Below are 113,192 nucleotides of genomic sequence, written 5' to 3' on the forward strand. Positions count from 1 at the left end.
GTCGGCGACGAACACTGGTTTGCCGTCATACTCGAAGGTCAGCACCTGGATGAAGTGCGGCGGGATGATCGCGCCCTTGGCGTCCTTGACGAAGCCGGAATCCATCGGATGCTGGATCAGCGCCTGCACCTCGGTGGTGTCGCCGTTTGACGTGGCGCGCACGCGAATGCTCGATGCCATCTTGATTGTCCCTTGATTGAGCTCAGCCGCCGCAGCCGCCGACGGTGACCTTGATTTCCTTTTGGGCGCTGTAGAGCTTGCCGCCGGCCTCGACGATCACGGTGACGTTGCTGGTCTTGGCCATCTTGATGCGGTTGGCGACGCTCGGCAGCGTGCCGGCCGGAATCCTGTACGTCGCGATCAGCGAGATCGGGTTCTCGCTGACCAAAAACGAGATCGAGGTGACGTCGGCCAGCGTCGTGGTGGCGGAGATCGGCACCACCGCGCCGTTCTCGGCGATCTCGGGTGCGTCCATCTTGACCTTGTCCGAGGGCTCGGCGGTCTTGCCGTAGAGCGCCTTGATCGCATCGGCCTCGTTCTTCTGCTTGAACGCCTCTTCCGGATATTTGTCGTTGGCGGCGGCGAGCGCCTGCGGCACGTCGAACGGAATGACGCCGAGGCCGATCAGCGCGGCGACGCCCGCGCCCTTCAACACCAGGCGGCGCGTTCCGGAAAATTCGCTGGTCGTGATGTTCATCGAAAAAATCTCCTCAAGCTGATGTCGCCGCGTCACAGCGTCTGCAGGAAGTCCACCACCGCGCCGATTTCCTTCTCGCTCAAGATCCGGTTTCGGCCGAACGGCGGCATCACCGTCTGCGGGTTGCGCTTGGTCTCATCGGTCACGATCGCGATCAGCTCGTCGCGGCTGTATTTCGCCTTGAGGCCGGTCAATTCGGGGCCGATCGTGCCGGGCAGCTCGCCGCCCTTGATGACATGGCAGGTCAGGCAATTGCCCTTGCCGCGGTCGAAGGCGAGCTTTTGGCCCTCGGCGGCGGATTGGGCCTGCGCGGGCGCGGCCATGGCGATGCCCGCCAGCAGCGCCAGGACGAGGGCTGGCTTGGAGAAAGTGGCGATCAAGGACGTTTCCCGGGCTTCAATCTCGATGATCCCATCGCAATATAAAGAGTGGAAAGCACAAAGGCCATCGGCTGGCAACTCGGAGAATAGGCGCGTTGCGACGGGGTTAATGCCAGAGCGACAGTGCGGATAGACGTGATTAGACCCGTCACCCTGAGGTGCGAGCGGAGCGAGCCTCGAAGGGCGAACGGCCCGACTGTGTCCGTGCATCCTTCGAGGCTCGCAAGGGCTCGCACCTCAGGATGACGGGTTTGGCGGTATGCGATGCGGGTTCCGCTTTTGCGGATGGTATGTGCACGATTTACGAGCGGCTGTTCTAACAGGAGAAGGCGCGGTGGCGGAGTTTGTGGTGGAGTTCGGCAAGGACGGCAGGCCGGTCGAGGCGGACGGGCGGCTCGACGCGGCAGCGTTCCACCGCAATCACCAGCCGATCTGGGCGGTGCTGAAGGACTACCTTGCCGGCCGATCCGGCGACGTGCTGGAAGCCGGCAGCGGCACCGGCCAGCATGTCGTCTATTTCGCCGGTCGGACGCCCGACATCATTTGGTGGCCGAGCGACCTCCATGCCGCGCACCTGCGCAGCATCGAGGCCTGGCGCGCGCATGCTGGCCTTGCCAACATCCAGCCGCCGCAGCCGATCGATCTGTCGGACCCCGCCTGGTCGCCGGCGCCAGCGGACGGCAAAGGTCCGGACAAACTGCTCGCGATCTTCTGCGCCAATGTGATCCACATCGCGCCGTGGCGCGTGGCCGAGGGCCTGTTCGCCGGCGCCGCGCGGCATCTGCGCGCCGACGGCCGGCTGTTCCTCTACGGCCCGTTCAAGCGCGGCGGCAAGCACACCGCGCTCAGCAACGCCGTGTTCGACACCTCGCTGCGCGAACGCGACCCCGAATGGGGCGTCCGCGACATCGCCGATCTTGAAAAGCTCGCTGACAGTGTCGGGCTGCAATTGGCCGCGACGTTCGAGTTGCCGGCCAACAACATGATCCTGATGTTTGTGCGGAAGGATGGCCCGCAATCGTAGGGTGGATTAGCCGAAGGCGTAATCCACCATTCTGATGTGCTGCGAACGGCGGCGGGTTACGCTTCGCTAACCCGCCCTACAAGACCACGAACCGTCGGGTCAATCGTAAGCCAGGCACCAGCCGTCGCCGCGCAGCCAGCAGCGCTCATCGGGGATGTCGGCGTCGCGGTAGAGCCGCGTCACCTTCTGCCAACCACCGCGCGCGAAGGCTTCGGCCAACAGCTTTTCAGACGCCTCGTCGCGGCCGCCGTCGCACGGAATGATCGCGACCGGTGAGATCCAGGTGGCTTGATACTGTGCGCCCTCGTGCCGGACACGGAACACCGCGCCGGAGCGCGCGATCTGCTCCGGCGCGCCGCCCTTGAAGCCCTCGTCCGACGTCAGCGGCAGGATCAGGCGGCCGCCGTCGGCAAGCCCGTCGAGCCATTGCGCGGCCGGCCGGGTGCAGCCGGCGTTGACATAGATCACGTCGGCTGGATCGAACGATGCGCGCGTGCCGTCCCCCGCGATGATCTCGACATTCGGATAGGGGGCGAGATTGGCGCGGGCGCGCGCGGCAAGCTCAGGGTCGTATTCGATCCCAGTGACGCGGCCGGTCGGTCCGGCCAGATGCGCGAGGAGCGCCGTGTAGTAGCCGGTGCCCGTTCCGATATGCACCACATGCTCGCCGGCCGCGGGCGCGGCCTGGTGCATGAGGTAGGCGTGCAGCGACGGCTGGCCGTTGTTGAGCCGCCGCTCGGGCCGCAACGCGACCAGGTCGTTGGTGTAGAGATAGACCGGATCGGCATCCGGCGTCGGCATGTAGTCGCTGCGCCACCCGCGCAGCATCAACCACGGTCCCGGGCCGACGAAGTCCTCGCGGGGAACGGCGGCGAAGGCCTCCATCACCCGCGTATCGACGACGTTGGCCGCGGCCAGGATCTGCCTGGCATAGGCCGCGCGGACGATGCCGAGTTCGGTTTGCGGGTCCATGGCGGGCGCTCTCCCACGATTTCGAAAATTGTGTGATTTGACACACCGAAGTGTGTGAAATAGCATACTTCGACGACGGAGGCCAGAATGAAGAGACGGCTTTATCCGGCTGTGCTGGAGCGCGGTCCGCGCGGCGCGTTCGGGGCGTGGTTTCCGGACTTTCCCGGCTGCGTCGCCGGCGGCAAGTCGCAGGAAGAGGCGATCGAGCGGGCCGAGCGGGCCCTGGCGCAGGCGGTGGACGGCTGGGTCGAGCAGGGTCGCGCGCTACCGGAGCCGACGCCGATCGAGCGGATCGTGCCGCCCAAGGGCTCCGACGTCGCCGCCTTCTTCATGGTCGGCGTCGATCCGCCCGATCCGTCCGAGCGGGTGAATGTCTATCTGCCGAAAAGCCTGATCACGCGGATCGACAAGCGCGCCGCCGAGCTCGGCATGAGCCGTTCGAGCTTCTTCGGCTTTGCGAGCTCGCTCGCGCTCGAATGGCCGGGCGGATATCCGCGCGGCGCCCCGATCGCACCGCGCTCCAAGGTGCACAAGACCGGCGCGCTACGCGCCGAGAAGCGGCCGGGCAAGAAGCCCGTGCGGTAGGTGGTTTGTCATCAAGTTGTCGCCGACCTCTATCCCCGTCTCCCTGAAGTGGCCGCTTCTTCAGCGGCCCTCGAAGGGTCGACGGCCCGGCTGGTGGCCGTGCATCCTTCGAGGCTCGCTGCGCTCGCACCTCAGGATGACGGGAATAATAGAGGTGCGGGCCTGCGATAGCGCGTGAGAGCAGGCCAACAACCGTGCGCCTCCCGCATGGCCTACGTCCGTTTGCGCCGGTTGATCGGCCTGCACCTGCTCTCCATAGTGCGCGCGATTGGAGGCTCCCGCCGGGGCTTCAAGGCGGGACGACCGATGATCGACGTGACAGCTGCGGATGAAATCAGCGATGACGCGCGGGCGCGCAGCAATGTGTGGCGGCTTGCGGCGGCGCAGGCGCTGACCGGCGCCAATTCGGCCGTGATCTTCGCCACCGGCTCGATCGTCGGCGCGACGCTGGCGCCCGACATCTCGCTCGCGACGGTGCCGCTCTCGATGTATGTGCTCGGGCTGGCCGCCGGCACGCTGCCGACCGGCGCGATCTCGCGCGCCTATGGCCGGCGCGTCGCCTTCATCGTCGGCACCTTCTGCGGCACGCTCACCGGCGCGCTCGGCGCCTGGGCGATCCTGCACTCATCGTTCTGGCTGTTCTGCGGCGCCACCTTCCTCGGCGGGCTCTATGGCGCCGTCGCGCAGTCCTATCGCTTTGCCGCCGCCGACGGCGCCAGCGTCGCGTTCCGGCCCAAGGCGGTGTCGTGGGTGATGGCCGGCGGCGTGTTCGCCGGCGTGCTCGGGCCGCAGCTCGTGCAATGGACCATGGACATCTGGCCGCCTTATCTGTTCGCGTTCTCGTTCGTGATGCAGGCGCTGGTCGCGCTGGTGGCGATGGTGGTGCTGTCGGGTGTCGACGCGCCGAAGCCCGCGGCGGCGGATCTGCACGGCGGCCGCCCGCTGCTCGAGATCGCCAGACAGCCGCGCTTCATTGCCGCCGCGCTGTGCGGCGTGATCGCCTATCCGATGATGAATCTGGTGATGACCTCGGCGCCGCTCGCCATGAAGATGTGCGGGCTGTCGGTCAGCGATTCCAATTTCGGCATCCAGTGGCACATCGTGGCGATGTACGGCCCGAGCTTCTTCACAGGCTCGCTGATCGCCCGCTTCGGTGCGCCCGTCATTGTCGCGCTCGGGCTGGCGCTGGAGGCGGTCGCCGCGATGATCGGGCTGTCCGGCATCACGGCACCGCACTTCTGGGCCACGCTGTTCGTGCTCGGCATCGGCTGGAACTTTGCGTTCGTGGGCGCCTCCGCGCTGGTGCTGGAAACGCACCGGCCGCAGGAACGCAACAAGGTGCAGGCGTTCAACGATTTCCTGGTGTTCGGCATGATGGCGATCGGCTCGTTCTCGTCGGGCCAGCTGCTGGCGCATTACGGCTGGAACGCCGTCAACATGGTGGTGTTTCCGCCGGTGCTGCTCGGGCTTGCCGTGCTGTCGCTGGCGTCATTCGCCAAGCGGCGGGCGAAATTGCGCGCGGTGGAAGAAATCCCGGATCCCAGCATCTGATCTCCTGCTGCCAATTGCTGACACTTCGACCGGCTTCGAAATGACCGGCTTGCAAGGCTGCTCACATCGTGGGAACGGATTGGTCCGGTCCTGACGATGTGAGAAGCAAGAGCAAGAAATGGACGCATCATCACCCAGGCTGCATGACGAATCCTCGCTCGGTTACGAGGGCTGGCGCATCGTCGTCGTCTGCTTCCTGCTTGCGACCTTCGGCTGGGGATTGGGCTTCTACGGCCAGAGCGTCTACGTCGCCGAGCTGCAACGGCTGCACGGTTGGCCGGCGTCGCTGATCTCGTCGGGCACCACCTTCTTCTATTTGTTCGGCGCCGCGCTGGTCGCCTTCGTCAGCGAGGCGATCAAGGCGTTCGGTGCCCGCAGCTGCCTGATCGCGGGCACCCTCGCGATGGCGGTCGCGGCGGTTGCGATCGGCGAGGTGCGCGAGCCGTGGCAGCTCTATCTCGCCGATGCGCTGCTGGCGTTCGGCTGGGCCGGCACCAGCCTCGGCATCATCACCAACACGCTCGGCCTGTGGTTCGACAAGAAGCGCGGCATGGCGATCAGCCTGGCGCTGAACGGCGCGAGCTTCGGCGGCATCGTCGGCGTGCCGCTGCTGGTGGCGGGGATTGGCGCTTTCGGTTTCTCCGGCGCGATGATCGCGGCCGCGGTGGCGCTCGTCGTGGTGATGGTGCCTGTCATCCTGATCTTCGTCGGGCAGCCGCCGGTGCATCTGCACGCGGTGACTTCAGCGGCGGCCGACGCGCCGTCGGCGACCCAGGTGCGCGCCCGGGCGCTGCGCGACATCCGCTTCCTCTCGGTCTCGATTGCCTTCGCGCTGGTGCTGTTCGCCCAGGTCGGCTTCATCGTGCATCTGATCGCCTATCTCGATCAGGTGATCGGCCGCGAGCGCGCCACGGTGGCGATGGCACTGTTGACCGCGATGGCCGTGGTCGGCCGCGTCTCGTTCTCCTTCGTGATCGACCGTCTCAACCAGCGGCTGGCGTCGGCGCTGTCCTTTGTCAGCCAGGCGATCGCGCTCGTCATCATCATCAATGTGCACAACGACGTCGCGCAGATCGCCGCCTGCGCGCTGTTCGGTTTCTCGGTCGGCAATCTGATCACGCTGCCGGCGCTGATCGTGCAGCGCGAGTTCGATCCGCGCGCATTCGGCGTGCTGGTCAGCCTGATCACCGCGATCAACCAGATCACTTACGCGTTCGGCCCCGGCGTGATCGGGCTGCTGCACGACCTTTCCGGCAGCTACACGCTGCCGTTCTACGGCTGTATCGGTCTCGAACTGATCGCGGCGGTGACGATCATGATCGGCCGAAAAACGTAGCCCGGATGGAGCGAAGCGTAATCCGGGGCAGGTCGACCCGCGGAGGGACTCCCCGGATTTCGCTACGCTTCATCCGGGCTACGATCTCGACTTGCGCGGCGCCTTCCTCGCCTTCTTCTCGCCGATCTTGCCGGCCGCTGCGACCCGCAGCAGGCGGCGGAAGGTCGGACATTCCATGTGGCTCGGTGCGGGACACACGGCGGCGTGGCGCAGGCCGTCGCGCATCGCGTTGAGCCGGCGGATGGTGCGGTCGAGCTCGTCGGCCTTCGTCGCCAGCATCTTCCGGTCGATGCGCGGCCTGCCGTCGGGCGCGAACATTTTTGCGATCTCGTCGAGCGAGAAGCCGGAGGCGCGCCCGAGCGCGATCAGCGCCAGCCGGTCCAGCACGGCCGGATCGAACAGCCGGCGCAGCCCGCGCCTTCCATGCGAGGCGATCAGTCCTTTCTCCTCGTAGAAGCGCAAGGTCGAGGCGCGAACGCCCGACAATTGCGCCACCTCCGCGATGTCGATGTCCCGCATGGTCTTGACCTCAAGTTCACTTGAACTGGCAGTGTGCCGCCAGGCGCTTGCCTAAGGCAAGCATCAGGACGGGCCAATAGCAAAAGGACGAGATCATGAGTATCGCATCGCAGGGCGAGGACGAGCAGGCCAAACTCTGGAACGGCGCTGCCGGGCGCGCCTGGGTCGAGACACGCGACGTGCTGGAAGGGATGTTCAAGCCGCTCGAAGAGCTGCTCGTTCGGGCGGTGGCCGATGCCGGGGCCAGCCATGTGCTCGATATCGGCTGCGGCACGGGTGCCACGACATTCGCCGTCGCTCACGTGCTCGGCCCGCAAGGGCATTGCACCGGCATCGACATCTCCGAACCGATGATCGCGGTGGCGCGTGACCGTGCGGAGCGGGAAGGGTGGCCTGCCGACTTCATCTGCGCCGACGCGCAGACCCACGGCTTTGCACCGGCGAGCTTCGACATCATCATCTCGCGTCTCGGCGTGATGTTCTTTGCCGATCCGGTGCAGGCCTTCGCCAATCTGCGCCGCGCGGCCCGGCCGGGTGCGGCGCTCCGCTTCATCGCGTGGCGCGCCGCCGCCGAGAACCCGTTCATGACGACGGCGGAGCGGGCGGCGAGGCCGCTGCTGCCGGATCTCCCGGCGCGGCGTCCCGATGCGCCGGGGCAGTTCGGATTCGCGGACCGGAACCGGGTCGCGCGCATCCTGGAGGACAGCGGTTGGGGCGCGATCGCGATCGAGCCGGTCGATGTCGCCTTGCGCTTTCCGGCATCGGAGCTGATCCGCTATGTGAGCTGGCTCGGCCCGGTCGGCACGATGCTGCGGGGCATGGAAGAGCCGCGTCGCGCGCAGGTGATCGAGACAGTGCGCGGCGCCTTCGATCGCTACGTCCACGGCAACGAAATTCGCTTCACCGCGGCCTGCTGGATGGTCGCGGCACGAGCACCGGTGGAGGCTGCGCATGGTTGACGCCGTGGATTTTCTGGCGCGCGCGGTGCTGATCGGGACCGGCGCGACGGTCGTGATGGACGTCTGGGGCATGGTCCGCAAGCGGCTGCTCGGCATCGCGTCGCTGGACTATGCCCTGGTCGGCCGCTGGCTCGGCCATCTCGCATCCGGGCGCCTGCGCCACGACCGCATCGCCGCGTCGCCGCAGGTCGCGGGCGAGCGGGCGATCGGATGGGCCGCGCATTATCTGATCGGGATGGGCTTTGCCGGCGTACTGCTTGCGATCTTCGGCCTCGATTGGGCTCGGCAGCCCAGCATCGTTCCGGGCCTGATCGTCGGAATCGGCAGCGTGGCTGCACCATTCCTGGTGATGCAGCCCGCGATGGGCGCGGGCTTTGCCGCGAGCCGGACGCCGCATCCGTGGGCGGCGAGGCTGCAGAGCCTCCTGACGCATGCGGTGTTCGGCGTTGGGCTCTACGCGGGCGGCTGGATCACGCGCCTCTTGCTGCACCCGTAGCCCGGATGAGCCAACGGGTTGCGCGAACGCGCGCCCGATGACAGGCTCCGCGATATCCGGGACCGGTCCCTCGACTTGCGCCAGTCCCCGGATGTCGCTTCGCTCATCCGGGCTACAATTCAATCCGGGCTACGGAATTACGCCGCCCGCTGCTTCAGCAGATCCTCGAGGTCCAGCCGGCGCGTGAACATCGAAAGCTTGCCGTCCGCGCTGCGCGGCCATTCGGCTGCGGGCCGGTCCCAATAGAGCTCGACGCCGTTCTCGTCGGGGTCGCGCAGGTAGAGCGCCTGGCTGACGCCGTGGTCGCTGGCGCCGTCGAGCTGGATGCCGGCCGACAGCACCCGATGCAGCGCGTCGGCGAGCGCCGGGCGGGTCGGATACAGGATGGCGGTGTGGAACAGGCCCGTCGTGCCCGGCGGTGGCGGGTGGCCGCCCTTGCTCTCCCAGGTGTTGAGGCCGATGTGATGGTGATAGCCGCCGGCCGAGATGAAGGCGGCGTCCGTCCCCAAGCGCTGCTGCAGCTCGAAACCGAGCACGCCGCAATAGAAGCCGAGCGCGCGCTCGAGATCGGCGACCTTGAGGTGCACATGCCCGATCCGCGTGCCCGCGATGATGGGGGGATTTTCTGGCATGAACTGGCTCCGTTGGCATCAACGCCTTGCCGTCAGGGGCAAGGCTTCGCCGCCTGATATAGTCCGGATTTGCCGGCGCCGGAGCGATCCATCCGGAAACCCAGCGTTTCCGAACGGCGCCACGGCCGGCTGAGCCTAGCAGAGCTCCGACAACTCGCCGCCCGGCAGCTGGAAATCGAATGTGTTCAGCGTCATCGACACCATGGTGTAGTAGCCGCAGAGCCCGATCACCTCGACCAGCCCGCGCAGGCTCAGCACCTCGACCGCCTCGTCATACAGTCCCTTCGGCAGGCCATGACCTTCGTGCAGCGCCTTGGCGACGTCGTAGATCATCTTGGCCTTGGGATCGTCGAAAGTCGGCGTCCGGCGCACCCGAATGTCCTCGATGATCTTCTGATCGAGGCCGCCCTTCAGCGCGAGGCGCTTGTGGGCATACCATTCGTAATGCGCGGTCCAGTGCCGCGCGGTGACGAGGATCGCGATCTCCGACAGCTTCGGCGGGAAGACCGTGTCGAAGCGCAGCACCTCGCCGAGCCGCGTGGCATGCCGCGCCATCTCCGGGCTGTTGAGCCAGGCCATCATCGGCGCCGGTGGCGCGCCGCGCTTGCCGGCGATCGACTCGTCGTAGGTTTCTTTCTGGGCGGGGTTCATTTCGCTAGGCGAAAGCAGCTTCAGCCGCATGTCCGTTTCCTCTTGTTTTTCAATCGTTACCCCGCTTCGGCGATACACCCGATCGCGCAAGGTGAGTAGCGACGCCAGAGCATGGCGCGGCTGCGAGGCATATTGAACTCGGCGGCTGCGTAGGTCTAAGGTCGAATCCAATTCGTCGAATTTGATTGGAAACGCACCATGGCTGACCTTGAGAAATTCCGCGCGGAGACCCGCGCCTGGCTGGAGCAGAACTGCCCGGCCGAGATGCGTAAACCGATGACCTCCGATGGCGACACCTTCTGGGGTGGCCGCAACGCGAAATTCTCGTCGGACGCGCAGCGGGTCTGGTTCGAGCGAATGCGCGACAAGGGCTGGACCGTGCCGCATTGGCCGAAGGAATATGGCGGCGGCGGCCTCGACGGCGAGGAAGCCAAGATCGTGCGCCAGGAGATGGCGGCGATCGGCGCGCGCCAGCCGCTGACCTCGTTCGGCATCTCGATGCTCGGACCGGCGCTGCTGCAATACGGCACCGAGGAGCAGAAGAAGGAGCATCTGCCGAAGATCACCGCGGGCCTGATCCGCTGGTGCCAGGGCTATTCCGAGCCGAACGCCGGCTCCGATCTCGCCTCGCTGCAAACCCGCGCGGTCGGCGACGGCGACGACTACATCATCAACGGCCAGAAGATCTGGACCTCCTACGCCAACTATGCCGACTGGATCTTCTGCCTGGTGCGCACCGATCCCGCGGCCAAGAAGCATGACGGCATCAGTTTTATTCTCTTCGACATGACGTCGAAGGGCGTGTCCACGAAGCCGATCCTGCTGATCTCCGGCTATTCGCCGTTCTGCGAAACCTTCTTCGACAATGTCCGCGTGCCGAAGTCGCATGTCGTGGGCACCGTCAATCGCGGCTGGGATGTCGCGAAATATCTGCTGCAGCACGAGCGCGCGATGATCTCGGGCATGGGCGAGCGCGGCGTCGGCCGTCCACTCGGCCAGATCGCAGCCGACTCGGTCGGCGCGGATGCGCAGGGTCGGCTCGACGACGCCCAGCTGCGCAGCCAGATCGCGAACTTCGAGGTCGACGAGGCCGCGCTCGCCGCGGCAGCGGAGCGCGCGGTCGATCTCGCCAAGGCGGGCCAGTCGCATCCGGCGTTCTCGTCGGCGATGAAATATTACGGCACCGAGCTCAACAAGCGGCGCTACGAGATCCTGATGTCGGCGGGCGGCATCGACGCGCTGGAATGGGAGAGCGACCGCTCCCGGGGCGGCGCCCGTCCGCGCGCCTGGCTGCGCACCAAGGCCAACTCGATCGAGGGCGGCACCTCGGAGGTGATGCTCGGCATCGTCGCCAAGCGCATCCTCGATCTGCCGGGGGCGTGAGGCACCGTTTCACCACGCGTCATTCCGGGGCGCGACGCAGTCGCGAGCCCGGAATCCATACTCCCGATCGTGGTTATGGATTCCGGGCCTGGCCTTCGGGCCATCCCGGAATGACGAACTCAACATCGTCTGAATTTGAATTATCGAAGAGCGGAATCCATCCATGGCCCTCGTCCTCACCGAAGAACAATCCATGCTGCGCGACAGTGCGCGCGGTCTCATCAGCGACAAGGCGCCGGTGGCGCATCTGCGTTCTTTGCGCGACAGCAAGGACTCTACCGGCTTCTCGCGCGAGCTCTGGAAGACCTTTGCCGAGATGGGCTTCTCCGGTCTCCTGGTGCCGGACCAGTTCGGCGGCAGCGGGCTCGGCTGCGTCGAGGCCGGCATCGTCATGGAGGAGATCGGCCGCACCTTGATGCCCTCGCCATTCCTCGCGACCTCGGTGCTTGCCGCCTCAGCGCTGTCGCGCGGCGGCAGCGAGGCGCAGAAGGCGCAGCATCTGCCTGGCATCGCCGACGGCTCGCTGCTCGCAGCGCTCGCGGTCGACGAGGGCGCGAAGCACCGCCCGCTGCAGACGAAATTGCAGGCGACGCGTTCCGGCAACGGCTTCAGGCTGTCCGGCGACAAGGCCTTCGTTGTCGACGGCCACACCGCCGATCTTTTGATCGTGGCGGCGCGCACGGCCGGCAGCGCCGGCGACAAGAACGGCTTGACGCTGTTCCTTGTCGATCCGAAGGCCAAGGGGCTCGCGGTCGAGCGCACCGCGATGGTCGATTCGCACAATGCGGCGCGCATCGTGTTCGACAATGTCGAGGTCAACGCCGACAGTGTGCTCGGCGAGGTCGATCAGGGTTTCGGGCTGCTCGAGGGCGTGCTCAATATCGGCCGCGGCGCGGTCGCGTCCGAAATGGTCGGTCTCTCCGAAGAGGTGTTCGGCCGCACCGTGAACTACCTGAAGGAGCGCAAGCAGTTCGGCAAGGCGATCGGCGAATTCCAGGCGCTGCAGCACCGGGCCGCCGAACTCTACATCGATATCGAGATCACCCGCGCCGCCGTTCTCAAGGCGCTGCAGGCGCTCGACGCCGATCTGGCCAAGGCTGCCACTGCGGTCGCGGTAGCCAAGGCGCGCGCCGGCACCACCGCGACGCTGGCCGTCCAGGAGGGCGTGCAGATGCATGGCGGCATGGGCATGACCGACCAGTTCGACATCGGCTTCTTCATGAAGCGCGCCCGCGTCTGCCAGGAGCTGTTCGGCGACAGCAATTTCCACACCGACCAGCTCGCGAGCGGCAAGGGGTACTGATCGAGGGCGCCGCCGCACGACTCACCGTCATCGCCACGCAACACCCTGTCATCGCCCGGCTCGACCGGGCGATCCAGTATTCCAGAGACGTCAGTGCTTGAGCCGAGAAGCCGCGGCGTACTGGATCACCCACTTTCGCGGGCGATGACAGTTGAGCGTGCGGTAACGGCGGAGATCTAGGCCGCGCTGTCGATCAGCGGCGGCGACATCTCCGCACAACTCACTGTCATCGCCCGGCTCGACCGGGCGATCCAGTATTCCAGAGACGTCAGTGCTTGAGCCGAGAAGCCGCGGCGTACTGGATCGCCCACTTTCGCGGGCGATGACAGTTGAGCGTGCGGTAACGGCGGAGATCTAGGCCGCGCTGTCGATCAGCGGCGGCGACATCTCCGCACAACTCACTGTCATCGCCCGGCTTCGACCGGGCGATCCAGTATTCCAGAGACGTCAGTGCTTGAGCGGAGAAGCCGCGGCGTACTGGATCGCCCGCTTTCGCGGGCGATGACAACTGCGGATGCGGTGGCGGCTGTAGCCTGGCTGCGTGTCGTCAACGAATCGGCGGCGCGTACTGGACGCCGCCGGCGTTCCAGAGCTGGTTCATGCCGCGCGGAATCTTCAGTCTGGAATCGGCGCCGACGTTGCGGTCGTAGACCTCGCCGTAATTGCCGACATGGCGGATGATGCGCACGGCCCAGTCCTTGGTCAGGCCGAGATCCTCGCCATAGGAACCCTCGGTGCCGACCAGCCGCATCACCTCCGGCTTCTTCGACTTCAGCGCCTCGTCGATATTCTTCGAGGTGATGCCGAGTTCCTCGGCATTGATCATGGCGTAGAGCGTCCACTTCACGATCATCATCCAGTCGTCGTCGCGCAGCCGGACCACCGGCGCCAGCGGCTCCTTGGAGATGATGTCGGCCAGGATGGTGTGGTCGCTCGGCTTGGAGAGGTTGAGCCGCAGCGCATAGAGCTGCGAGGCGTCCGACGTCAGCGTATCGCACTGGCCGGTGTCATAGGCCTTCACGACATCCTCCAGCTTGTCGAACTTCATCTCCGTGTATTTCATGTTGTTGGCACGGAAATAGTCGGCGAGGTTGAGCTGCGTCGTGGTGTTGGCCTGCACGCAGACCTTGCTGCCGTTCAGGTCGAGCGCAGAATCGATGTTGCGCGAGCGCGGCAGCATGAAGCCCTGACCGTCATAATAGGCGACCGCCGGGAAATAGAGGTCGTAATTGGTCTCGCGCGACATGCTCCAGGTGGAGTTGCGCGAGAGGATGTCGACCTTGCGGTTCTGCAGCTCCTTGAAGCGTTCGCTGGCGTCGAGCGGAACGAACTTCGCCTTCGACGGATCGTCGAAGATCGCCGAGGCCACCGCGCGGCAGAAGTCGACGTCGAAGCCGGTCCAGTTGCCCTTGTCGTCCGGGATCGAGAAGCCCGGCAGGCCCTTGTTGACGCCGCACAGCACGTCGCCGCGGCGGACGGTGCGCTTCAGCGTGCGGGTGTCGTAACGCTCATAGGTGATGGCGGCGGCCGCAACCAGCGCGGCGACCGCGAGCCCGATCGTCAGGCCGCCTCGAAATGTACGCATGGGTTCTCTCTCGCGAATGATCGGGGAAAAACAGGTCGGATATCGAAGGCGGGTGGGTCGAGATTACAGTTCAGGCTTCTGCCGGATGATCACCTTGGTGCCGACGGGAACGCGATTGTAGAGATCGGCGACGTCGGCGTTGACCAGGCGGAAACAGCCGGACGAGATCGCGGTGCCGATGGTGTCGGGCCGGTTGGTGCCGTGGATGCGGTACACCGTGGTGCCGAGATACATCGCGCGTGCGCCGAGCGGATTGCCCGGGCCGCCCGCCATGAAGCGCGGCAGATAGGGCTGGCGGGCGATCATTTCCGGCGGCGGAGTCCAATCCGGCCACTCGGCCTTGCGGGTGATGGTCACCAGCCCCTGCCACTGGAAGCCGTCGCGGCCGACGCCGATGCCGTAGCGGAGCGCGCGGCCGTTGCCCTGCACGAGGTAGAGATGGCGTTCGGCGGTGGAGACGATAATGGTGCCCGGCGCCTCGTTGGTCCGATAGTACACGACCTGCTTCTGCCATTCCGGGTCGAGCTCGTAGCTGTCGTCGGCGACCAAGCCCGGCTCGTCGGCGTCCGGGCGGCTCTGGGCAAAGCCTTGCGACGTCGACAGCACGAGCGCGCCCGTGGCGATCAACATCCAGACCAGGTGACGAAGTTTCGTCATGCAAAGCTCTCCTTGTTGGCGCAGCGGCCAATGGCTCCGCCCAAATCGCGGCAGCATCAAATCTCAGCGGCAGCTTGATGGCAAGTTTAGGGCGGGCGTCACACTATATCACTGTAATGCTTCTGTTTTTTGTCATTGGGCCCGTGGCACGTCGCGTCGGCGGCCTTATTTCGGCGCAATCCAGAGTCGCAACGCGAAAGAGACCAGGGTCACGGTGCCGACGCCGCCGAGCCAGAGCGCTGCGAACCACAACAGGCGCTGGCCGAGCGGCCGCTGATTCGAACCGGGTGGCGGCATCAGTGGTATCCGTGGCCGGGGCGCACCTTGCCGCGAAACACCCAATAGGCCCAGGCGGTGTAGCCGAGGATCAGCGGCACCAGGATCGAGACCCCGAACAGCATGAAGATCTGGCTGTTCGCGGGCGACGCCGCCTGCCAGATCGTGATGCTCTGCGGTACGATGTACGGGTACATGCTGATGCCGAGCCCGGCATAGGACAGTGCGAACAGGGCGAGCGTCAGGAAGAACGGCTGGTGGTCGTTCTTGTTGCTGAGTGCGCGCAGCAAGAGCGCGGTGACGGCGGCGACCGCGATTGGTACCGGCGCGGTGAGGATGATGTTGGGCCAGGCGAACCAGCGCTGGGTGTACTGCACGGCCAGGAACGGCGTTGCGATGCTGACGGCGCCGATCGCGCACAGCATCGCGACCAACAACATCCAGCTCAGATGATAGGCGCGCTCGCGCAGCTCGCCTTCGGTCTTCATCACCAGCCAGGTCGCGCCCAGCAGCGCATAGCCGATCACCAGCGCGATGCCGGTCAGGACGCTGAACGCCGTCAGCCAGTCCCACCAGCCGCCGGCATAGTGGCGGCCCTCGACATGGATGCCTTGCAGGATGGCGCCGAGCGCGATCCCTTGCGCCAGCGTCGCGACCAGCGAGCCGCCGGCGAAGGCGAGGTCCCATTTGTTGCGCGCCTTCTGGGTGCGCCAGCGGAATTCGAAGGCGACGCCGCGGAACACGAGGCCGAGCAGCATCGCGATCATTGGCGTGTAGAGCGCCGGCATCAGCACCGCATAGGCCAGCGGAAACGCCGCCATCATGCCGCCGCCGCCGAGCACCAGCCAGGTCTCGTTGCCGTCCCACACCGGCGCCACCGTGTTCATGATGACGTCGCGATCGGCCTTTTGCGGGAACAGCGGAAACAGGATGCCGAGGCCGAGATCGAAGCCGTCCATCACGACATAGACGAACACGGCAAAGGCGATGATGAAGGCCCAGATCGTGGCGAGGTCGATCGGAATGCTCATCGCACGCCCTCCACGGCTGCACCTGCCGCCGGCGTGATGCCGGCCGCACGGGCGGGAAGGTCCTTTGTCGGGCCTTGCTCGCCGGGATGCGGCGGCTGCGCCATCAGCCGCAGGATGTAGATCACGCCGGCGGTGAACACCGCGAAATAGACGATGATGAAGGCGATCAGCGACGAGCCCACCGCCGGCGCTGCCAGCGGCGATGCGGAATCGGTGGTGCGCAGCAGCCCGTAGACGGTGAACGGTTGCCGCCCGGTCTCGGTGGTGATCCAGCCGGCGAGCACCGCGATGAAGCCCGCCGGGCCCATCAGGACCGCGAAGCGATGCAGCAGCTGTGACTGGTACATCATGCCGCGCCAGCGCATCAGCAGGCTGAACAGCCCGAGCCCGAGGATCAGGAAGCCGAGCCCGACCATGATGCGGAACGACCAGAAGGTGATCGGCACCGGCGGCCAGTTTTCACGCGGCACGGTGTCGAGGCCGGCGAGCGGTGCGTCGAGCGAATGCTTCAGGATCAGCGACGACAGTTTCGGCACCTCGATCGCGTATTTCACCTTGGCATCACGCTGGTCGGGCCAGCCGAACAGGATCAGCGGCGCACCGTCCTTGTGGCTTTGATAATGGCCTTCCATCGCCATCACCTTGGCCGGCTGGTGCTCCAGCGTGTTGAGGCCGTGCTGGTCGCCGGCGAGGATCTGGATCGGCGCCACCAGGGTTGCCATCCACATCGCCATCGAGAACATCACGCGCGGGCCGGCGAGATGCTGGTCGCGCAGCAGGTGCCAGGCGCCGACCCCGCCGACCACCAGCGAGGTGGTGAGATACGCCGCCAGCACCATGTGCACGAGGCGATAGGGGAATGACGGATTGAAGATCACCTTCAGCCAGTCGGCGGCGACGAACTGGCCGTCGGCATTGACGGCATGACCAGTCGGCGTCTGCATCCAGGAATTGGCCGAAAGAATCCAGAACGCGGAGATCAGCGTGCCGATCGCGACCATCAACGTCGCCACGAAATGCAGCCTGGGGCCGACGCGTTCGAGCCCGAACAGCATCACGCCGAGAAAGCCTGCCTCGAGGAAGAATGCGGTCAAGACCTCGTAGGCCATCATCGGGCCGATCACGGGACCAGTCTTGTCGGCAAAGGCCGACCAGTTGGTGCCGAACTGGTAGGACATCACGATGCCCGAGACCACGCCCATGCCGAACGCGACCGCGAAGATCTTCAGCCAGTAATTGAACAGGTTGATGTAGACCTCGCGCTTGGTGGCCAGCCACAGCGCTTCAAGCACGGCGAGGTAGCTCGCAAGCCCGATGGAGAATGCGGGAAACACGATGTGGAACGACATCGTGAAAGCGAATTGCGCGCGGGCGAGTACGACCGCATCCCAGCCTTCGAACATCACGCACCGTCCGTCGTCAATTTCGGGCGCGATCACGTTCGGGATCGCGCATTCCCGGCGTTGAGCCTATCATGCCGGGAATGACGGCGGATTGTCCAATTAGCTGACAAATTGTCCAATCAGCTATTGGCGTTGAGCAGCCGGGCGACGGTGCGGTCGATCTCGCCGTACTGGCCCTCGCCGGCGTGCTGGAACACGATCTTGCCGTTCTGGTCGATGATGTATTGCGCCGGCCAATACTGGTTGCCGTAGGCGTTCCAGGTCTGCGAATTGTTGTCCTGCGCCACCGGATAGAGGATGCCGTGCCGCTTCAGCGCCGCCTGCACGTTGGAGGCCGAATGCTCGAACGGGAATTCCGGCGTGTGGACCCCGATCACGACGAGGCCGCGATCCCGGTACTTTGAATAAAGTTGGGTGACGTGCGGCAGCGTGTTGACGCAGTTGACGCAGCCATAGGTCCAGAAATCCACCAGCACGACCTTGCCGCGCAAATCGGCAAGCTTGAGCGGCTGCGAATTGAACCAGTTGCTGATCCCGGCGAATTCGGGCGCGGTCTGGCTCTGCGCGGTGGTCATCGCGGTGGCCATCGGAACGGGCACGGCCGGCGCGTTGGACTCGGTGCAGAGGCCGGGGATGACGGCGCCGCCGAGGCCAAGGCCCGCCACAAGAGCGGATACAGCAATCAAGCGCAGGGACATTGATCTCTCCTTATGAGCTCACAGGCCGATCTGGCCGTTGGGATAGAACTGGGTCAGCCACGCCACGATCAGCGTGTCGTATTGCAGGTAGGACAGCGCGGCGAAGGCGATGATCACGACGCCGAAGCCTTGTTGGAGGCGCGGCGCGATCCGCGCCATGCTGCGCACGCGGGTGGTGACGGCTTGCCCGCCATAGGCAATGGCAAGCATCGGGATCGCGGCGCCGATCGCGTAGGTCACGAGCTGCAGGCTCGCCCACGCCGTGTCCTTCGAGGTCGCGACGATGGTCAGGATCGAGCCGAGCACGGGACCGGCGCACGGCGTCCACACCAGGCCGAGCGTAGAGCCGAGCACGAAGCCGCCGAACAGGCTCTGCGACGGCACGGCCTGGCCCACGCTGCCGGCGGCGCCGGTCAGCCGGATCGCCAGCCACTCGAACGGCGCCGGCCAGATCATCAACAGGCCGAAGCCCGCGAGCAGGATCGCCGCGCCGGTCCGCAGCAGGTTCGGATCGAAATCGAAGGCGCGCGTGATCGCACTCAGCAGCAATGCCACGGCAGAGAATGACATCACGAAGCCGAGCGCGATCATCGCGGGCCGCGCCTTGCCGGTCTGGCCTATCGATACCCCGAGCAGGATCGGCAGCATCGGCAGGGTGCAAGGGGCGGCGACGGTGGCGACACCGGCAAGCAGGGCTAGGGCAAGGCTGAGCATCGTCGTCCGTCCATCAGAAGTCCCGGCGCGCCAGAGGGCCGTGCCGGGTACGCCTGATGTTCTTCGCGAGGACGGCGTGGCCGTTACGGTCGTCCGGGTGCGGATGACGTCACGTCAGCGTGAGGCCGATGTCATCCGCTGCGCGGCTCACGCATCCGATCGACGGCGGGCGGGGGAGGCGGTGTTGCTTTCAGTCATTGGCGCGGTCGCGCCACCCAATCGGCGTCATCGCCCGGCTTGACCGGGCGATCCAGTATCCCAGAGGCCGCAATTGGGAGCACGTCGCTTTCTACGTCGACATCCTCGCCGGTCAGATCTTTACCCGGAGATGCTCGTGGTGGCGGATGGGCCTCTGGAATACTGGGTCGCCCGGTCAAGCCGGGCGACGACAGTCTTTTTGAGGCCGCAAGTTGCCGCGCCAAAAACAGAGCGACCCGGCTGGGGGGCATCCCGGCCGGGTCGTTGGAGGTTACTTGGGAGGTTAGAACTTAAGGAGGTATCGAAACCTGGGTCAGTGAATTGGGGTTGGGGTTGCGTCGTTGGGTATGGGTATAGAGATCGCGTTTTTCCGGGTGATGTCGTCGATTGTTTCAATTGTTTCGTCGCCGCACTGTTTTGGCTTCGTGGACAATTGCCCCGGTGTGCTTGATCTCCTTCTAAATCACTGAATACGCTTTGCTTTAGGCCGCGACGCTGTCCACGCCGGCGCCCCTCAGGAGGTCGGCGAGCTGCTTGCGGGCATAGAACATGCGGGTCTTCACTGTGCTCTGCGGGATACCGATGATCTGGCCGGCCTCCTCGACCGACTTCTCATGGTAGTAGACCAGATTGATGATCTCGCGGTGCGCCGGCGACAGCTTGGCGACGCAAGCGCGCAGGATCTCGCTGGTGGTGGCGCGATCGAGCGAGGTTTCCGGCGTGTCGGCACCGTCGGCGATCTCCAGCACGTCGTCCTGGTCGATGTCCTCATGCCGGCGCTGGCGCAGTGCGGTCAGCGCCTTGAAGCGGGCGATCGACAGCAGCCAGGTCGAGACCTGCGAGCGGCCCTCGAACTGGGCCGCGGTGCGCCAGACGTCGAGGAACACCTGGCTCACCAGGTCCTCGGCCATCGTGGTGTCGCGCACCATGCGGAGCACGAAGCGGTAAACCCGCACGTTGTGACGGGCATAGAGCGTGTGCATCGAGGTGCGGTTATTCTTGGCGATATGCGCGAGCAGCGTTTCATCCGAGGTCGCGCGTGCAGCGTCGATGTGCTTCTTGGCTGCAGAGTTGATGGCGATGACGTTCGGCATGACAGGCTCCCAGTTCGCCGTTGGGCGGCGGTTCGTTGGGAGAAACGTTAGTTAGCGCCCGTTTCCGGATGTCTGCGCGAAAAGCGGAAAATGGTTTCGTGACCGGGAGAATTGTTTCGTCGCGGCTCCGGCGACGAAACATTCGGGACCAAAAAGCCAGTCATTTCAATGTACGGAAAATTGGAACAGGCCGGTTCGCCCTCGGTGGAACGAATCCGGGCCATGACTTTTGGCACTATTCGGCCGCCTGCAGCGCGGGCGCTGCCTTTTTCGGGGCAATCCAGAACGCATCGGGCCGCTCGAACAGGAAATTGGCCCGGACCGCCAGCGCCAACCGCCAGATCAGGAGGGAGCCTGCGACGCCGATTGCAGTGACGATCAGCGCGACCAGGCCGATGTCGTGGATGACATCGAACCGCAGCAGAAGGGTGCGGGTCGCGGCCATCGGCAGGAAGAAGGCGAGGTAGATCACGATCGAGTGCTCGCCGCAGAAGCGCAGGAAGCCGAGCCAGTGCGCGCGCGCCAGCAGCGTGCCGGTCACGATGATCGCGCAGGCACCGGCCAGGCCGAGCGCCAGCGAGACGACCGGCCATTCACTGATATCGAGCGCGACCAGGCTACCATTGACGAGCGCCCAGAGCCCAAGCCCGAGCAGCGCAAATGCAGGCCGCGCCCGCGCGCGGTCCGACAGCGCGAACACGTAAGCAGCGAGCACATAGCCGGCGAAGAAGTAGACGAAGCGGGCGCAGAACTCGTCGATCACGGTCCAGCCGGTCACGACATGCGCGCTCTCCAGCGCCGCGGCAACCAGCCAGATCGCGAGCGGGTGGATGTTGCGCGTGAGCTTGGTGACGACGAAGAAGATCGGCAGCAGATAGATGAACCAGAGCGTGCCGAACGGCTCGATGAAGGCCTCGAGATATTGCAGCCCGACAGCGGCCCAGCCCGCCTCGGCGGCCAGCGACGGCGCCTTGAAGCCGAACTGGATCGTCACCCACAGCACGTAGAAATAAGCGAAGTGCATCACCTTGCGGTCGAGATAGGTGCGCCAATCGCGATCGATCACGACCGACAGGAACAGTCCCGAGATCAGGAAGAAGTCCGGCATCCGGAACGGTTTTGCGAACATCACGACATAATGCATGAAGCCGGTCTGCTCGAAGGCCTTCTCGACCCCCAGCACCGAATGCATCATCACCACCATGACGATGCAGATGCCCTTGGCATAGTCGACCCAATCGACGCGCGCGGCCGCGTTCCCAAGTGATCGATCAAGGGATCGATCAAGGGAACGATCTGTCGCAGCCTGTGTGCCGTTTGTGGTCATCCTTGTCCCGTTCCGGCGTGATCGCGCGCATCATCGGCCCGATCGGTTGCTTTCTCCTTTATCCATACAAAGGATGTGCCGCCGAACCCGGCGCTATCCCCGGTTCCCTGTCACCGGCGAATGGTCTAAGAGGCCCGGAAATCCTAGAAGAAGCCGTGCTTCGTTAACCACAGGACGCAGGTCGGCCGAGGGCCGCTGCCGCGATGAGACCGCTTGCCGCACCAATTCGATAGCCCGCTGCCGATCGACGCCGTGCTCGATGAGCTCGACCGCACGCTCGATCGCCACAATGCCGCCGTGCTGGTCGCGCCGCCGGGCGCCGGCAAGACCACGCGCGTGCCGCTGGCATTGCTCGATGCGCCGTGGGCCAAAGGCAAAAAGATCATCGTGCTGGAGCCGCGCCGCATCGCCGCGCGCGCCAGCGCCGAGCGGATGGCGAAGACGCTCGGCGAGCGGCCCGGGGAGACCGTCGGCTATCGGGTGCGCTTCGGCTCAAAGGTGTCGCGCGCGACGCGGATAGAGGTCGTCACCGAAGGCATCTTCTCGCGCCAGATCCTCGACGATCCCGAACTCACCGGCGTCGCCGCGGTGCTGTTCGACGAATTCCATGAGCGCTCGCTCGATGCCGATCTTGGGCTGGCGCTGGCACGCGACGCGCAAACCGGCCTGCGCGAGGACCTGCGCATCCTCGTGATGTCGGCAACGCTCGACGGCGCGCGCGTTGCAAGGCTGCTCGGCGACGCGCCTGTGGTCGAGAGCGAGGGGCGCGCCTTCCCGGTCGAGACCCGCTACGTCGGCCGCAAGGTCGACGCGCCGCTGGAGCGGCAGATGGCCGAGACGATCGCGACCGCGTTGCGCGCCGATGCCGGCTCGGTGCTTGCCTTCCTGCCGGGCGCGGCCGAGATCCGCCGCACGCAGATGTTTCTCGCCGAGCGCGTGCATGACGCCTCGGTCGAGATCGTGCCGCTGTTCGGCGCGCTCGATGCCGCCGTGCAGGATCGCGCCATCGCGCCGGCGCCGAAGGGGATCCGCAAGGTGGTGCTGGCGACCTCGATCGCCGAGACCTCACTGACCATCGAGGGTGTGCGCATCGTGGTCGATTCCGGCCTGGCGCGGGTGCCGCGCTACGAACCGGATATTGCGCTGACCCGGCTCGAGACCGTGCGGGCCTCGCGCGCCGCGGTCGATCAGCGCCGCGGCCGCGCCGGCCGTACCGAGCCCGGCGTCTGCTACCGTCTCTGGGACGAGCCGCAGACCGCCTCGCTCCCGGCCTACACCGCGCCCGAGATCCTCTCGGCTGATTTGTCCTCGCTGGTGCTCGACCTCGCGCAATGGGGCGTCAGCGATCCCGCGAGCCTGGCCTTCCTCGATCCGCCGCCGGCACCGGCGTTGAAGGAAGCGAGATCGCTGCTCGGCGAGCTCGGTGCGCTCGACGACGACAGCCGCATCACCGAGGAGGGCAAGAACCTGCGCGCGCTGGCGCTGCCGCCGCGGCTGGCGCGCATGATCGTGGACTCCGCGCGCTTCGGCGCGGGCGAAGAGGCGGCCGAGATCGCCGCGGTGTTGACCGAGCGCGGGCTCGGCGGCGACAGCGTCGATCTCGACCACAGGCTCGACCAGTTCCGCCGCGACCGCTCGCAGCGCGCATCGAGCGCGCGCAGCTTGGCTGCGCGCTGGGCCTCGCAGGTGAAGCCGGCGGTGAGCGAGCAGAAGGATCTCTCGACCGGCGTGATGCTGGCCTTTGCGTTTCCGGACCGTGTCGCCAAAAACCGCGGCAATGGCAGTTTCGTACTGGCCAATGGTCGCGGCGCCGCCGTCGAGCAGACCGCGGCGCTGGCGCGGGTGCCCATGATCGCGGTTGCCGAACTGACGGGGACGGCTGCGAACGGCCGCATCCTGCTGGCGGCGCCGATCACCCAGGACGAGATCGAGCAGCGCTTCGCCGATCAGATCGAAAACGTCGAAGAGGTGACGTTCGACCGCGGCGCGATGGCACTGCGCGCGCGCCGCAGGCGTTCGCTGCATGCGATCACGCTGTCGGAAGCGCCGATGTCGCTCAAGCCATCGGCCGAGACCGCGCGCGTGTTCGCCGACGGCCTGATCGCTGCGGGGCTCGACCGGCTGCCGTGGTCGAAGCATTCGAAACAGTGGCGCGATCGAATCATGTTCCTGCGCAAGGCCGAGGACGAAAGCTGGCCCGATCTGTCGGACACGGCGCTTGCCGCGCGCGCCGACGACTGGCTGGTGCCGGCGCTCTACGACAAGACCGCGCTGAAGGATCTGTCCGCCGGTGACCTGTCGGACGCGCTGATGACGCTGTTGCCATGGGAGTTGCGGGCGCGGCTTGATCGCGAGGCGCCGACGCATTTCGAGGCGCCGACCGGAACGCAGCTTACAATCGATTACGAGGCCGAGCAGGGCCCGACCATCGCGGTGCGGCTGCAGGAGCTGTTCGGGCTCAACGCCCATCCCTCGATCGCCAGGGGCGCGGTGCCGCTGGTGCTGGAACTGCTGTCGCCGGCGCAGCGTCCGGTGCAGGTGACGCGCGACCTGCCGGGTTTTTGGCGCGGCAGTTACGCCGCGGTGCGTTCCGACCTGCGCGGCCGCTATCCGCGCCATCCCTGGCCGGAAGATCCCGCCAGCGCGATGCCGACAAGGCGCGTGAAACCGCGCGGCACTTGATGCCGGCGCAAACGCGCAGCGTGGTTGCGCCTGAAGGGTTGCATTTCCTTTATTCGCCGGGACGACTCCGAGTCTCCCTTTTCCGGCGCATGCTTGATCGGTTGCGCTGGCGAGCGCCGGCAAACGGTGGTTAGATTTACAGGCTGGGATGGGATCACGGGCTCGCACATTGGGGACGCTGCCATGGAGATCAAGAACGCATCGCCGTCGCTGTACAACGAAGACCTGGCGCCGGCCAAGGAACGCAATTGGGGCGCCTTCAGCATCTTCAACGTCTGGACCTCGGACGTGCATAGCCTGTGGGGCTATTATCTCGCCGCCAGCCTGTTCCTGCTTTGCGGCAGCTTCGTCAACTTCATCATCGCGATCGGCGCCGGCTCGCTGGTGATCTTCGTGCTGATGAGCCTGATCGGCAACGCCGGCGTCAGGACCGGCGTGCCCTATCCGGTGCTGGCGCGGGCCTCGTTCGGGATCTGGGGCGCCAACATTCCGGCGCTGGTGCGTGCCATCGTCGCCTGCTTCTGGTACGGCGCGCAGACCGCGGCGGCCTCGGGCGCGATCGTCGCGCTGCTGACCCGCATCGACAGCTTCAAGGCGTTCCACCAGACGAGCCACGTGCTCGGCCATTCCACGCTCGAGGTGATCTGCTTCGTGGTGATCTGGGCATTGCAGCTCCTGATCATCCAGCGCGGCATGGAGACGGTGCGGCGCTTCCAGGACTGGGCAGGGCCGGCGGTGTGGCTGATGATGTTGATCCTTGCGATCTACCTCTGCATCGCGGCCGGCGGCATCTCGCTCACCGCGCCGATCCCGCAGGATGTGCTGCTGGAGAAGACCAAGGAGGCCGGCGTGCCCGGCGTGCCCGGCTCCTTCCCGGCGCTATGCGCCGTCGCTGCGACCTGGATCACCTATTTCGCCGCGCTCTATCTCAATTTCTGCGACTTCTCGCGCTACGCGCCCGACGTGCACGCGCTGCGCAAGGGCAATATCTGGGGCCTGCCGGTCAACCTGATCCTGTTCTCGCTGGTCGCCGGCGTCACCACGATCGCGGCGTTCAACGTCTATCACGAGGTGCTGCTGCATCCCGACCAGATCTCGGCCAAGTTCGACAGCTGGTTCCTGGCGCTGCTCGCCGCGGTCACCTTCGCGGTGGCGACGCTCGGCATCAACGTGGTCGCCAACTTCGTCTCGCCGGCGTTCGATTTTTCCAACGTGTTTCCGCGCCATATCGACTTCAAGAAAGGCGGCTACATTGCGGCGCTGATCGCGCTCGCGCTGTATCCGTTCGCGCCCTGGGAGGGCAGCGCCGCCTCGTTCGTCGGGCTGATCGGCGCGACCATGGGGCCGATCTACGGAATCATGATGGTCGACTATTATCTGATCGCCAAAGGCCGCGTGAACGTGCCGGCGCTGTATCAGGAGAACGGCGAATATCGCTTCCAGAACGGCTGGAACGTCAGCGCCCTGATTGCAGCCGCCGTCGGCGCGCTGTTCTCGTCGGTGCTGCCGAACTTCACCTCGCTCCTGCCGGCCTGGTGGGCGGTCTATGGCTGGTTCTTCGGCGTCGGGATCGCGGGCGCGGTCTATTACGCGCTGCGCGTGGCGATGCCGAGCCCGGTCGCCAAGACGGCCTGAAAGACCGCCTGAGGGGCGGCAAATTCGGTCCGGGCGAGGCGGTCGATGACATTCGGCCGCCTCAGCGGGCTCGCATTAACTGTTCGCTCATCCTTTTCGCCAAAATGGCAGGCTCGCGCCGCCACCCTCGCTCGCGGCGGGGCGTCCGGCGTGGTGAAATTGCGTGTTCGGTTTTCCGAGTATGGTGTCATGCGTAACCTGATGATTTTCGCGGCCATCCTGATCGGGCTGGGCACCTTCATGGCCCAGATGGCCAGCAAGATGGCGCCCGCCGCCGCGACCACCGCCAAGCAGAGCATCACCCCCGCCGTCACGGTGGCGCAGGTCAGCGCCCGCACGCTCAGCATCGCGCCCGATCCGCGCGGTCACTTCGCGACCGACGGTCGGATCGACGGCCAGCGCATCAACTTCATGGTCGACACCGGCGCCTCTGTGGTGGCCCTGAACGAGACCTCGGCCGCGCGCTTCGGCCTGCGTCCGGTGCCGGGCGATTACACCTCGCGCGTCACCACCGCCAACGGCACCATCAAGGCGGCGCGGGCCCATCTCGCCATGATCGAGATCGGCGGCCTCACCGTGCGCGACGTCGATGCGCTGGTGCTGCCGGACGAGGCGCTGTCCGAAAACCTGCTCGGCCTGTCCTTCCTGTCCAAGCTGAAGCGCTTCGAATATGCCAACGGCAAATTGTTGCTGGAGCAATAGGCAGCACTTTCACGCTGAGGGGGGAATTCAGGGCGCTGCTTGTTCACATTTTGGGAATGGGAGGGTAGTCGAGTCGATCTTCGCAACGGCGCGGCATTTGCGCCAGACGTTCGCGGGCAACATCAGACCTGAGGCGCTTGCGCAGAGTGTCGAGCTGGTCTCCCGGCGGACTCACCGTAAAACTCTATTGCGGAGTTACCTCCACGCACTGAGCGGGGTCTGAAATGCAGAACTCAGTTTTCCCGGTAGTCTGATCGATTTTCCAAGAGCCTAACACTGGCAATCCGCCAAAAATGTTTGAAATCCCTCCCTGTACGTTAGGTCCTTTGTCGGTTGGTTTCTCTGGAAAGCCGGGCCTCTCGGTGCATTGACCGGTCAATTGCTTGGTCTCGGCGTCGAGGACTGCGGTGCAATGATGAAGCTTCTGGTTCTTGTGGTCGAGGCGTTCGACAGCATAATGGTTTACCCCAGTCTCCACAGTCGCAAACTCAGCGAAAATTTCATAATCCGCAGCGAGCCCAACGGTCGCCGTCACGGTTAGCGAAAGTGCGAGTATCCCGGTCTTCAGAAGCTTCATAAGACCTCTCCATGTCCTCCCCTGTGATGCGCGAACCTCGGCGAAGCGAGCTTCTAGCCGGCCCTTGGTCCCGTTTCGCCAACTCACATCTTGCCAATTGGCATTGGTCTGTATGTGTTCGGCCGCCATCGACAATACATCGGGAATGTGCCCGCTCGGCCGGCGGTTATTCAGTAGCCCTTGTACTCTCTGACACTCAGGAGGTTTGGATTATCTTCTACCGGGGTCGCTACCAACAAGCCAGTTGGGTCGGCAGCGGTGATTGTTCTCAAATTATTGCTACCGGGTTCTGAGAACGTTAGCGTGTGTCCATAAACCCCACCGAAATTCGTGGGTTTGGCGCTGTCAGTGGCAGCAATTGTGAGATTACGGTTCGCAGTAGTAACCTGAGGGCCTTCTGGCGGAGTGCCAGTCGAGTTTCTTGCGTAAATGTAGCTGTCAACTTTACCGTTCTCAAGCAAGGGAATTGCGCGACCGTGTGATGGAAGAGCGTCTGTTGGCGTCGGATTGGCGTGGCCGCTAAACGGAGCGGTTTTGGCGGCGCCTTGATCCAAAGTCGGACCGGCTCCCGCTGGGGGCTGTTGCTGCGCCGGGCCTTGCGGCTGCGCTTGATCTTGTTGAATCTGTGCCTGTTGAATTACGCTATCCGCGGCGAACGGATCGTGGTCAACGGGAACGAGCGAGTAGTCATCGAAATCCGGCTGATGGTCCACCGGCACCAGAGAGTAATTGGGCATCGATCATCACCTGTGGATATTGCGCACGCCTTCGGGCGCGTGCGTGCGTGACCGCACCCTCGCGGAGAAGGCTGGGTTGGCTTTATGTGTTGAAGGCAAGTGCTTGAGTGATGGCTTGCGCGAGGGCGCGGAAGTGTCGCTTCCGGCTCGGCTTGCCCATCGTGCTCGCCGGGCGCCCGCCTGTCGGCGGGGTCGGCCCTGGCTGTTAGCCAGTTCGGTTCGCTGCGGTGGCCAATTGCGGCGCGCTCGGCAGTGTATTGGCCGACAGCGTCCTGTCCGATTCAAAAAGCCCGCAGCGGATTTTCCGGTGCGGGCTCAATTGTTGCGACGATGAAAATGTACCCGTGAGTTGCCCGACGTGTCAATTGTTCGACGCGCAGATTGCGGAGCGCCGGGAGCGGCTGAAATAACAACCGCACGGCAATGCCTGTCGATGCCTGGCGCCGCCCCTGCAGAAACCATGCTGGGTCGGAGCGATGAGCGGTCAAGCAGCTCGTAGGGCGCAACAGCGTGGCGTGTTGCGCCGCCGCGCAAGGATGGGTGGATGACCCGACGCCAAATCTGCCGTAATTATTAGCCACAAGCCGTCAATCCTGCCTTCCGCCGCGGCGATGCATTCGCTAAAGCCAGCGGCATTGTCCCTCCGCATTTCCACGAGGCCATTCCTGATGTTTCCCAAGCCGAAACCCGCACTGATTCCGAATACCTATGCTTTCGAATCCGAGCCGATGGTGAAGCCGACCGGGTTTCGCGAATACGACGCGCGCTGGCTGTTCAACAAGGAAATCAATTTGATGGGCGTTCAGGCGCTGGGCATGGGGCTCGGCGCGCTGATCGCGGAGCTCGGGGTCAAACAGGAGATCGTCACCGGCCACGATTTCCGCGGCTACTCAGCGTCGATCAAATACGCGCTGATATCAGGCCTGATGGCGGCGGGCTGCAAGGTGCACGACATCGGGCTCGCGGTGACGCCGATGGCCTATTTCGCGCAGTTCGATCTCGACGTGCCCTGCGTCGCGATGGTCACCGCCTCGCACAACGACAATGGCTGGACCGGCGTCAAGATGGGCGCCAACCGTCCGCTCACCTTCGGCCCCGACGAGATGACGCGGCTGAAGCAGATCGTGCTCAGCGCCGACTTCAACAACAAGGCCGGCGGCTCCTATCAATTCCATGAAAACTATCCGGCGCGCTACATCGCCGACCTCACCAGCCGGCCGAAGCTGAAGCGCAAGCTGAAGGTGGTGGCGGCCTGCGGCAACGGCACCGCGGGCGCGTTCGCGCCGCAGGTGCTGGAGGCGATCGGCTGCGAGGTGATTCCGCTCGACACCGAGCTCGATCACACCTTTCCGAAATACAATCCGAATCCCGAAGACATGGAGATGCTGCACGCGATCCGCGATGCGGTGCTGGCGCACAAGGCCGATGTCGGCCTCGGCTTCGACGGTGACGGTGACCGCTGCGGCGTGGTCGACAACACCGGCGAGGAGATCTTTGCCGACAAGGTCGGCGTCATGCTGGCGCGCGACATGTCGGCGATCAACGCCAACGCGCAGTTCGTCGTCGACGTGAAGTCGACCGGGCTGTTCGTGACCGATCCCGTCTTGCAGAAGCAGGGTGCCAACACCGTCTACTGGAAGACCGGGCATTCCTACATGAAGCGCCGCACCAACGAGCTCGGCGCGCTCGCCGGCTTCGAGAAGTCCGGCCACTTCTTCTTCAACAAGCCGTTCGGCCGCGGCTATGACGACGGCCTGGTGTCGGCGATCGCGATCTGCGAGATGCTCGATCGCGCGCCCGGCAAGTCGATGGCCGACCTGAAGGACGCGCTGCCGAAGACCTGGTCGTCGCCGACCATGTCGCCGCATTGTGCCGACGAGGCGAAATACGGCGTGGCCGACGCGGTCGTGAAGCACTTCGAGACGCTGCAGCAGCAGGGCGCGCAGGTCGCGGGCCAGAACATCCGTGATCTCGTCACCGTCAACGGTGTGCGCGTCACGGTCGCGGACGGCAGCTGGGGCCTGGTGCGCGCGTCCTCGAACAAGCCGGAGCTCGTGGTCGTGGTGGAAAGCCCGGTCAGCGAGCAGCGCATGCGCGACATGTTCGAGGCGATGGATTCCGTGCTGCGCACGCACCCCGAGGTCGGTGAATACAATCAGAAGATCTGAGGCGGGACTTTCCGCAAATCAACTCGTCATCGCCCGGCTCGACCGGGCGATGACGGCGATGTGGATCGGCGATCGCGCTCTCGGCTTACGCCGCCGGCACCGGCAGCGCGGTCACCGACTTGATCTTCTCCATCGCGAAGCGCGAGGTGACGTTCTTCAGCGGCACGGCCGAGATCAGCTTCTTGTAGAACACGTCGTAGGCCTGCATGTCGGCGACCACGACGCGCAGCATGTAGTCGACGTCGCCGGCCATCCGGTAGAACTCCATCACTTCGGGCATGGCGCTCACGGCGTCGGCGAATTTGCGCAGCCAGGCTTCCGAATGGTCGGCGCTCTCGACCGAGACGAACACGGAAATCCCGAGCCCGATCTTGTTCTGATCGACCAGCGCCACGCGGCGCAGGATCACGCCGTCGGCCTCGAGCCGCTGGATGCGCTTCCAGCACGGCGTCGACGACAGCCCGACCCGGTCGCCGATTTCGGCGACGGAAAGCGAGGCATCCTCCTGCAGCACGGTCAGGATCTTGCGATCGATGGCGTCGAGGCGGCGGTTGTTGTCATGAAGCTGAATGGCGACATCGGTCATAGAAGAAAGTTCCACATGAAGGTTCAAACTCCCTCATATAGAGAAAAATCTTCCAAATCAAGCGGGTCGTGGCCGCTCAGGCCAGCCGGGCGTCGGCGTGTTCGCCCAAAAACGCTTCAACTTCAGTACGTTGCGGTGCGGCATAAGCGCCCCCGAACCGGGTGCATTTCAGCGCTGCGGCGGCGGACGCGAAGCGAAGCGCCTGCCGCAACTCCTGCTTCTCGGTGATGGCCAGCGCAAACGCCCCGTGGAAGACGTCGCCGGCGCCCAGCGTGTCGACGGTATGGACCGGGAAGGCCGCCGTCTCCTCGAGCCCGCCCTTCTCATTGAGCCAGATCGTGCCCTGCGGGCCGCGGGTGCCGGCCAGGAAGGAGGGGGTGAGCTTGGCGAGCTTTTGCAGCGCCTGGCCGTCGTCGGTGACATCGGCGGTCTGCTGCAGCGGCTCGCTGGAAAACACCAGATGGGACGAGGCGGTCAGCAGTCCTTCCCGCATCGACATCGCGCGATCGACGTCGACCACCACGGGAATGCCGCGTTTGACGGCCTCGGCGCACAGCTCGGTGCAGAACGGCGCGCAGCGGCTCTCGGTCAGGATCGCCGCGCAATCCTCCAGCAGCAGCTCGGTCGGCGGCAGCTTGACCTTCCACAGCTCGGGATCGCGGAAGGTGACGATGGTGCGCTCGCCGGTGTCGTCGATCATGATCGCCGAGATCGGGGTGACCAGGTCCGGCATGTGGATGAGATGGTTGGTCTCGATGCCCTCCTGGGCCAGCTTGTCGAAGATGTAGCGGCTCGAGGTCTCCCGCGAATCACCCATCGGTCCGCAGATCGCGGCGCGGCCGCCCAGCCGGACGATGCCGATGGCGGCGTTCAGCGCGTTGCCGCCGCAGATCTCGTCGAAATGGGTCGCGTTCTCCTTGGAGCCGCGGGCCGGAACGTTGACGCGGAAGGTCAGGTCGCGCACCGGCAGGCCGATGCAGAGGATGCGGGGCGGGACTTTCGGGGCGCCGTCTTGAAAATTCATGCAAAGGTCCGTCGCAATGGTTCCGTCTACTGCCAAGCAGTACGCAGATCTAATCGGCAGAACGATGTCCGGTTCCCGCTATTGGTCCAACGGATTTCGGTGGTGCACCCAGCGGCCGAGCAAATGATGGGCAATCGCGAACGGATGCGGGCCGGCCAGGCCGTCGGGATGCTGGCGCTTGAGCATCAGCGTCGCCTCCGCATGGTCGAACCAGCGCGCATCCTCCAGCTCGGTGCGGTCGACCACGATGTCCTCGTTGGTCGCACGCGCGGTGCAGCCGATCATCAGCGATGACGGATAGGGCCAGGGCTGCGTCATGTAATAATTGACGTCGGTGCAGCGGATGCCGGACTCCTCGAAAATCTCGCGCCGTACCGCATCCTCGATGGTTTCGGCAGCTTCGACGAAGCCGGCGAGGCAGGAATACATCCCGGGCATGAACTGCTTCTGCCGGCCGAGCAGCACCTTGTCGCCCGAGGTCACCAGCATGATCACGACCGGATCGGTGCGCGGGAAGTGCTCGGCCTTGCAGCTCGGGCATTCGCGCTTCCAGCCGCCGTCCTTCATCGTCGTGCGGGTGCCGCAGTTCGCGCAGAAGCCGTGGCGCTGATGCCAGGTCACCATCGATTTCGCCATCGCGATGGCCGAGAGCTGCTCCGGCGGCACCACGCCCTGCATCGCCATGCCGCGCAATTCGGTGATCGCAACATCAGGACGCCCGACCAGCTTCTCGGCCGCCTGCGGCGCGATCCCCATGCCGAAGACCGGCGCAGCATCGCGCAAGCCCAGGAAGATCGTGCCGGGATTGGCGCCAAAGCCGCGGGCCTCCTCCAGCGAGAGCAGCGCGCGGGCCCCGCCATCCTCCTGCTTCACGACCAGCGAGTCGCGGTAGATCACGTAGGCTCTGGCCTCGCGGTGGCCCTCCAGGGCGAACAGCTTCTCGTCATTGCTGCGCAGATGCGCGGCGCGGTCCAGAACATGGGTGACGAAGGCCGGCTGGCCAAGCGGAAATGAATCGGATGCAGACATCGAAAATCAACCCAACCAGATCTTGCGGCGAAGCGCGCTGATGAAATTCTGCACTTCCTCGGCGTCATGCGCCAGCGGCGGCATTACGCCCCAAACGGGACGCGGCCATGCAGCGTCGCTGGTGCGGCGCGCGATGACGTGGACGTGCAGTTGCGGGACGAGGTTGCCGAGGGCTGCGACATTCAGCTTGTCGCACTTGGTGACCTCCTTCAGGGCCCGCGAGACGCGGGTGATCTCCGTCATCAGCTGCGCCTGCTCGACCTCGTCGAGGTCGATGATCTCGACCGCGCCGTCGCGCCGCGGCACCAGCAGCAGCCAGGGATAATGCGCATCCTTGATGACGAGCACCTTGCACAGCGGCAGGTCGCCGATGTCGACGGTGTCTTTCTTGAGCTGCGAATGCAGCGACCAGTTGGTGGCGGGCATGAGGCGCAAGTAATGCCTTTCCGTGTTCCCAGACAAGCCCCACAAAGCCAGCCTTACAAAGCCGGGTCAGGCCGCTTGCTTTCCGGCGGTTTTGGCCCCAAATAGGGACCGGGAGATTGGCGGTGGACGAGCCACTCGCCAACCGGGTCAGGTCCGGAAGGAAGCAGCCCTAACGAGGTCCGGATCGGGTCGCTCGTCAGTCTCCTACCTGTTTTTCCGAGCGAATCGTGCTGGAATGGCGGTCTCCGCGCCCGGCGCTCGATTTCGGCTCCTATCCGCACGCCGGCCGAAGAGACAATTCCCAAGTTGCGGATCGATGCATGAATGACGCTGGCGACCCCTCCCAACCGTCCGACGGCGCAGGCAAGGCAAGCCTTGACGGCGGTTTTGATTTGGGTGGCGCGCCTGATACGGCCAAGCCGTACCGCGTTCTCGCCCGCAAATACCGCCCCTCCAGCTTCGAGGATCTGATCGGCCAGGAGGCCATGGTCCGCACCGTCTCGAACGCGTTCGAGACCGGGCGGATTCCGCAGGCCTGGATCCTCACCGGCGTCCGCGGGGTCGGCAAGACCACCACCGCGCGCATCCTCGCCCGCGCCCTGAATTACGCGAAGCCGGACGGCTCGGTGAAGGGGCCGACCATCCACATGCCCGACCTCGGCGTGCACTGCCAGGCGATCATGGAAAGCCGGCACATGGACGTGCTGGAGATGGACGCTGCGTCCCACACCGGCGTCGACGATGTCCGCCAGATCAATGACAGCGTGCGCTATGCGCCGGCCAGCGCGCGCTACAAGGTCTACATCATCGACGAAGTCCACATGCTGTCGACGGCGGCCTTTAACGCCTTCCTGAAGACGCTGGAGGAGCCGCCGGAGCACGCCAAGTTCGTGTTCGCCACCACCGAAATCCGCAAGGTTCCGATCACGGTGCTGTCGCGCTGCCAGCGCTTCGACCTGCGCCGCGTCGAGGCCGACGTGCTGATGAAGCATCTCGGCAACATCGCGGCCAAGGAAAACGTCGAGGTCGAGCCCGAGGCGCTCGGCATCATCGCGCGCGCCGCCGAAGGCTCGGTGCGCGATTCGCTGTCGCTCTTCGACCAGGCGATCGCGCATGCCGCAGGCATCGTGAAGGCCGATGCGGTCAGGCAGATGCTCGGCCTCGCCGACCGCACCCGCGTCATCGATCTGTTCGATTCGCTGGCGCGCGGCGATCTCGCCAGCGCCTTTGCCGAATTCCGCGCGCAATACGATGTCGGCGCCGATCCGGTCGTGGTGCTGTCCGACCTTGCCGAGTTCGTCAATTTCGTCACCCGCGTCAAGTTCGTGCCGGGAACCGCGGACAACGTCGCGTTCGGCGAGACCGAGCGGGTGCGCGCGCGCGAATTCGCCGCAAAGCTATCGACGCGGGTGCTGTCGCGGATGTGGCAGATGCTGCTCAAGGGCATCGCAGAAGTGCAGACCGCGACGCGGCCTGCCGCCGCCGCCGAGATGGTGCTGGTGCGGATCGCCTATGTCGCCGATCTGCCAACGCCGGATGAAGCGATCCGGATGATGGTCGAGCAGAATGGCGGCGGCGCGGCGCCCGCGACGTCGGGTTCTACCGCATCGTCAGCGCCACGCGGCGCGCCGGCCTCGACGATGTCGGCCATGCCGTCTGCGCGGGCACCGCAGGGTGCGCCGCGCGCCGATCTCGCCGCGCGTCCGCAGATGGCGGCCCCGGTCGCCGATGCCGCGCCGGCGCTGCGCATCACCAGCTTTCCTCAATTGATCGCGCTCGCCGGCGAGAAGCGCGACATCATGACCAAGAGCGCGCTGGAGGCCGATGTGCGGCTGGTGCGCATCGAGGATGGCCAGCTCGAGATCGGCCTTGAGCCGAAGGCGCAGCGCGCGCTCGTCACCGATCTGTCGCGCAAGCTCGAACTGTGGACCGGGCGGCGCTGGACCGTGATCATCTCCAACGAGGCCGGCCAGCCTACGGTGCGTTCGCAGAACGAATTGGCGCGCAGCGAGCATCAGCGTACTGCCGAGGCCGATCCGCGCGTGCAGGAGGTACTGGCGCGCTTCCCCGGCACCAAGGTGGTCGAGGTCCGCCGCCTTGCCGCCGAGGTTCCGGTAGCGGATGCGACCGGCGAAGACCCGATTGAAACTTCCGACAACGACGACGATTGATCTGGCGATAGGAACGCACGCATGGCTGATTTTCTCGGCATGATGAAACAGGCAGCACAGCTGCAATCCAAGATGCAGGCGATGCAGGAAGAGCTCGGCAATGTCGAGGTCGAGGGCATCTCCGGCGGCGGCCTGGTCGCCGTGCGCATGACCGCGAAGATGGAAGTGAAGGGCATCAAGATCGATCCGTCGCTGATGAAGCCGGAGGAGCGCGAAGTGCTCGAGGATCTGCTCGTCACAGCGCATGGCGATGCGCGCCGCAAGGCCGAGACGGCGATGCAGGAGAAGATGATGGCGCTCACCGGCGGGCTCGGCCTGCCGCCGGGATTTGGTCCGACCTAAATGGCTGCGAGCGTTGCCGGCCCCGAGATTGAACGCCTGATCCAGTTGCTGGCGCGGCTGCCCGGGCTCGGGCCGCGTTCGGCGCGGCGCGCGGCGCTGCATCTGATCAAGAAGCGCGAAGCCCTGATGACGCCGCTGACCGCGGCGCTGCAGGTTGCGATCGACAAGATCCAGGTCTGCAAGACCTGCGGAAACATCGATACACAAAACCCCTGCACGGTCTGCACCGATCCGCGCCGCGATCCCTCGATCATCGTCGTGGTCGCCGATGTCGCCGATCTCTGGGCGCTGGAACGCGCCAGTGCGACCAATGGACGTTATCACGTGCTCGGCGCAACGCTGTCGCCGCTCGACGGCGTCGGTCCGCAGGATCTCACCATCGATCAGCTGGTGGCGCGCGCGCATGCGCCCGAGGTCAGCGAGATCATTCTGGCGCTCAATGCGACCGTCGATGGCCAGACCACCGCGCACTACATCACCGACCTCTTGTCGGAGGCCAATGTGCGGGTGACGCGGCTGGCGCATGGCGTGCCGGTCGGCGGAGAGCTTGATTATCTCGATGAAGGTACGCTATCGGCTGCGATGCGGCAGCGGACGCTGTTCTAGCAAGCGATCCGGGAGCCGGACGCGGCATTGTTCGCCAGGCGATCGGCGACAATCCAAAAAGATCGCGCCGAAACAAAATGATAGGGTGGATGACGATTTGGGGACGGTCATCCACGCTCTGACGAATCAAGTACGGAACCACTGCAAATGACGACACACCGATTCGGCGTACGCTTGGCCGTTGCGCTTCTGGCGACAGCCTTTGCTGCGCCCTGCGCGCTCGCACAGCAGAGCGACACACCGCAGAAGCCCGGCAAGATGATCCGGGCCGGCGACGTGCTGTCGGGGGAACTCGGCGTCATGAAGGTGCGCGACACCAAGAACCGCGGCAAGCGCGTCGCGACCTACCAGATCACCAGCGAGCCGCGCCGCCTGCCGCCGCCGAACGGTCTCTGCAACCTCGAAACCGGGCCGGAAACCTTTCAGCTGATTCCGACCAACGACGCCCAGGCCGCGCAGCTCAAGAGCCTCTCCGGCAAGGCCATCTCGGTGAAGGTCGACGAGATCGCCTGCGCCAAGGACGCCGGCGAGATGAGCGAAGCCATCGTCACCAAGTGGAGCGTGGTGGCGAAGTAGCTGCCTCAATTGCGGTGTCATCGCCCGGATGCGTAGGTGATGACACTGCGGTGTTTCTTGAGTTGCGACCCATCCTCATCGTCGTCCTGGCGAAGGCCAGGACCCATAACCACCGGCCTTGGTTGTCGGATGGATTGCGGCCCCAACGTCGCGCAACAATTTGCATTTGGGGTAATGGGTCCTGGCTTTCGCCAGGACGACGCACGGAGAGAGCCCGTAGCCCGGATGGAGCGAAGCGAAATCCGGGACAGCTTTGCAAATTGAGAGACTTCCCCGGATTGCGCTTCGCTTCATCCGGGCTACGGCGGCTGAGCTAAACCCTGACCGGTCCCAGCTCATCGAAATGTCCGCGCCGCTGCAGCCAGGCGAGCAGGATCAGGCTCGGGATCGCGACCAGCACGCAGATCACGAAGAACATTTGCCAGCCGACGGCCTTGGCCACATAGCCCGCGCCCGACGACAGATAGGTGCGGCCGACCGCGGCGAGCGCCGTGAGCAGCGCATACTGGGTCGCGGTGTGCAGCGGATTGCGGCACAGCGCCGAAAGGTAGGCGACGAAGATCACGGTGCCGATCGCGCTGGTGAAATTCTCCGCGGTGATCGCAAGCGCCAGCGCCCATTGATCGACGCCGACATGCGCGAGCCAGGAGAACGAAAGGTTGGCGACCGCCTGCAGCACGCCGCCGATCCACAGGCTGGTCGCGAGCGAATAACGCCGCGCCACGAAGCCGCCGGCAAAGCCGCCGATCAAGGTCGCGGCAAGGCCGACGCCCTTCACGATCGCCGCGTAATCGACCTTGGAAAAGCCGATGTCGATCACGAACGGTGCGGTCATGGTGCCCGAGAACGCGTCGGTGAACTTGAACAGCACCACGAAGGCGAGCGCCGCCAATGCGTCCTTGCGGCTGAGGAACTCGGAGAATGCGCCGAGCGCCGCGTGCAAGACGCGTTCGGCCGCGGTCTGCGCATGCGTGGCGGCCTCCGCGCCTTTCGATTGGGCCGGCTCGGTCGCAGCAAGCGCGGTGACGATGCCGATCACGACCAGCGCCGCCATCACCACATAGCCCCACATCCACGCCGACGGGCGCACGAGGCCGGCGGACTCGAAGCCGCTGACGATGAACAGCGCGCCGGCGGTCGAGACCAGCATGCCGATGCGATAGGCCGCGACATAGGATGCCATGCCGGCAGCCTGCTCGCTCTCCGGCAGGCTTTCGACGCGGAAGGCATCGACCACGATGTCCTGCGTCGACGACGCGGTCGCGACCAGCAACGCGGCGAACGCCGCGAACCACGGCGACCGCGCGGGATCGGCCATCGCCAGCACCAGGATCGTCGCGATCAGCAACAGCTGCGAGAGCAGCAGCCAGCCGCGGCGGCGACCGAAGATCTGCGTGAACAGCGGCACGTGCAGCGCATCGACCAGCGGTGCCCAGAGGAACTTCAGCGTGTAGGGCGTGCCGATCAGCGCCAGCAGCCCGATGGTGCCGAGATCGACCCCGGCCTCCTTCATCCACACCTGCAGCGTCGAGCCCGACAGCGCCAGCGGCAGGCCCGAGGAGAAGCCGAGCAGCAGCACGATCAGCACCCGCGGCTGCAGATACACCGCAAAGCTGTCGCGCCAGGAGGTGGCGGCGGGGACGGTCGTTTCCGGCTTTGTCGCGGTCGCTTCGGGCGCGGTCATACCCCCTGTTAGCAGATTCGAGCCGCAAAGACGGTGTCATCGCCCGGCTTGACCGGGCGACCCAGTATTCCAGAGGCCTATCCGCCGCCACCGGCGATCTCTGCGTAAAGATCAATCCAGTCTGGATTGTCCTTCTCGATCAGCGAAATCTTCCATGCGCGCGGCCATTTCTTGAGCCGCTTCTCGCGCTTTATCGCGTTCTCGGGATCGTCGAACTGCTCGAAATAAACGAGCTTCACCACATCATATTTCTCAGTGAAACTTTGGACGAGTTTCAGCTTGTGCTCGCCGACGCGACGAATGAGATCATTTGTCACACCGATGTAGAGCGTGCCGCCGATGCGGCTGGCGAGAATGTAGACGTAGTAGCTGCGTGCTCCCAAATTTCCGCCTCTGGGATACTGGATCGCCCGGTCGAGCCGGGCGATGACACCTGATTATGCCGTGCGATCTGCGGTCATCAACATTCTCCAGGTGCGGTCACAGAGAAGTTGCTACCGGATTCGGCCCCAAAAAGACTGTCATCGCCCGGCTCGACCGGGCGATCCAGTATTCCAGAGGCCTATCCGCCACCTGCGGCTATTTTTGGATAAAGCCGGGCGATGACACACCGATTGGGCGGCGCAAGCGCGCCACGCAAATTCTAAAGCAACATTCACTCCCCCGCCTGCAGCTTGCGCGGGGCGGGGAACAGCTCGGGCGTGCTGGCCTTTACGAAGCGCGGGACCTCGATCGGGGTCTCGGACTTGCTGAAGTCGAGTTCCTCGATGCGGCCGGCGCGCTTTTCGATCTTGTCGGCGGAGATCAGGATCTGCCTGACGTCCTCGTTGACCTGGCCGAAGTGGTTTTGCAGCTTGAGCACGCGATCACGCAGGCGGCTGAGGTCGTCGCCGAGATGCATCACCTCGTTGCGGATCTGGTCGGCGGCGTCGCGGATGCGGGCGTCCTTCAGGATCTGCTGCATCACCTGGATCGCCAGCATCAGCAGCGAGGGCGACACCAGCACGACCCGGGCGCGATAGGCCTTCTGGACCACGTCGTCGAAGCCGTCATGGATTTCGGCATAGACCGATTCCGAGGGTACGAACATCAGCGCGGTGTCCTGGGTCTCGCCCGGGATCAGGTATTTCTCCGCGATGTCGCTGACATGCTTCAGCACGTCGGCGCGCAGCCGCTGGCTGGCGAATTTGCGCTCCTCGTCGCTGCGCGCGTCGTGCAGCGCGGTCATGGCCTCGAGCGGGAATTTCGCGTCGATGCAGAGCGGACGCTGGTCGGGCAGGAACACGACGCAGTCCGGCCGCTTGCCCGACGTCAGCGTATACTGGAACTCGAACGAGCCCTTCGGCATGCCGTCCTGGACGATCGCTTCCATCCGCGCCTGGCCGAAGGCGCCGCGCGATTGCTTGTTGGCGAGCACGTCGCGCAACGTCGTCACCTGGGTGGTGAGCTCGTTGAGGTTCTTGTGGGCGTGATCGATGATGCCGAGCCGCTCGTGCAGCACGCGCAGCGAATCCATCGTGTTGCGCGTGGTCTGTTCCATCGATTGGCCGACCCGGTGGGTCACCGAATCCAGCCGCTCGTTGACGGCACGGGCCATCTCGGCCTGACGGCCGGCCAGTGCCTGCCCCATCGCGTCGACCCGCCCCGAGGCCTCGCTCTGGGCCCGCAGCATGTCGGCAAGCCGCTCCTCCAGCTCGTCGGCGCGGACGGCCTGGGCCATCGCCAGTTCCGCGCCGCGCCGGCTGGCGCGCGCGATCACCACGGCGATGGCGAACAGCAGGATCAGCGCCAGTGCGCCAAGGCCGATCAACGCGTCGGAGACACGGACGGGAAGGTCGCCAATCGTGAGGAGAATCTCGTTCATGTCGGCAGTTGTAGCCGATTCGGCGTTGCCGCCGAACGAAAAGGGAACATTTATGGTAAACAGTCCCTTAAATTCCTTGGTTAATCTTGCGTGAAGAAACGTGGTTAAGGCTGCCCTAACCGGTTCCTGAGCGCATTGACCCCATGAAGTCAGCAGCTTAAATCGCCGCCATGGCATTACGAGAAATCATCATCCTGCCGGACAAGCAGTTGCGTCTGGTGTCGAAACCGATCGAGAAGGTGACGCCGGAGATCCGCAAGCTCGCCGACGACATGCTCGAGACCATGTATGACGCGCCCGGCATCGGGCTCGCGGCGATCCAGGTCGCGCAGCCGCTGCGGCTGATCACCATGGACCTCGCCAAGCGCGACGAGAACGGCGAGACCACGCCGCAGCCGCGGGTGTTCATCAATCCGGAGATCATTTCGCACTCGGAGGAGCTGTCGGTCTACGAAGAGGGCTGCCTGTCGATCCCCGAATATTACGAGGAGGTCGAGCGCCCGGCGCGGGTGCGCCTGCGCTTCACCGACCTCGACGGCAAGCTGCATGAGGAGGATGCGGAGGGGCTCTATGCCACCTGCATCCAGCACGAGATCGACCATCTCAACGGCGTGCTGTTCGTGGACTATCTGTCGAAGCTGAAGCGCGACCGCGTCTTCAAGAAATTCGAGAAGGCCGCCAAGCGCGCGGCTGAGTAGGCGCGCACTCCGCCGTCATGCCCGGGCTTGACCCGGGCATCCACGTCTTCCTTCTGGGAGACCAAAGACGTGGATGGCCGGGACAAGCCCGGCCATGACGAAGATTGGATCCTCCCGGAAGAATCTGACCGCATGCCTCTCCGTCTGATCTTCATGGGCACGCCCGATTTCGCGGTGCCGACGCTGCTGGAGCTGGTGGCCCATGGCCATGAGGTCGTAGCGGTCTATACCCGCGCGCCGAAGCCGGGCGGACGGCGCGGCCTGCAGTTGCAGCCGACACCGGTCGAGCAGGAGGCGCGCCGCCTCGGCATTCCCGTGCTGACGCCGAAAACCCTGAAGACACCGGAAGCGCTCGAGGAGTTTCGCGCGTTTGACGCGGATGCCGCTGTCGTCGTCGCCTACGGCATGATCCTGCCGCAGGCCATCCTCGATTCGCCGAAGCTCGGCTGCTTCAACCTCCATGCCTCGCTATTGCCGCGCTGGCGCGGCGCCGCGCCGATCAACCGCGCCATCATGGCGGGCGATGCCGAGAGCGGCGTGATGGTGATGAAGATGGATGTCGGCCTCGACACCGGCGACGTCGCGATGGCCGAGCGGCTGCCGATCTCGGACAGCATGACGGCATCCGACCTGCACGACGCGCTGGCGCCGCTCGGCGCCGATCTGATGGTGCGCGCGATGGGCGCGCTGCAGCGCGGCGGGTTGCAGCTGACGAAGCAGAGCGAGGCCGGCGTCACCTACGCCGCCAAGATCGAGAAGGCCGAGGCGCGGATCGACTGGAAGCAGCCCGCGCATGCGGTGCTACGGCACATTCACGGGCTTTCGCCGTTCCCCGGCGCCTGGTGCGAGCTTTTGGGCGAGGGTGAACCGGTGCGGCTGAAAATCCTGCGCTGCGAGCTTGCTAAAGGCTCGGGCCAACCGGGCGATGTGCTCGACGATACCTTTGCGATCGCCTGCGGCGATGGCGCGGTCCGGATTCTCGAACTGCAGCGCGCCGGCAAGGCGCCGATGAAGGCGGCGGACTTTTTGCGCGGCACACCGCTGAAGCCGGGGGCGAAGGTGTCCTGAGATTGTCATGCGCGGGCTTGACCCGCGCATCCATCTCGAAAAGAAGCTTGTCCTGAAGAGGATGGATTGCCGGGTCAAGCCCGGCAATGACGGCCAAACCAGATTGAACGATGCCCCGCTACAAGCTCACCATCGAATATGACGGCACGCCGTTCTCCGGCTGGCAGATCCAGGACAATGCACCGACCGTGCAGGGCGCGCTGGAGACGGCGGTCAAGGCGATCTGCGGCGAGGACGTGCGCGTCCATGGCGCCGGGCGTACCGATGCCGGCGTGCATGCGCGCGGCCAGGTCGCGCATTGCGACATCGCCAAGCATTTTCCGCCCGGCCGCTTCCGCGACGGGCTGAACGCGCATCTGCGGCCCAATCCGATCGGCGTGCTCGCGGCTGACATCGTGCCCGACGATTTCGAGGCACGGTTCTCGGCGATCAAGCGGCACTATCTCTATCGCATCACCAACACCCGCGCGAACCTCGCGCTGGACGTCAGTCGCGTCTGGCGCGTGCCGCGTGCGCTCGATGCCGACGCGATGCACGCCGCCGCGCAGCGCCTCCTCGGCAAGCACGATTTTACCACCTTCCGCGACACCGAGTGCCAGGCCAGGTCGCCGGAGAAGACGCTCGATCAGCTCGACGTCGCGCGCGAGGGCGACGCGATCAACATCGTGACGTCGGCGCGCTCGTTCCTGCACAGCCAGGTGCGTTCGATGGTGGGATCGCTGGTCTGGGTCGGCGAGGGCCGCTGGAGTGCGGACGATCTCTTTGGCGCACTCGCCGCCCGCAACCGCGCCGCCTGCGGCCCCGTGGCGCCGCCGGACGGGCTCTATCTGATGCGGGTGGATTATTAGGCGGTGTGAATGATCTGGTAGGATGGGTAGAGCGAAGCGAAACCCATCACTTGTATCCGCGCGGTGAGATGATGGGTTTCGCTGCGCTCTACCCATCCTACGGATTAGCACGCTGCATCTTGTGCGGGTGGATGACGAACGGCCCCAATCCCTACTGTGCATGGGGTTGTTTTCGATATTTTTGTCCAGCCGAGCGGCCGGACTACGCAAAATACCTGTCCAACACGCCCCGATAGATCCGCGTCAACTTCTCCAGATCGGCCACCGGCGTGCGCTCGTCGATCTGGTGCATGGTCTGGCCGACCAGGCCGAATTCGATCACCGGGCAATAGCTCGAGATGAAGCGCGCATCCGACGTGCCGCCCGATGTCGAAAGCTCCGGCTTGCGGCCGGTGATCTCCTCGATCGCGGCGACCGCAAGATCGGTGAACGGGCCGGGCTGGGTCACGAACACGTTGGAGTTCGACGGCTGCCAGTCGATGTGAGCACGGATGCGGTTGCCGCAGGCCTTCGCCAGCCGCTCGTCGACCAGCTGCCGCAGGCTTTCCTGGGTGTGGTTGTCGTTGTAGCGGATGTTGAACTTCGCCCGCGCCTGGCCCGGGATCACATTGCTCGCGGCGTTGCCGACATCGACCGTGGTGAATTCGAGGTTGCTGGCCTGGAATTGCGCGCTGCCGTGATCGAGCGGCTCGTCGCTCAGCGCGACGATCAACCGCGAGATATCGGGCACCGGGTTCGAGGCGCGGTGCGGATAGGCGACGTGGCCCTGCACGCCATCGACGACGAGCGTGCCGGACTGCGAGCCGCGCCGGCCGATCTTGATCATGTCGCCGAGCACCTCGACATTCGACGGCTCGCCGAGCACGCAATGGTCGAATTTCTCGCCGCGCTCGGCGCACCATTTCAACAGCTTGACGGTGCCGTTGATCGAGACGTCTTCCTCATCGCCGGTGATCAGGAAGGAGATCGAGCCGTTGCCGTCTTCTCGCGGCTTGCCGCCATGGTCGCCGAGATATTGCAGCACGGCGGCGACGCTGCAGGCGATGCCGCCCTTCATGTCGACGGCGCCGCGGCCGTAGAGATAGCCGTCCTTGACCTCGCCGGAGAATGCGCCGAGCGTCCACGCCGCTTCATCGCCGGGCGGCACCACGTCGGTGTGGCCGGCAAAGGTGATATGTGGCGCCGCGCTGCCAATGCGGGCATAGAGATTGTCGATGTCGGCGGTGCCGGGCTCGGAGAACGTCACGCGGTGGACGCCGAAGCCTGCGCTTTTCAGCAAATTTTCAAGAACGCCAAGCGCGCCGGCGTCGGCCGGGGTGACGGAGGGGCAGCGAACCAGATCGCGGGTAATCGAGACAGCATCACTCATGCGCCTCGCTTAACACGTCACACCGCGGGTGGACCAGCTTTGCGCGGCATCATTCGAGCTCGCTCTGCTGATCCCAGCCCTGCCTGGAGCGCGACCCGTTGCCGCGGTCGCCGCGTTGTCGCGCGTGGGTTTTCCCAAGCGGATTGGGACCATAGCGATTGGGGTAAGAGGTGCCGCGCAGAAACGCCAGCTCGATGAAGCCCCAGATATAGAGCACGGAGACGATCGCGCCCGCCGCCATCACCCAATAGGACTCATCGGGAAGCCGGTCCGCGAATTGGCTCATGAGCCCGGGGATCGCGAAGAACGGGACCATCCACCAGCCGCTCCTGTCGCGGTCGTGCAGGCGCTTGATCGAGACCGCGACATAGACCCAGACGAACAACGCCGTCCCGCTGGCCTTGACCAGCAGCGCAGGCAAACCGGCAAGGGTCAGCGATCTGTAGCTGTCAGGGTCGAACGCCCGGAAGATGTCGTCGACATTGAAGCCAAACGACGCATGTTTGCCGCCGAGGCCGGCCAGGATCACCAGCGCGGCCAGGAACATCATCCAGCACACGATGATCAGTGCTGCGAGCCAGAATTTGGCCCGGTTGACGCGGCCCTTGAAGCCGAACAGGTAATTGGCCCAGTCCATGAAAAAACTCCGGACAGCGGCAATGTTTCGCGGCCCGGAGTTTTGTCGTTTTGGAGGTGGGCTTGGTTCGAATTGTGACCCGTCACCCCCGCGCAAAGGCTTTGCCTTTGTCGCTGGAGGAGCGCGTAGCGCGTCTCGAAGGGTGAACGGCCACAGCCGGGCCGTCGACCCTTCGAGACGGCGCGCTTCGCGGCCTCCTCAGGGTGACGGTGAGAGATTGTTGCGGCGGAAGACCGATCAGTCCCGCAGCAGCTCGTTGATGCTGGTCTTGGCGCGGGTGCGCTCGTCGACGCGCTTGACGATCACGGCGCAGGCGGTGGCAGGTCCCGGCTGGCCGTTCTTCAGCGGCTTGGCCGGCAGCGTGCCGGGAACGACGACGGCATATTCCGGGACCTCGCCGACGAAGATCTCGCCGGTCTCGCGGTCGACGATCTTGGTCGAGGCGCCCAGGAACACGCCCATCGACAGCACCGCGCCCTTGCGCACGATGACGCCTTCGGCGACCTCGCTGCGCGCGCCGATGAAGCAGTCGTCCTCGACGATCACGGGCTCGGCCTGCAGCGGCTCGAGCACGCCGCCGATGCCGACGCCGCCGGAGATGTGCACGCGCTTGCCGATCTGGGCGCAGGAGCCGACCGTCGACCAGGTGTCGATCATGGTGGCTTCATCGACATAGGCGCCGAGATTGACGAAGGAGGGCATCAGCACGACGTTGCGGGCGATGAAGGCCGAGCGGCGCACGATCGCGCCCGGCACCGCGCGGAAGCCGGCGTCGCGGAAGCGGTTCTCGCCCCAGCCCTCGAACTTCGAGGGCACCTTGTCCCACCACGAGGCCTTGCCCGGGCCGCCCGCGATCTGGCCCATGTCGTTGAGGCGGAACGAGAGCAGCACCGCCTTCTTCAGCCACTGATTGACCTTCCACTTGCCGCTCGCCTCGCGCTCGGCGACGCGGGCCTCGCCCTTGTCGAGCAGATCCAGCGCGTGGTCGACGGCCTCGCGGACCTCACCCTTGGTCGACGTCGAAATGCCATCGCGGGCGTCGAACGCGGTGTTGACGGTGGTTTCGAGGGCGGACAGCGACATCGGGACAATCCTTGGGCGTATCGGGGATATGAGGGGAGTTTTGCAGGGCTTTTTCGGAATTTGGGGCCATGGAGTCAAGGCAAACCCCCACCGTCGTCCCGGCCTACGGCGGGTCGAGGTGGGGAGAGATCAGGGCTTCAGCCGCTGCAAGAAACCCGTGAGATCGTCCGTGACGTGGTCGACATGAGCGGCGTCGCGGCCTTCGAGCTCCCAGGTTTCGCGCACCACTTCCTGGCTGCCGTCGGGCACCACCAGCACGGTGGTCATGCCGAGCTCGTGCGGCACGACCAGATTGCGCGCGAGGTCCTCGAACATCGCAGCCTTCGACGGATCGACGTCGTGAAGCCTGAGGAACTTCTGGTAGGTCTGCGGCGCTGGTTTCGGCTCGAGATCGGCGGCGATGATATCGAACACGCCGTCGAAATGGTTGGAGATGCCGAGCCGGCCCAGCACCGCATCGACATGGTCGACCGAGCCGTTGGTCAGGATCAGCTTGCGCCCCGGCAGTTTTGCGATCGCAGCGCCCATTGCCGGATTCGGCTGCAACGGCGAATGGTCGATCTTGTGCACATAGGCGAGATAATCGTCCGCCTGCACGCCGTGCTCGGTCATCATGCCGCGCATCGTGGTGCCGTAGCGCAGGTAATAGTCCTTCTGCAGCCGCCGTGCCTCCTCGGGCGAGATCTTCAGCCAGTTACCGACGAACTCGCCGATCCGCGCATCGACCTGCTGCCACAGATTGACGTGATGCGGGTACAACGTGTTGTCGAGGTCGAACACCCAGGTCTCGACATGGCCGAAGCTGCGGGGAGTTTTCATGTTATCTTTCCGTCGTCGTCCTGGCGAAGGCCAGGACCCATACCGCGTGATCCATCAAATGAAGCGCGGTGCGCCAATACCGCGCAACGGCCGGCCACTACCCGTCTTCGCCAAATGATCGCCTGTGGTAATGGGTCCTGGCTTTCGCCAGGACGACGGTGATCCATGTGGCGCCACTGTCTTCATCACGGCATCGCAAAGCGCAGCGTCTTGCCGCCGCTGGTCATGTCGACGGTGGTGAAGCCGAGCGCGGTGAGGCCGCGGGTGGCGCAGTCGCCCTGCTCGTTGACCTCGAACTTGCTTTCGCGGGTGCAGAGCTGCACCGCGCCGCCCCAGTTCAGCGGCTTGTCCTTGATGCGGATGGCGCGGTTGTCGCCGTCGACGGCTTCCGCGAAAGAATAGATCTGCTTCGGCGTGCCCGACACGTCGGGATGCAGGCATTTGCCGGGGTCGATCCGATACCAGCCACGGCTGGTCACCATCTTGCCGTCGTCGGTCGCAACCGCGGCCATCACCTTGTGCGGCGTGTCGTTGCACCAGGTCAGTCCCGACGGCGAGGGCTTCTGTACGGCATCGACCATGGTGGTGAAGAAGTTCGGCGACTGCACGATGTCGCTGCCGAGCCCGCGGCTCTTGAGGAAGGCCGATAGCGCGCTCTGGGTCTTCGGCCCGTCGACACCGTCGATCGGCGCCGCGTCGTAGCCTGCGATCACCAGGAGACGCTGGATGCCGGCGAGCCGCGCCTGCTCGTCGTCATATTCGCTGTCCTCGGCGAGATAGGCGACGAGATTGCCGTCATCGCTCTGCGTCGGCGTGATCTGGGTGAATTGCGCCGGTGTCTGGCCGGAGCGGCATTGGCGCGCGGCGGCGATCACGAAATTGTCCTGCGCGACGCACAGCGTGTCGGTGCCGTTCTGCGGGATCGGTGACGCGCCGTAGACGCCGAGCGCGCGCGCATTGAGCAGCACGCGGTCCGCGGTGAGCGCGCCCTGCACCACGACGCGGCAGGTCGCGGGATCGATCCGGAACCAGCCGCGTGTCGCCGTCGCGGCCTTGTCGTCGATGCCGATCGCGGCCTCGATCACATAGCTCATGCGGTTGCAGAGCTTGAGATCGGCATGCGCCGGCGCCGCCGAGAACAGGAACGACACCAGCGCGGCCGGCAGCGACATCGCGAGCCGCGCCGGCGGCGACCGGCGAGGTATCCTCGCCGCGCGTCCCGCGATGACGACCTCGTCTGCCATTACTTGTGGATCAGCGTGCCGGTGCCCTGGTTGGTGAAGAGCTCGAGCAGCACGGCGTGCTGGGTCTTGCCGTCGATGATGACGACGCCCTGCACTCCCTGTTCGAGCGCGTAGATGCAGGTCTCGACCTTCGGGATCATGCCGCCGGAGATCGTGCCGTCGGCGATCAGCTTGCGGGCCTCCTTGATCGACAGATCCGGAATCAGCTTCTTGGACTTGTCGAGCACGCCCGGCACGTCGGTCAGCAGCAGCAGGCGCTTGGCCTTCAGCGCGCCCGCGATCGCACCGGCAAAGGTATCGGCGTTGACGTTCAGCGTCAGGCCGTCCTGCGAGGTCGCCAGCGGCGCCAGCACCGGGATCAGCTCATAGCCGATCAGCTGATTGAGCAGCGTGAGATCGACCTTTTCGGGGTCGCCGACGAAGCCGAGATCGACCGCCTTCTCGATGTTGGAATCGGGATCGACCATGGTGCGTGTCGTCTTCGACGCCTTCACCATGTTGCCGTCCTTGCCGGAGAGGCCCACGGCCTTGCCGCCGGCCTCGTTGATGTAGCCGACGATCTGCTTGTTGACCGAGCCCGCCAGCACCATCTCGACGATCTCGATGGTCGCGGCATCGGTGATGCGCAGGCCGGCGGCGAATTCCGACTGGATGCCGAGGCGCTTCAGCATGGTCGCGATCTGCGGCCCGCCGCCATGCACGACCACCGGATTGATCGCGGTCTGCTCGAGCAGCACGATGTCGCGCGCGAACGCCTTGGCGGTGTCCTCGGCGCCCATGGCATGGCCGCCATATTTAATGACGATGGTTTCCTCGTCATATTCCTGCATGTGCGGCAGTGCCTCGGACAGGATGCGGGCCTGATCGAGCGGGCTGATGTGCTGGTCGGTCATGGGGCTGGTCTCACGTCAGCGGAGGGACGGGCGCGGTTCTATCTGATTGCCGGGCAGGGCGCAAAGTGGGGATCGCGATTCGTAGCCCGGATGGAGCCAACGGGTCGCGCGAATGCGCGCCCGATGACAGGCTCCGCGCAATCCGGGGCTTGCACCCGCGGCACGATTCCCGGATTTCGCTTCGCTGCATCCGGGCTACGGGCTACCGTTCAGCGCCTCGGCCACATGGCCGAAACCGCCAGCACCAGCCAGCCAAGGATCAGCAGCGTTCCGCCTGATGGAGCCGCCATCGGAAACAGGCCATGGCCGCCATATTGGCGCAGCACCAGGTCGCCCGCGAACAATGACGCCGCGATGACGAAGCCGGCCGCCGCCACGACACCGAGCTTCAGATGGATGATCGAGCGCTCCGCAACCGCAATGGTTGCGATGGCAGCGGTGGCATGGAACAGCAGCATCGAGGACGCTGCCGCCAGCCGCGTGGCGTCCGGCAGATGGGCCGCGGCCGCCGCCAATATCACGCCGCAGGCGCCCATGATGGCGGCAACGCCGATCAGGAGGCGGGATGCGCCGTTCATCGACGCCGCTCATCGATCAGGCGCACCATGGCGGCACGCAGCTCCGGCATGCCGTCGCCGGTGCGCGACGAGGTCACTAGCACTTCGGGGAACGCGGCGGGATGTTTTGCCAGCGTCGCGATGGTTTCGGCGGTGACGGTCTTGAGTTCGCCGGCCTTGACCTGGTCGGCCTTGGTCAGCACGACCTGGTAGCTGACCGCCGACTTGTCCAGCGTCTTCAGCACGTCTTGATCGACGTCCTTGATGCCGTGGCGGGCGTCGATCAGCACATAGACCCGCGCCAGCGTCGCGCGCCCGAGCAGGAATTTGTGGATCAGCGCCGTCCATGACGCCACCTTGGTCTTCGGCGCCGAGGCGTAGCCGTAACCGGGCATGTCGACGAGACGAATGTCAGCGTTTTCCGGGCCCTCGAAGAAGATCAGTTCCTGGGTGCGGCCCGGCGTATGCGAGGTGCGAGCTAGCGCATTGCGGCCGGTCAGCGCGTTGATCAGGCTCGACTTGCCGACATTGGAGCGGCCGGCAAAGGCGACCTCGAGGCCGGCCATCGGCGGCAGGGTCTCGATCGAGGGCGAGGCCCAGATGAAGCGCCAGTCGCCGGCGAACAGCTTTCGCCCCTGCTCGATCAGCTCCGCATCAGATTCGGCGGTCATGCGAAGTATCCCATTTCATCGTGGCCGGGCGAAAGCCCGAGGCGCAGCTTTGGCGTAAGACGACCCGGCCATCCGCGTCAACGTTTTGCTGGCCGCCAAATATGTCGATGCCCGGCACGAGGCCGGGCATGACGCAGTGATAGAGCGGGCGCAGGAGGCTATGTCGGCTTCTTGGCGAAGGTCGACTTCAGATTGTCGAATAACTCCACCTTGACGCCGTTCTTGCGCATGATGAAGCTCTGCTGCAGCACCGAGAGCGTGTTGTTCCAGGCCCAGTAGATCACGAGACCCGCCGGGAAGCCGGCCAGCATGAAGGTGAAGATCAGCGGCATCCAGTCGAAGATCATCTTCTGGGTCGGATCCGGCGGCGCCGGGTTGAGCTTCATCTGGACCCACATCGTGATGCCCATGATGATCGGCCAGATGCCCATCACCAGATAGGCGCCGAAATGCGGTCCGAGCAGCGCGATCGGGTCGAACGGAATCAGCCCGAACAGCGTGAACAGATTGGTCGGATCGGGCGCGGAGAGGTCCTTGATCCAGCCGAAGAACGGCGCGTGCCGCATTTCGATGGTGATGAACAGCACCTTGTAGAGCGAGAAGAACACCGGGATCTGCAAGGCGACGGGAAGACAACCGGCGATCGGGTTGATCTTCTCCTTCTTGTAGATCTCCATCATCTCCTGCTGCTGCTTCACGCGGTCGTCAGGATAGCGCTCCTTCAGCGCGGCCAGCTGCGGCTGCACCGACTTCATCTTCGCCATCGAGGCGTAGGACTTGTTGGCGAGCGGGAAGAACAAGAGCTTCACGATCACGGTCACCAACAGGATCGCGATGCCGAAATTGCCGACCAGGCGATAGAACCAGTCGAGCGCCAGGAACATCGGCTTGGTGATGAAGTAGAAATGGCCCCAGTCGATCAGCAGATCGAAATGGTTGAGGCCGAGCTGCTTGTTGTAGCCGCCGAAGCCGACCAGCGGGAAGTTGAGGCCGACTGTGGCGGCTTCCTTCGCGCCGGCGAACAGCCGCCCATTGGCAACGCCGGTGCCGCCGATCGGAATGGTCTGCGCGCCCAGCATGTAGTCGGCCTGGTAGCGCTTGTCGCCGGTGGTGAAGCGGGCGGTGTCGAGCGTCGCATTGGTATCCGGCAGCAGCGCGGTGGCCCAGTATTTGTCGGTGATGCCGAGCCAGCCGTCGGTGATCTTCGAGAACACGATGCCGCGCGAGTTTCCACCGGTCGGGGTCTTGGCCTCGTCGAGGTTCTTGTAGGTGAATTCCTGCAGGCCCTGTTCGCCGAGATAGCCGATCGGGCCTTCGTGCAGGATCGCGTAGCCCGAGACCGGCGGCTTGCCGCCGCGCGAGATCAGGCCGAACGGATACAGCGTCACCGGCGCGCTGCCTTGATTGATGACCTCGTCCTTGATGCTGAAGAGGTAGCGATCGTCGATCGAGATGGTGCGGCGGAAGGTCAGGCCCTGGCCGTTGTCGTATTTCAGCGTCACCGGGGTGCTCGGCGACAGGCTGTTCGAACCTTCCTGCTGCCAGACGGTGTCGGCGTTCGGCGTCTTCACCGACGAGCCGCTGGCGGTCAGCCACAGGAATTCGGCATAATAAGGCTCGGCGGTACCCGACGGCGAAAGCAGCACGACGGCCGGCGATGTGGGGTCAACCGTCTCGCGGAACTGGACCAGCGCCAGATCGTCGATCCGGGCGCCCTTCAGCGCGATGCTGCCGATGATGCGCGGGCTCTCGATCTTGATGCGCGGGCCGGCCGCGAGCACCGTCTCGCGGCTCGCCACCGGGGCGTCGGCAGCAGGCGCGGCCGCCGTCGGTGATGGCGTCGCGGTGCTTCCGGGAGCGGCGCCGGGAGCAGCAGCGCCAGGGGTCGCCTGCGGCGTCGGCTTCAGCAGTTCGGCCTGCTTCTGCGCCTCGCGCTGCTTCTCCATCTGCGGCACGTTATAGAAGTATTGCCAGGCGATCAGGACGAGGCCCGACAGAATGACGGCGATGATCGTGTTGCGGTTGTCGGACATCTCTTAGGGTCTCGTCATTCCATTCGGATTGGGAGCGCTCTTATTACCCGCCTTGTTGGTACCCGTCTTGTTGGTACCTGTCTTGGGCGCAGGCCGGTCGAGGCGGCGCAGCGCCGACCGCAGGTCGTCAATCATGGTCGCAAAGTCGCGGGTCAGCGCGTCACGACGGCCGACTAGCACATAATCATGGTGCGGCCGCATGAATACGGCATCGACCCGTCTTATCACTTCGCGAAGCCGGCGGCGGATGCGATTGCGCTCGGTCGCGGTGCCGTTCTTCTTGGTGACGGTATAGCCGACGCGGATCGGGCCCTGATCGTCGCGACGGCGGCCCTGCAGCACAAAAGCCGCGGTATTCGCCCGTGCGCCATTGGCAACGGCGAGGAAATCCGCCCGCTGCCTCAGCCGATCCATAATGGGTATCTCCGGAGAGGAGACGTCCGGGCTCAGGCGCTCAGGCGCTTGCGGCCGCGCGCACGGCGCGCAGCGAGGACCTTGCGGCCGCCGGCCGTGGCGAGACGGGCGCGGAAGCCGTGACGGCGCTTGCGCACCAGTTTGCTGGGTTGATAAGTCCGCTTCACGGGTAATTCTCCGCTGACCGGGCAATTTGCCGTTGTATTGAGATGGAGTCCGATGATGCTGGCAGGCCCAAGCGAGCCGATTACGGCCCCAAATGAGCCGCCCCCGGTCAAGAACCGGGCCATCGCGGACAGTTGGCGCGGCTTATAAGGGAGCGCCCTGTTCTCGTCAATGTCACAGGGCGTCGCAAAGAGGCTTCTTTGAAACGTCGCAATTGCGGCGAATATAACTGTTTTCGCGGGGTTTTTGACGGTGAGGAGCGCTTTGGGGCGTTCGGGGAACCGCCGACATTAGCGATCCGTAATTTGACCGGCTTGGGGGCCGGGCCGCATCCTCCGACCCCTAAGCCCAACAAGGCCTTATCTTGTGGCTCTAACTGACGATCAGGCGACCGCGCAGAAGCAGCGGCCCAAGCCGTCCCATCGGCTCGGGCTGTCGGGCAAGCTTTTGCTGCTGACGATTCCGCTGGTGATGATCGCCGGGCTCCTGATCTACGTGCCCGCCATCGCCAACTTCCGGATGAACCGGCTCAATGACCGCCTGGCCGCCGCCAACACCGCGGCGCTGGTGCTCGATGCCGCCCCCTCCGGCCTGGTGCCGGATTCGTTGGCCCGGCAGATACTGACCAGCATCGGCGCCCGCGCCGTCGCCATCAAGCTCGGGCAGCAGCGCCGCCTGCTCGCCAGCGCCGACCTGCCGGCCTCGATCGACCACGATGTCGACATGCGGGCCATGACGGTGTGGTCGGCGATCGTCGATGCCTTCGAGATCATGCTCGAGCACGGTGACCAGACCATCCGCGTGGTCGGACCCGCGCCGGGCCAGGCGCAATTCATCGAGGTCGTGATCGACGAGAAACCGCTGCGGCAGGCGATGTACCGCTTCTCGCGCAACGTTCTGGTGGTCGCGCTCCTGATCGCCGGCCTGACCGCCGGCCTGGTCTATCTGGCACTGCATTATCTGTTCGTCCGCCCGATGCGGCGGCTGACCGCGAGCCTGGTCGGCTTCCACGAGAATCCGGAGAGTTCGGCACGAATCATCGTGCCCAGCCAGCGCGGCGACGAGATCGGCGTTGCCGAGCGCGAGCTGTCGGACATGCAGCGCGACCTCGTCTCGATGCTGCATCAGAAGAGCCGGCTTGCCGCGCTCGGGCTCGCCGTCTCCAAGATCAATCACGACCTGCGCAACCTGCTGGCGTCCTCGCAACTGCTATCGGACCAGCTCGCCAGCGTGCCCGATCCGCGGGTGCAGCGCTTCGCGCCGAAACTGCTGCGCTCGCTGGAGCGCGCCATCGCCTTCTGCCAGTCGACCTTGTCCTATGGCCGCGCGCAGGAGGCGGCGCCCGACCGCCGCGTCATCATGGTGGAGCCTGCGGTGGCCGAGGTGCGCGAGTCTGCCGGGCTTGCGACCGATGTCTCGATCACCTGGATCAGTGCAATCGAGCGCGGCCTCACCATCGACGCCGATCCGGATCAGTTGTTCCGCGTGCTGCTCAACCTGGTGCGTAACGCGGCCCAGGCGCTGGAAAGCCGGCAGGACAGCGATGGCGGTGCCCAGCAGATCCGAATCACCGGCCGCCGTGAGGGTACGGTTGCGATCCTGGAGGTCTCCGACACCGGCCCCGGTGTTCCGGCCAAGGCGCGCGAGCATCTGTTCGAGGCGTTCCAGACCTCCGGCCGCCCCGGCGGCAGCGGGCTGGGCCTTGCGATCGCCGCCGAGCTGATCCGCGCCCATGGCGGCCATATCCATCTGGTCGAGGGCACCATCGGCGCCACGTTCCAGATATCGATCCCGGATCGCCCGGTGGAACTGCTGTCGGTCCGCAGTGAGCGGGCGAGGGCCTGAGGCCATTCCGGTAACCCAGCGCGGCTAAAACCTCGGCCGAAATTGGCGCTTCCAGACCTTGCCAACCGGACCGGGAGCCTGTAGCTAGAGCGCTCTTTCGCGACGCTCCGGGGCTCCCGGAGCCGTGCGGGCTTAAGCCCACCTGCGAAAATGCGCCCGTAGCTCAGCTGGATAGAGCATCAGACTACGAATCTGAGGGTCGGACGTTCGAATCGTTCCGGGCGCGCCATTTGCCTTTGTTTCCATTGAAGTTTCGCGTCGCTTGCCGCGCTCGCTCATGGCCGGAGCGAGAGCGACGCCGTTGACCGCCGGCGCCGGACTTGTCGCGATGATCAAATACTTGTGCGACGCAGTATGATTTTATTGCATTGCAACAAAATGCGTCTACCTGTGCTGCTCGAGTCCCATCGAGGAGCCACCAAGTGACCAAGATTTCTCTGTCCGTCGTAGCCGCCACCCTCGCAATCGCGAGCGCGACGGTCGCATCCGCTGCGGAGCGTCCGACTTTCGAAGCCGCGGGCCTGCCGATCTCGCCGGTGCAGGCTGGTGTGCTTGGCGCCGCCAATGTCCACGAGCAGGCGCCGGTAGCCGCGACGTCGGCCACCCCGCATCAGCTCAATGTTCTGACACCGCGAAGCAAGATCACGACCGCGCGCGCTTCTGTCCGGACGGACCGCGCGTTGCACTGACCGGCATAGGTGGTCCAACTCCGGAAGGCCCGCGACAACATCGCGGGCTTTTTCATATGTGAGGCAACGGCAGCCTCCGGCGCGTTTATCCGCATCCTCACCTTGCTGGTATCCTGGCTGGTCTACCGGCTGGTCGAGCGCCCGATGATCATGTTCGGCCGTGCGATCGTGTTCCGGCATGGCGTGGCGGGCCGGCCGTAATGCATGCGTAAAGTGCCGTCAGTGGATCGCCGCATACATGATCTTCTCCTCGGTCGCCTCGACCGCGGAGAATTCCTCGACCACCTTGCCCTGGCGCGAGACCAGGATGCGGTCGGAGAGGGCCATGATCTCGGGCAAATAGGATGAGATCACCACCACCGCCTTGCCTTCGTCAGCGAGCTGGTTGATCAGCTCGTGGATCTCGACAATGGCGCCGACGTCGACGCCGCGGGTCGGCTCGTCGAAGATGATCAGCTCGGGCTCCTGCACCAGCGACTTGGCGATCACCACTTTCTGCTGGTTGCCGCCTGAAAGCTCGACCACCTTGGCCTCGTCGCCAATGGCGCGGACCTTCAGCCGCTGGGTCCAGGTCTTGCCCACCGTGTTGGTCTCGCGCCGCGACAGCATCATTCGGCCGGCGGGAAACTTCGAGAGCAGGCCGAGATAGATGTTGCGGGCGATCGAGGCGGTCTCGAAGAAGCCCTCGACCTTGCGATCCTCGGTCACATAGGCGATGCCGGCCTTCACTGCCGGTGCCGGGACGCGATAGCGCACTGGCTTGTCATGCAGCAGGATCTCGCCGCCATGGAAGAAGTCGCGCTTCAACACGCCGGATACGATCTTGAAGGTTTCGGTGCGGCCGGCGCCGACCAGGCCGAACACGCCGGTGATCTGCCCGGCGAACACCGACAGCGAATTGTTCTTCACCATCGGCGCCATCTTGAGGTTCTGCACCGTGAGCACGCGCGCCCCGGCAGGTCGCACGCTGGCCTTCCTGGCGCCATACAGCGTGTTGGAGAGGTCGCGTCCGACCATCGCCTGCACGATCGCGGCGCGATCGAATTTCGCCGCATCGTCGGTTATGACATGCTTGCCGTCGCGCAGCACGGTGATCCGGTCGGCGAGCAGCAAGGCTTCTTCCAGCGCGTGCGAGATGAAGATGATCGAGACGCCGCGTTTCTTGAGATCGCGGACGAGGTCGAAGAAATACTTCTTCTCTTCCGGCGTCAGCGACGCGGTCGGCTCGTCGAAGATGATGACCTTGGCCTTGTGCAGGACCGCACGCGCGATCTCCACCATCTGCTTCTTGGCCGCGCCGAGTCCGCTCACGGTCGCGGTCGGCGTCACGTCGAAATTCAGCGACTGCAGGAATTGCTGGGCGGCGATGTAGATGCCGCGCAGCCGGTTGTAGAACTTCTCCTGCCCGAGAAACAGGTTCTGCGCCACGGTCATGGTCGGCACCAGGCTGTTCTCCTGGAACACCATGGCGATGCCGAGATTGCGGGCCTCGAGCGGCGTGCGCGGCGCGACGTCGGAGCCGTCGACCGTCATGCTACCCGACGTCAATGTCACGACGCCGGCCATCACCTTGGTCAGCGTCGACTTGCCGGCGCCGTTCTCGCCGACCAGCGCGTGGATCTCGCCGCGGCGCAGGTCGAAGTCGACGCCCTCGATGGCGGGCACGCCGGCGTAGAGCTTGGTGGCCTTGCGCAGGGACAGCACGGTGTCGCTCATGAGCCTGTCTCCTCGGCCAGCCCGGCGAGGGGCAGTTTCAGCACGCGGCCCGGTCCCTTGGCGATCAGCATGAGATCGCTGCCCAGCTCGAGCGCTGCCACGACGCCGTGATTGACGCCGTCGACCCGGCTGTGCAGCGAATAGAGCGGCTTGCCGTCTTCGCCCAGCCGGATCACGAGGCCGTAGGATCGCGGCGGCGCCCACGGCTTGATCACGCCCATGGTCTTGATGTGCGCGCCCTGCATCGGCTCCTTGAACGAGAAGCCCGAGCGCAGCCGCGGCGCCACCCAATAGGCCGGGTCGATCTCGGCCATCATGCGGCGGCGGTAGCCCGGCTCGCGCAGCACGAATTCGATCAGCTGGGTGCGTGCGGTGAACGCCGTGAGCCAATAGCCGCCGCCCGCAGCCTTCGACAGCCGCGACGGATAGACCGGCAGGTGGCCGAGCACGGTCTGCGGCAGCCTGCCGTCGGCAACAAGCACGAGACGATGCCGCCAGCTCTCGCTGACCAGCACGCCATCGCCGCGCGCGCAGGCGCCGAAGGCGTAGCCGAGCTTCGAGGCCAGCGGCTTCACCGATCGGGTCCTGGGATCGAGCCGGAACACGCGGCCGCTCCGGTTGAGCTCCATCAGGTCGCGGGCCCAATCGTCGACGCCGCAGGTCGCCGAGCCGTCGGTCGCGACCAAGGTCCCGTCGTCTGCCGGCGTCAGTGCGTTGATCGCATTGAAGGCGGCGTCGCTGAATGTCACGCTCGGTTCGACCGATGAGGGATTGGCGTAGAGGCGCACCTCGCGGCCGCCGAGCGCGACCGCGATGCCGCCGTCGGCGAGCGCGCAGAGCGCGGAAATCGGCTGCTCGAAGCTGCGCAGCTCGGTCGCGGCGCTGCCGTCGAGGCGCAGCAGACGCCGGCCGTCGGCGACATAAAGGTTGCGGCCGTCGGTTGCGAGATCCTCGGGCGCCTCGCATTCCAGCAAGGTGGTCGCCGCCTCCAGTTTCTGGTTCGGCTTGAGCGCGCCGTCGAACGACGGCACGGTGATGGTGGCCTCGCCGCGGCCGAGGAAGCGGTTGGCGAATTCCCTGACGGCCGCAATCACGACAGCTTCCCCCAGCGCTTGTCATACTGCACATAGTTCGGGTCGGCATTGTCGAGCTTGTAGCGGCCGATCCGGTTGTTCATGATGCCGCCGAGATAGAGATAGCCGCGATGCTCGCGCATCGAGGTGATCATCGGGTGGTTCTCGCCACGCAGGTCCCAGAACGATTCGAGGATCTTGCCCTGCTCGTTGAATTTGACGACGCAGCCGGTGTTGATGTTCGGGAACAGCCATTCGTCGACCGGGACGCGTTTGGCCATGCGGCGGCGGAAGCCCGGCATCTTCCAGGCGAGGTCGAGCGAGGGGCTACGCATGCCGACCAGCGCCAGCCAGTAATTGCCGTCGGAGGCGAGGTTGATGTTGTCGGGGTAGCCCGGCAGATTGTCCATCACCACCTCGACCTGGCCCTTCTTCGGCCCCGCGAACCACAGCCGCTTGATCGAGCAGCCGAAGGTTTCAGCGAACAGGATCGACTGGCCATCGCTGGCGACACAGATGCCGTTGGGGAATTTGAGGCCGCGCAGCGCCGTATGCGTCGCGCCGGTCTTGGTGTCGTAGCAGATGATGCGGCCATTGCCGCGGGCCTCGAGGCCGTCGATCGGCCATTCGTCCATCTCGTAGCGCACTGTGGCTTCCGAGAAGAAGATCAGGCCGTCATCCGTGATGTCGAGGTCGTCGGCGAGCCGCAGCCGGCTGTCATCATTTACCGAATGCATGCTGCGATTGGTCTCGTCGGTCGCCTTCTCCACGGTGCCGTCGGGCGTGATCCGGTACAAGCCCATGCCGCCGATGCAGACATAGAGATTGTCCTGCCGGTCGAACGCCATGCCGAGCGGCTGACCGCCGATATGGGCGAACACCTCCATGCGCCGATAGTCGGGCGCGAAGAAGCGCATGATGTCGCCATGGCGCGAGCCGGCGTAGAGGTTGTTGTTGCGGTCGAGGATCACGTCCTCCGGCGCCTCGATGCGGCCGAGACCGATCAGTTCGACGTCGCGCAGCCTGTCGTTCTGCTCGAACGGGCCGCCCTGGCCGATCTCGGTGGCCGGGGGCGGCGGCAACGCGTGATAGGTCGGCGCGACATAGACCTTGCTGATGATGCGGGTGCGGTTCTTCTGCCAGCGGATGTCGACCATCGCGGCGACCAGCAGGATGCCTGCGAGCGCCATGCGGTTGATGCCGCCGCGCGCATTGAGCGTGGTCAGGCCGTTGGTGATCAAGAGCACGATCAGCACGCCGACCAGCGATTTGGCGACCGAGCCCTTGCCGCCGCCGAGCGTGATGCCGCCGAGCACGGTTGCGGTCAGCACGATCACCTCGAGGCCGACGCCGATGTCGCCGCCGACGGTGCCGAGCCTGGCTGCGAAGAACAGCGCGGCGATGCTGGTCAGCACACCGCTTGCGACATAGCACAGCGCGATGGTGCGGCGAACCGGAATGCCGGAATTGTAGGCCGAGCGGCGCGACCCGCCGATCGCGGTGATGTGCCAGCCCGGGCGCAGCCGCGTCATGAATATATGGCCGAAGATCGCGATCGCGATGTAGACCAGGGCGACGCTCGGAATGCCGAACACGTCGCCGCCGCCGATGAAATTCCAGGACGGGATGTCGGGGAAGGCCGCGGCGATCGAATTGGAGTAGCGCTGGATCAGGAGGTCGAACGCCGAACGGTAGATGATCAACGTGATCAGCGTGGTGATGAAGGCGCGCAGCCTCAAGTATCCGATCAGGACGCCGTTGACGGCGCCGAGCAGCGCGCCGCAGAGCAGGGTGGCGACCACCACCGCAGGCACCGGCCAGTTCAGCACGTCGAGCAGATAGAGCGCGCAGAAATCCGTCAGCGCGAAGATCGAGCCGACCGACAGATCGATGCCGCCGACGATGACGACCAGCGCCATGCCGAGCCCGATGAAGCCGATCTCGCCGGCCTGCCGCGCGGTGTCGGCAAGGCTCGCCGGCGAGAGGAAGTGATCGATGGAGCGGCTGAGCGCGAAGCCGACGATCAAGAGCAGGATCACCGGAATAGCGGTCTCGGTCCAACGCTTGGACAGGATCTCGCCGAGGAGATGATCCGGCCAGTAGCGGTAACGCAGGCTCGTCAGGGTATCGCGCATCGGCATTCCAGCAGGGCGTTGGATTTCGGGAGATCGACGTCCCGGGCGGAGCGCACCCGGAACGTCAAGCGGACGTGGCCGGGCTATTTCTTCAGGTCACTGAGATTCCAGCACGCGGTCTGGCTGTCGGCGTTCTCCTTGGTGATCGGAATCAGGGTCGTGTATTCCGACCCCTTGATCGAGCCGGCCTTGGCGCCGGACGACAGCAGCCATTTGATGGTGCCTGCCATCTGCGCGGCCTGGGTCGGCACGTCGTAGCTCAGGTTGAGATCGAAGGCGCCGGACTTCACGAGTTCGCAGGCGCCCTTGCGCTCGCCGCCGCCGGAGGTGGCGACGAACACCTTGCCGGTCAGGCCGGCTTCCTTCACCGCGGCCGCGGTGCCGATGTCCATGCCGTCCCAGAAGCCGACGATGCCGCAGAGATCGGGATTCTGCTTCAGCACCGTCTGGGTGATCGCCTTGGCCTTCGCGGCATCCCAGTCGGCGGCCTGGCTCGAGACCACCTTGATCTCGGGATGCTTGGCGAGCACGTTCTCGACGCCCTTGAGCGTGTAGGCGCTGGCCGCCGCCGAGAGCGCGCCTTGCACGATGGCGATCTTGTTCGACTTGCCCTGGCAGGCCTTGACCACGGCCTCGGTGTCCTTCTCGCCGATCTCGATCCAGTTGGCGCCGACGAAGGCCGAAGAGCGATAGGCCGACCCCATGTTGATCTGGATGACGTAGATGCCTTCGTTCTCGGCGCGCTGCAGCAGCTTGGCGTAGGTCTGCACGTCCGGATTGTGGATCACCATCACGGCCGGCTTCTCCGAGATCAGCGAGGTCACCGCCTGCGCGCCGGCATTGGTGTTCCAGTTGGGATCGCGGATCTCGAACTTGACGCCGAGCGGCTCGAGCTCCTTCTTCATGCCGGCGTACCAGCCTTCGGTGAGGTCGAAGTTCATGGCGACCGGAACGTAGGCCACCGTCTTGCCGGCAAGGGCCTCCTTGAACGGCTTCTGGAACGGCTCGTCGAGGCCCTGCTGGGCCAGAGCCGGGGCGGCGATGGCCGCGAGCCCGAGCGCTGCGGCGATCACCTTGGCAGTCCTGACAGCGTATTTCATTGCTTCCTCCTTGGTCGTGATTGATCTTTTTGTAGCCTGGTTCAGATGTCGCCCTGCTGTGCCGTTTCTTCGTTGCGCGGATTCAGGAATGAATCGGTGATGACGGCGAGCAGCAGCACGACGCCCTTGACGAGGTTCTGTCCGGCGTAGGAGATGTCCATGATGGTCATGCCGTTCAGCATGGTGCCGATCAGCAGCGTTCCGATGATAACGTTGAGCACGCCGCCGCGGCCGCCCGACAGGCCGATGCCGCCGAGCACGACGACGAGAATGACGTCGTAGATCAGGGTCGAATTGAAGACGCGGGTCGGCATCGAGTTGACCGACGCCGCCATCACCAGGCCTGCAAAGCAGCCGATCAGGGCCGCGACGACATATTGCAGCACGATGATCGGCCGCGAGGGGATGCCGGTGACGCGGGCCGCATAGGGATTGTCGCCGATCGCGTAGATATAGGCGCCCCAGCGCGTCTGGCGCAGCAGGAAGGCGACCACCACGCAGGCGATCGCGAACATCACGATCGAGGTCGGGATACCGAGGATGGTGCCTTGTCCGAGCCGCTCGAAGCCCTGCATGCCGTCGCTCCACTGCACGACGTCGAGCTGAAACAGCGCGGCCTGTCCGAGGCCGGCGAGCAGCAGGCCGGTCGCCAGCGTCGCAAACAGCGAAGGGACCTCGGCGTAGGCAATCAGCCAGCCGTTGACCAGGCCGAAGGCGATCGTGAGCAGCACGGCCGTGAGCAGCGAGGCCGGCAGCGAGTGGCCGTTTTGCACCATCTGCAGCACGAGCCCCGGAGGCACCGCGAGCGCTGCGATCAGCGAGATGTCGATGCCGCGCCCGATCACGACCAGCGCCATGGCAAGCCCGAGGATGCCGAGCACCGCCACGTTCTGCAGCAGGGTCAGCATGTTCTCCGGTGTCAGAAAGCCGCGCAGGAAAATCGAGAACGCCAGGAAGAGCACGGCGAATACGGCGAAGACGATCTCCTGTTGATTGAACCGCAATCGCTTCATTCCTCGTCCTTCCTGCTGCTATGGCTGCGCCGTCGGCCTGGATCTCGTGCGCGAGCCGGTCGCGACGCGGCCGGGCCGCGCCCGGCCGGCGACCGCGGCGTCGACGAAGGCGCCGACGGCGTTGATGTAGGCCTCGATCGAGGTGCCGCGTCTGCGGTACTTCGCGCGCTTGACGTACCAGTCCTGCAGCAGCGGCTTGATCAGCGACGCCGTCAGCGTGACCTGGTCGATGGCGAACATCCCGCTGGCGACACCTTGTTTGAGAACGTCGGCGATGATCTTCTCGGTCATCACCTCCATCTCGATGGCGCGCTGGCGTTCGGCGGGCGGAAACGACTTCGCTTCCATGAAGGAGAACACGAACCAGGGCTGCATCGCCTCGCTCATGCGAACATGGGTGGCGATGATCCAGTGCAGATGCTTGCGCGCATCCTGCTTCACGCTGGCGGGCGGTGCGGTGAGGACCTCGGCGGCCGTCTCGGCGACCTCGCCGAGGATCATCGACAGCAGCGTCGGCTTGCTGTCGAAATAGGTATAGAGGCCGCCCATGCTGAGGCCGGACGCCTCCGCGAGCTGGCGCAGCGTGGTGGCGTGAAAGCCGTGCTTGTTGGACAGCGTGAGTGTGGCGCCGATGATGCGCGTGAGGTTCGGAACGGCGAGATGCGGCTTCTGGACCCGGATGGAATCCCGATGACGTTCGAGAATGCGTGCGCAAAGCACGTCCATCGCGAACGCGTTCGTCCCCGGCCGCTGACGCGCGAGACCCACGTTGCCTCCCTGGCTATGTCCCCGGACCATTCATTTGGTTGCCGATCCGGGCCGGGCTTTGCGCCCTTGCTTAATTCCTAGCCCACGAACTGCCGTTCGGAAAAGGGGGATGATCAATTTTTCCGAGAGAGCGCTCGCTCGTTTTTTGGCCCGCGCCGCGTCGCTTGCCTTGAGCGCGGCGCCGCTCCGGCGCTGTTCGGGAACTTTTCGCGCTGAAAGGTCAGCACAAATTCCCGGCACTCCCGCCGATCATGTTGCCGGTTAGACGGCCGTCACATTCCAGATATAAAGAACGCAGGCTCGCTGGCCGTAAGGTCAACCCGCACAGACATGCTGGCCGAATTTCACCCACGGTCACTTTGGGCCGAAGCAAGGTTATGACGGCAGTTGGATCATATGGTGCACGCGCGGGCGCTGCGATCGGCGCTCACGCTCCGGGAGCCTCGGCAACGTCGCGGTATCTGTTCGGGATTTGTGCTGCGCTGCTGATTGGCAGCATCTGCGCGGTTGCCGCGCAGCAGCGCGACACCGTCACGGCATCCGCAGCGATCGAATTCAACATCCCGGCCCAGCAGCTTGCGAGCGCGCTGCAGGCTTATGGCGAACGAACCGGCGTTCAGGTGCTCTATGAGAGCAATTCTGCGACCGGCCGGAAGTCGACATCGGTCGAAGGCAGCCTCACGCCCGAGGATGCATTGAATGTGCTGCTGGCGGGAACCGATCTGAAGGTCCAGTACATTCGTCCGGATGCCATCACGCTTGCTTCGCGGGCCGCGCGGGCCGACCATCCGCCGTTGAGCCCGCTTGCGACCGCGGATCTGTCGCTCGGCACGCTGCAGGTGCGGGCGAGCAGTGACGGCAACGATACCGGCGCGCTGCGCGACTACAGCGAAAGCCTGCAGTTCGACCTTCAGAAAGCGTTGCAGAAGAATATCGGGTCTCGCGGCGGCAGCTATCAGCTCGTTGTCGATCTGTGGATCGATCCCTCGCGCACGATCCAGCGAACCCAGCTGTTGCGATCGACCGGCGATCAGAACCGTGATGCCGCCGTGACGGCGGCGCTGCAAGGATTGACCGTCAGCCGGACGACGCCTGCGAATGCGTCGCAGCCGGTGCGGATCGCGATCCGGGTGAAATCGTTCCAATGATTGACAACGACGCCAGCGGAGCGGATGGCGTGCGCGGCTTGAGGCCGATGACGCTGCTGTTTCATCCCGAGGATCCGAGCGCGTGGACCTCGGGCGAGGTGCTGCGTCTGCTCCTGGTGCCGGCCATCGCGGCCCTGTTGTTCGTCGGGGGAATTTACTGGATCCGGTTGCAGCCGCCGGCTGGATCGGCAAGCCGGGAGCAGAGCTCGATCGTCCAGGTTCGGTTGCTGCCGAGCCCGTCGCCTGCGCCGATTCCGGTTGCGCCCGTGTCGCAGCCGCAAACCGCGACCCTCGCGAGCCGGACCGAGGTGTCGCTGGAGAGCTCTGACCCGCCGCTCGACAATCTGACCGCGGCCCCGGCGCGGGAGCCGATGCCGGCGGAGCCAACCGTGCCGAGCTTGCGTCCGACGCCGTCGCCCGCCGATGCGCCGCCCAACAGTGTCGCCGTGAAATTTCAGCAGGCGCTGCTTCGTCACGTGGCACGCTACCAGCGCTATCCGAACGCGGCGCGGCTCGGTCGGCTGCACGGGGCGGTCGAGACGCTGTTCTCCATGCAGCGGGACGGCACCCTGCTCGAGGTCTGGGTCAAGACCAGTTCCGGACAGGCCGTGCTCGACAAGGCTGCGGTCGACGCGATCCGGCGGGCGCAGCCGCTGCCGTTGATCCCGTCGGCGCTGCCCGACCGGCTCAATATTCAGATCACTTTGGTCTTCGACCCGGCCTGATCCAATTGCGCGGTCGCGTTCGGCTTCGCGAGCGCGAGCGGCAGTTCATTGTTTGGATGTGACCGCGATGCACCAGCTTGCGTGTCGTTCGGTGTCGACTTGTTGCCGTCATAAATGTGTTGTGCGCGGCCGTTACGAGATGGGCAGCTTCAAGAACAATTCAATCTGGATATCGGGCTGGTGTCTGGGAGGCCGCGGAACGTGGCTGAAATCAATCGAGTGCGGCTGCGGGGCCAGCTTGCAGATAACTACGACGGCCTGGTCAAGAAATTGACCCGCCGTCTGGGATCGTCGGACGTCGCATACGAAGCCCTGCACGAGACGTTCCTGCGGCTGGAGCGGGTCACTGACGCGGTGCCGATCCGCAGCCCCGCCGACTATATCTTCCGTATCGCGATCAACATCGCCAGGGATCGCCAGAAGGCGCAGAATCTCCGCGTCAGCGCGGCCGAAATCGATTCATTGCTCGACGTCAGCGACGACGGACCGAGCCCGGCGCGAATCGTCGAGGCCCGCTCCGATATTGATGCCTTCAAGCGTGCCTTGGCCGAATTGCCGGAGCGGCCGCGCGATGTGCTTTATGGTATTACGATCGAGGGACGGACGCCGAGCGACGTGGCAACCCGCCTCGGTGTCAGCGTGCGAACGGTGGAAAGCGATTTGAAGTTGGCCCTGAGCCATTGTGCCGATTGCCTCGATTATACTCTGATCCGTCGTCTCGGCGGTCCTCGTCCCCGTACGTGATCGCATTCGCCGCGGCCGCGACGCGCGCCGTCGCGCGGAGCCGGCCGTCGAAATTTGTTGCCGGAACTATTTCCAACAACTGCAGGCGCTTGACCTGAAATCAGGGGGCACAAGCTGCAGGATTTTCAACCTCTGTTCTGCGGGATAGCGGGCTTTCCGTCGTCTATAGGGTAGAGAGCGATCTCATAAGGACCGTTGGGTGCCTGGGAAAGGTTCGCCGGAAGTGTTGCGCCGCTTGAAAACACGTGCAGACCTGATCGGCCCGGCATGCGATCGCCGCGCGGCCTCCCGGCGCGCGACCCGGAGCAAGCCGCGATTGCCGGATGTTTCTGCCTGCGTTGTGCGCAACGGCCGATTGCGGTGCCCTGCTGCCGTCGGAATCGTCTATATAGCGAACTTCGCTATGTGCTCGACGCGATCGGGAGGTTGAGGTTTGGCGAGCAGGGTGATGAGCGATCCGTCGTGACCGAGCCGACCCGCACTTCCGGGCCCGATCCGTTGCTGGATGAGGCGCTTGACTGGGTAGTTCGGCTGAAAGCCGGCGCACCGACCCGCGCCGACGTCGACGCGTTGCAACGCTGGCGCGCGCAAAGTCCAGACCACGAGGATGCCTTCAGGGCGGCTGCCCGGCTGCTCCGCAGCGCCAGCGCCGCGGCGAAGGAACTCGCCGATGAGCAGGCCGCGGCGGCCCCCGTGGTGGCGTTGCCGCCCCGGCCATCACGCTTCTTGACGCGCCGCATCGTGCTCGGCGGTGCGATCGCAGCCGCAGCCGGCTATGTGATGATCCGCCCGCCACTCGACATGTGGCCGTCGATGGAGGAGCTCTCGGCCGACTACCGGACCGGAAAGGGCGAACAGCGCAAGGTGATGCTGACGCCAGACATTTCGGTTGAATTGAACACCCAGACCAGCCTGGCGTTGCGGCCCACGCCGAACGAGACGCGGGTCGAGTTGATTTCGGGCGAGGCCTCGGTGGTCGCAAGAAGATCGTCGTCGACGCCGTTGGTGATGCTGGCGCGCGACGGACGCATCAGCGCGCTGCAGGCCGAATTCAACGCGCGCTGCCTCGATGGCGTGGTTTCGGTGACGTGCCTCGACGGCATCGTCACTGTCGAGCAGGACGGCCGTTCCGTGCAGCTTCGCAAGGCAGAACAGGTCACCTATTCGCGCGCGGGCCTGCAGGCATCGCTTCCGGTCGACGCCAAGCAGGTCGCGGCCTGGCAGACCGGATTGTTGATCTTCCGCGACCGGCCGCTGGCGAGCGTCGTCGACGAAGTGAACCGGTACCGCGCCGGAAAGATCATCATTACCAACGCGGAACTGAAACGCCGGCTCGTCAACGGCACATTCCAGGTCGACAAGCTCGACAATTTCGTCGCCCAGGTCGAGCAACTGTTCGGCGCGCGGATCACATCGCTGCCCGGCGGTGTGGTGCTGATGAGTTGACCTGGAGCGTTTTCGAGCGAAGCCTGTCCCGCACTTGATGCGGGATGGATATCGGTTCGCGTGAAGAAAACGCGTCAAAAGATCTTTAGCCCCGTCCGCTGCAATCGGAACGGGGCTAAAGCCGAACGAATCGGCGACGCACGCTCGATTTCCTAACAAACCAAAAATTTCTTTTGCGCCGCCGCAGATTCTTTTGCGGGTTTGCGTTCGCCCAGTCGTCTTCTGAGTAAGGCGTCGTCATCGCGGCCTTCCTGTCGCGATGGCGCGCGTCTGCGCGAAGTAAGTGGGACGTCTGTGCGTAGTCGAAGAGATCATTGGGCTATTGGGCATCGTCAGCGATGCCGGATCGGGTTGCGCGTGTCGGCCGCGGCGCTCACCGTGGTTGGCTCCGTGGCAGCCATCGTTCCGGCGCGCGCGGCGAAGGAAGCAGCGAAAGATGCGGCTGCGGCTACGGCCGCAGCGCCGGCGGCGGACAAGCAGCCGGCGCAGGCGAATGCACCGGCGCAAAAGCCGTCAGCGCCGCTGCAGCGCTTCGACATCGACGACTTCGCCGTACAGGGCGCCGATAGGCTGCCGCAGGTCGAGATCGAGGAGGCGATCTATCCCTTCCTCGGTCCGGGCAAGACCTCGGAGGACGTCGAGAAGGCGCGGGCCGCGCTGGAGAAGGCGTATCACGACAAGGGCTTCCAGACCGTCAGCGTCGCGGTCCCGCAGCAGAACGTGACCGGCGGTGTGGTCACCCTCAAGGTGACCGAGCTGAAGGTCGGGCGCCTGCGGGTGAAGAATTCGCGCTATTTCGATCTCGACCGGATCAAGGACAGCGCGCCTTCGCTGAAGGAGGGCACCGTTCCCAATTTCGGTGACGTCACCAAGGACATTGTGTCGCTCAACCAATGGCCGGATCGCCGCGTGACTCCGGCGCTGCGCGCCGGCGTTGCGCCGGGCACCGTCGACGTCGATCTCAATGTCGAGGACAAGGCGCCGTTCCACGCCAGCCTCGAAGCCAACAACCGGCAATCGCCGTCCACTACGGCGAGCCGCGTCTCCGCCACCGTGCACTACGACAATCTGTGGCAGCTCGGGCATTCGCTGAGCTTCACCTATCAGGTTGCGCCGGAGCGCCCGAGTGATGCCGAGGTGTTCTCCGGCTCGTATATGGCGCGCGTGCCGAATGCCGATTGGCTCAATCTGCTGTTCTACAGCGTGAAGTCGAACAGCAATGTCGCGACGATCGGCGGCACCAATGTGGTCGGTCCCGGCACGATCATCGGCGAGCGCGCCGTGATCACGCTGCCGACGCGCGAGGGCCTGTTCCACACGCTGTCGGTCGGCATGGACTACAAGCATTTCGACCAGACCGTGAAGCTCGGCACCGACGGGTTCTCGTCACCTGTCACTTACTATCCCGTCGTCGCGACTTATGGGGCAACGTTCCAGGAAGAGAAGTTCACGACGCAGTTCAATGCCGGCGTGACCTACAACATCCGGACGCTGAGCAGCCCGTGGGACGAGTTCGACGCGAAGCGCTTCAAGGCTTCGCCGAGCTTCACCCACCTCAACCTCGACGTCTCGCATACCCAGGAGCTGCCGGAAGGCTTCCAGCTCTACGGCAAGGTGCAGGGTCAGATTGCCGACGGCCCGCTGGTCTCGAGCGAGCAGTTCAGCCTCGGCGGTCTCGATACCGTTCGCGGCTACCTCGAATCCGAGGTGCTCGGCGACAACGGCGCGGTCGCCAATTTCGAGCTGCGCACGCCCAATGTCGGCAGCATGCTGCAAGGCGAGCTCAAGAGCGAAACCGGCGACGGCAAGCCGCGCTTCATCACCTTCAACGATTGGCGCTTCTTCACGTTCTTCGATGCCGGTTACGCGTCGATCCAGCAGCCGCTGCCTGATCAGCAATCGTCATTCGTCGCATGGAGCTACGGCCTCGGCACGCGATTCAAGACCTTCGAATATTTCAACGGCATGGTCGCGCTTTCGGTGCCAGGGGTCGCTCAACAATACACGCACGCAAACAGTCCGCGCGTGAACTTCCGAATCTGGGGTGAATTCTAATGGGCATGGGTCTTACTCTCGAGCGACGCACGCGCCGGCCGGCGCTGCGCCGAGGCGTTGCGAACGTCGCGACGGCGTTGTTGTTCGGGCTCGTCGCCCTGGTGGCGTCGCTCGCGCCGGCCAATGCGTGGTGGAACGACGAATGGTCGCTGCGCAAGAAGATCACGGTCGACGTCAGCGCGTCGGGCGCCAACGTCACCGATCCGATCAGCGGGGTGCCGGTGCTGGTGCGCCTGCATGTCGGCAACTTCCGCTTCAGCTCGGCGAAGGACGACGGCAGCGATCTGCGGTTCGTCGCCGGTGACGACAAGACGCCGTTGAAGCATCATATCGAGAAGTTCGATTCGCTGCTCGGCGAAGGCCTGGTCTGGGTCGCGGTGCCGAACATCGCGCCGGGCGCGCGGACCGATATCTGGCTCTATTACGGCAACAAGAAAGCGCTCGCGACCAGCGATCCGAAGGGCACTTACGATCCGGATACGTTGACGGTCTATCACTTCAACGAGCGCGGCACGCCGGCAATCGATTCCTCGGTGTGGGCCAATAACGCCCAAAGTGTCGGCCAGCCGGCGGACGGTTCGCTGATCGGGACCGGCTTGCGGCTCGACGGCCGCACACCGGTCACGGTGCCGGCCTCGCCGTCGCTCGCGTCGCCGGATGGTGCCGCGCTGACCTGGTCGGCCTGGATCAAGCCGGCTGCCTTGCAGCCCAACGCCGCGCTGTTCAGCCGGCGTGACGGCGCCAACGCACTGGTGGTCGGGGTCGACAATGGCAGTCCGTTTGTCGAAGTCACCAACGCGGGCTCCGTGCAGCGCTCGAGCGCCGGAGCGCCGGTCGCGGCCGGTAGCTGGCATCATGTCGCCGTCGTTGCCGGAAACGGTCAGGTCACGCTCTATCTCGACGGCGTATCCTACGCCGCGCTCAGCGCGAGCCTGCCCGCCCTCAATACCGTTGGCCTGATCGGAGGAGACTCGTCGACCTCCAGTGCCTCTCCGATCGCGCCTGCGACGGCCCCGTCCGCAGCAACACCATCAGTGCCCCCTGATGCGCCGGCTGCGGACGGTGGCGCCGCGCCCGCGGCGACGCCGGATGCGGCGGCAACACCGGCACCTGCGCCTGCTGCCGTAGCGATGGCCGGCTTCGTCGGCGACATCGACGAGCTGCAGATCAGCAAGGTCGCGCGCCCCGCCGGACTGATCAAGGTGATGGCGATCGGGCAGGGGCCCGACCAGGCCAAGCTGATGGCATTCAGCGTCGACGAGGAGACTGCAAGCTGGCTGTCCGGCTACTTCGCGGTGATCCTGAAGTCGGTGACGCTCGACGGCTGGGTGGTGATCGGCATTCTGCTGATCATGGCCGCGGTCAGCTGGGTGGTGATGTTCGACAGAGCCTCGTATCTCAGCAAGCAGGCCAGGGCGAATGCCCAGTTCATGAAGGGGTTCCGCGAGATCGCGGCCGATCTCACCATGCTGGATCGCGGCGATGCCGACGACATTTCGACGCTGGGCGGACGCCTCACCGAGGCCGACGCCAAGATGATGCGCTCGTCCTCGCTCTACCGCATCTACCACATCGGCGCCGCGGAAATCCGCCACCGCTTCAGCAACTCGCAGCGCGCTCCGGTGCTGTCGGCGGTCTCGATCGCGGCGATCCGCGCGGCGCTCGATAGCGGCGTCGTCAAGGAGATGCAGCGCCTCAACCGCCTGATGGTGGTGCTGACCATCGCGATCTCCGGCGGACCGTTCCTCGGCCTGCTCGGCACCGTGGTCGGCGTCATGATCACCTTCGCGGCGATCGCGGCGAGCGGCGACGTCAACGTCAACGCGATCGCGCCCGGCATCGCCGCGGCGCTGGTCGCAACCGTCGCCGGTCTCGGCGTCGCGATCCCGGCGCTGTTCGGCTACAACTACCTGATCTCCCGGATCAAGGACCTGACCAACGACATTCAGGTCTTCGTCGACGAGTTCGTGACCAAGATGGCGGAATTCTATTCCGCCGACCGGCCGGACCCGATCGAACACCGTATCGCTGCGGAGTAACGGTCATGCAGATCCAGGCCGACTCCAAGCCCTATGACGACATCAACATCACGCCGATGCTGGACCTCGCCTACGTGCTGCTGGTGATCTTCATCATCATGACGACGGCGACCGTGCAGGGCCAGAAGGTCAATCTGCCGAAGGCCTCGGCGGCGCCGAGCCTTGCGACCCAGACCACCAAGGCAATCACGGTCGCCAATGACGGCAAGATCTTCCTCGACACTATACCGGTGACCTTGGCCGAGCTCGAGCAGCGGCTGATCCAGCAGAAGGCGCTGACGCCGGAATTTCCCGTGGTGCTGCGCGGCGATGCGCAGGCGCAGTACCAGAGCGTGATGGATGTGTTCGATCTGCTCAGCCGTATCGGCCTGAGCCAGGTCGGGCTCGCCACCAAGCCGCTCGTGAAGTGAGCCAGTCGGGAAGCGACGCCATGATCACGCAGCCATCACCTTTCCCGCTGACCGAGCGCAGGACGCTGCGGTCGTGGCTGAGCGGCATGATGCGATCATTCGATCACGGCTGCGGTGCCGCGGACGTCACGCGCGCCGAGCCCGTTTCGCAGGTGCCGATCCGCGCCGGTATTGGCGCGGAACTCGGTGTGATACCGATCGCCGCGGACATGCGCGAAGAGCCGCGCGGCGAGGTGGTGGCATTTCCCGTTCATGGCGAGGCCCTGCTGGTCAAGCTCGCGGATGTGCTGCGCCGGCACGTCGCAGGCCGCGAGCCCGCCGACAACCCGCTGCGGCTGACAATCTCGCGATGCCCGTGGGCCCGCCTGTCGATCGACGCGACGGCCTATGTCGACTATCTGAGCGAGGTTGAGACCTTTCACGCAGCGATCGAAGCAGGCCCCGATACCAAGGTCATCCTGAAGACCACGGACTTCGACGCGCTTGCCAGCTTCGTCATGCAATACGTCAATGACAGGCTGCTCGACCGCGCCGCGGTGGAGGCCGCGCCATGAACGCGCCGATGCGGGACCAGAACGTGCGCGCCGCGCCGTCAGCCGACGATCACGATGTTGCCGTCGCGCCCGCAACAGCCGCGGCGCCGCCGTCGGCTGCCCGCAACACGGCCGCCCGGAAGGGCGAACGCAGTGCGCTGCTGCGCTACGGCGCGGTGGTGGCGGTGGTCGCACTGTTCCTTGGCGGCATCGTCTACTTCTTTCTCGGTCACGACGATCTGCCGCCGCCGCGTCAGGTGCGCGATCTCACCATCGTCAATGTGACGCTGCCGCCGCCACCTCCGCCGCCACAGCCGCAGCCCGAGCAGAAGATGATCGAGCAGCCCAAGATGGCGGAGCCCGAGTTCAAGGAAGAGAAGCCGGTCGACAAGCCGAAGGACGAGCCGGCCAAGGACGCCAAGAACGACGAGCCGCCCGGTCCGCTGTCGCTCGATGCCAAGCCGACGGGACCCGGCGATCTGTTCAATCTCGGCGGCAAGCCCGGCGGCAACCCGTATGGCGGAGGCGGCGGCGGTGGCAGTCGCTGGGGTTGGTACACCACGATCATCACCTCGCAGGTCGAGGCGGCGATCCGCGCCAATCCGAAGACCCGCAACATGGCGACGCAGATCCAGGTGCGGCTGTGGGTGGATGGCTCCGGCCACGTCACCCGCGTCGTCCTGACGCCGTCCTCCGGCAATCCGGAGATCGATGCGGCGCTTCGCAACGAGGTGATCGGCAGTCTGACGCTGCGCGAACCGCCACCCAAGGACATGCCGATGCCGGTGGTCACGCGCGTCACCGCGCGACGGCCGAGCTGACGAGACCGACTGACGAGCGACCAACCTTCGAGATTCAATGTGCGAGTGAGAACTGGGGGACTGATGTTTAAGAAACGAGCTCACGCAGAATGGCGCGCGTTGCCGCTTGCGGTGTCGCTGAGCGCGCTCGCCTGCGCAACGCCGGCCGTGGGCCAGACCGCGGACCAGGCTGCCGAGCAGGGTCCCGCCGCCGCGGCGAAGCGGACCGACGCGAAGAAGCCGAAGGTATCGAGCACCAAGCCGACATCGTCGAATGCCACCGTCAATCTCGTCAATCTCTTGGTGCAGCAGGGTGTCCTCAAGGAAGAGCAGGCCCAGGCGCTGATCAAGCAGGCCGAGGACGAGGCCTATGTCTCCCGCCAGGCCGCCAAGGACGCCACGACCAAGGCCGACGACGCCACCAAGGCCGCAACGGCTGCCGCCGCGGCGGCGCAGCCGCCGGGCACCCGGCACGTCACCTACGTTCCCGAAGTCGTCAAACGACAGTTACGGGAAGAGATTAAGCAGGAGGTGATGGCCAAGGCGCAGAAAGAAAACTGGGCGTCGCCCGGAACCTACCCGGAATGGGCGCAACGCATCCGCTTCTACGGCGATGCACGCGTGCGCTATCAGGGTGCCTATTTCCCGACCGGCAACGACCAGGCCGGCGCCGCCAACTTCAATGCGATCAATACCGGATCGCCGTATGACATTTCGAGCACTGCGTTTGGTCCGACCTACGATGCCACGCAGGATCGCAACCAGTTCCGCTTCCGCGGCCGGCTCGGCATGGAAGCCGACCTGCTGTACGGGTTCACTGCCGGCCTGCGCATTGCGACCGGCGAGAACAACTCGCCGGTGTCGACCAACCAGACCCTTGGCGGCGGTGGCGGCAACTTCTCGAAGTATGGCGTCTGGCTTGATCGCGGCTACATCAACTGGCAGACTTGGGGCGACGATCTGAGGATCTCCGCGGGTCGCATCGACAATCCATTCTGGTCGCCGACCGATCTGGTCTGGTACAAGGAGCTCGGCTTCGATGGTTTTGCCGTTCAGGCCAAGCACGAGGTTTGGGAAGGCTTCACGCCGTTTGCGGTGGGCGGTGCGTTCCCGATCTACAACACCGATTTCAATGCCGGCAGCAATCTACCGGCCGATCCGAGCAACCTGAACTCGCCGCCCAGCAAGTTTGCCAGCCACGACAAGTGGCTGTTCGGAGGCCAGGTCGGCTTCAATGCCCGGTTCAGCCCGGAATACTCATTCCGGTTCGGCGTTGCCTTCTACGACTTCGACAATGTTCAGGGCCAGTTCTCGAGCCCCTGCAGGGTCACGTCCGCATCCGACGTCTGCGACACCGACCTGACCCGGCCGTCCTTCGCGCAGAAGGGCAATACCTATTTCCCGCTGCGTAACATCATCGCCGATCCTCCGGGCACCGGTAACAATGGCGGCACGATCAACCAGTTCGAATATTTCGGCTTGGTCAGCCAATATCGGCCGGTCGTTGTCAGCGGACAGCTCGATCTCGGACAATTCCATCCGACCCACATCGTGCTCGACGGCGAGTATGTCTACAACACCGCGTTCAGCCGCTCCTTCATGAACGCGGCTGCGGCAACCTACGGCGTGCTGATGAACAATCGCGGGCCGAGCCCGGATGGCGGCACCACGCCTGGCGCGTTCAACGGCGGCAATCAGGGCTGGCTCGGCCGTGTCACCGTCGGCAACAGGGAGATCAAGCATCTCTGGGATTGGAACGTCCACGCTGGCTACAAATACCTCGAATCCGACGCCACCATCGATGCGTTCGCCGACTCCGACTTCGGCCTCGGCGGCACCAACCTCAAGGGCTATTTCGTCGGCGGCAATATCGGTCTCGGCGAGAATGTCTGGGCGACCTTGCGCTGGATGAGCGCCAACAGCATCGCCGGCAGCCCCTATGCCGTCGACGTCCTGCAAGTCGACCTCAACGCGAAGTTCTGACCATGCGCATCGCACTCTTCGTCCTGATGATGGTGATCGGAGCATTGAGCTCTGGCACCGCATTCGCCCAGTCCGAGACCGACCGCCTGCGCGACGCCCTGCGCAGCGCGACGGCGCAGACCCGTGCGCTGGAAGACCAGCGCACGGCGTTGCAGGCCAAGGTCGCCGACGCCGATCGCGAAAAGGCGGCGGCCAAGAAGGAGGTCGACGACCTCAAGGCGCAGCTGAAGAAGGCCGACAAGGAGCATCGCGACGCCGTTGACGAGTTCAATCAGCGGCTCGCCGAACGCGACGAGACGCTGGAGAAGTGGAAGTCGGCGTATGAGGAGGCGGCTACCGTTGCTCGCACCAAGGACGCCGAGCGAGCCAAGTTCGAAGGCGAGGCCACCGCCTATAAGGCCAGCACCAAGAGCTGCATTGCCAAGAACACCCAGCTGATCAAGGCCGGCAAGGAGATGGTGCAGCGCTACAAGGACCTGACTATCGGCGAGATCGTGGTCTCGCGCGAGCCGATGATTCAGCAGCGCCGGGTCGAAATCCAGAATCAGCTGCAGGAAAACCAGGACAAATTCCTCGATCAGAAGGTGAATCCATGACGACCGCCACTATCGTGAAGCCGCTTCGGTCGATCGGTCTCGCCGCCGGAATCGCCGTCGCCTTGGCGGCTTTCGTTGCGCCGCTCGATGCCTCGGCGCAGACGCAGGCTCCCGCGCCGCGCGCCGTGCAGGCTCCGGTCAGGAAGCCGCAGCCACAGCCCGCGGCTCAGGCGCAAGCCGCCGCCACGCCCGCGCCGGCTCCGGTCGCGGTCGCGCCGAAGCCCACCGCGCCCGAGAACGTCATCGCGCGGGTCGGCGAGACCAATATCTCGGCCGATGATCTCCGCAGCTATGTCGCAGCCCTCGCGCCGCGCGAGCAGGCTGCGCTGGCCAAGGATCCGGCCATGCTCAGCCAGACGGTCCGGCTGCTGCTTGCCAACCGCCTCGTGCTGCAGGAGGCGGTGGCGAAGAAGTGGGATCAGCAACCCGCCGTCGCCGCGCAGCTCGACCGGGCGCGCGAGGGCGCGGTGGTCGAGCTCTACCTGCAATCGGTGTCGACGCCGCCGGCCAATTTCCCGAGCGAGGACGATTTGCAGAAGGTCTATGAGGCCAATCGCGCCGCATTCCTGATGCCGCGGCAATTCCAGCTCGCGCAGATCTTCGTCGCCGCCCCGAAGGAGGGCGACAAGGCCGCCGAGGACAAGGCGAAGCAGGAGCTCGACGACGTGCAGCGCAAGCTGAAAGCGCCGGGAGCCGACTTCGCGGCGATCGCGCGCGGCGACAACAACGCCGCCAAGGATGCCGGCGACCTCGGCTGGGTTGCCGAGAGCCAGATCCGCCCGGAGATCCGCAACCAGGTGATGGGGCTCGCCAAGAACAGCGTGTCCGAGCCGATCAAGCTCGACGACGGCTGGCACATCATCAAGCTGCTCGACACCAAGGCGTCCTATACCCGCACCTTGCCGGAAGTGCGCGACCAGCTGGTGCTGCAGATCCGCTCCGAGCGGTCGAACATGATGCGGCGGGCCTATCTTGCCGAACTGCTGAAGCAACATCCGCCCGTTCTCAACGAGCTTGCCCTGTCGAGCCTGCTCGACGCGTCGAAGAAGTAATACGGAGACCAACATGTCCGAGATCATCACCAAGCTCACCATCGACGGATTGCGCGACAGCTTCCAGAATGTCGGCTATCGCGTCGAAACGCTGACCGATCCGGTCGCCAACACGACCTATCTGCGCTCGGCGACGGCGGGGCTCGGCTTCGAGATCCGGCCGGGAAACCAGCTCGTCGGCGAGGAGCAGAGCTGTGTCGACGCCATGCTGGTCACCACGCTTCAGGTGCAGGGCGAGCTGCCGCTCGACCTCGTCAATCGCTGGAACACGACGCGGCGGTTCGGGCGGCTGCAGTTCAGCCAGCCGTTCCTGATGTTCTGCCTCGATGTCTCCGTGGCCGGCGGCGTGGCGCCGAACTTTGTGCGGGCGCAGATCGAGGTCTGGGACCGGCTGGTTCAGGAGCTGATCGCCTATCTGCGCGAGGAGCTGCCGAAGATCGTCGCCCGCAATGGCGCGGCGGCTGTCCCGCAGCCAAGTGCGCCGGCCCCGCAGCCGTCCCATGAGCACGCCGCGGAAGCGGGGGCAGTTCCGACGATCCAGTAAATCATGCGGACACGCGACGATCAGGGCCGTAAGCGACCGATGAATGACGGTGCCTCAGCGACGAAGGCGGGCAGCTTCAGCCGATGGCGGAAGCTGCTTGATCCTGCTCGTCACCGAGGCAGCCGCATCGCAGCCGGCGGTCTTGTGCTCGCGCTTTGTCTTGTCCAGCCCGCCCATGCCGAGGGAGAGAGGCCGGCGTCGTCATTCAGCACGCGCTTTGCCGCCGTCGAGTCGGCAGACCCTTCAGCCGACGCCACGGCAAAGCCGCCGGCCGAGGCGACGGCGAAGCCGGCCGTACCGGCCAAAGATGCGGCGAAGGACGCCGGCGGGAAAACGCTCCCGCCTCTGCCCGTGGGCCAGCCCGCGGTATCGGACGCGCGCATGCGCTATCGCGCGCTGATCGAGAAGGAGGCGGCGGGAAGCGGGCTCGCGCCCGAGATCGCCGAGGCGGTGATGGGCGTGGAGAGCGGCTACAATCCCGACGTGATCGGCGGCGTCGGTGAAATCGGTCTGATGCAGCTGCTGCCGTCGACCGCGCGCATGCTCGGCTTTTCCGGCTCGCTTGCCGAACTCGCGATTCCCGAGAACAACATTCACTTCGGCGTCATGTATCTTGCGCAGGCATGGCGCCTTGCCGGCGGCGACCTGTGCACCGCGGTCATGAAGTACCGCGCAGGTCATGGCGAGACCCGCTTCTCCTATCTGTCGGTGAATTATTGCGTGGCGGTGCGCGCCCGGCTGTTTGCCCGCGGCTTTCGGGTGACCGGCACCGTACCGGTCGCGACCTTCGGCGAACCGGGCCGTGCCGGTGGCGGCGGATGTGGCCGCAAATGCCTCGGCGGCGGCGGACGCATCGGCCGCGTCGATCTCGTCGCACTCAACACGCGGCTCAACGCGCTTGTGATCCAGGCCCGGGGAGGGAAATAGCAAGCCCGCGCCGCCCGAATTCATCTCGTTGCCCTGATCCCCTCGCTTGATATCTGCCCTTGGCTTCCTATCGTTTGAAACAGTTGTGGTTCTGCAAGGAGCAGCACCGATGAAAGTGATCATGTTGGCGGTCGCCGTTGCCGGATTGTCGGCGATGCAGGCGCAGGCGCAGACGCAGCAACACACGCCGCTGCCGGAAATTGTCGTCGGCACACCGCCGCCGGCGCTCAACCTTAACCGCGACACCAGTGGCGGCACCGGCCGGGCTGCGGCAAGAGGCAGCGGCGGCGCGCCCGCCGAGCGCTGCGGCGATGCGGCCTCGCTTGGCTGCATCAATGAGCGGTTGAAGAAGCAGGTCGATCAGGTCAATCCGCCTGTGACGAACACGCCGCCGATCGACGCGAAATCGCAGGATCTCAAGGTGGGCGTGGTCAACATCCCGGCGGTGCAGCAGCAATATGGCCGCAACTTCGGGGTCTCGGCGTTTCCGTATCGCCCGCCAGCACCCGTCTTCAGTCATCGATAACGTCAGCGAAGACACCGTCTGTTTCGCACAGATCGTGACGCCGTCACATTTCTGACGATGGGCATATGGAAAATAGAGAGAGCAACGGTTTGCTGATTCCATGCGAAAATCTGACGTGACGTGCCCTCATTGCCAGGCCGGCTATCGCCGGATCGAATTGACGTCGAAGGGCGGCATCGCCGGCGAGTTTCGATGCCTGGTGTGTGACCAGTTGATCGAGCTGATGGACGGTTCGACCGACGTCGCCTTTCGGCTGACCGTGCAGCCGGGCAAGACGTCCTACGCGTATTAGCGCGGGCGTCCGCGCAATCGAGGCGGTCAACGGTCGCGGTCCGCAATCATTCGCCGCGGATGTCGCTCGGGGCCTTGTTGGTCCAGCGGTGGAACGCACGCCTGAAGTTTGCCGCATCGCTGAAGCCGAGCGCCAATGCGATGTCGTCATTGGCCAGCGTCGTGCTGCGGAGATATTTCAGCGCAATCTGGGTCCGCAGCTCGTCGTGCAGCCCCCGGAAGGAAAAGCCCTGCTGACGAAGCTGGCGGCGCAACGACCGGTCGTTCACGCCGAGCTGCTTGGCGATCGCCTCGAAAGTCGGGGGATTGGCGATGTCGCGAAGCAGGATGGCGCGGATTTTTCCGGCAATGCCGGTCCGCAATCTCAAGTCTCCGAGCAAGTCGTCGCAGAGCGCGACGATGGTCGGATATGTCGTCTTGTTGCCGAGATCCGCTCTCCGGTCCAGCAACTGCGCCTTGAAGACGATCTGGTTGCCGGGCTGATCGAAGCGCACCGGGCACCCGACGTGATCGACCGGAAGATCGAAGTCCTGTGCCTGCGGATAGGCGAGCGTGATTTCAAAGGGAGCGAAGCCTGGTCCCATGATGTCGCGCATCAGCGAAATGTGGATGCCGATCTGCATCTCGGCGACGAACCGGTACAGCGCGGAATCGGCAAGTGCGTGCAGATTGGGCTCGATGGTCCATCTCGCATGAGCCTTGTCCTCGCTGAATTCGATCGTCGCCAGCGGCGCGGCGAGCGCGTGGTAGCGCATCGCGAATTCCATTGCCTTGCGAAAGTCCGGGCAGCAAAGCAGCGCATAGCCGTACATCCCGTAGGTCGAGATGTGGATCGATGCGCCGATGCGATAGGGCAGGTGACGGTCGTTCGACAGGCGCAGCGCGTTTTGACAAACCGTCATCAGCTGCGTCAGCGAAATCCGCGCCTGCGGTGAGTGGACATCGGCCAGCGGAATGCGGGTGTCGCGCAGGATGGCGTCGGCCGGGACGCCGGCGCCGGCCAGCATGTCGAAGACAGCGCCAAGCTTGGTCGTCTCATAGACCTTGTCGCCGGTGCCGACGGTCAGGATATCGTTGCGGGAGCCCACAGGCCTCTTCAGTCGCGTGGTTGGTTGCAAAGTGAGCCAGCCTTTCCTTCGGTCGGAAAGCAGTGCGCCGCAAACCTGGCCCGAGTGGATTTCCGTTCGCGAGCCCTTGGAACATAGCCGGTTCGCGCCAAAACCCAAGACTCATCAATGGGCCTCCCTTGTTGCGAAGCAGCAAGACCGCCGCCATTGATTGAGAGCACCTTGTCCGGTTGAGACCCCGCCGATGTCCGTTTCGGACCTTCACAAATCTCGGGCGTCACGCGAGGCTTCGTCCTAATGTCACACGGTCAGACCGTCGTGATGCAGCACGGCAGACCACACGATCCGCTCGCTTAGAACTGCGGACGCAACGGTCGGAGGACATGCCAGGTCGAGGGAGGCTTCCATGGTTGGAAGGCTGATTCAGACTGCCCAATCCGCCTATCACTATCCGCTCATCTTCAAGCAGCTTTGGCACACGCCGAGCGTCCAGGCGCCGGACCAGGAGATCGTCTATCGCGATCTCAAGCGCCAGACCTATCGACAGACCCGAGAGCGGATCGGCCGTCTCGCCTCGGCGCTCAGCAAGGCCGGCGTCGAGCCCGGCGACACCGTCGGCGTGCTCGAATGGGACAGCCATCGCTTCCTCGAAGCCTTCTTCGCGATCCCGATGATGGGCGCTGTGCTGCAGACGGTGAACGTCCGCCTGTCGCCGGAGCAGATCGCCTACACGATCGATCACGCCGGCGCATCGACGCTGCTCGTCAATGAAGAGTTCGTCGGATTGCTGGAAGGCATCAAGGCGCAGCTGCCCAATGTCAAGCGGATGATCGTAATGTCGGACAAGCCGTCGCCGCAGACCGGCAGCCTGTCCTTCATCGGCGAGTATGAGGGCCTGCTTGCGGCGGCCTCGCCGGACTACGACTTTCCCGATTTCGACGAGAACACCCAGGCCACCACCTTCTACACGACAGGGACGACCGGTCTGCCGAAGGGGGTCTATTACAGCCATCGCCAGCTCGTGCTGCACACGATCGCCGGGCTTGCGCTGTTCGGCATGGCCGGGTCGCAGGGGCGCTTCTCGCGCGACGACGTCTACATGCCGATCACACCGATGTTCCACGTTCACGCCTGGGGCTTTCCATGGTCGGCGACGCTGGCCGGCACCAAGCAGGTCTATCCCGGCCGCTACGAGCCGGCGATGCTGGTCAAGCTGATCAAGAGCGAAGGCGTCACCTTCACTCACGGCGTGCCGACCATCCTGCAGATGCTGCTCAACGCCGCCGCTGCGGCCAAGGTCGATCTCAAGGGCCTCAAGATGGTGATCGGCGGCTCTGCGTTACCGAAGGCGCTCGCCAAGCAGGCGATGGAGGCCGGCATCGACATCTTCGCGGGTTACGGCATGTCGGAGACCGGCCCGCTTGCCGCGGTCTCCCATGTCCAATCCAGGGATCTCAGCGGCGATCCTGACGGCGAGGTCGAATTCCGCACCCGCGCCGGCATGGCCGGCCCGCTGGTCGACCTCCGCATCGTCGATCCCGACATGAAGGACGTGCCGCATGACGGCAAGTCGCCCGGCGAGATCGTGCTGCGGGCGCCCTGGCTCACCCAGGGCTACTTCAACAATCCTGAAGGCTCGGAGCAGCTCTGGGAGGGCGGCTATCTGCACACCAGCGATATCGCCGTGGTCAGCCCGGGCGGCTACGTCCAGATCACCGACCGAATCAAGGATGTGATCAAGACCGGCGGCGAATGGGTCTCCTCGCTGCAGATCGAGGATCTGATCTCGCAATGCGCCGGCGTGGCCGAGGCCGCGGTGATCGGCGTCAAGGACGAGAAATGGGGTGAGCGGCCGCTCGCGCTGGTGGTCAAGAAACCGTCCGGTGCCGACGGCCTCAGCGACGAGGCCATCAAGGACCATCTCAAGCTGTTCGCCGACAAGGGCGTGATCTCGAAATACGGCATCCCCGGCAAGATCCTGTTCATCGACAGCATTCCCAAGACCAGCGTCGGCAAGATCAACAAGAAGGAGCTGCGCGAGCTGTACGGCGACATGTGACGGTTCGGGTGCAGTCGAGAAAAGATCGTGGAGGACGATGTCATGAGCAACCTCACACTTGCCGGCCTCGGCGAGCACGTTGGCAAGGAGCTCGGACTTTCCGACTGGGTCGCGATCGATCAGCAGCGTATCGACAATTTTGCGGCCTGCACCGGCGACCATCAATGGATTCACGTCGATGTCGAACGCGCGAAACGGGAGAGCCCGTTCCGCGGTCCGATCGCGCATGGCTATCTGACGCTCGCGATGGTGGCGCCGCTGGCGATGCAGGTCGGCATCATCCCGCGCGATGCGGCCGCCGGGCTGAACTACGGCGTCGACAAGGTGCGCTTCCTGGCGCCGGTGCCATCAGGTGCGCGGGTGCGGCTGCGGGTCGTGCTGTCCGGCGTTGAGCCGAGGGACGGTGGTCAGGTGATCATGAAAACCCTGAACACGCTGGAGGTCGAAGGATCGGAGAAGCCGGCGCTAATTGCCGAAACGCTGGCCCTTCTGATCCCCGCGGCGGGAGCAAAGCAATGAGCACGGAAAATCGCAGTCCGGAGTCCTCGGCGTCTGACATGTCCGAGGCGGCGTCGCGCAACACGCTGGCGCTCAATCCGCTGGTCGGCATCCAGGGCCAGGACCTGGTCGAGGGCGCCGGCATCCTGTTCAAGGCGGTCATCAACGAGCCGAAGGTCGCGACCGAGCAGTGGCTGTCTTTCGTCGGCGAGCTCGGCTCGATCGCCGCCGGCAAGTCCGAGCGCGCGCCGAAGGCAGGCGACAAGCGGTTTGCCGATCCGACCTGGAAGGAGAGCTCGCTGCACTCCGGCCTGCTCAAGGCCTATCTGGCGTGGGGCGAGGCGGTCAACGGGCTGGTCGATAAGACCAGCCTCAGCGACATCGACAAGCAGCGCGCGCATCTGATCACGGATATCCTGATCGATGCGGTCGCGCCGACCAACACGATGCTCACCAACCCGGCGGCAGTCCGCAAGTTCATCGACACCGGCGGGCAGAGCCTGTGGAGCGGCCTGAAGAACTACATCGGCGATCTGACGCAGAATCGCGGCATGCCGTCGATGGTCGACATGAGCGCCTTCAAGGTCGGCGAGAACCTCGCGACCACACCGGGCGCAGTGATCTTCCGCAACGAGCTGCTCGAGTTGATCCAGTACACCCCGACGACGCCGACGGTCAGGAAGCGGCCGCTGGTGATCACGCCGCCGCAGATCAACAAGTACTACGCGCTCGATCTCTCACCGGACAAGAGCATGGTCCGCTTCCTGCTTGAGAGCGGTTTCCAGGTCTTCGCCGTGAGCTGGCGCAACCCGACCGCGGCGCACCGCGACTGGGGGCTCGACACCTATGTCGCCGCGCTCGACGAGGCGGTCGACGCGGCGCGCGAGATTTCCGGCAGCGCGGACATCTCGATGATGGGATCCTGCTCCGGCGGCATCACCTCGACGGCCTATTTCGCGACGCTCGGCAGCGCCACCGAGAAGAAGATCAAGAACCTGGTGCTGGCGGTCTGCCTGCTCGATCCCAATTCGGCCGAGGAGAGCACGTTCGGCTGCCTGATGACGCCGGAGACCATGCGCGCGGCCAAGGCGACGTCGCAGTTGCGCGGCATTGTCGATGGCCACGACCTGGCGCGGATGTTCGCCTGGATGCGGCCCAACGACCTGATCTGGAACTACTGGGTCAACAACTACCTGCTCGGCAATCAGCCACCGGCCTTCGACATTCTCTATTGGAACGCCGACACGACCCGCCTGCCGGCGGCGCTGCACGGCGACTATCTCGATCTCTATTTCTCCAACCCGTTCGTCAACGCCGGCAAGCTGACGCTGAACGACAAGACCATCGACATGAGCAAGGTCAAGGCCGATAGCTACGTCGTCGCAGGGGTGACCGACCACATCACGCCGTGGAAGGGCGTCTACAAGACCGCGCAGATCATGGGCGAGGGCACCACCTTCGTGCTGTCGAACAGCGGGCACCTGCAGAGCCTGCTCAATCCGCCGAGCAATCCGAAGGCGTCTTTCATGATCGGGCCGATCTCCACGGACAAGCCCGATGCGTTCATGGCCTCGGCCGAAAAGCGCAAGGGCAGCTGGTGGCTCGACTGGCGCGACTGGCTGCAGGCGCGTTCGGGCGACGAGGTGGCGGCGCCGGCCTCGCTCGGCAGCGCGCGCTATCCATCCCTTGGCGCGGCACCGGGGACCTACGTCTTTGACTGACGATCTCACCAGCGCTGACGAGGCTCGGCCGGCGGCGGTAACGCAGCCCGGCACCATCGAGACGCGGCAAATCACGATCGACGGCCAGTTGCTTCAGGTCGCGATCCGGCATGGCGGCGGCAGCCGGCCGCCATTACTGCTGTTCAATGGCATCGGCGCTAATTGGGAGCTGGCGAAGCCGTTCCTCGACGCGCTGACCGGCACCACCGCCATCATCTTCGACGTGCCCGGGGTCGGCGGATCGCCAAGGCCGGCATGGCCGTATCGTCCGTCGACCCTGGCGCGGCTCGCCGCCGGGCTCGTTGCGGAGCTGGGCTGCGCCGAGGTCGATGTCGCCGGCGTGTCCTGGGGCGGTGGCATCGCGCAGCAATTCGCGCATCAGTTTCCAAAGCGCTGCCGCCGCCTGGTGCTTGCCGCGACCGCGCCTGGTTTCACCATGGTGCCGGCAAGCCCGTCGGTGCTGTGGAAAATGGCGACGCCGCGCCGCTACACCGACAAGGGCTACATGAAAGCGATCGCCGCCGACATCTATGGCGGGGCGTTTCGCGACGATCCGTCCTTGATCGGCCGGCATGCCGCCGCGATGCACGGCGCGCGCAGCATGGGTTACCTCTATCAGCTGCTCGCGATGACCGGCTGGACTAGCCTGCCCTGGCTCTGGTCGCTGCCGCAGCCGACGCTGATCCTGATGGGCAGCGACGATCCGCTGGTCCCTCCGGTCAACGGTCAGATCATGGCGAGCCTGATCCCGAACGCCGAGCTGCGCCTGATCGACGACGGACATCTGTTCATGGTGACGCGGCCAAAGGAAACCGCCGACTTGATCGAAGCGTTTCTGGCTGACGAGAGCCGTCAGGCCGCGTCGTCATCCCTGCTCTCGCGCACGACGAGTTACTTCAGGGATCTCGTTCCAACGTCCGGAGGCGGACAGCAGAAGCCCTAAACACAGCAACCAGGGAGGATATCGTGACCGACAATACCTCTTACATCGATATGCTGCGCAAGTTCGGCAGTGATCTCGGTCTGCCGAAGCTGAACGTCGACGAATTGCTGCAAGCCCAGAAGAAGAACCTCGAGGCGCTCGGCCAGAGCGCGAAGGTTGCGGCCCAGGGCGCGCAATCGGTGGCGCAGAAGCAGCGCGAGGTGATTGAGGCGGGCTTGCGCGAGGCCTCGACCTTGGCGCGCGAGTACAAGCCGCTCGGCAAGATTCATGAGAACCTCGCTCTGCAAACCGAATTCGCGCGGAAGGTATTCGACATCGCGGTCAAGGGCGCGCAGGACAGCGCGTCGACGGCGCGGCAGTCGACCACGGAAGCGGTGAAGATCATCCAGGACCGGATGAAGGAGAATTTTGAGGAGTTCCGCGCCAGCGTCCGCCCGAACAAGCCAACCTGACGTCACGATGAGACGAATCCCGGCAGGGCGTCGGTCCTGTCGGGAGCGCGAGACAAAGGCGAAGCATCGCCATGCATCAGGGAGGACACCATGGCTAACGCGCAGGCGACACGGTCAGCCAAGCCGGATTACGCGCCGCCGCCGATCAACGGCGACTTCTACGGCATTGCCACCGTCCTCAACGACACGGAGCGCGCTCTGGTGCGGCGTGTGCGCGCATTCACCGAGGGTGTGGTCGCGCCGATCATCGAGGAGTTCTGGAGCCGCGACGAATTTCCGTTCGCGATCATCCCTGACATGGCCGAGATCGGCATCGGCGGCGTCGGCTACCAGGGCTATGGCGCGGCCGGCGGCAGCTGGCTGCTGAACGGCTTTGTCGCGATGGAGCTGGCGCGGGTCGATTCCTCGGTCGCGACCTTCTGGGGCGTGCACACCGGACTTTCGGCGGGCTCGATCTATCTGTGCGGCGACGAGGCCCAGAAGCAACGCTGGCTGCCTGCGATGATGCGCTTCGAGAAGATCGGCTCGTTTGGTCTCACGGAGCCGCTGGTCGGCTCCGCGACGTCGGGCGGGATGCTGACCACCTGCCGGCGCGAGGGTGACGTCTGGATTCTCAACGGCCAGAAGAAGTGGATCGGCAACGCCACCTTCGCGGACATCAACGTGATCTGGGCGCGCGAGGAAGGCTCGAACCAGGTCAAGGGCTTTGTCGTGGCCAAGGACAATCCCGGTTTCTCGGTCGAGAAGATCAAGACCAAGATGGCGCTGCGCGTGGTGCAGAACGGCCTGATCACGCTGAAGGACTGCCGCGTGCCCGAGGCGGACCGGCTGCAGAACGCCAACTCCTTCAAGGACACCGCCAAGGTGCTGCGCATGACCCGCACCGGCGTGGCGTGGTTTGCCGTCGGCTGCGCGATGGGCGCCTATGAGCATGCGCTGCGTTATGCAACCGAGCGGCAGCAGTTCGGCAGGCCGATCGGCGGCTTCCAGCTGGTGCAGGATCTCCTGGTCCGGATGCTCGGCAATGTCACCGCGACGCAGGCGATGATGCTGCGGCTCGGACAGATGCAGGACGAAGGCGTGATGCTGGACGAGCACGCCTCGCTGGCGAAGGCGTTCTGTACCGTCAAATGCCGTGAGACCGTCGGCTATGCGCGCGAGCTGCTCGGCGGCAACGGCATCCTGCTCGAGAATCATATCGGCCGCTTCGTGGCCGATGCCGAGGCGATCTATTCCTACGAGGGCACCCGCGAGATGAACACCCTGATCGTCGGCAAGTCGATCACGGGACTGAGCGCCTTCGTCTGAGGCGCGGCGCAGTCACGCCGTCGAAGGAGACCTGGCTCACTCCGCCGGGGGCAGACTGCCATGGCCGGCTTCGGCGGTTGTCCGCGACAGCATGCCGAGGGCAACGAGTGCGGCGGCAAAGCCGGCGGCGGCGCCGACCCCGAGTGCCCAGCGCGGGCCGAGGTGATCGGCGACCCAGCCGACGATCGGTGCGCCGATCGGCGTGCCGCCCAGCGCCACGCCGAGCCGCAGCGCCATCACGCGGCCGCGCATCGCGGGCTCGGTCGCGAGCTGCATCAGCGCGTTCGAGGTGTTGGCGACGGTCAGCGCGGCGACGCCGATCACGACGAGCGCGGCGGCGAACAGCCAATAGCTCGGCGCCAGGGCGGCGAGCGTGCAGCCGAGGCCGAAGATCGCCGAGCCCAGCATCAGCGAGGAGAACCGCGGCTGGTCGCGGCTCGCGGCGAGCAGCGCGCCCGACATCGTGCCGAGCGCCATCACCGAGGACAGCAGGCCGAAGCCGCGCGCATCGGTGTGGAACACGCCAACCGCCATGGTGGAGATGAAGATCGGAAAGTTCAGCCCGAAGGTGCCGATCAGGAACAGCATGATCAGCGTCGCCCGGAGATCGGGGCGGGACCACACATAGTGAAAACCCTGCATGACGCTGCCCTTGGTGGGATGCGCCCGCGCGTTCGGGCGCAACTCGGAGGTGCGCAGCAGGGTCAGCGAGGTCAGCACCGCCAGGAACGATGCGCCGTTGAACAGGAACGCCCAGCCGGTGCCGACGGAGGCGATGATCAGGCCGGCGACGGCGGGGCCGATCATGCGCGCGGCATTGAACGAGGTCGAATTCAGCGCGATCGCGTTCGACAGGTTGGTGTCGCTGACCAGCTCGGCCACGAAGGTCTGGCGCACCGGCGCGTCGAGCGCTGCCGCGCAGCCGAACAGGAACGCGAATACATAGACATGCCAGAGTTGCACCAGTCCGGTGACGGTGAGAATCCCGAGGACCAGCGCGAGCACGCCCATCGTCGCCTGGGTCGCTATCAGCAGCTTGCGCTGGTTGAAATGATCGGCGGCAAAGCCGCTCCACGGCATCAGTAGCAGCTGCGGGCCGAATTGCAGCGCCATCACGATGCCGACGGCGGATGCGCTATGTTGTGTGAGCTGGGTGAGAACCAGCCAGTCCTGGGCGGCCCGCTGCATCCAGGTGCCGATGTTGGACACCAGCGCGCCGGCCGCCCAGACCCGGTAGTTGAAGCTTGCGAGCGATCGAAAGACGCGTCTCATGGTCTCTGTGGTTCATTTCCGCCGTGAAACCGTCCGAACCGCCGCGCCAGGAACAGGCCGATCAGTAGCCCGCCGAGACCGAGCGCTGCGACGTCGCTTGTCGTTCTCAAGCCGAAGTCGCCGACGCGGCAGACCAGGAGATATCCGACCGCGAGGTTGAAGAAGCCCCACACAATGTTGACGGTCGATGACGACAGGCCCTCGCCGGGCGGCTTCGCGAACGGGCTCTGGAACGGTTCGCCCATCATGCCGGCGACGACGTGGGGGATCGCGTTGGTGAGGAAGGCGCCGCCGAAGAAATAGGCGACGAGGTCAAGCCAGTTCATGCGCATTGGTCCTTTCAAGCAGATCGATGATCGCCTGCGTCGAGCCGGTTTCGCCGAGCCGCGGGAACACCTGTTCGATGCTGTAGTCATGTGCGTTCGGCCGCGCATCGGTCATGGCGTCGATCGCAAGCGTGACGTTGAAGCCGGCCTCATAGGCCTGCCGCGCCGTGGATTCGACGCCGGTGCCGGTCGCAACGCCGGCGACCACGACCTGCGTGACGCCGCCGGCGCGCAACTGCTTCTCGAGATCGGTGCTGGCGAACGCGCCCCATGTCCGCTTGGTCACGACGATGTCGCCCGGTTGCCGATTGAGCTCCGGAATCAAGTCGGTCCAGCCGTCGGGAAACTGTCCGCTGTGGCGCGGTCGTTCGGTTCGTCCGGGTGCCGTGCCGTCGACATTGACCAGCACGATCGGCAATCCACGCCGTCGAAACGCGCTGATGAGGGCGCAGGCGCGAACCATGACGTCTGCGAACGGATGCACGAACGGTGCGCCGACGAGCCCTGATTGCAGATCGACGACAATGAGGGCGGTGATCGGATCGAGCGTCGTCAGAGCCATGATCGCTTCCTGTTCTCACAATTGGCGCGGCGCGGCCGGCATCAATCCGCGACCAGCCGTTTCAGCAGGCCGACGGCGGCGGCGAGTTCGTCCTGCTCCCGTGCCGACAACCGCGCGGCGATGGTGCGCGACAGCCAGTCCTGCCGCGCGGCGCGGCCGGTGCGCAGCCGCTCGCGGCAGGTATCGGTGAGCGACATGATGGTTTGCCGGCCGTCGTCCGGATCGGGCGCGCCGCGGACCAGGCCCGCGGCCTCGAGCGCCGATATCGCCGAGCTCATCGACTGCGGACGCATGCCTTCGGACCGCGCCAGGCTGGACACGGTCGCGGGACCGTTCTTTTCGAGGCGCAGCAGCACCGCGACCTGGGACGGCGGAAGATCCTCACGCTGGCCCTGCTCGCGCAGCCGGCGCTTCAGCGTTCCGATCAACAAACGAAGATCCTCGGCGAGCGCCGATGTGCGCGCTGATCCGGTACGGGCCGCTGAATTGTTCATGCCGATCACCCTGGCATATATGAAGATAAACTGTAAAGATTGTCTTCGCAGATTACCTTCATATTCCCGTGATCGTCAGCGCGCGACACAGCATTGTTGGTCGATGCTTCAAAATCTGAACCGCAGCTGAACTCGGTTTTGGTGCGCATCACATTAGATTTGGTTGTCATGTTGCGCGCGTTTGTCGATGACTGCGCTGCGCCCACGACGTGGCGTGTCGTCCCCGCGGTGGCTCGCGGAGTTGTTTGGAATGAAGCTTGATGTTCGTTTCACGGCGATCGGCGTATCGATCGTCCTTGCTTGCCTCGCGCAGCCGGCAGCGGCCCGGACCTGCGAGGCGCCACCGGCGCTGACATCGGTCGATCCGCCCGGCTTCTACCGGGATGCAGGCGGTTACGCGGAAGCGATCAAGCCGCTGCATGCATTCATTGCGCAGGTCAACAAGGCCGCCGATGAGCGCGATCTGGATTGCGTCATGGACTTGCTCGCAGGCTGGGCCAGCGGAAGTGCGCTGCTGACAACGGGCGCGAATTATCAGGGCGATTTCGAACGCTCCTGGGCCGGGACCGATTTCGCGCTGGCGTTGCTGCGCTTCCCCAACGCGTCCATCGAGGCCGATCATCGATTCCCGCAGGTCAAGCCGTGGCTGATCCGGATCGCCGAGGAAACCCGCGATGCCGATCGCATCAATCACCTCGACAACAATCTGGTCTATTGGGCCGGGCTCGATCTGATGTCGATCGGCACCCTGACGGATCGCGGTGATCTGGTCGATGCCGGCATTTCCCGGGCGCGCCAGGGCATCAGGGACATCGGCGCCCACGGCGAATTGGAGCGCGAGTTGAAGCGTGGCGAGCGCGCGCTGCACTACCACAACTTTGCGCTGATCCCGCTGGTGTTCTGCGCCGAACTCGCCAGCCGCCGGAAGGTCGACCTCTACGCGGAGAACAATGGAGCGATCCGTCGGCTCGCCGACCTGATCGTTCGCGCGGTGCAGGACGAGCGCAGCTTCGGCGCTCTCACCAACGTTCCGCAGCAGCTTTTCCCCTGGACGTTTCAGGGAGACCTAGCCTGGATGGAGCCGTATTACGCCCGGTTTCACGATCCGCGCTTGCCGCCAATTCTCAGCTCCAGAAGGCCTTTGAATAATCCGAGGCTTGGCGGCAACGTGACGGCCGCGTGGAGTGCTGGTTTGCCAAACTAGATGGCCGAAACCGGCGAGAGCTATCGATCGATCGCCAATTGCTGGAGCATTTAGGATGCGCTTCTATCGTTTCCCGATGCGCGTGTGGGCGTCGCTCGTCGCAAGACGCGTTCGACGCTGTGGGACGATGAGTATCGCTAGCTTCGGCTTTCTCTCGCCAATCCTGTCCGCTCAGGCAGCAGGTGTCGTTGCCGGCGTCAATGTGATCAATCCCTACGTCCTCAGCGTGGCGGATCAGGATGCGATGCTGGATGCCATCCACGCAGCCGGCGTGTCGACGATCCGCGCGTCGATCACCCTTGACGACAAGGGCTTCGACTACGCCGAGCGCGCCTGGCAACGCGGCATCAGGATCGAGTGGCTGATCTATCATTTCGGCGGTTACGATTCATTCGGGACGACGCCGCTTTCCGCCGCCGACCCGGCACGTTTCCGCGCCACACTCCAGCCGATCCTTGATCGGCTGGAGGCAAAGGGAGTTGTGCTGGCAGCCTTCGAACTCGGCAACGAGATCAACCTGTCGGGGACCAATCCGGAATTCGCCAAGCCTGCGGGCCGGGCGCGCCAGCTCAGCCTGCTGGACCTCGACAAGGACCCGCAAGGTCGGCGCGTTGCGCGCGGATTTCGCCAGTATCTGAAGATGCTCGGTGTCTTGAAGGAGCTCCGCGACCATTCGAAGCTGAATCGCAGCACCCCAATCACGACGGCGGGGCTCGGAACCTATGACCAGGATGATGGCTTCCTGCCGGGTTGGGCAAAGGGCGACATCGTCGGCATCCATACCACCTTGAGCTATCTGCGTGCGCACGGCCTCGACAGTCTGGTCGATGCCTATGCCGTTCACATCTATCCCGACACGACGCATGCGATCGTCAATGCACCGGCGGTGAGGGAACAGCGCATCGCCAAATACGATCTGACCGATTGCCGCCCCCCGGGAAGTCGCGATGGAAAGCCATGCTGGATCACCGAATGGGGAATCGACAACAAGGCCACGAGTTGCCCGATCGATGACGACCAAAGCGCGCAGCTTGTCGAGGAGATCATGGGCGATTTCCGCCCCTATGCCCGCGCAGGCAGTGTTGCCGGTCTGCTCTATTTTGCGTGGAACAGCACTCCCGGAGCCGGCTCCGTGCCGGCCAGCAGCATATGGCGCTGCGGCGGCCTCACGAAAGCCGGGCGATCGGCGACCGACGCCCGCTTGCTGCACTGACGGCCTCCAACAAGCTCACGGAGCATTCAGACCATGGCGCGCCTTGTTCGGCTTCTCACGCTGTCTCTCACCTTGATCGCCCTTTTCCCTGCATTCGCCGCCGCGCCCGACGTCTCCGGCGATACGGTAACCATCAAGAACGCGCGGACCGCGCGTCGGCTCGGTGACAAGCTGCATGACGTGCCGAGTGTGCTCGACTACGGCGCGGTCTGTGACACGGTGGTGCTGAGATGGCATCGCATGTCGATTGCCGCGGGTTCCACCCGGTTGACAGTGCCTGATGCGTGGTTCGCGCCGGGCGATGTTGGCAAGCTGATCGTTGTTGCCGGTGCGGGTGCGGGCGGCGCCAATCTGGCCGCCAGCATCGCGCAGGTCGAATCCAAATCGCAGATCGAGCTCTCTCGTCCGGCGCAAGCGGAGGTTGACGCGCATGACGGCTATGCTGCCTATGGCACGGACGACGCACCGGCGATCAATGCGATCTTCTCGGGCGCTTCGATCCCGCAATGGGACCTCGGTGAGCTGCGCCTGCCGCACGGCGTATGTGGCGTCGGCGCGACCATCGCGTTGCCGGGCGGCCGCGAGAGGGGCACGTTCGGCATGGAGCAGGTCACGCTGCGTGGCGGTGGCCGCGGCGTATCGTGGCTCGTGGCATTGGCGCCGATGCGCGCGGTGATAGAGGAACCGGCCGGTGAGCACAACCAGGCTAACTTGTTCGACTTCGGTATCGATGGTTCCGGCCTGGCGGACTTTGGCGCAGACATCCAGGGCGGTCATGCCGGCCATCACGCCAACCTCTATTACAACGACAGCCGGATCGCGGGCCTGCATCTCGGGACCATCGCCGTCAACCCGGACGGCACGCTGACCAACCCGAAAAGCTGGTACACAAATGTCTGGGAGTTCATGGCCGACCACAGCACGATCACGGCGGACACGACGTCGATCATGCGGCATGGCGCGCCGCTGTTCGGCATCCTCAACTCGGCAGGCGACAGCCATTTCAGCGACATGGTCGTTGCTCATGCCTCGGTCGCCAACGTGCGCGATACCGGCTCTGCTCACAATTTCTATGCGAACGTGCATGCATGGGGCCAACCACGCTACGAATTCTGGACACGAGGCAAGGTGCAGTTCACCAATTGCGAGGTCGACGGTGCATCGGAGGCCGGCGTGCGCAGCGATGAGGACGGGCTGGTTTGGACCGGGGGAGCAATGATCTCCATGAACAAGGGCGCACCGGTCGGCTTTTTCTTTCCCACTGCCACAGGTCATCACGCCATCGTCGGGCCGGATATTCAGGACATCCCGTCACGGGCATATATCCGCCTCGGAGCGGGTGCGCAGCTTCACGATTCGATTATTCAGATTCAGGGCCTGGCCGAAATACATTAGTCCAGCGTGTATAAGCCGGACTGCACCGGAGCCGCTGCTGGCACCTATAGTCGCGGCTACTCGCTGGTCGCCGGTGCCGCATACATGTCCCGTGCGCGCCGGGTCACGGCCGCATAGCGCGCGGTCGCGCTAAGGCTCATCAGGCCGGCGCGCACCAGTCCGAGGATGGCGCGGCGCGAGTGGAACGGCCCGGTCTTGCTCGCGGCATATCCGCGCGGGTAGAGCTGCAGGCGGCCGGCGAGCGCTTCCTGCAACGCCAGCTTCTGGGTCGCGCTCAGGCGCCGGCGCCGCGCAGGCTTTTCCGCTTCCGCCAACATGAGCTCGATACCCAACGATTTCCGTGGCGCGGCCTTCATTGTCAGCTCACACTCCGGCCGACTGGCGCGACCTTCCGCGAGGCGCGGCGCCCGGCCGGCATCGCCATGGACGCCGGCATGTGGCACATCATGGCTTGCGCTGTTGCTCATTCGTAAGACAGAACCGCATTTCGAGCAGCAGTGGCATCTGACGAAAGTCAGGATCAGTTATGACGAAAGTCATATTCGTTTGCGGCCGCTGCCGGCTTACGCCAGAGTGGGCTGCTCGCTGAGTTGATGGGCAACGCATGATCGATTTGAGCGCGGATTTGCTTGCGGCCGCAGGAGCCGACGTCATCGGTCTCGCCGTCATCGGTGCCGACCGAAGCATGCAGCGGAAGATCGGGCGGCTGGTCGAATGGCTTCCCGCGATCGGCGTCGATTGTTGCGAATGCATGCTGCTGGTCGGCATGGAGGCCGAGTTGGCGGCGCTTGCCGGAGGCCGGCGGGACATGATCGCGCTGGCCGGTGTCCGCGGTGCCTCGCCGGGCATCGCGCAGCCGATGACGGCGGTCGTGCTGTGGAATGGCGCACAGTCGCATTACTTCGTCATCGCCATGCCGGACTTTGCGGGACGTCAGGTCGAAACGCTGCTCGGCAGCGAGCGCCGGGCCCGCCGCCTGATGGAGCAGCAACTCGAGGCGGCGAGCGCGGAAGTGCGTTTTGCCTCGCTGGCGCGGACGCGGCTGCGGCTGGCGCGCGACCTGCACGATACGCTGGTGCATTCGATCGTGGCGCTGCTGACCCAGATCCGGCTGATCAGGCATTATCTTTCGGCCGACCCGGCGCGCGTGGCAGACAGCCTTGCGACCGCCGAAGACGCCGCAGCGAGCGGCCTCTCGCGTGCCCGCCAGGCCATCGATCGCCTGCGCACGCCCGACGATTTGAAGCTCGATCCCGATGTCGAGGGACTGCTCAGCGACTTCGCCGCGCGCAGCGGCGTCAGGGTGTCGATCCAGATCGACGAAGAGGCGCGTCCGGGCTTGCGCGATTGCGGCTTGACGGTTCAACGCATCCTCAGCGAGGCATTGCGCAACGTTCAGGCACATGCGAAGGCACGCCGTGTCTCGTTTCACGCCTTCGAAGCGCCGGCCGCAGTCGGTCGCAAGCTCGTCGTCGAGATCCGCGACGACGGCCGCGGCTTCGATCTCGCGGTGCCCACTCCCGGACATTTCGGATTGATCGGGATGACCGAATTTGCTGAACTCGTCGGCGGAAGCTGCGCGGTGGAGAGCGCGCCCGGACAGGGAACGCTGGTCCGGATATCGCTCCCCGTGGCGGTGCCGCCGGCAGCATCTGCCGGCCTGCTGGCCGATTGATGTCGTTGCCGCGCATTCAAGACCTTCGAGAGGATGACTGAAGCCCGTGAGCAGAATTGAGAAGGTGCGGGTGCTGATCGCCGAGGATCAGACCCTGATCAGGGAAGGTATCGCCACACTGCTTGCCCAGCAGAACGACGATTTCGAGATCCTTCCCGGTGCGTCCGACGGCGAGCAGGCCATCGAATTCGCGCGGCGCTATCGGCCGGACGTCATCCTGATGGACCTGCAGATGCCGCGTGTCGATGGCATCGCGGCGACCCAGCGGATCCTGCGCGAGCTGCCGCAGACCCATATCGTCGTGCTGACGACATTCGAGACCAACGACCTGATCTTCGAGGCTGTCAGCGCCGGCGCCAAGGCGTATCTGCTCAAGGACGCCAGGATGGAGGAGATCGCATCGACCATCCGCGCGGTGATCAACGGCCAGTCCGGGCTGTCGCCCAGCGTCGCCGCGCGCATCCTCGACGAGTTCAAGCGGCTGCGCGGCCCGCGCGTCTCGGCGAAGCTGCCGGTTCGCGACGGGCTGACGGCGCGGGAGAATGAAATTCTCACGCTGATCGTCGAGGGCAAGAGCAACACCGAGATCGGCGAGCGGCTGCATTTGGCCGAGGGCACGGTGAAGAACTATGTCAGCACCATCCTGGAGAAATGCCAGGTCAAGAACCGTACGGAACTGGCAATAAAGGCAATAACTTACTAGAAATAACTGCCCCCAATCGCACACCACGCGGTTGATCCGGCTGAGATTGCTCGCCTTTCTCTGGGCCGCGCCCACAAAATTGGCTATAGGATTGTTTCGGATTTGCTTTTTGACACGGCAGGTCCGGATTGCGCGGCTTTGACTAAACAGGGAATGACCATGAAGGGTATCGAGCGCCAGACCAAGGATACGGATGGACTGGCAAACGCGGCGGCCGGCAATGGCGCGGATGCCGCGGCGCATGGCATGGCGGCGATCGATCAGGTCCGCGATCTCCTGTTCGGCGGCGCGCAACGCTCGATTGAGACCAACCTCTCGGGTCTGCGGGAGGAGATGCAGGCATCGCTGAAGCAGATGCAGGCGGACTTCAACAACGAGCTCACCGCGCTGCAGGCGCGGCTCTCCGACCTCGAACGCGATACCGAGCAGAAGCGCCTCGACTCGCTGAAGGATGTCGGTGCGGCCATCACCCAGCTCGGCGCTGCGATCAGCGGATTGGGATCCGGCCGCACGGGCAAATAGCATGGCAGCTGCTGCCGGCCAGAATCGCGAGATCGAGCAGCTCAAGACATTGCTGTTTCAGCCCGAGGCGACGCGTCTGACGTCGCTGGAGGCCGATCTCGACTCGCTGCAGCGCTATGTCGGCAACGCCGATCGCCTGGAGACGGCCACCGCCGGCATTCTGGTCGAGGCGCTGGAGCGCGCCGAGGTCAACCGGCCGCGCGAGCTCGCCACCGCGATTGCGCCGGTCGTGGTCTCGGCGATCCGGAGCGAGATCAAGAATTCGCGCGAGCAGATGATCGAGGCGCTCTATCCGATCGTCGGCCGGCTGGTCAGCGCCGCGGTCGCGAACGCGTTCCGGGAACTGGTTGCCTCGCTCGAGCAGCGCATCAATGCGCTGACCTCGGCGCAATTGTGGGTCGGGCGGGTCAAGTCGCTGGTGACGGGACGACCGATCAGCGAGTTCGTGCTCGCCGACAGTCCGCCGCAGATCAACCGGCTCCTGATCATCGAACGCGGCAATGGCCGCCTGGTCGCCGACTGGAAGCGCGAGGCGACCGTCGACGAGCGCGCCGACCTGCTCAGCGCCATGGTTGCGGCGATCCTCGAATTCTCCGTGCAGGCGCTGGCCGGCGAAGGCAATCTGCAAACGCTCGATTTCGGCGGACGGCAGCTCGCGCTGCGCGCCTCGCCCCGCTTCATCCTGGCGGCGGAGTGCCTGGGGCCGCTGCGCCCCGCCGACAATGCCAGGATCAATTCGCTGTTCTTCGATGCGATCGAGCGGATCGATCGCGGCGCGGATTGCGATGCGCCGATGCTCGCCTCGCTCGCAACCGCGATCGAGACCGACGACACGCCGCGGCGGATCGCAAGCCGGCGCGGCAAGGTGATCCTGTTTGCCGTGCTCGCCGCTGTGGCCGCACTGTTGCTTTATTTTGCCGCGACCACGGTGACGCGCGCTCTCTTGGAGCGGCGAACCCATGCCGCGCTGGAGGAGCTTGCCGCGGAGCAGCCGTTGCTGGCCACCTTCCCGCTGCGGCTCGACTTCGATCACGGCAGCCGAAGCGTGGCCGTCTCTGGCATCGAGCCGAGCCAGCTGCAAACCGCGCCGTTGATCGACGCGCTCGCTGCGGCCGCAGCGCCGTACAAGGTGGTCGACCGCATCGGACTGGTGTCCACGCCGGAGCAGGCGGCGGCATCGCAGGCCGGCATTGCAGGCCTGCAGCAGAGCCTGACGCGCCTGCAGGCGAACCTCGACCAGATGCGCGAGGCGATGGGCGCGCAGGCGAAGTCGGGCGACCAGAAATATGCCGCGCTGACCGCGCAATATGACAAGCTCGGCGAGCAGTACGCGAAGTTGAGCGAGCAATATGCGAAGCTGCAATCCGTGGCCGACGGTCCGGCGGCGCGGCTCGACCGCTTCATCGCCACGACCGCGATCTTCTTCGTCAACAATTCAGACGAATTCCTCGACAACGACCAGGCCGAGCAGCAACTGCGCGAGCTCGCCGGGCTGCTGACGAACAATGATCTCAGGCTGCGGATCGTCGGCTACGCCGATCAGAGCGGCACCGAAGGCACCAACAAGACGCTGGGGCGCAAGCGGGCGGAGCAGGTGCAGCGCAAGCTGACCGCGCTCGGGGTCGACCCGTCGCGGCTGATTTTGGTGTCGCGCGCCGCGACGATGCCGATCACCGACCGGCTCGACGCCACCGCCGGCGGCAACCGCCGCGTGGCGTTCGAGACGGTCTACCGAGGCGAAGTGGCCCGCTGATGCTCACCGCAAAAGTCATGCTGCTCGGCGATATGGGGGTCGGCAAGACGTCGATCCTCTATCGGCTGATCTACAACCGGTTCGAGGGCCAGTACAAATCGACGCTGGGCGTCGAGATCCTGAGCCATGACGTGGTGCCGGCGGATGGCAGCGACCCGATGCGCCTCGTGCTGTGGGACACCGACGGCGATTTCGGTACGCAGATTTTCGACACCGTCTATGTCACCGGTGCATCCGCTGCCATCATCGTGTCCGATGTCACGCGGCCGCAGACCGTGACCCGCATGGTCGAGCTGGTCCGCGGTTTCGAGGAGCGCTTCCCGGGCCGGCCCTACCGGGCGCTGCTCAACAAGATCGACCTGCCGGAGGCTGCCGGCAGCGCCGGCGCGATTGCCGAGCTCGCCAAGTCGAGTGTCAAACCGGTCAGCGCCAAGACCGGCGTCGGCATCGCCGAAAGCTTTGTCGAGCTGGCCCAGACCATCCGCCGCCGTCAGCTCTAGTTCACTCCGCACACGTTTGTGTCAGCCGCCCCGACTTCTCGGGGCTGGCGAATCGGGCCGGGACGGCTGACTTCATCGCACGTGGGGCGTACGATGAAACGCGCTCGACGTACGGTGCAGAACCGCACGATTCTCTCTCCAACTGCACCACGCCGTCCCACACTCCGATAGTGACGATGGTCATCTTCCGCTCGGCCAATGGCCTGCCTATCGTCCACTCGTCACTGGAACCAGTCACGGGACCAACGGTGTCCCGGGCGCACGGAGTGAGAGATCATGAGCATTTTTGGAAGCATCATGGGTGCAATCTTCGGCCACGGCGCCCAGGCCAAGACACCTGACGGCAAAACCGCTGAGACGACAGCGACGGCAGCACCCGGCGCCGCACCGGCATCGACGTCAACGTCTGCATCTGCATCGCCGGCACCCGGCACATCCGCGGCGCAGACGGTCGACGTCGCGGCGATCGTCGACAAGGCGGCGGCTGCCACCGGCGAGAAGCTCGACTGGCGCACCTCGATCGTCGACCTGATGAAGGCGCTCGGGCTCGACAGCAGCCTTGCTGCGCGCAAGGAGCTCGCCAAGGAGCTGCACTACACCGGCGATACCAACAACACCGCCACCATGAACGTCTGGCTGCATCAGCAGGTGATGGCCAAGCTCGCCGCCAATGGCGGCAAGCTGCCGGCCGATATCAAGACCTGATCACCGCCTTGAGCCGTGCGCGGCGCTAAAGCATGATCCGGAAAAGTGCGAAGCGGTTTTCCGGAAAGATCATGCTCAAGCAAAACGTCAAAGCGCGACATCGCGCTTTGACGCCCCGCACGGCTCCGAACGATGTGTATTGCGTGAGGAGCAGTTGCGATGACCTCATCTCATCTTGCCACCATGAGCAGTCCCTGGACCGGCGTCGTCCGGCCTGTCGCGTCGATCGGCGCGGGAGTTGTCGCGGGACTTGGATTCGTCGCGCTGGCGCTTGACATCACGATCGCCATCGCACGCGCCGATAGCGCCAGCGACGAGCAGCGGCCGGCGAACGCGAATGCCACTGTGCAGCGCGCCGCTCAGAACCTGCCGCCGGCGCGGGTGATCCTGCCGGCGCCGTGGGAGCAGGCCGCTCCCGCGCAGCCGGTCACAGCACCGGCGAGTCCGGCAGACCACAAATAATCTTCGCGCCTCTGTTGCGGCCGGCGATCCGCGCATTTGTGTAACGGTCGCCGCGAATGGCCCGCACACTGCCCAGCTCTGGAGCCTCGCAATGCCAGAACAGGTCAAGCTGCCCCGAAAATTGTCGCAAGAGCGCGGCAGTCCGCCGTCGCTGCGGCCGAGCCACCGGCGGGTCATCGAGGAGCTCGACCGCTGGGCCAACAGCCCCGGTCTGCAGCCGCCGAGTGACGGAGAGAAGCAAGCCGACGACAAGTGCCAGCGCAAGTAAGCGTGCCGCTGATGGACCCGCATCGCCGAGGATGCGGGCCAAGAGGTGCCGTCTCGATCAGTTGAAAGGCACGCGCGCCCTGGCCGAGAACGTCCAGATCCGGGCCGTGCCGCCGAGCCCGCCATACTCCGCTCCGAGGCCGAGCATCAGGCCGCCCGCGAGCCTCGTGTTCAGCCCACCTGTGACGCGGGCCGACCAGCCCTCCAGCACCAGCGTCGGGTTGACCGGGATGCCGCTCACGGAAAGTGCCGCGGCATCGTCCCTGCTGAAATAGTAGTCGCCATAGACGCCGAGATAGGGCGAGACCACCGCGGCGTCGGTCGTTGCCAGCGGATAGCTCAGCTTGACGCCGCCTGATGCGCGGCCGGTGACGAAGTCACGCGCCGTCTGCAGCGTGCCGAGCGTATCGACATAGGCGTTCTCATGCTCCCACAGCGTGTAGAGGCGCGCGGACGGCTCGATCAGCAGGTTGCTCATCTTGTAGCTGCCGGTCAGACCGGTCGCGAACATCCAGCGGTCGCCGTTGAAATTGCCCTGCGCCGTTCCGGCCACGCCGTTGTAGCCGATCTGCGAGAAGGTCACGGCGGCGTCGTAGCGCAGCGTCGGCGTGATCATCCAGCCGAGATAGCTGCCTGCGGTCCAGCCGTCGCCGGTGAGCTTTCCGTTGATCTCCTGGGCCGTGTAGTTGAACGTCTCATAGCCGGCGACCGCGCCGACCAGGAGGTTCGGCATTGCCCGGTAGGTCAGTCCCATCAGGGCATTGAGCTGGTTGCCGTAGATCGATGAACCTGTTGTCCCGACGCCCGGCGAGGTCGGCGACGACCAGCGGTCGATGCCTGTGCCCCTGACATCGATCCAGAACAGCCAGTCGTGCGGTTCACGATTGATCGTCGTCTGGGTTTTGAGCGCCGCCTTGGTCGGCATCTGCCGATCGATCGCCGCAAAGGCATTGTCGATTCGCGAATTGCCGCCGCTGCGTGCGCCCGAATTGCGATCCGAGGCGTAGGCACCACGATTCCCCGTGTCCGTCTGCGCCACGCCGTCTGACGGATCGGCCGCGAAGTTGAAGCGCATGCCGGCGCCGCTCGGCGTCATGAAGCTGCCGCCTTCGCTGAACCCTTCCGAGATCGCGTTGTCGATCGCGCCCGAGATCGCCTGGCCGGAGTTCTGTGCCACCAGCTTGGTGATGTCGATCTGCAATGCACGCAGCTTCACGCTGTCGGCCGGGACGTTCACGCTCTGCGCCAGCGCCGGCGAGGTGCTGGCGTTGAACGCGCCGCTGCCGGCATAGCTCGCCGTGATGGTGTGGCTGCCGATCTTGAGGGTCGAGATCGCGACGCTCGCGGTGCCTGCGGCGAGCGTCACGGTGCCGATCGGCGATCCATTGTCGCTGAAGGTCACTGTGCCGGTCGGCGTGCCGGCTGAGGCGGTGACGTTCGCCGTGAAGGTCACCGATTGGCCAAAACTGCTCGGATTCTGCGACGAGATCAGCGCGGTCTGGGTCGTCGTTGCGGCTGCAAAGGTGAAGCGGTCCGCCGCTGACGTTGCTGATGTCCCAACTGCGGTCGTCACCGTGATATCCACCGTTCCCGTTCCGGCCGGCGAGGTCGCTGTGATCTGGGTGCTGGAATTGACGGTGAAGCCGGTTGCAGGGGTTGCGCCGAACGTCACGGCCGTCGCGGCGGTGAAAGCTGTGCCTGTTATGATGACCGTCGTCCCACCGCTGGTCGGGCCTGCGGCCGGCGAGATCGATGTCACCGTCGGCGCGGACGCCGTATAGGTGAACTTATCCACGGGAGACGAAGATGATGTCCCGGACGGGTTGGTCACGCTGACATCGACCGTGCCGGTCCCTGCCGGCGCGACTGCGGTGATCCGCTCGCTCGAATTGACGACAAAGCTCGTTGCGTTGACGGCGCCGAAACGCACCGCGGTGGCAGTGCTGAAACTGCCGCCCGAGATGATGACCGTGGTGCCGCCCGCGGCGGGACCTGATGTCGGGGAGATCGAGGCTACCGCCGGTGCCTGCGCGCTGGCCGCGGCGACCGAGCCCAACAGCGCGGCGGCGATCAGGACGAGGCCGCATCCGGCGCGTCGCGCGATCGCCATCGATGGGAGTCTATTGCGCAGCTCGGATGCAAGACGCGAGGTGGCGTAGCGGAAACGAGTCCGCGCAAAGTTTGCAATCGGCAACAAAGGTAACCCCCGTCGCGCCGGCCTGCAGCAGGCGGCGCACATCCAGAAAAAATACGGGTTAATTGTAGTACGCGGCTCGCGGCGCACGCCGCGGAATCTCCGCGCGCATCTGCTTTTGTGACGCGCCGTTGCCGGGCCGCTACGCCATTGCACAATCTGAGAAGGAAATAGCGCGAGGGATTGCCGCGGTCAGGCGATCCCGCGGCGGATCATTCTCATTCAGCGCATGAAAAGCCGGCGATCGATAACGCCTGCGCGTCGATCGCCGGTCGAGCGTCGTGATTATTGCCGGATCGCTGCGGCTACGGCCGCCGCGCCGTCGCGATCAGTGCGGTCGATGGAATCGCGAAGGTGTCTCCGACCCGGCCGCGCTCAATCTCGCTCCGGAAGGCGCGCGCAACCGTGGCGCTCTGCTCTGCATCGAGCCCGCTCCAACGCGGCATGAACTCGAACAGTTTGTCGACGTCGGCAGGATTGGCGACATCGAGCTTGAAGTCGTGGGTGATCTCAGCGACGACAGGATCGCAGAAGCCGGCCGCGACGACCGCCGCAGCGAGGCGGCCGGGATCGGCGAGTTCGGCGAGGCCCGTGCACGGCATCGGCGTGACGTTGTCGGGGTAGAGCCGCCGGATGATCTGCGAGAGCAGCAGATACACGGCGGCGCCGTCGGCGCTCTTCCAGACCGCAATCGCCGCCGATCCGCCTGATCGTGTTACTCGCGCCATCTCGCGCAGTCCGGCGCGCCAATCCGGAAACAGCATCACGCCGAAAACGGACACCGCTGCATCGAAGGCCGCGTCCGGCAAGTCGAGCGCCTGGCCGTCCATCTGCCGTGCCGCGATATTCGCCACATCATGTGCGCGGACCCGTGCCACCATGCCGGCCGAGAAGTCGATCGCGGTGACGTCGGCGCCCCTGCGCGCGGCCGCAAGCGCCGCGGCCCCGGTACCGGTGGCGACGTCGAGCACCTTCGATGACGGGCCGATCGGGAGCATCGCGACCGCGGCCTCGGCGAAGTGTGTCGTGAACGGCTGCGACTGCGCCTCGTAGGTCGCGACCATCTTGTCCCAGTGCGCGGGATCGTTGAACGGAAGGCGGCTCGCCTGTTCACTTTGCAGCATGAATCTGGTCCTCGAGACTTTGTTTGTGTTTGGCGAGCCGGCGCTTGAAATCCTTCGCGAGCGCGTCGAGCGTCACCGCGCCGAGCCGCTTCAGGAAGATCGCCTCGACCTCGCGAAACGTGCCTGACAGCGCGTCGTTGACGGCCTGTTCGACCAGGCAGCCGGGATTTTCCGAACGATGGCCCATCGCGACGATCGTGGGCGCACCGACCGCGCGATAGATGTCGGCGAGCGTGATGTCGGCGGGATCGCGCGCGAGCGTCCAGCCGCCGCCATGGCCCTTCTCGGAACGGACCAGGCCTTGCTCGCGCAAGCCGGCCATCACGCGGCGCACGACCACCGGGTTGGTGGCCATCGCCTGTGCAAGTTGCTCCGACGTGACCGGTTCGCCCGCTCCGATCATGTGGAGCAGGCCGTGCAACACCCCGGATAGACGGCTATCGCGTATCATGTAACTTCATATGTTACATGATGGGGTGAGCGTCAAGAGGTGCAGGCCCTGATCTCTTCTCCTTCCCCCTGAAAGGGGGAAGGTCGGGATGGGGGGGCAGCCACAGGCACCGCTGTTCGCGGAGAGAGCTGATCCCCACCCGCTTTGCTCTACCGAGAAAAGCGACCTCCCCTTTCAAGGGGAGGTAAGAGAGCAATTGGGATTCGCGTGCCGGAATTCTCGCCGCCGCTCGTTTAATCCCCATCGGGTCTTGAGAGGCGGGGGCGGTATCGTGGGCAGTGTGGCGGTTGATCGGATGTTGCTGGATGCGGTGGCGCATTATGGCGCAGGCCGCGCGACGGAGGCCGGCACGCTGTGCGGCGATATCCTCACCGCCGATCCCGACCATATTCCGGCGCTGCATCTGTCCGCCGTCATCGCCTTCGTGACCGATCGCGCTGCGGAGGGCGCGGTGCTGCTGAACCGGGTGTTCAGCCTCGATCCGCATCACGGACCGGCGTTCGCCACGCTTGGCGATGCGCTCGCCGTGAAGGGCGAGCACGAGGGCGCGGTGGCAGCGTTCCAGCGCGGCATCGCATTGCGGCCGAAGGATGCCGGCCTGCACATCAAGCTCGGCGTTGCGCTGTGCGAGCTGTCGCGCTTCGACGAGGCCGAGGCGGCGTTTCGCCGCGCGATCGCACTCGATGGCGGCCTGACGCGGGCGCGGTTCAATCTCGCGGTTGCGCTGGCCGGACAGCAGCGGCCGGTCGAGGCGGAACAGGCCTATCGCGAGGTGATCGCGCGCGATCCGGCCTATCGCGGGGTTTGGCTCAACCTCGGCAATGCCTTGACCGATCAGAAGAAGCACGACGCCGCCGCCACCGCCTATCGCCGCGGGCTCGGCGCGGATCCCGATCATCCCGGCCTGCATAGCGGCCTCGGTGCGGCGCTCTACCGCCTGGGCCGGCTGGAGGACGCGGTCCTGCACTATCGCCGCGCCATCGCACTCGATCCCGACAATTTCGCGCCGCGGCGCCTGCTCGCCATGGTGCTGCACGAGCTGGGCGAGCGCGAGGAGGCGGTCCGCATCTATCGGCAGGTCTCGGCTCGTGATCCGTCCGATCACGTCATCCTCAACAATCTCGGCGCCTGCCTGTTCGAGCTCGGACAGGTCGACGACGCCATCGCCTGCGCCGAGCTGGCGCTGGCGCTCAAGCCGGACTATGCCGCCGCGCACACCAATCTTGGAATCATCTTCGAGGCGCAGAACCTGGTCGAGGCGGCGGTCGCCGCGCATCGGCGGGCCATCGCGCTCGAACCCAGTTACGCCAAGGGCCACGCCAATCTTGCGGTCGCGCTGCGCAATGCCGGCGAGATCGATGCGGCGCTGGTGGCCTCGCGCCGGGCCATCGCGCTCGATCCCGAACAGCCGCTGGCGCATTACAACCACGCGCATTTCCTTCTGATGAACGGCGAGTTCGAGGAGGGCTTTGAGGAGTATCAGTGGCGCCGCAAGACCAAGATGCTCAGCGAAGGCGATCCGGTGTTCGACGAGCCGGAATGGCAGGGTGAGCCGCTGGCGGAACGCACGCTGCTGTTGTTTGCCGAATACGGGCTCGGCGACGCCATCAATTTCGTCCGCTATGTGCCGATGTTGGCGGGCAGCGGCGGCCGGATCATTCTGCAGGTGCAGCCGGCGCTGGTCTCGCTGCTGCGGCCGATGCTGCCCGATGTCGCGATGTTCGCGCGCGGCGAGCCCTTGCCGCCATTCGACCTGCAACTGCCGCTGCTGAGCCTGCCGCGGATCTTCCGCACCACCGTCGAGACCATTCCCGCCGCCGTGTCCTATCTGCAGGCGAACGCCACCAAGCTCGCACGCTGGCGCGAGGCGCTCGCCGGTGTGTCCGCGCTGAAGGTCGGTGTGGTCTGGGCCGGCAATGCCAGGCACAAGGGCGACCGCCAGCGCTCGCTGCCGGCCGATGCCGTGCTGCCGCGGCTGGTCACGCCTGGCGTCCAGCTCTACAGCCTGCAGAAGGAACCGCGGCCGGACGATGCGCCGATGCTGCGGCGTCTTGGTGCCGATATTGTCGACCTCGCGCCGACGCTGGGCGATTTCGCCGACACCGCCGCTGCCGTCTGCGCGCTCGATCTCGTCATCGCCGTCGACACCTCGGTGGCGCATCTCGCCGGCGCGCTCGGCCGCCCGGTCTGGATGCTGTGTCCCTATGCGCTCGACTGGCGCTGGCTGCGCGACCGCGCCGACACGCCCTGGTATCCGACCATGCGGCTGTTCCGCCAGGACAGACCGCAGGCCTGGGAGGGCGTGCTGACGCGGATGGCCGACGAGCTTGCACGCGTCGCACGGGGGGAGCGGCACCTGCTGCTGCCGCAAACGACGCACGACTGACGACCAGCCGAGCCTTCCGGTCCATCACCCCACGCTCATCCCCTGTGCGCCGCCGAGCAGCTTGGCGTTGAGTCGGCCGCCGTCGAACAGCATTTCACTGACTGCGCCGTCGAGGTCGGAGGTGGTGACCTGCCCGCCACCGTCGCTGACGATGCTGGCCTGGGCGAGACGGCGCATCAGCTCCTTGATGAAGGCGGCGCTGACGCCTTCGGTGCGTCGCACGGCCTCGTCGATGACGGGCTGCGCGAGCGGCAGGCCCTTGCCATAGAGCCTGATCAGCTTGCCGCGTCCGGTCTCGTCAGGCAGCGGCACTTCGATCGCTTGGTCGATGCGGCCGGGCCGGCCGGCCAGCGCACTCTCGAGCTCTTCGGGGCGGTTGGTGGTCAGCAGGAACAGGATGTCGCAATCCTCCTTCAGGCCGTCCATCTCGTTCAGCAGCTTGTTGAGCAGCGATTCCTCGCACGGTCCGCCCATGTCCTCGCGGTCGCGCGCGATCAGGTCGACATCCTCGATCACGACCATGGTCGGCTGCAGCAGGCGGGCGAGGTTCATGTAAGCGCCGAGCAGGCCGACCTGTTCGGCGGTGATGATCAGCGTGGTGTGATCAGGCAGGTTGGTGCCGAGATAGCGAATGGTGTGGGTCTTGCCGGTGCCGGGCGGGCCGTAGAGCAGGATGCCCTTGCGGGTCGACTGTCCGAGCTTGCGCAGCAGATCGCGGCTTTCGACAAAGCCGAGCACGTTGCGGTCGAGCAGCCGCAGTGTCCGTTCCGGCAGGATCACGTCATCGCGGGCAACCGTCGGCAGCCGATGCACGGTCACGCCGCGCGAACGGCCGCGATAGTCCGAACCACCCTCGAGCGAGAGTATCTTGCCGCGGTAGGATCGCGCGGCGTGGACAGCGGCTTCCAGCGCGGCAAAGGTCGGCTGTACGAAGGCATCGCCTGCCGTGCCCGCCGGCAATGCGATCTCGATCCGAACGGCGGGTTCGCGGTCATATTCACGATGATAGGTCAGCAGCACGGCGTAGCGTAACGCGCCGGACCGGCACAGCCACAAACCGTTGACGAGACATTTCACCGGCTCGGGCTCGCCGATATCGACGTCCTGATACTGCGGCGGCGCGATCGCCGGCGCATTGCGGCTGTCCTTCATCAAGGACGCAAATCCAATCGTCTCGTAACGATATTCCTCGTGGATGCCGAAGAAGTGGATCGGGTCGGTGAGCAGGCTGTCGATCGCGACCTGAACGTCGGCGCGCATGTGGCCCGGAAACTGGCGTGCCCGCGTCACGATCAGGTTGCGCGGCACGCCGGCGAAATGCCAGTCGAGCGCAACAAAGGCGTATCGAAACTCTTGGCTCGGCAATTCTTCCGAGCTGCGACGCGCGGCGAGCAGGCAGTCGCTGCACAGCGAGGCCGTCGTGCCGGAGAGAATAATCTCCGTCACGGCCTTCGGGGCTTCGCAGAGATCGCAGGGGCGGCTGGCATCGGCGGACTCGCTCGTGATCATCAACGGGTGGCCGTTGGAGCGGATCAGCCACTTGGCGCTGTTGAACATTGCCCGTGCGACGGCGCCCGGATAGGGGCCGCACGGAACAGCGCCCCTGGCCTCGATCAAGGCAGCGGTGGCGATGGCTTCCTGTTGGGACTTCCCGAAAACCGTGCGCAATAGATACTGCACGAATTCCAGCGGCGTCTCGCCGTCGTCGTGAATGAAGAGCTGGACCGGACCGTCATCGGCAAAGACGTCGTGCATGAGACCTCCGAAACGCAACTGTGACCAAAAGAACAAAATAAGAACATCATGACGACCCCCTGTGCGTCAAGCGAAAGATTGTCCCGCCTCAGCCCTGGCGTGTGGGGGGCCGATCGGGCCGGCTCGGCCCGGAACGCCCGCATGCGTAAACGCCGCTCAACACCTGTGACGATCGTGTTACGGCAAATGCCAAGAGATGGTCGCTGCGGCAGCAAACTTCCGACACATGATCAAGGCGAAAAGGGGCGATCCGACATGGCGCGAGCGCGAGAGCAGAGTCCTCCCGGGGATCTGCGGTCGCGCAATTATTTTAATAAGAGGCCCTCGTGTCGCACAAATTTCGCTTTGCGCTTCTCCTCATCCTCACCCTGTTCGTCTCACCCGCGCTTGCGCAGCCGGCCGCCAAGCCGGCGCCGCCGCAACCCAGTACCAGCGACGCATTGACGCCAGAGCAGGCGAAGCGTGCGCTCGAGACGCTGCAGGACGACAAGAAGCGCGGCGAGATCATCAACACGCTGCGCGCGATCGCCAATGCCTCGCCGCAGGCGGCCGCGCAGCCGGCGCCCGAGCAGCAGTCGCCGATCCCGCTCAGCGCGGACAGCCTCGGCGCGCAGCTTCTGCTGATGGTCTCGGAGCAGGTCGGTGAGATGTCGCGCGAGGTCGCCGACGTCGCGCGCACGCTGACGCATTTCCCGGCATTCTATTACTGGTTCCTTCGCACCGCCAACGATCCGGCCGCCTATGGCCTCATGATCGACATCGCCTGGAAGCTGGCGCTGGTGCTCGGCTGCGCGCTGGCAGCCGAATGGGTGGTGTTCCGCCTGATCAAGCGGCCAGTCGCGTTCCTTGAAGCGCGGCTGCCGCAGACCGCGCGCGTGCCGGTGCAGGCGCTCGCCAGCGCCGATCCGCCGTCGTCGGTTGCCGACGTCACGCCGGAGGGCGATCTGCATCGCCGCCGGCTCAGCCTCGCGCGGGCCTGGCAGTCGCTGGTCCGGCTGCCTTTCGTGCTCGGGCGCCTCGTGCTCGAGCTGCTGCCGGTGGTCGTGTTTCTCAGCGTGGCCGCCGCGCTGCTCAGCACCGAGATCGGCAATCAGTCGACCACGCGGCTGGTGATCCTCGCGGTGATCAACGCCTATGCCTTCTCGCGCGCGCTGATCTGCGCGGTGCGCGCGCTGGCCGGCCCGTTCGGCCTGGTCCGCGTCCGTGCCGAGACCGCGGCCTATATCGAGATATGGGCGCGGCGCATCGTCGCCGTCGGGGTCTCGGGGATCTGCTTGGCCAACGTCGCATTGCTGCTTGGGCTGTCCCACGCCGGCTACGCCGCGCTGCTCCGGCTTGTGATGCTGGTGGTGCACCTCTTCATCGTCGTCATCATCCTGCAATGCCGCCGCCAGGTCGCCGACGTCATCCGCGCGCCGGCCGATCGCACCGGCCTTGCGGCACGGACGCGCAATCGTCTCGCTTCGCTGTGGCATGTGCTGGCGATCGCGCTCGATCTCGCGCTGTGGGCGGTGTGGGCGCTGAACATCCGCAACGGCTATTCGCTGCTGCTGCAATATTTCGTCGGCACCGTCGCGGTGCTGCTGGTCACCCGGCTCGTCACCATGGTGGTGCTGAGCCTGATCGATCGCGGCTTCCGCATCAGCCCGGACCTGATGCAGCGCTTCCCGGGGCTGGAGACCCGCGCCAACCGCTATCTGCCGCTGCTGCGCAAGGTGGTCACGGCGGTGATCGCCCTGGTCGGTTTCGTCGCGCTGCTCGAGGTCTGGGGTGTCGATGCCATCGTCTGGTTCTATGGCGGCCAGATCGGCTCTCGCCTGATCTCGGCGCTGGTGACGATCGGCATTGCCGCGCTCGCCGCGGCCGTGATCTGGGAAGTCGCCAATGCGCTGATGGACCGGCAGATCGACACCCTGTCGCGCGAGGGCCATTTCGCCCGCGCGGCGCGCCTGCGCACCTTCCAGCCGATGCTGCGCACCGCGCTGTTCTGCATCATCGTCGCGGTGGTCGGGCTCACCGCGCTCAGCGAGATCGGCGTCAATGTCGCACCGCTGCTCGCCGGCGCCGGCATCGTCGGCATCGCGATCGGCTTCGGTTCGCAGAAGCTGGTGCAGGATCTCATCACCGGGCTGTTCCTGCTGCTTGAGAATACCGTGCAGGTCGGCGACACCGTGACGGTGTCGGGCCTGTCGGGCGTGGTCGAGAACGTCTCGATCCGCACCATGCGGCTGCGCGCCGGCGACGGCTCGGTGCATATCGTGCCGTTCAGCGCGGTGACGACGATCACCAATGCCAGCCGCGGCGCCGGCAATGCCGCGGTCAGCGTCAACGTGTCCTACAAGGAGGACACCGACCGCGCCGGCGAGGTGCTGAAGGACATCGTCGCCGGGATGCGCCAGGAGACGGCGTATCGCGCGCTGATCCGCGGCGATCTCGAATTGTGGGGCGTCGACAAGGTCGACGGCTCGGTCGTGACCATCGTCGGCCAGATCCGCTGCACCGACGGCGGCCGCTGGTCGGTGCAGCGTGAATTCAACCGCCGCATGAAGCGGCGCTTCCAGGAGGAAGGCATCGAGATTGCCTCGATGGGCCAGACCATCCTGATGCAGCTTCCCGCGCCGTCGGAGCCGGATTCCAACAAGCTGCCGCGCCGCGCGGCGGGCTAGGATAGAGAAACTCCGCTTCACCTCGCCCCGCGTGCGGGGAGAGGTCGGATCGCATCGGAGATGCGATCCGGGTGAGGGGGAGTCTCCGCGAGTTCAACTGCTACCGTGTGTGGGGAGAAAGCCCCTCACCCCAACCCTCTCCCCGTCAGAACGGGGAGAGGGAGCAAACTAGCTGAATGCTGATCGGCGAGTCTCATGGCATGCGACACCGTCTCGCGACGATGAGACGGCAAGGGCCTCGCCGGGCCCGAGGCATGGCTTGCACCTGGCCGAAAACGCCGCCTTTCTCCTCCTCTCCTGCGATTTCCGCGCTGGCACAGCGCTTGCTCAACGCATCTTCGAATGCGCGGCAAGACGCATTGCATGACTGAATCACAAGCGAAGGAAGGAAACGCACATGGAGCTTGGCTACTTCACCATGCCCTCGCACCCGCCGGAGTGCGGATTGAAAGAGGGCCACGACTGGGACCTGCAGACGCTGCGCTGGCTCGACGAGCTCGGCTATCAGGAAGCCTGGATCGGCGAGCATCACACCGCGCCGTGGGAGCCGCATCCGTCGCCCGACCTGCTGGTCGCGCAGGCGCTGCTGCAGACCAAGAACATCCGCATCGGGCCCGGCGGCTTCCTGCTGCCGTATCATCACCCGGCGGAGCTCGCGAACCGCGTCGCGATGCTCGACCATCTCTCGAATGGCCGCCTGAACTTCGGCGTCGCCGCCTCGGGCCTGCCGAGCGATTGGGCGATGTTCAACGTCGACGGCATGTCGGGCCAGAACCGCGACATGACCCGCGAGGCGCTCGAGGTCATCCTGAAGATGTGGTCCGAGCCCGGACCCTGGACCCACAAGGGCAAGTATTGGACGGTGTCAAAGCCGGACACGATGTTCGACTTCCTCAAGCCGCACATCAAACCGTTGCAAGCACCGCATCCGCCGATCGGCGTCGCCGGCCTGTCGAAGAATTCCGACACGCTCAAGCTCGCCGGCGAGCGCGGCTTCATCCCGATGAGCCTCAACCTCAACCCGGCCTATGTCGGCAGCCACTGGGACTCGGTGGAAGCCGGCGCCGCCAAGACCGGCCGCAAGCCGAGCCGCAAGGATTGGCGGCTGGTGCGCGAGGTGTTCGTGGCTGATACCGATGAGGAGGCGTGGAGGCTGTCGACCGGCGACATGATGGGCCGGATGATGGGCGAGTATTTCCTGCCGCTGCTCGGCCATTTCGGCTTCAAGGACTATCTGAAGCACGCGCCCGACGTGCCCGACAGCGACGTCACCGTCGAATATTGCGCGCGCCGGAATTGGATCGTCGGCTCGCCCGCGACCGTCACCGAGAAGATCGAGAAGATCTACCGGGAGGTCGGCGGCTTCGGCGTGCTCTGCGTGTTCGGCTTCGACTACAAGCACAAGCCGGAAGCCTGGCGGCACTCGCTGGACCTGCTCAAGAACGAGGTGATGCCGCGGCTCAAGCACCTCGGCGCCGAGTTCGAGAAGGCTGCATGACAGATAGGCAGGGTGCGGGGCTTGCCTCGCACCCTGTCTCGCATATCTTTGAGGGAACTATTCCGGTTCAGGGTCAGGGCATGACGGTCGACGCACAGAGTTTCAAGCAGGCGATGCGGCATTGCGCGGGCGCGGTGGCGCTGGTGACGGTCGGCCGCGAGCCGGGGCAGCGCACCGGCCTGACGGTGACCTCGGCCTGCTCGTTGTCGGACAATCCGCCCTCGGTGCTGGTCTGCGTTAACCGTAATGCCAGCGCGCATGAGCGCATCCGCGCGGAGCGCCATTTCGTCATCAACTTCCTCAACGAGGACCATGCGCTGCTGGCGCTGACCTTCTCCGGCCAGAAGGGCGTCAACGGTGACGACCGCTTTGGCTTCGGCCGCTGGACCACCGGCGCCACCGGCGCTCCGGTGCTGGAGGATGCCGTCGCGGCGTTCGACTGTGTGCTGGCGCAGGAGCTCGAGACCAAGACCCATTCGATCTTCATCGGCGAAGTGCAGCATGTCCGCGCCGTGACCACGGTCGATCCGCTGATCTATCTGCGCTCTGGCTTCCAGAGCGTGCGCAACATCCACGATCCTGTCGTGCTCGGCGACATCGACGCGCGGCGCGTCAGCTGGAACGAGTTTTCGTGAAGCCGCGACGAGCGGCATGGCTCCCCGAGTCAATCAGCACTGCTGACCAATCCTGATCAATTTGACGAACGCGCCATCGACGCGAGCGGCATGATATAACTGCCGTCGCGCATGCAGGAGCGATCGATACGGCGGCGCGAGTTCTTCAACTCTCCTCGTCAGCCGGACGTCCGCGCGATCTCGCTTTGCGAGCCCGCAACGTTCGTCGATATGTCGATCAATCGCTGCGCTCATCGCGCTTGCCGCCAGCAAGCTTGAACCACGAGCGCGTCCCGAGATCGCCAAATCTCTAGTCATCGACAAGGGAGACCAAATCATGAAGATCGTTGTGATCGGAGGCACCGGACTGATCGGCTCCAGGACCGTTGCCATTCTGCGTCAACGCGGCCACGACGTTGTCGCCGCTTCGCCGAAGAGCGGCGTCAACACCATCACCGGCGAGGGG

112 protein-coding genes, 1 tRNA gene and 1 other RNA gene (2 of these 114 cut by a window edge) are annotated in these 113,192 nt (G+C 65.1%); 62 read left to right on the plus strand and 52 right to left on the minus strand.

All coding sequences use genetic code 11. The features are described from left to right. The 3 genes in view from soxZ to soxX are tightly spaced (at most 32 nt apart) and all read right to left on the minus strand, a layout consistent with a single transcriptional unit that may run on beyond the window. A protein-coding gene (gene soxZ, locus JQ573_RS20900) for a thiosulfate oxidation carrier complex protein SoxZ (protein ID WP_212316859.1) crosses the window boundary here: on the minus strand, positions 1–180 show its 5' portion. Its footprint begins 132 nt before the window's first position; 180 of the gene's 312 nt are visible here — the first part of the coding sequence; the start codon lies at positions 178–180; its stop codon lies beyond the left edge, outside the window. A gap of 22 nt (positions 181–202) precedes the next feature. Next, positions 203–697 (minus strand): thiosulfate oxidation carrier protein SoxY, encoded by a 495-nt coding sequence (gene soxY / locus JQ573_RS20905; protein ID WP_212316861.1) that lies wholly within the window; start codon positions 695–697, stop codon positions 203–205. A gap of 32 nt (positions 698–729) precedes the next feature. Then, the gene (gene soxX / locus JQ573_RS20910; RefSeq protein WP_092126535.1) at positions 730–1,020 is read right to left on the minus strand and encodes a sulfur oxidation c-type cytochrome SoxX; all 291 of its coding nucleotides are present in this window, start codon (positions 1,018–1,020) and stop codon (positions 730–732) included. Between the two features lie 391 nt (positions 1,021–1,411). Between soxX and JQ573_RS20915 the strand changes: the two genes are divergently transcribed. After that, complete coding sequence (locus JQ573_RS20915; protein WP_212316863.1) at positions 1,412–2,101, plus strand: DUF938 domain-containing protein; 690 nt, start codon at positions 1,412–1,414, stop codon at positions 2,099–2,101. A gap of 99 nt (positions 2,102–2,200) precedes the next feature. Here the strand turns inward: JQ573_RS20915 and JQ573_RS20920 are convergent, their stop codons facing one another. After that, positions 2,201–3,073, minus strand: coding sequence for a protein-L-isoaspartate O-methyltransferase (locus JQ573_RS20920; RefSeq protein WP_212316865.1), 873 nt, complete (start codon positions 3,071–3,073; stop codon positions 2,201–2,203). A gap of 87 nt (positions 3,074–3,160) precedes the next feature. On the opposite strand from JQ573_RS20920, the gene JQ573_RS20925 reads away from it, so the two are divergent. From JQ573_RS20925 to JQ573_RS20935, 3 genes are all read left to right on the plus strand, one after another. After that, on the plus strand, positions 3,161–3,658 hold the full coding sequence (locus JQ573_RS20925; RefSeq protein WP_212316867.1) for a type II toxin-antitoxin system HicB family antitoxin: 498 nt from the start codon (positions 3,161–3,163) through the stop codon (positions 3,656–3,658). Between the two features lie 306 nt (positions 3,659–3,964). Further along, entirely contained in the window at positions 3,965–5,209 is a 1,245-nt protein-coding gene (locus tag JQ573_RS20930; RefSeq protein WP_212316869.1) for an MFS transporter, read from the plus strand. A gap of 118 nt (positions 5,210–5,327) precedes the next feature. Next, on the plus strand, positions 5,328–6,545 hold the full coding sequence (locus JQ573_RS20935; protein WP_212316871.1) for an MFS transporter: 1,218 nt from the start codon (positions 5,328–5,330) through the stop codon (positions 6,543–6,545). Positions 6,546–6,623: 78 nt separating this feature from the next. Here JQ573_RS20935 and JQ573_RS20940 read toward each other — a convergent pair whose 3' ends face one another. Then, positions 6,624–7,064 carry a helix-turn-helix domain-containing protein gene (locus JQ573_RS20940; protein WP_212316872.1) on the minus strand — a complete coding sequence of 147 codons (441 nt, stop codon included), beginning with the start codon at positions 7,062–7,064 and terminating at the stop codon, positions 6,624–6,626. A gap of 95 nt (positions 7,065–7,159) precedes the next feature. On the opposite strand from JQ573_RS20940, the gene JQ573_RS20945 reads away from it, so the two are divergent. Both JQ573_RS20945 and JQ573_RS20950 read left to right on the plus strand, forming a co-directional pair. Continuing rightward, a complete protein-coding gene (locus JQ573_RS20945) occupies positions 7,160–8,023 on the plus strand; it encodes a class I SAM-dependent methyltransferase (RefSeq protein WP_212316873.1) in 864 nt (287 codons plus the stop codon). Beyond that, positions 8,016–8,519 (plus strand): DUF2938 domain-containing protein, encoded by a 504-nt coding sequence (locus JQ573_RS20950; protein ID WP_212316874.1) that lies wholly within the window; start codon positions 8,016–8,018, stop codon positions 8,517–8,519. The genes JQ573_RS20945 and JQ573_RS20950 overlap by 8 nt, the downstream gene beginning before the upstream one ends. Before the next feature lie 137 nt (positions 8,520–8,656). On the opposite strand, the gene JQ573_RS20955 is transcribed toward JQ573_RS20950, so the two are convergent. Both JQ573_RS20955 and JQ573_RS20960 read right to left on the minus strand, forming a co-directional pair. Beyond that, positions 8,657–9,151 carry a VOC family protein gene (locus tag JQ573_RS20955; RefSeq protein ID WP_212316875.1) on the minus strand — a complete coding sequence of 165 codons (495 nt, stop codon included), beginning with the start codon at positions 9,149–9,151 and terminating at the stop codon, positions 8,657–8,659. Positions 9,152–9,286: 135 nt separating this feature from the next. Next, positions 9,287–9,832 (minus strand): carboxymuconolactone decarboxylase family protein, encoded by a 546-nt coding sequence (locus JQ573_RS20960; RefSeq protein ID WP_212316876.1) that lies wholly within the window; start codon positions 9,830–9,832, stop codon positions 9,287–9,289. Between the two features lie 168 nt (positions 9,833–10,000). Here JQ573_RS20960 and JQ573_RS20965 point away from each other — a divergent pair, with 168 nt between their 5' ends. Then, a complete protein-coding gene (locus tag JQ573_RS20965) occupies positions 10,001–11,185 on the plus strand; it encodes an acyl-CoA dehydrogenase family protein (RefSeq protein ID WP_212316877.1) in 1,185 nt (394 codons plus the stop codon). A 163-nt stretch (positions 11,186–11,348) separates the two neighbouring features. Further along, on the plus strand, positions 11,349–12,488 hold the full coding sequence (locus JQ573_RS20970) for an acyl-CoA dehydrogenase family protein (RefSeq protein ID WP_212316879.1): 1,140 nt from the start codon (positions 11,349–11,351) through the stop codon (positions 12,486–12,488). A gap of 547 nt (positions 12,489–13,035) precedes the next feature. Here the strand turns inward: JQ573_RS20970 and JQ573_RS20975 are convergent. From JQ573_RS20975 to JQ573_RS21015, 9 genes are all read right to left on the minus strand, one after another. Then, positions 13,036–14,073, minus strand: coding sequence for an amino acid ABC transporter substrate-binding protein (locus JQ573_RS20975; protein WP_092122571.1), 1,038 nt, complete (start codon positions 14,071–14,073; stop codon positions 13,036–13,038). 63 nt (positions 14,074–14,136) lie between these two features. Next, positions 14,137–14,730, minus strand: coding sequence for a L,D-transpeptidase (locus tag JQ573_RS20980; RefSeq protein WP_176534117.1), 594 nt, complete (start codon positions 14,728–14,730; stop codon positions 14,137–14,139). 165 nt (positions 14,731–14,895) lie between these two features. Then, on the minus strand, positions 14,896–15,027 hold the full coding sequence (locus JQ573_RS20985; RefSeq protein WP_212316880.1) for a DUF2474 domain-containing protein: 132 nt from the start codon (positions 15,025–15,027) through the stop codon (positions 14,896–14,898). Further along, positions 15,027–16,037: a cytochrome d ubiquinol oxidase subunit II gene (cydB, locus tag JQ573_RS20990; protein ID WP_212316881.1), complete on the minus strand. Its 1,011-nt coding sequence runs from the start codon at positions 16,035–16,037 to the stop codon at positions 15,027–15,029. The genes JQ573_RS20985 and cydB overlap by 1 nt, the downstream gene beginning before the upstream one ends. Beyond that, entirely contained in the window at positions 16,034–17,440 is a 1,407-nt protein-coding gene (locus JQ573_RS20995; RefSeq protein ID WP_212316882.1) for a cytochrome ubiquinol oxidase subunit I, read from the minus strand. The genes cydB and JQ573_RS20995 overlap by 4 nt, the downstream gene beginning before the upstream one ends. A gap of 119 nt (positions 17,441–17,559) precedes the next feature. Then, the gene (locus JQ573_RS21000) at positions 17,560–18,138 is read right to left on the minus strand and encodes a thioredoxin family protein (protein ID WP_212316883.1); all 579 of its coding nucleotides are present in this window, start codon (positions 18,136–18,138) and stop codon (positions 17,560–17,562) included. Positions 18,139–18,156: 18 nt separating this feature from the next. Continuing rightward, positions 18,157–18,852 (minus strand): cytochrome c biogenesis CcdA family protein, encoded by a 696-nt coding sequence (locus JQ573_RS21005; protein WP_212316884.1) that lies wholly within the window; start codon positions 18,850–18,852, stop codon positions 18,157–18,159. Between the two features lie 680 nt (positions 18,853–19,532). Beyond that, complete coding sequence (locus JQ573_RS21010; protein ID WP_092122590.1) at positions 19,533–20,144, minus strand: sigma-70 family RNA polymerase sigma factor; 612 nt, start codon at positions 20,142–20,144, stop codon at positions 19,533–19,535. A gap of 235 nt (positions 20,145–20,379) precedes the next feature. Beyond that, positions 20,380–21,471 carry an acyltransferase family protein gene (locus tag JQ573_RS21015; protein ID WP_212316885.1) on the minus strand — a complete coding sequence of 364 codons (1,092 nt, stop codon included), beginning with the start codon at positions 21,469–21,471 and terminating at the stop codon, positions 20,380–20,382. A gap of 213 nt (positions 21,472–21,684) precedes the next feature. Here JQ573_RS21015 and hrpB point away from each other — a divergent pair, with 213 nt between their 5' ends. The 3 genes from hrpB (at position 21,685) to JQ573_RS21030 (ending at position 26,490) form a co-directional block, all read left to right on the plus strand. Continuing rightward, positions 21,685–24,153 carry an ATP-dependent helicase HrpB gene (gene hrpB / locus JQ573_RS21020; RefSeq protein ID WP_212316886.1) on the plus strand — a complete coding sequence of 823 codons (2,469 nt, stop codon included), beginning with the start codon at positions 21,685–21,687 and terminating at the stop codon, positions 24,151–24,153. Positions 24,154–24,336: 183 nt separating this feature from the next. Then, positions 24,337–25,788: an NCS1 family nucleobase:cation symporter-1 gene (locus JQ573_RS21025; RefSeq protein ID WP_212316887.1), complete on the plus strand. Its 1,452-nt coding sequence runs from the start codon at positions 24,337–24,339 to the stop codon at positions 25,786–25,788. Between the two features lie 189 nt (positions 25,789–25,977). Next, complete coding sequence (locus tag JQ573_RS21030) at positions 25,978–26,490, plus strand: TIGR02281 family clan AA aspartic protease (protein ID WP_249132063.1); 513 nt, start codon at positions 25,978–25,980, stop codon at positions 26,488–26,490. A gap of 184 nt (positions 26,491–26,674) precedes the next feature. Here the strand turns inward: JQ573_RS21030 and JQ573_RS21035 are convergent, their stop codons facing one another. Then, positions 26,675–27,067: a hypothetical protein gene (locus JQ573_RS21035; protein WP_212316888.1), complete on the minus strand. Its 393-nt coding sequence runs from the start codon at positions 27,065–27,067 to the stop codon at positions 26,675–26,677. A 170-nt stretch (positions 27,068–27,237) separates the two neighbouring features. Further along, positions 27,238–27,804: a hypothetical protein gene (locus tag JQ573_RS21040; protein ID WP_212316890.1), complete on the minus strand. Its 567-nt coding sequence runs from the start codon at positions 27,802–27,804 to the stop codon at positions 27,238–27,240. Positions 27,805–28,472: 668 nt separating this feature from the next. Here JQ573_RS21040 and JQ573_RS21045 point away from each other — a divergent pair. After that, complete coding sequence (locus JQ573_RS21045; protein ID WP_212316892.1) at positions 28,473–29,972, plus strand: phosphomannomutase/phosphoglucomutase; 1,500 nt, start codon at positions 28,473–28,475, stop codon at positions 29,970–29,972. 85 nt (positions 29,973–30,057) lie between these two features. Here the strand turns inward: JQ573_RS21045 and JQ573_RS21050 are convergent, their stop codons facing one another. The 4 genes from JQ573_RS21050 to JQ573_RS21065 form a co-directional block, all read right to left on the minus strand. Next, positions 30,058–30,558 (minus strand): Lrp/AsnC family transcriptional regulator, encoded by a 501-nt coding sequence (locus JQ573_RS21050; RefSeq protein WP_024578797.1) that lies wholly within the window; start codon positions 30,556–30,558, stop codon positions 30,058–30,060. A gap of 76 nt (positions 30,559–30,634) precedes the next feature. Further along, positions 30,635–31,582 (minus strand): sugar kinase, encoded by a 948-nt coding sequence (locus JQ573_RS21055; protein ID WP_212316894.1) that lies wholly within the window; start codon positions 31,580–31,582, stop codon positions 30,635–30,637. Between the two features lie 78 nt (positions 31,583–31,660). Further along, entirely contained in the window at positions 31,661–32,611 is a 951-nt protein-coding gene (gene nudC, locus JQ573_RS21060) for an NAD(+) diphosphatase (protein WP_212316896.1), read from the minus strand. 6 nt (positions 32,612–32,617) lie between these two features. Further along, positions 32,618–33,037, minus strand: coding sequence for an HIT domain-containing protein (locus JQ573_RS21065; protein ID WP_212317260.1), 420 nt, complete (start codon positions 33,035–33,037; stop codon positions 32,618–32,620). A 111-nt stretch (positions 33,038–33,148) separates the two neighbouring features. Here JQ573_RS21065 and ffs point away from each other — a divergent pair. From ffs to JQ573_RS21090, 5 genes are all read left to right on the plus strand, one after another. Continuing rightward, an RNA gene (gene ffs / locus JQ573_RS21070) (signal recognition particle sRNA small type) lies at positions 33,149–33,245 on the plus strand. A 112-nt stretch (positions 33,246–33,357) separates the two neighbouring features. After that, positions 33,358–35,208, plus strand: coding sequence for a DNA polymerase III subunit gamma/tau (locus JQ573_RS21075; protein WP_212316898.1), 1,851 nt, complete (start codon positions 33,358–33,360; stop codon positions 35,206–35,208). 21 nt (positions 35,209–35,229) lie between these two features. Further along, positions 35,230–35,550, plus strand: a complete 321-nt coding sequence (locus tag JQ573_RS21080) for a YbaB/EbfC family nucleoid-associated protein (RefSeq protein WP_092122614.1) — start codon at positions 35,230–35,232, stop codon at positions 35,548–35,550. Then, positions 35,551–36,156 carry a recombination mediator RecR gene (recR, locus tag JQ573_RS21085; RefSeq protein WP_212316900.1) on the plus strand — a complete coding sequence of 202 codons (606 nt, stop codon included), beginning with the start codon at positions 35,551–35,553 and terminating at the stop codon, positions 36,154–36,156. 147 nt (positions 36,157–36,303) lie between these two features. Further along, positions 36,304–36,732, plus strand: coding sequence for a hypothetical protein (locus JQ573_RS21090; RefSeq protein ID WP_212316902.1), 429 nt, complete (start codon positions 36,304–36,306; stop codon positions 36,730–36,732). 313 nt (positions 36,733–37,045) lie between these two features. Here the strand turns inward: JQ573_RS21090 and JQ573_RS21095 are convergent, their stop codons facing one another. The 3 genes from JQ573_RS21095 to JQ573_RS21105 all read right to left on the minus strand — a co-directional run bounded on the left by JQ573_RS21095 (position 37,046) and on the right by JQ573_RS21105 (position 40,280). Further along, positions 37,046–38,416 (minus strand): AmpG family muropeptide MFS transporter, encoded by a 1,371-nt coding sequence (locus JQ573_RS21095; RefSeq protein ID WP_212316904.1) that lies wholly within the window; start codon positions 38,414–38,416, stop codon positions 37,046–37,048. Between the two features lie 77 nt (positions 38,417–38,493). Continuing rightward, a complete protein-coding gene (locus tag JQ573_RS21100; protein ID WP_212316905.1) occupies positions 38,494–38,799 on the minus strand; it encodes a GIY-YIG nuclease family protein in 306 nt (101 codons plus the stop codon). A 272-nt stretch (positions 38,800–39,071) separates the two neighbouring features. Beyond that, the gene (locus JQ573_RS21105; protein ID WP_212316907.1) at positions 39,072–40,280 is read right to left on the minus strand and encodes a DNA recombination protein RmuC; all 1,209 of its coding nucleotides are present in this window, start codon (positions 40,278–40,280) and stop codon (positions 39,072–39,074) included. A 170-nt stretch (positions 40,281–40,450) separates the two neighbouring features. Here JQ573_RS21105 and def point away from each other — a divergent pair, with 170 nt between their 5' ends. The 3 genes from def to truA all read left to right on the plus strand — a co-directional run bounded on the left by def (position 40,451) and on the right by truA (position 42,894). Next, entirely contained in the window at positions 40,451–40,978 is a 528-nt protein-coding gene (gene def, locus JQ573_RS21110) for a peptide deformylase (RefSeq protein ID WP_076864526.1), read from the plus strand. A 132-nt stretch (positions 40,979–41,110) separates the two neighbouring features. Next, positions 41,111–42,046 carry a methionyl-tRNA formyltransferase gene (fmt, locus tag JQ573_RS21115; RefSeq protein WP_212316909.1) on the plus strand — a complete coding sequence of 312 codons (936 nt, stop codon included), beginning with the start codon at positions 41,111–41,113 and terminating at the stop codon, positions 42,044–42,046. A gap of 110 nt (positions 42,047–42,156) precedes the next feature. Next, a complete protein-coding gene (truA, locus tag JQ573_RS21120) occupies positions 42,157–42,894 on the plus strand; it encodes a tRNA pseudouridine(38-40) synthase TruA (protein WP_212316911.1) in 738 nt (245 codons plus the stop codon). Between the two features lie 202 nt (positions 42,895–43,096). Here the strand turns inward: truA and dapE are convergent, their stop codons facing one another. The 11 genes from dapE to rpmH form a co-directional block, all read right to left on the minus strand. Continuing rightward, on the minus strand, positions 43,097–44,263 hold the full coding sequence (gene dapE / locus JQ573_RS21125; protein WP_212316913.1) for a succinyl-diaminopimelate desuccinylase: 1,167 nt from the start codon (positions 44,261–44,263) through the stop codon (positions 43,097–43,099). A 49-nt stretch (positions 44,264–44,312) separates the two neighbouring features. After that, on the minus strand, positions 44,313–44,900 hold the full coding sequence (locus JQ573_RS21130; RefSeq protein ID WP_212316915.1) for a DUF805 domain-containing protein: 588 nt from the start codon (positions 44,898–44,900) through the stop codon (positions 44,313–44,315). A 237-nt stretch (positions 44,901–45,137) separates the two neighbouring features. Further along, the gene (gene dapD / locus JQ573_RS21135) at positions 45,138–45,983 is read right to left on the minus strand and encodes a 2,3,4,5-tetrahydropyridine-2,6-dicarboxylate N-succinyltransferase (protein ID WP_212316917.1); all 846 of its coding nucleotides are present in this window, start codon (positions 45,981–45,983) and stop codon (positions 45,138–45,140) included. A 129-nt stretch (positions 45,984–46,112) separates the two neighbouring features. Further along, positions 46,113–46,802, minus strand: coding sequence for a pyrimidine 5'-nucleotidase (locus JQ573_RS21140; protein ID WP_212316919.1), 690 nt, complete (start codon positions 46,800–46,802; stop codon positions 46,113–46,115). Positions 46,803–46,987: 185 nt separating this feature from the next. Further along, entirely contained in the window at positions 46,988–47,974 is a 987-nt protein-coding gene (locus tag JQ573_RS21145; RefSeq protein ID WP_212317262.1) for a DUF1036 domain-containing protein, read from the minus strand. A 71-nt stretch (positions 47,975–48,045) separates the two neighbouring features. Further along, on the minus strand, positions 48,046–48,939 hold the full coding sequence (gene argB, locus JQ573_RS21150) for an acetylglutamate kinase (RefSeq protein WP_092122647.1): 894 nt from the start codon (positions 48,937–48,939) through the stop codon (positions 48,046–48,048). A gap of 209 nt (positions 48,940–49,148) precedes the next feature. Then, positions 49,149–49,517 (minus strand): DUF423 domain-containing protein, encoded by a 369-nt coding sequence (locus tag JQ573_RS21155; protein ID WP_212316921.1) that lies wholly within the window; start codon positions 49,515–49,517, stop codon positions 49,149–49,151. Continuing rightward, a complete protein-coding gene (yihA, locus tag JQ573_RS21160; RefSeq protein WP_212316924.1) occupies positions 49,514–50,167 on the minus strand; it encodes a ribosome biogenesis GTP-binding protein YihA/YsxC in 654 nt (217 codons plus the stop codon). Before yihA ends, JQ573_RS21155 begins: the two co-directional genes overlap by 4 nt. Before the next feature lie 158 nt (positions 50,168–50,325). Next, complete coding sequence (gene yidC, locus JQ573_RS21165) at positions 50,326–52,200, minus strand: membrane protein insertase YidC (RefSeq protein WP_212316925.1); 1,875 nt, start codon at positions 52,198–52,200, stop codon at positions 50,326–50,328. Positions 52,201–52,203: 3 nt separating this feature from the next. Beyond that, positions 52,204–52,614 carry a ribonuclease P protein component gene (rnpA, locus tag JQ573_RS21170; RefSeq protein ID WP_212316927.1) on the minus strand — a complete coding sequence of 137 codons (411 nt, stop codon included), beginning with the start codon at positions 52,612–52,614 and terminating at the stop codon, positions 52,204–52,206. Between the two features lie 32 nt (positions 52,615–52,646). Further along, positions 52,647–52,781 (minus strand): 50S ribosomal protein L34, encoded by a 135-nt coding sequence (rpmH, locus tag JQ573_RS21175; RefSeq protein WP_008542748.1) that lies wholly within the window; start codon positions 52,779–52,781, stop codon positions 52,647–52,649. A gap of 364 nt (positions 52,782–53,145) precedes the next feature. Between rpmH and JQ573_RS21180 the strand changes: the two genes are divergently transcribed. The 4 genes from JQ573_RS21180 to JQ573_RS21195 all read left to right on the plus strand — a co-directional run bounded on the left by JQ573_RS21180 (position 53,146) and on the right by JQ573_RS21195 (position 55,514). Next, entirely contained in the window at positions 53,146–54,624 is a 1,479-nt protein-coding gene (locus tag JQ573_RS21180) for a sensor histidine kinase (RefSeq protein WP_212316929.1), read from the plus strand. A 152-nt stretch (positions 54,625–54,776) separates the two neighbouring features. Then, positions 54,777–54,853: transfer RNA gene (locus JQ573_RS21185), tRNA-Arg, on the plus strand. Positions 54,854–55,046: 193 nt separating this feature from the next. Continuing rightward, positions 55,047–55,313, plus strand: a complete 267-nt coding sequence (locus JQ573_RS21190; protein WP_092122664.1) for a hypothetical protein — start codon at positions 55,047–55,049, stop codon at positions 55,311–55,313. A gap of 9 nt (positions 55,314–55,322) precedes the next feature. Further along, positions 55,323–55,514, plus strand: a complete 192-nt coding sequence (locus tag JQ573_RS21195) for a hypothetical protein (protein ID WP_212316930.1) — start codon at positions 55,323–55,325, stop codon at positions 55,512–55,514. 18 nt (positions 55,515–55,532) lie between these two features. On the opposite strand, the gene JQ573_RS21200 is transcribed toward JQ573_RS21195, so the two are convergent. From JQ573_RS21200 to JQ573_RS21225, 6 genes are all read right to left on the minus strand, one after another. Further along, on the minus strand, positions 55,533–57,029 hold the full coding sequence (locus JQ573_RS21200; RefSeq protein WP_212316931.1) for a sugar ABC transporter ATP-binding protein: 1,497 nt from the start codon (positions 57,027–57,029) through the stop codon (positions 55,533–55,535). Then, positions 57,026–58,123 carry an SMP-30/gluconolactonase/LRE family protein gene (locus tag JQ573_RS21205; protein WP_212316932.1) on the minus strand — a complete coding sequence of 366 codons (1,098 nt, stop codon included), beginning with the start codon at positions 58,121–58,123 and terminating at the stop codon, positions 57,026–57,028. The genes JQ573_RS21200 and JQ573_RS21205 overlap by 4 nt, the downstream gene beginning before the upstream one ends. Further along, the gene (locus JQ573_RS21210; protein ID WP_212316933.1) at positions 58,120–60,243 is read right to left on the minus strand and encodes an ABC transporter permease subunit; all 2,124 of its coding nucleotides are present in this window, start codon (positions 60,241–60,243) and stop codon (positions 58,120–58,122) included. Before JQ573_RS21210 ends, JQ573_RS21205 begins: the two co-directional genes overlap by 4 nt. 77 nt (positions 60,244–60,320) lie before the next feature. Next, positions 60,321–61,337: a sugar ABC transporter substrate-binding protein gene (locus tag JQ573_RS21215; RefSeq protein ID WP_092122674.1), complete on the minus strand. Its 1,017-nt coding sequence runs from the start codon at positions 61,335–61,337 to the stop codon at positions 60,321–60,323. 41 nt (positions 61,338–61,378) lie between these two features. Continuing rightward, complete coding sequence (locus JQ573_RS21220) at positions 61,379–62,350, minus strand: ABC transporter permease (protein ID WP_207833677.1); 972 nt, start codon at positions 62,348–62,350, stop codon at positions 61,379–61,381. Between the two features lie 18 nt (positions 62,351–62,368). Beyond that, on the minus strand, positions 62,369–63,076 hold the full coding sequence (locus JQ573_RS21225; protein WP_212317264.1) for a TetR/AcrR family transcriptional regulator: 708 nt from the start codon (positions 63,074–63,076) through the stop codon (positions 62,369–62,371). Between the two features lie 419 nt (positions 63,077–63,495). Between JQ573_RS21225 and JQ573_RS21230 the strand changes: the two genes are divergently transcribed. The 16 genes from JQ573_RS21230 to JQ573_RS21305 all read left to right on the plus strand — a co-directional run bounded on the left by JQ573_RS21230 (position 63,496) and on the right by JQ573_RS21305 (position 78,938). Then, the gene (locus JQ573_RS21230) at positions 63,496–64,266 is read left to right on the plus strand and encodes an STN domain-containing protein (protein ID WP_212316934.1); all 771 of its coding nucleotides are present in this window, start codon (positions 63,496–63,498) and stop codon (positions 64,264–64,266) included. A gap of 47 nt (positions 64,267–64,313) precedes the next feature. After that, positions 64,314–64,991, plus strand: a complete 678-nt coding sequence (locus tag JQ573_RS21235; RefSeq protein WP_249132065.1) for an energy transducer TonB — start codon at positions 64,314–64,316, stop codon at positions 64,989–64,991. Between the two features lie 201 nt (positions 64,992–65,192). Continuing rightward, positions 65,193–65,735: an RNA polymerase sigma factor gene (locus tag JQ573_RS21240; RefSeq protein ID WP_212316937.1), complete on the plus strand. Its 543-nt coding sequence runs from the start codon at positions 65,193–65,195 to the stop codon at positions 65,733–65,735. 462 nt (positions 65,736–66,197) lie between these two features. Continuing rightward, positions 66,198–67,181 carry a FecR domain-containing protein gene (locus tag JQ573_RS21245; protein ID WP_312011569.1) on the plus strand — a complete coding sequence of 328 codons (984 nt, stop codon included), beginning with the start codon at positions 66,198–66,200 and terminating at the stop codon, positions 67,179–67,181. Between the two features lie 390 nt (positions 67,182–67,571). After that, entirely contained in the window at positions 67,572–69,236 is a 1,665-nt protein-coding gene (locus JQ573_RS21250) for a ShlB/FhaC/HecB family hemolysin secretion/activation protein (protein ID WP_312011570.1), read from the plus strand. A 5-nt stretch (positions 69,237–69,241) separates the two neighbouring features. Further along, entirely contained in the window at positions 69,242–71,275 is a 2,034-nt protein-coding gene (locus JQ573_RS21255; RefSeq protein WP_212316941.1) for a DUF2341 domain-containing protein, read from the plus strand. A gap of 5 nt (positions 71,276–71,280) precedes the next feature. Further along, positions 71,281–71,685: a biopolymer transporter ExbD gene (locus JQ573_RS21260; RefSeq protein ID WP_092122695.1), complete on the plus strand. Its 405-nt coding sequence runs from the start codon at positions 71,281–71,283 to the stop codon at positions 71,683–71,685. Between the two features lie 20 nt (positions 71,686–71,705). Beyond that, positions 71,706–72,239: a hypothetical protein gene (locus JQ573_RS40250; RefSeq protein ID WP_249132069.1), complete on the plus strand. Its 534-nt coding sequence runs from the start codon at positions 71,706–71,708 to the stop codon at positions 72,237–72,239. Then, positions 72,236–73,039 carry a TonB C-terminal domain-containing protein gene (locus JQ573_RS21270; protein WP_249132072.1) on the plus strand — a complete coding sequence of 268 codons (804 nt, stop codon included), beginning with the start codon at positions 72,236–72,238 and terminating at the stop codon, positions 73,037–73,039. Before JQ573_RS40250 ends, JQ573_RS21270 begins: the two co-directional genes overlap by 4 nt. 63 nt (positions 73,040–73,102) lie before the next feature. Further along, positions 73,103–75,001, plus strand: coding sequence for a putative porin (locus tag JQ573_RS21275; RefSeq protein ID WP_212316943.1), 1,899 nt, complete (start codon positions 73,103–73,105; stop codon positions 74,999–75,001). Between the two features lie 2 nt (positions 75,002–75,003). After that, positions 75,004–75,597: a hypothetical protein gene (locus JQ573_RS21280; RefSeq protein ID WP_212316945.1), complete on the plus strand. Its 594-nt coding sequence runs from the start codon at positions 75,004–75,006 to the stop codon at positions 75,595–75,597. Next, positions 75,594–76,649, plus strand: coding sequence for a peptidylprolyl isomerase (locus JQ573_RS21285; protein WP_212316947.1), 1,056 nt, complete (start codon positions 75,594–75,596; stop codon positions 76,647–76,649). The genes JQ573_RS21280 and JQ573_RS21285 overlap by 4 nt, the downstream gene beginning before the upstream one ends. A 13-nt stretch (positions 76,650–76,662) precedes the next feature. After that, on the plus strand, positions 76,663–77,193 hold the full coding sequence (locus JQ573_RS21290) for a YbjN domain-containing protein (RefSeq protein ID WP_212316949.1): 531 nt from the start codon (positions 76,663–76,665) through the stop codon (positions 77,191–77,193). Positions 77,194–77,337: 144 nt separating this feature from the next. Continuing rightward, the gene (locus tag JQ573_RS21295; RefSeq protein WP_409334699.1) at positions 77,338–78,120 is read left to right on the plus strand and encodes a lytic transglycosylase domain-containing protein; all 783 of its coding nucleotides are present in this window, start codon (positions 77,338–77,340) and stop codon (positions 78,118–78,120) included. A 109-nt stretch (positions 78,121–78,229) separates the two neighbouring features. Next, positions 78,230–78,646 (plus strand): hypothetical protein, encoded by a 417-nt coding sequence (locus JQ573_RS40255; protein WP_249132074.1) that lies wholly within the window; start codon positions 78,230–78,232, stop codon positions 78,644–78,646. A 115-nt stretch (positions 78,647–78,761) separates the two neighbouring features. Further along, complete coding sequence (locus tag JQ573_RS21305) at positions 78,762–78,938, plus strand: hypothetical protein (RefSeq protein ID WP_224924689.1); 177 nt, start codon at positions 78,762–78,764, stop codon at positions 78,936–78,938. Between the two features lie 46 nt (positions 78,939–78,984). On the opposite strand, the gene JQ573_RS21310 is transcribed toward JQ573_RS21305, so the two are convergent. Continuing rightward, the gene (locus tag JQ573_RS21310) at positions 78,985–80,025 is read right to left on the minus strand and encodes an AraC family transcriptional regulator (RefSeq protein WP_212316951.1); all 1,041 of its coding nucleotides are present in this window, start codon (positions 80,023–80,025) and stop codon (positions 78,985–78,987) included. Between the two features lie 385 nt (positions 80,026–80,410). On the opposite strand from JQ573_RS21310, the gene JQ573_RS21315 reads away from it, so the two are divergent. The 6 genes from JQ573_RS21315 (at position 80,411) to JQ573_RS21335 (ending at position 86,985) form a co-directional block, all read left to right on the plus strand. Next, positions 80,411–82,063, plus strand: coding sequence for a fatty acid--CoA ligase (locus JQ573_RS21315; protein WP_212316952.1), 1,653 nt, complete (start codon positions 80,411–80,413; stop codon positions 82,061–82,063). A gap of 42 nt (positions 82,064–82,105) precedes the next feature. Beyond that, complete coding sequence (locus JQ573_RS21320; RefSeq protein ID WP_212316953.1) at positions 82,106–82,582, plus strand: MaoC family dehydratase; 477 nt, start codon at positions 82,106–82,108, stop codon at positions 82,580–82,582. Continuing rightward, the gene (locus tag JQ573_RS40260) at positions 82,579–84,282 is read left to right on the plus strand and encodes an alpha/beta fold hydrolase (RefSeq protein ID WP_249132075.1); all 1,704 of its coding nucleotides are present in this window, start codon (positions 82,579–82,581) and stop codon (positions 84,280–84,282) included. The genes JQ573_RS21320 and JQ573_RS40260 overlap by 4 nt, the downstream gene beginning before the upstream one ends. Next, positions 84,275–85,225: a poly(3-hydroxyalkanoate) depolymerase gene (gene phaZ, locus JQ573_RS21325; protein ID WP_249132077.1), complete on the plus strand. Its 951-nt coding sequence runs from the start codon at positions 84,275–84,277 to the stop codon at positions 85,223–85,225. Before JQ573_RS40260 ends, phaZ begins: the two co-directional genes overlap by 8 nt. A 23-nt stretch (positions 85,226–85,248) precedes the next feature. Next, a complete protein-coding gene (locus tag JQ573_RS21330; protein ID WP_143046799.1) occupies positions 85,249–85,677 on the plus strand; it encodes a phasin family protein in 429 nt (142 codons plus the stop codon). A gap of 90 nt (positions 85,678–85,767) precedes the next feature. Further along, positions 85,768–86,985: an acyl-CoA dehydrogenase family protein gene (locus tag JQ573_RS21335; RefSeq protein WP_212316955.1), complete on the plus strand. Its 1,218-nt coding sequence runs from the start codon at positions 85,768–85,770 to the stop codon at positions 86,983–86,985. 36 nt (positions 86,986–87,021) lie between these two features. Here JQ573_RS21335 and JQ573_RS21340 read toward each other — a convergent pair whose 3' ends face one another. From JQ573_RS21340 to JQ573_RS21355, 4 genes are read right to left on the minus strand one after another with little or no spacing between them, the layout of a single operon-like run. Continuing rightward, a complete protein-coding gene (locus JQ573_RS21340; RefSeq protein WP_212316956.1) occupies positions 87,022–88,257 on the minus strand; it encodes an MFS transporter in 1,236 nt (411 codons plus the stop codon). Further along, the gene (locus JQ573_RS21345; protein WP_212316957.1) at positions 88,254–88,583 is read right to left on the minus strand and encodes a hypothetical protein; all 330 of its coding nucleotides are present in this window, start codon (positions 88,581–88,583) and stop codon (positions 88,254–88,256) included. The genes JQ573_RS21340 and JQ573_RS21345 overlap by 4 nt, the downstream gene beginning before the upstream one ends. Then, positions 88,570–89,145: an isochorismatase family protein gene (locus JQ573_RS21350; RefSeq protein WP_212316959.1), complete on the minus strand. Its 576-nt coding sequence runs from the start codon at positions 89,143–89,145 to the stop codon at positions 88,570–88,572. Before JQ573_RS21350 ends, JQ573_RS21345 begins: the two co-directional genes overlap by 14 nt. Before the next feature lie 41 nt (positions 89,146–89,186). Beyond that, positions 89,187–89,639, minus strand: a complete 453-nt coding sequence (locus JQ573_RS21355; protein ID WP_212316961.1) for a MarR family winged helix-turn-helix transcriptional regulator — start codon at positions 89,637–89,639, stop codon at positions 89,187–89,189. A gap of 250 nt (positions 89,640–89,889) precedes the next feature. On the opposite strand from JQ573_RS21355, the gene JQ573_RS21360 reads away from it, so the two are divergent. From JQ573_RS21360 to JQ573_RS21370, 3 genes are read left to right on the plus strand one after another with little or no spacing between them, the layout of a single operon-like run. Next, the gene (locus JQ573_RS21360) at positions 89,890–90,843 is read left to right on the plus strand and encodes an alginate lyase family protein (RefSeq protein ID WP_212316963.1); all 954 of its coding nucleotides are present in this window, start codon (positions 89,890–89,892) and stop codon (positions 90,841–90,843) included. Positions 90,844–90,898: 55 nt separating this feature from the next. Next, positions 90,899–92,056 carry a hypothetical protein gene (locus JQ573_RS21365; protein ID WP_212316965.1) on the plus strand — a complete coding sequence of 386 codons (1,158 nt, stop codon included), beginning with the start codon at positions 90,899–90,901 and terminating at the stop codon, positions 92,054–92,056. Positions 92,057–92,089: 33 nt separating this feature from the next. Then, positions 92,090–93,451: a hypothetical protein gene (locus JQ573_RS21370; RefSeq protein WP_212316967.1), complete on the plus strand. Its 1,362-nt coding sequence runs from the start codon at positions 92,090–92,092 to the stop codon at positions 93,449–93,451. A gap of 56 nt (positions 93,452–93,507) precedes the next feature. Here JQ573_RS21370 and JQ573_RS21375 read toward each other — a convergent pair whose 3' ends face one another. Beyond that, positions 93,508–93,783, minus strand: a complete 276-nt coding sequence (locus JQ573_RS21375) for a hypothetical protein (protein ID WP_249132078.1) — start codon at positions 93,781–93,783, stop codon at positions 93,508–93,510. 272 nt (positions 93,784–94,055) lie between these two features. Between JQ573_RS21375 and JQ573_RS21380 the strand changes: the two genes are divergently transcribed. The 8 genes from JQ573_RS21380 to JQ573_RS21415 all read left to right on the plus strand — a co-directional run bounded on the left by JQ573_RS21380 (position 94,056) and on the right by JQ573_RS21415 (position 100,039). Further along, on the plus strand, positions 94,056–95,126 hold the full coding sequence (locus JQ573_RS21380; RefSeq protein WP_212316969.1) for a sensor histidine kinase: 1,071 nt from the start codon (positions 94,056–94,058) through the stop codon (positions 95,124–95,126). A 46-nt stretch (positions 95,127–95,172) separates the two neighbouring features. Next, positions 95,173–95,829, plus strand: coding sequence for a response regulator transcription factor (locus tag JQ573_RS21385; RefSeq protein ID WP_050406118.1), 657 nt, complete (start codon positions 95,173–95,175; stop codon positions 95,827–95,829). 159 nt (positions 95,830–95,988) lie between these two features. Beyond that, positions 95,989–96,351: a hypothetical protein gene (locus JQ573_RS21390; protein ID WP_231168749.1), complete on the plus strand. Its 363-nt coding sequence runs from the start codon at positions 95,989–95,991 to the stop codon at positions 96,349–96,351. A gap of 1 nt (position 96,352) precedes the next feature. Continuing rightward, positions 96,353–98,104, plus strand: a complete 1,752-nt coding sequence (locus tag JQ573_RS21395; protein WP_212316970.1) for an OmpA family protein — start codon at positions 96,353–96,355, stop codon at positions 98,102–98,104. Continuing rightward, positions 98,104–98,604 carry a Rab family GTPase gene (locus tag JQ573_RS21400; protein WP_092122751.1) on the plus strand — a complete coding sequence of 167 codons (501 nt, stop codon included), beginning with the start codon at positions 98,104–98,106 and terminating at the stop codon, positions 98,602–98,604. Before JQ573_RS21395 ends, JQ573_RS21400 begins: the two co-directional genes overlap by 1 nt. A 276-nt stretch (positions 98,605–98,880) precedes the next feature. Further along, positions 98,881–99,309, plus strand: a complete 429-nt coding sequence (locus JQ573_RS21405) for a DUF3597 domain-containing protein (RefSeq protein WP_171947961.1) — start codon at positions 98,881–98,883, stop codon at positions 99,307–99,309. Positions 99,310–99,468: 159 nt separating this feature from the next. Further along, the gene (locus JQ573_RS21410; RefSeq protein ID WP_212316971.1) at positions 99,469–99,771 is read left to right on the plus strand and encodes a hypothetical protein; all 303 of its coding nucleotides are present in this window, start codon (positions 99,469–99,471) and stop codon (positions 99,769–99,771) included. A gap of 91 nt (positions 99,772–99,862) precedes the next feature. Next, positions 99,863–100,039 carry a hypothetical protein gene (locus JQ573_RS21415; protein WP_212316972.1) on the plus strand — a complete coding sequence of 59 codons (177 nt, stop codon included), beginning with the start codon at positions 99,863–99,865 and terminating at the stop codon, positions 100,037–100,039. A gap of 57 nt (positions 100,040–100,096) precedes the next feature. Here JQ573_RS21415 and JQ573_RS21420 read toward each other — a convergent pair whose 3' ends face one another. From JQ573_RS21420 to JQ573_RS21430, 3 genes are all read right to left on the minus strand, one after another. Beyond that, positions 100,097–102,148, minus strand: a complete 2,052-nt coding sequence (locus tag JQ573_RS21420; protein WP_249132080.1) for an Ig-like domain repeat protein — start codon at positions 102,146–102,148, stop codon at positions 100,097–100,099. Positions 102,149–102,537: 389 nt separating this feature from the next. Next, positions 102,538–103,356, minus strand: a complete 819-nt coding sequence (locus JQ573_RS21425; protein ID WP_212316975.1) for a class I SAM-dependent methyltransferase — start codon at positions 103,354–103,356, stop codon at positions 102,538–102,540. After that, on the minus strand, positions 103,343–103,807 hold the full coding sequence (locus JQ573_RS21430) for an Rrf2 family transcriptional regulator (protein WP_097674443.1): 465 nt from the start codon (positions 103,805–103,807) through the stop codon (positions 103,343–103,345). Before JQ573_RS21430 ends, JQ573_RS21425 begins: the two co-directional genes overlap by 14 nt. 295 nt (positions 103,808–104,102) lie before the next feature. Between JQ573_RS21430 and JQ573_RS21435 the strand changes: the two genes are divergently transcribed. Next, positions 104,103–106,193 (plus strand): tetratricopeptide repeat protein, encoded by a 2,091-nt coding sequence (locus JQ573_RS21435; protein WP_212316977.1) that lies wholly within the window; start codon positions 104,103–104,105, stop codon positions 106,191–106,193. Between the two features lie 24 nt (positions 106,194–106,217). On the opposite strand, the gene JQ573_RS21440 is transcribed toward JQ573_RS21435, so the two are convergent. Continuing rightward, positions 106,218–107,948: an ATP-dependent Clp protease adaptor ClpS gene (locus JQ573_RS21440; protein WP_212316979.1), complete on the minus strand. Its 1,731-nt coding sequence runs from the start codon at positions 107,946–107,948 to the stop codon at positions 106,218–106,220. A gap of 326 nt (positions 107,949–108,274) precedes the next feature. On the opposite strand from JQ573_RS21440, the gene JQ573_RS21445 reads away from it, so the two are divergent. The 4 genes from JQ573_RS21445 to JQ573_RS21460 all read left to right on the plus strand — a co-directional run. After that, positions 108,275–110,614, plus strand: a complete 2,340-nt coding sequence (locus JQ573_RS21445) for a mechanosensitive ion channel family protein (protein ID WP_212316981.1) — start codon at positions 108,275–108,277, stop codon at positions 110,612–110,614. A gap of 397 nt (positions 110,615–111,011) precedes the next feature. After that, positions 111,012–112,112 carry an LLM class flavin-dependent oxidoreductase gene (locus JQ573_RS21450; protein WP_212316983.1) on the plus strand — a complete coding sequence of 367 codons (1,101 nt, stop codon included), beginning with the start codon at positions 111,012–111,014 and terminating at the stop codon, positions 112,110–112,112. 80 nt (positions 112,113–112,192) lie between these two features. Further along, a complete protein-coding gene (locus JQ573_RS21455; RefSeq protein ID WP_092122778.1) occupies positions 112,193–112,747 on the plus strand; it encodes a flavin reductase family protein in 555 nt (184 codons plus the stop codon). Between the two features lie 316 nt (positions 112,748–113,063). Next, positions 113,064–113,192: the start of an SDR family oxidoreductase gene (locus JQ573_RS21460; protein WP_212316985.1), read on the plus strand. Its footprint extends 627 nt past the window's final position; only the first 129 of its 756 coding nucleotides appear in the window; the start codon lies at positions 113,064–113,066; its stop codon lies beyond the right edge, outside the window.

Source organism: Bradyrhizobium sp. AUGA SZCCT0105, assembly GCF_018129565.1.
Classification (GTDB): Bacteria; Pseudomonadota; Alphaproteobacteria; order Rhizobiales; family Xanthobacteraceae; genus Bradyrhizobium.

Bases quoted from the DNA above. Each gene is read 5' to 3' on its own strand.
- soxY (WP_212316861.1), bottom strand. From the start codon at position 697: ATGAACATCACGACCAGCGAATTTTCCGGAACGCGCCGCCTGGTGTTG.
- soxX (WP_092126535.1), bottom strand. From the start codon at position 1,020: ATGGCCGCGCCCGCGCAGGCCCAATCCGCCGCCGAGGGCCAAAAGCTC.
- JQ573_RS20920 (WP_212316865.1), bottom strand. From the start codon at position 3,073: ATGGACCCGCAAACCGAACTCGGCATCGTCCGCGCGGCCTATGCCAGG.
- JQ573_RS20925 (WP_212316867.1), top strand. From the start codon at position 3,161: ATGAAGAGACGGCTTTATCCGGCTGTGCTGGAGCGCGGTCCGCGCGGC.
- JQ573_RS20930 (WP_212316869.1), top strand. From the start codon at position 3,965: ATGATCGACGTGACAGCTGCGGATGAAATCAGCGATGACGCGCGGGCG.
- JQ573_RS20935 (WP_212316871.1), top strand. From the start codon at position 5,328: ATGGACGCATCATCACCCAGGCTGCATGACGAATCCTCGCTCGGTTAC.
- JQ573_RS20940 (WP_212316872.1), bottom strand. From the start codon at position 7,064: ATGCGGGACATCGACATCGCGGAGGTGGCGCAATTGTCGGGCGTTCGC.
- JQ573_RS20945 (WP_212316873.1), top strand. From the start codon at position 7,160: ATGAGTATCGCATCGCAGGGCGAGGACGAGCAGGCCAAACTCTGGAAC.
- JQ573_RS20950 (WP_212316874.1), top strand. From the start codon at position 8,016: ATGGTTGACGCCGTGGATTTTCTGGCGCGCGCGGTGCTGATCGGGACC.
- JQ573_RS20955 (WP_212316875.1), bottom strand. From the start codon at position 9,151: ATGCCAGAAAATCCCCCCATCATCGCGGGCACGCGGATCGGGCATGTG.
- JQ573_RS20960 (WP_212316876.1), bottom strand. From the start codon at position 9,832: ATGCGGCTGAAGCTGCTTTCGCCTAGCGAAATGAACCCCGCCCAGAAA.
- JQ573_RS20965 (WP_212316877.1), top strand. From the start codon at position 10,001: ATGGCTGACCTTGAGAAATTCCGCGCGGAGACCCGCGCCTGGCTGGAG.
- JQ573_RS20970 (WP_212316879.1), top strand. From the start codon at position 11,349: ATGGCCCTCGTCCTCACCGAAGAACAATCCATGCTGCGCGACAGTGCG.
- JQ573_RS20975 (WP_092122571.1), bottom strand. From the start codon at position 14,073: ATGCGTACATTTCGAGGCGGCCTGACGATCGGGCTCGCGGTCGCCGCG.
- JQ573_RS20980 (WP_176534117.1), bottom strand. From the start codon at position 14,730: ATGACGAAACTTCGTCACCTGGTCTGGATGTTGATCGCCACGGGCGCG.
- JQ573_RS20985 (WP_212316880.1), bottom strand. From the start codon at position 15,027: ATGCCGCCACCCGGTTCGAATCAGCGGCCGCTCGGCCAGCGCCTGTTG.
- cydB (WP_212316881.1), bottom strand. From the start codon at position 16,037: ATGAGCATTCCGATCGACCTCGCCACGATCTGGGCCTTCATCATCGCC.
- JQ573_RS20995 (WP_212316882.1), bottom strand. From the start codon at position 17,440: ATGTTCGAAGGCTGGGATGCGGTCGTACTCGCCCGCGCGCAATTCGCT.
- JQ573_RS21000 (WP_212316883.1), bottom strand. From the start codon at position 18,138: ATGTCCCTGCGCTTGATTGCTGTATCCGCTCTTGTGGCGGGCCTTGGC.
- JQ573_RS21005 (WP_212316884.1), bottom strand. From the start codon at position 18,852: ATGCTCAGCCTTGCCCTAGCCCTGCTTGCCGGTGTCGCCACCGTCGCC.
- JQ573_RS21010 (WP_092122590.1), bottom strand. From the start codon at position 20,144: ATGCCGAACGTCATCGCCATCAACTCTGCAGCCAAGAAGCACATCGAC.
- JQ573_RS21015 (WP_212316885.1), bottom strand. From the start codon at position 21,471: ATGACCACAAACGGCACACAGGCTGCGACAGATCGTTCCCTTGATCGA.
- JQ573_RS21025 (WP_212316887.1), top strand. From the start codon at position 24,337: ATGGAGATCAAGAACGCATCGCCGTCGCTGTACAACGAAGACCTGGCG.
- JQ573_RS21030 (WP_249132063.1), top strand. From the start codon at position 25,978: ATGCGTAACCTGATGATTTTCGCGGCCATCCTGATCGGGCTGGGCACC.
- JQ573_RS21035 (WP_212316888.1), bottom strand. From the start codon at position 27,067: ATGAAGCTTCTGAAGACCGGGATACTCGCACTTTCGCTAACCGTGACG.
- JQ573_RS21040 (WP_212316890.1), bottom strand. From the start codon at position 27,804: ATGCCCAATTACTCTCTGGTGCCGGTGGACCATCAGCCGGATTTCGAT.
- JQ573_RS21045 (WP_212316892.1), top strand. From the start codon at position 28,473: ATGTTTCCCAAGCCGAAACCCGCACTGATTCCGAATACCTATGCTTTC.
- JQ573_RS21050 (WP_024578797.1), bottom strand. From the start codon at position 30,558: ATGACCGATGTCGCCATTCAGCTTCATGACAACAACCGCCGCCTCGAC.
- JQ573_RS21055 (WP_212316894.1), bottom strand. From the start codon at position 31,582: ATGAATTTTCAAGACGGCGCCCCGAAAGTCCCGCCCCGCATCCTCTGC.
- nudC (WP_212316896.1), bottom strand. From the start codon at position 32,611: ATGTCTGCATCCGATTCATTTCCGCTTGGCCAGCCGGCCTTCGTCACC.
- JQ573_RS21065 (WP_212317260.1), bottom strand. From the start codon at position 33,037: ATGCCCGCCACCAACTGGTCGCTGCATTCGCAGCTCAAGAAAGACACC.
- JQ573_RS21075 (WP_212316898.1), top strand. From the start codon at position 33,358: ATGAATGACGCTGGCGACCCCTCCCAACCGTCCGACGGCGCAGGCAAG.
- JQ573_RS21080 (WP_092122614.1), top strand. From the start codon at position 35,230: ATGGCTGATTTTCTCGGCATGATGAAACAGGCAGCACAGCTGCAATCC.
- recR (WP_212316900.1), top strand. From the start codon at position 35,551: ATGGCTGCGAGCGTTGCCGGCCCCGAGATTGAACGCCTGATCCAGTTG.
- JQ573_RS21090 (WP_212316902.1), top strand. From the start codon at position 36,304: ATGACGACACACCGATTCGGCGTACGCTTGGCCGTTGCGCTTCTGGCG.
- JQ573_RS21095 (WP_212316904.1), bottom strand. From the start codon at position 38,416: ATGACCGCGCCCGAAGCGACCGCGACAAAGCCGGAAACGACCGTCCCC.
- JQ573_RS21105 (WP_212316907.1), bottom strand. From the start codon at position 40,280: ATGAACGAGATTCTCCTCACGATTGGCGACCTTCCCGTCCGTGTCTCC.
- def (WP_076864526.1), top strand. From the start codon at position 40,451: ATGGCATTACGAGAAATCATCATCCTGCCGGACAAGCAGTTGCGTCTG.
- fmt (WP_212316909.1), top strand. From the start codon at position 41,111: ATGCCTCTCCGTCTGATCTTCATGGGCACGCCCGATTTCGCGGTGCCG.
- truA (WP_212316911.1), top strand. From the start codon at position 42,157: ATGCCCCGCTACAAGCTCACCATCGAATATGACGGCACGCCGTTCTCC.
- dapE (WP_212316913.1), bottom strand. From the start codon at position 44,263: ATGAGTGATGCTGTCTCGATTACCCGCGATCTGGTTCGCTGCCCCTCC.
- JQ573_RS21130 (WP_212316915.1), bottom strand. From the start codon at position 44,900: ATGGACTGGGCCAATTACCTGTTCGGCTTCAAGGGCCGCGTCAACCGG.
- dapD (WP_212316917.1), bottom strand. From the start codon at position 45,983: ATGTCGCTGTCCGCCCTCGAAACCACCGTCAACACCGCGTTCGACGCC.
- JQ573_RS21140 (WP_212316919.1), bottom strand. From the start codon at position 46,802: ATGAAAACTCCCCGCAGCTTCGGCCATGTCGAGACCTGGGTGTTCGAC.
- JQ573_RS21145 (WP_212317262.1), bottom strand. From the start codon at position 47,974: ATGTCGCTGCCGGCCGCGCTGGTGTCGTTCCTGTTCTCGGCGGCGCCG.
- argB (WP_092122647.1), bottom strand. From the start codon at position 48,939: ATGACCGACCAGCACATCAGCCCGCTCGATCAGGCCCGCATCCTGTCC.
- JQ573_RS21155 (WP_212316921.1), bottom strand. From the start codon at position 49,517: ATGAACGGCGCATCCCGCCTCCTGATCGGCGTTGCCGCCATCATGGGC.
- yihA (WP_212316924.1), bottom strand. From the start codon at position 50,167: ATGACCGCCGAATCTGATGCGGAGCTGATCGAGCAGGGGCGAAAGCTG.
- yidC (WP_212316925.1), bottom strand. From the start codon at position 52,200: ATGTCCGACAACCGCAACACGATCATCGCCGTCATTCTGTCGGGCCTC.
- rnpA (WP_212316927.1), bottom strand. From the start codon at position 52,614: ATGGATCGGCTGAGGCAGCGGGCGGATTTCCTCGCCGTTGCCAATGGC.
- JQ573_RS21200 (WP_212316931.1), bottom strand. From the start codon at position 57,029: ATGAGCGACACCGTGCTGTCCCTGCGCAAGGCCACCAAGCTCTACGCC.
- JQ573_RS21210 (WP_212316933.1), bottom strand. From the start codon at position 60,243: ATGCCGATGCGCGATACCCTGACGAGCCTGCGTTACCGCTACTGGCCG.
- JQ573_RS21215 (WP_092122674.1), bottom strand. From the start codon at position 61,337: ATGAAATACGCTGTCAGGACTGCCAAGGTGATCGCCGCAGCGCTCGGG.
- JQ573_RS21220 (WP_207833677.1), bottom strand. From the start codon at position 62,350: ATGAAGCGATTGCGGTTCAATCAACAGGAGATCGTCTTCGCCGTATTC.
- JQ573_RS21225 (WP_212317264.1), bottom strand. From the start codon at position 63,076: ATGGACGTGCTTTGCGCACGCATTCTCGAACGTCATCGGGATTCCATC.
- JQ573_RS21230 (WP_212316934.1), top strand. From the start codon at position 63,496: ATGACGGCAGTTGGATCATATGGTGCACGCGCGGGCGCTGCGATCGGC.
- JQ573_RS21235 (WP_249132065.1), top strand. From the start codon at position 64,314: ATGACGCTGCTGTTTCATCCCGAGGATCCGAGCGCGTGGACCTCGGGC.
- JQ573_RS21255 (WP_212316941.1), top strand. From the start codon at position 69,242: ATGGGTCTTACTCTCGAGCGACGCACGCGCCGGCCGGCGCTGCGCCGA.
- JQ573_RS21260 (WP_092122695.1), top strand. From the start codon at position 71,281: ATGCAGATCCAGGCCGACTCCAAGCCCTATGACGACATCAACATCACG.
- JQ573_RS40250 (WP_249132069.1), top strand. From the start codon at position 71,706: ATGATCACGCAGCCATCACCTTTCCCGCTGACCGAGCGCAGGACGCTG.
- JQ573_RS21270 (WP_249132072.1), top strand. From the start codon at position 72,236: ATGAACGCGCCGATGCGGGACCAGAACGTGCGCGCCGCGCCGTCAGCC.
- JQ573_RS21275 (WP_212316943.1), top strand. From the start codon at position 73,103: ATGTTTAAGAAACGAGCTCACGCAGAATGGCGCGCGTTGCCGCTTGCG.
- JQ573_RS21280 (WP_212316945.1), top strand. From the start codon at position 75,004: ATGCGCATCGCACTCTTCGTCCTGATGATGGTGATCGGAGCATTGAGC.
- JQ573_RS21285 (WP_212316947.1), top strand. From the start codon at position 75,594: ATGACGACCGCCACTATCGTGAAGCCGCTTCGGTCGATCGGTCTCGCC.
- JQ573_RS21290 (WP_212316949.1), top strand. From the start codon at position 76,663: ATGTCCGAGATCATCACCAAGCTCACCATCGACGGATTGCGCGACAGC.
- JQ573_RS40255 (WP_249132074.1), top strand. From the start codon at position 78,230: ATGAAAGTGATCATGTTGGCGGTCGCCGTTGCCGGATTGTCGGCGATG.
- JQ573_RS21315 (WP_212316952.1), top strand. From the start codon at position 80,411: ATGGTTGGAAGGCTGATTCAGACTGCCCAATCCGCCTATCACTATCCG.
- JQ573_RS21320 (WP_212316953.1), top strand. From the start codon at position 82,106: ATGAGCAACCTCACACTTGCCGGCCTCGGCGAGCACGTTGGCAAGGAG.
- JQ573_RS40260 (WP_249132075.1), top strand. From the start codon at position 82,579: ATGAGCACGGAAAATCGCAGTCCGGAGTCCTCGGCGTCTGACATGTCC.
- JQ573_RS21335 (WP_212316955.1), top strand. From the start codon at position 85,768: ATGGCTAACGCGCAGGCGACACGGTCAGCCAAGCCGGATTACGCGCCG.
- JQ573_RS21340 (WP_212316956.1), bottom strand. From the start codon at position 88,257: ATGAGACGCGTCTTTCGATCGCTCGCAAGCTTCAACTACCGGGTCTGG.
- JQ573_RS21345 (WP_212316957.1), bottom strand. From the start codon at position 88,583: ATGAACTGGCTTGACCTCGTCGCCTATTTCTTCGGCGGCGCCTTCCTC.
- JQ573_RS21350 (WP_212316959.1), bottom strand. From the start codon at position 89,145: ATGGCTCTGACGACGCTCGATCCGATCACCGCCCTCATTGTCGTCGAT.
- JQ573_RS21355 (WP_212316961.1), bottom strand. From the start codon at position 89,639: ATGAACAATTCAGCGGCCCGTACCGGATCAGCGCGCACATCGGCGCTC.
- JQ573_RS21360 (WP_212316963.1), top strand. From the start codon at position 89,890: ATGAAGCTTGATGTTCGTTTCACGGCGATCGGCGTATCGATCGTCCTT.
- JQ573_RS21365 (WP_212316965.1), top strand. From the start codon at position 90,899: ATGCGCTTCTATCGTTTCCCGATGCGCGTGTGGGCGTCGCTCGTCGCA.
- JQ573_RS21370 (WP_212316967.1), top strand. From the start codon at position 92,090: ATGGCGCGCCTTGTTCGGCTTCTCACGCTGTCTCTCACCTTGATCGCC.
- JQ573_RS21380 (WP_212316969.1), top strand. From the start codon at position 94,056: ATGATCGATTTGAGCGCGGATTTGCTTGCGGCCGCAGGAGCCGACGTC.
- JQ573_RS21390 (WP_231168749.1), top strand. From the start codon at position 95,989: ATGAAGGGTATCGAGCGCCAGACCAAGGATACGGATGGACTGGCAAAC.
- JQ573_RS21395 (WP_212316970.1), top strand. From the start codon at position 96,353: ATGGCAGCTGCTGCCGGCCAGAATCGCGAGATCGAGCAGCTCAAGACA.
- JQ573_RS21400 (WP_092122751.1), top strand. From the start codon at position 98,104: ATGCTCACCGCAAAAGTCATGCTGCTCGGCGATATGGGGGTCGGCAAG.
- JQ573_RS21405 (WP_171947961.1), top strand. From the start codon at position 98,881: ATGAGCATTTTTGGAAGCATCATGGGTGCAATCTTCGGCCACGGCGCC.
- JQ573_RS21410 (WP_212316971.1), top strand. From the start codon at position 99,469: ATGACCTCATCTCATCTTGCCACCATGAGCAGTCCCTGGACCGGCGTC.
- JQ573_RS21415 (WP_212316972.1), top strand. From the start codon at position 99,863: ATGCCAGAACAGGTCAAGCTGCCCCGAAAATTGTCGCAAGAGCGCGGC.
- JQ573_RS21420 (WP_249132080.1), bottom strand. From the start codon at position 102,148: ATGGCGATCGCGCGACGCGCCGGATGCGGCCTCGTCCTGATCGCCGCC.
- JQ573_RS21425 (WP_212316975.1), bottom strand. From the start codon at position 103,356: ATGCTGCAAAGTGAACAGGCGAGCCGCCTTCCGTTCAACGATCCCGCG.
- JQ573_RS21430 (WP_097674443.1), bottom strand. From the start codon at position 103,807: ATGATACGCGATAGCCGTCTATCCGGGGTGTTGCACGGCCTGCTCCAC.
- JQ573_RS21435 (WP_212316977.1), top strand. From the start codon at position 104,103: ATGTTGCTGGATGCGGTGGCGCATTATGGCGCAGGCCGCGCGACGGAG.
- JQ573_RS21440 (WP_212316979.1), bottom strand. From the start codon at position 107,948: ATGCACGACGTCTTTGCCGATGACGGTCCGGTCCAGCTCTTCATTCAC.
- JQ573_RS21450 (WP_212316983.1), top strand. From the start codon at position 111,012: ATGGAGCTTGGCTACTTCACCATGCCCTCGCACCCGCCGGAGTGCGGA.
- JQ573_RS21455 (WP_092122778.1), top strand. From the start codon at position 112,193: ATGACGGTCGACGCACAGAGTTTCAAGCAGGCGATGCGGCATTGCGCG.